This is a genomic window from Erythrobacter sp., assembly GCF_030066995.1.
In the GTDB taxonomy this organism is placed as follows: Bacteria; Pseudomonadota; Alphaproteobacteria; order Sphingomonadales; family Sphingomonadaceae; genus Erythrobacter.
In genome coordinates this window covers 913,787-1,029,129 of the sequence record NZ_JASJAP010000001.1, presented here as the reverse complement: position 1 = coordinate 1,029,129, position 115,343 = coordinate 913,787, and the positions used below count along the sequence as shown (strand labels likewise).

Here is a 115,343-nt window from a genome sequence, read left to right as displayed (position 1 = left end):
CGTTACCCTGTGTGGCCCGCACGCAGCGATTGACCGCTTCAGCTTGCGCCGTAACGGGCTGATCGTCCCCGAAGACCCTGTGACCGGCCTGCTTGAGGAATTCCGCATCATCAAGCGCGAGTTGCTGGCCGATGCGCGCCAGGGGCCAGACGGGATGGCGCGGCGTGTTCTTGTGAGTTCGCCGCACGAGGGCGAGGGCAAGACCTTTTGCGCGGCCAATCTTGCAATCGCGCTGAGCGCTGAGCGCGACATCGAAGTGCTCCTTGTCGACGTCGATGTGATGAACCCCTCGATCACGCGCGTTTTCGGGATCGAAGAAGCGCCAGGCTTTATGGACGCTCTCGCGGACCATGGACAAAGGCCGGAAGAACTGGCCCTGGCGACCGATATCGATCGGCTCTTCATCATGCCCGCGGGCAATTGCAGCGCGCGCGATTCCGAATACCTCGCAAGCGCTCGCACGGCGCAGGTGCTCGACCGGCTGACGCGCGGGGCGCCAAACCGCATCGTCATCTTCGACACGCCGCCTGCGCTCGCAGCCTCTCCGGCCGCGGAGCTGGCCGCGCATGTTGGCCAGGCGCTGCTGGTGGTGCGCGCTGATGAAACCGGGCGTGCGGCCATCGACGATGCGCGCCAGTTGCTCTCCGGGTGCCGCGATCTCAAATTGTTACTGAACGCTGCGCAATTCAGTCCCTCTGGCCGGCGCTTCGGAGATTATCGGCGAGGGGACCTGACGTGAGCCCAGCCCTTCGGGCCTGCATGGCGACGCTGGCGATGATGCTCAGCGCGATAGTTGGCGCGCCTGCCGCGGCGCAACCGGCCCAGGGCGAGCGCGAAAACCGCACCTTTGTGCAACCCTACATCGAAGTCAGTCAGGTTCTCACCGCCGAGCTTACGCCGGGCGACAACGTTCTGACTTTCACCCAAGTTGCAACGGGCGTTGATACCATCGTTCAAGGCAGTAACTCGGCCGCCTCTCTATCCGTGCGCTATGAGCGCAATTTTGGCTACGGCGAAGCGGTCGATAGCGACGCTATCAGTGGGGTCGCGCGCGGCTCGGTGGGGGTGGTTCCACGGGCGCTGACGCTTGAAGCGGGCGCTCTTGCCAGCCGGGCCCGCATCGATGGCGGCGGCGGCGTTACGACAAATCCGCTCGTCGCCGAGGATCAGACCAGCGAGATTTTCAGCCTATACGCCGGTCCCACGCTCGCAACGCGCGCGGGTATCCTCGACATTACAGGAAGCGCGTTCGTCGGTTATAACCGCATCGAGGTCAGCGACTCCCTTCTAAGCGAGGAGGGCGAGCCGCTCGACGCGTTCGATGAAAGCGTGACCTATGCCGGGCAAATCCGCCTGGCAACGCGTCCTGGCGATGGGCTCCCGGTCGGGATCGGCGTTGGCGCGGGTGGTTTCCAGGAGGACGTCGACACGCTCGACCAGCGCGTGCGCGATGTCTACCTTCGCGGTGACGTTACGGTGCCGATCACCGAGAACGCAGCCATTGTTGGCGGTATCGGGTATGAGGATGTAGAGGTCTCAAGCCGCGACGCGCTTCGCGATGGAGACGGAAATCCTCTCATTGGGGATGACGGCCGTTTCATAACCGACGCCGAATCCCCGCGCTTGATCGCCTACGACGTGGACGGCCTTATCTGGGATGTCGGCGTTATCTGGAACCCGAGCCGCCGGACGGCGCTTAGTGCAACGGTTGGACGGCGCTACGCTTCAACGACCTATTTTGGCAACTTCACCTACACACCCGACAGCCGCAGCGCGTTTGCGATCAATGTCTATGACGGGCTCACCGGCTTTGGCGGTGCGCTGACCAACTCTCTTAGTGGCCTCGGCGCGGATTTTTCCGCGACGCGCAATGCGCTGACCGGCGACCTGAGCGGCCTCGTCGTTGGCGAAGATGGCGCGTCGGAGCTGGGAACGCTAGGCTCGACCCGCTCGACCGCGTTCCGCGGCCGCGGGGGCAGCGTCAGCTATCAGCGAACGCCGGGGCGCACCAACGCCGCTCTCGTCGCGGGGTATGATCGCCGGACCTTCATCGGCGCCGAAGGGACCGTGTTTGAGCCAATCGATGGTCAGCGCGACGAGAGCTATTACGTCCTGGGTTCGCTCGGACGGGATTTGGGGCGGGGCGGGTTTCTCAGCGCCAACGCCTACGTCAACTGGTTCACCAGTGAGACTGACGCAGCCGATCTGACCGCTTACGGCGCGTCGGTCGCCTATGATCGCGCGCTTTCAAGCCGTCTGTCGGCCCGCGCCGCGGTCGCCGTTGACTATTTCGATAGTGAATTCAGCGATAGTGATTTTGCCGCCGCAAGCGTGCTGGTCGGCCTTCGGCTCAATCTCTGAGTTCTTGTGGAGCGAAACGATCATGTACGAGCAACATTACGGCCTCAGCGACAGACCTTTCCAACTGACGCCCGATCCGCAGTTCTATTTTGAAAGCGCCAGCCACAAGAAGGCGATGAGCTATCTGAGTTATGGTCTTAACCAGGGCGAGGGTTTCATCGTGATCACCGGTGAGGTTGGGGCGGGCAAATCCACGCTCGTCGCGCATCTCATGGAGCGTATCGACACAAAGGCGCTGACAGCTGCGCAGGTGGTCACCAGCGCGCTTGATGGCGAAGAACTGGTGCATGTGGTCGCCCAGGCGTTCGGTTTGGACATTGAGGGCAAGGACAAGGCAAGCGCGCTCGGGGCGATCGAGCGTTTCCTTCAGGACGAGGCGCGCGAAGGGCGTCGGTGTCTGCTGATTGTCGATGAGTGCCAGAATCTCGATTTCACCGCGCTGGAAGAATTGCGGATGCTTTCAAACTTCCAGCTCGGCTCGCACCCACTGCTTCAGAGCCTTTTGCTTGGGCAACCCCAGTTTCGCCGCACTCTCGCCCATCACCCCGATCTTGAGCAATTGCGCCAGCGCATCATCGCCTCGCACCACCTTGATGCGCTCAAGCCTGATGAGCTCGAAGACTATATCACACATCGCCTGAAGCAGGTCGGGTGGGACGGTCGACCGACGTTAGGCGAAGGCCTGGCGCCCGATCTGTTCAATGCAACGCGCGGCATACCCCGCCGGATAAACCAGGTGATGAACCGGCTTTTGCTGCTGGGCGCGATTGAAGACGAAGATACGCTCAGTCAGTCCATGCTCGAAGCGGTCTGCGAAGAAATGATGGCGGATCAAACGCGCGGCGCGCCATCGCAAGCGAGTGAGCCGAAACGCCTCACCGGCCCAGATGTGGGCACCGCGCAGAGCGCTGCGGCAATGTCCGATGCAGAGGATCGCTCCGCCGAGCTGGAAGCCGCGATTGGCGAACTGCAAGCGGCCAGCGCCCTGGCGCACGACACAAGTCAGGCAACTGATCCCGAAATGAGCGAAGCCATCGAACGGCTCGAGCAGCGGCTTGAGGAGCAGGAACGCTCTTTCCGCCATGTTCTCACGGTGCTGATCGAGTGGCTTGAAGACGGAAATTCTCGCGAGGCGGCGTAGGTGATGGCGCGTGGCGAGGCCATTGACATGCGCGTGACAAACGCTCTCTCGGTCGACGTCGAAGACTGGTTTCAGGTGGGCGCGTTCGAAGGTGTGATCGAGCGCGCGAAATGGAATGGAATTTCGGCGCGCGTAGAGAGCAACGTCGATGCGATCCTCGCGCTTTTTGCAGACGCCGGAGTGAAGGCCACCTTTTTTAGCTTGGGCTGGATTGCCGAGCGTCATCCCGCGCTGATGCGACGTATTGCAGAGGCTGGCCATGAGATTGCCAGCCACGGTTACGATCACGCGCGGGTCTTCACCTTCGATCGGGCGGCCTTTGGCGAAGACATTCGCAAAGCGCGCGCAATTCTCGAAGACGCCACTGGGCAACGCGTTGCGGGATACCGCGCGCCCAGCTTTTCGATCGATGCGCGCACGCCTTGGGCGTTCGAGGAGCTGGCGCAGCAGGGGTACACCTATTCATCGAGCGTCGCCCCTGTTGCGCACGACCATTATGGTTGGCCCGAAGCTCCGCGCTTTGCCTTTCGCCCGGTCGCTGGGGCTGACCTGATCGAGCTTCCGGTAACGACCGCGCGCCTCGGTGGGCGGCGCGTTGCAGCAGGAGGCGGAGGGTTCTTTCGAGTGTTGCCCTATAGCTTCTCGCGCTGGGCGATCCGGCAAGTGAATCGCGATGAGAAACGCCCGGCGGTGTTCTATTTCCACCCCTGGGAAATCGACCCCGATCAGCCCCGCGTGCCCGCCGCTCCGTTGCGTTCGCGACTGCGCCACTACACCGGGCTCAAGACAATGGGCGGGAAGCTGAAAGCGCTGCTCGGAGACTTTGCATGGGACCGGATCGATACGGTGGCAGCCCACGAGGCCGCGCGCGCTCGCGACTATCCTGTCGCTGAGATCGACAAGCGGGGTCTGGCTGCGTGAACGCGCCGGTCGCCTCAACCTATCAGGTTTCGCTGGCCGACCTATCCGACCCGCGCGTCGCGGCTCGGATCGATGGGTTTGTGAAGGAGCAGCGCGCCAGCCTCTTTCATCGTCCTGCGTGGCTTCTTGCCGTGCAAGAGGGGACAGGGCAGCGCGCTGGCGGCTTGGTGTGCGAACAGCTCGGTGTGATCGCCGGGTGGCTGCCCCTTACCGAAGTGCGTTCTTCGCTGTTTGGTCGGGCCCTGGTTTCAAGCGGCTTTGGTGTAGGAGGGGGGCTTTGCGGCGTCAGTGAAGGCGCGACAGGGGCTTTGATCGGCGCAGCGCAGCGATACGCCCGCGCGCATGGGTTTGCCTCTTTGGAACTGCGCGGAGGCTCACTGCCGATGGGCGAGGGCTGGCGGCGGTGGAACGACAAGCATTGCGGCTTTGAGCGTGCGCTGGCGCAGACCGACGAAGCCGAACTGCTCGCCATTCCTCGCAAGGCGCGCGCAGAGGTGCGTAAAGGAATGGAAGCCACGCTGCCGATCCGGATCGGAAAGCGACCTGAGGATTTGCGCGCTCACTACGCCGTGTTCTCGCAGAGCGTGCACAATCTTGGAACTCCCGTGTTTCCGGCCAAGCTGTTTCGCGCGATGCTCGCCGCCTTTCCCGAAGAGAGCGATATCCTGACCGTGTTCAAGGACGGCACCCCGGTCGCAAGTGTGCTCAGCTTCTACCACCAAGGCGCGGTCATGCCGTTCTGGGGCGGGGGCACAAGGGCGGCGCGGTCCGCGCATGCGAGTGAGCTGATGTATTACGAACTCATGCTCGACGCCCGCAAACGCGGCATGACACGCTTTGATTTTGGTCGCTCGAAAACGGGAAGCGGGCCGTATCGCTTCAAGAAGAACTGGGGTTTTACCCCGCAGCCTCTGGCTTACGCTGAGTGGACGGCACCGGGTGGGGTGCCGCGCAACGTCGATCCGACGAGCGAGGCGTATTCGCGGAAGATCGAGCTCTGGAAGAAGCTGCCGCTTCCGATTGCCAACGCAATCGGCCCCATGATCGCACGCGGGCTGGCTTGAGCGGGGAGGCGGCGCGCGTGAGCGAGATACTCTTTCTGACCCATAGGATCCCGTTTCTTCCCAATCGCGGAGACAAGATCCGCAGCCATCATCTGCTGCGCAAACTCGCATCAATGGGGCCAGTTCATGTGGGTTGCTTTTACGAGCGCACAGAAGACCGAAGCAGCGTCGCTGCGCTCGATGCCATCACCGCATCGCATTGCGTCGTTCAGCGCTCCAAGCCGCTCGTTCTGGCCGGAGCCCAGGCGGTGCTGTCCGGGAAGCCTGTCAGCTTGACCGCGTTTCATAGCGCGAAGCTTTCAGCGTGGGTCGAGCGCACGCTGGACGCCCGACCGATTTCGACCATCGTCGTGTTCTCGGGACAGATGGGCCAATACATCCCCAAGGAATTCGCGGGCCGCGTGATTATCGACCTGTGCGACGTCGACAGTGCGAAGTTCGAAAGCTACGCCGAGGCTGGCGAACGCGTCTGGCTCAACGCTCGAGAAGGCCGTCTGCTGGCCGCCGAAGAGGATCGTTTGGCGCGCCTTTGCGACGCGACTGTGCTGATCAGCAAGGCCGAGGCGACGCTTTTTCGCTCGCGCCTGAGCGATCCCGAGGCGGCGCAAGTGAAGGTCATCGGTAACGGCGTTGACGCTTCCACGTTCGATCCGGCCACGGTTCCCGCTCACAAGGCCATGGTGTCCGATCACGGCCCGCACCTCGTGTTCACCGGCCAGATGGACTACAGGCCCAACGAAGCGGCGGCGCTCTGGACCATAGAACAGCTTCTGCCCGTCATTCATCAGCGTTACCCATCGGCGCGGTTCCACGTCGTTGGCCGCAGTCCGACCCCGGCCTTGTTGAAGCATGATGGCGGCAACGGCGTGCATGTTTGGGGCGCGGTGCCCGACGTTCGCCCTTTTCTTGCGGGCGCGACGTGTGTTCTGGCGCCGCTCCTCATCGCTCGCGGTGTTCAGAACAAGGTGCTCGAGGCGATGGCGATGGCCCGGCCGGTCCTTTTGACCGAGCAAGCCGCCACCGGCATCGGCGCAAGCGATGGCGAACACTGGATGGTCTGCCGTCCAGACCTGCAGGCGATGCTCAAGCGTCTTTCCCAAGTCCTCGACTTTCCAGAGGCCGCCGCGCAAATGGGGCAGGCGGCGAGGGACTTCGTACTCTTCGAACACGATTGGGATGCCGTCCTTGCGCCGATGGACGCCCTGGTGAGCGGCAGGGGCCTCCCGGTTGCGACGATGCGGGCTCGCCATGCCGCCTGAACCGGTCCAAGCACCTTCCAAGCCGCTCAGGGGGCGGGCGCAAGGCGCTCCGCGTGCTGTTGCGTCCCCTCAGTGGCTCGCATCGATCGCTTCGCTTGTGGCGGCGACCGCTGCGCTTGTCCTGCTTTGCGCGCGCGAATGGGGGGAGATGCTGCATCAATGGTGGGACATCGACACCTACAACCACATCCTCCTTGTCCCGGCTGTGATCGGTTGGCTCGTATGGATGAAGCGTGAGCAACTGACGAAGATGACGCCGCGCGCGTCGGCCTTTGGACTGGCTGTCGTCGTAGCGGCGCTGCTGGTGTGGCTTGTGGGGCGAACGACGAGCATCAATCTGCTTGCGCACGCTGGAGCCGTGGGAGCCATACAAGGGGCGATTGTCACGATCCTGGGCTTTCGCGTGAGCGCCGTGCTGGCTCTGCCCCTGGGTTACATGGCTTTCCTCGTTCCGTTTGGCGATGAGATCGTCCCCTTTCTTCAGGCGATCACCGCCGATATCGCCATCGCCATCACGCACTGGAGCGGCGTTTCGGCGCGTATCGACGGCGTTTCGATCGACACGCCCGCCGGTTTGTTCATCGTTGCCGAGGAATGCTCGGGGGTCCGCTTCCTCATTGCGACAGTTGCTCTGGCGGTGCTCATCGCATTCACACGTTTCGAGAGTCGGAACCGGCGGGCAGCATTGATGGCGGCCGCCGTAATCGTACCGATCCTTGCAAATGGTGTGCGCGCCTGGGGCACGATCTACATCGCCCAATTTGTTGGTGTCGAGTTCGCCGCCGGGTTCGATCACATTGTCTATGGTTGGTTCTTCTTCGCGTTTGTGGTCGCTGCCATGCTCGTCGGCGCGTGGCCGTTTGTCGAACGCGAGCCGCAGGACTACGGCTACACATCCGCCGAAGCCTTGCAGCTGCGCTGGTTGAATCGATTCGACCCCGCAAAAGCCCACCCGGTGCGAGAGCTGGCTGCACTCGCAGCGCTCGCCTTGGCGGCAAGCGGGTTTGGCGCGTTCGCTGCCCTCGCGGCGCTGGCCTGAGCGTCCATTATGTGCGGCTTGGCCGGTCTTTTTGATCCAGACGGCAAGGCAACGATCGCGATCGGGCGCGTTGAGCGCATGGCCCAGGCTTTGACCCATCGAGGCCCCGACGGGGCAGGGGTGTGGAGCGCGCCTGGCATTACCCTTGGTCACCGGCGCCTTTCGGTCATCGACCTTGAAGGCTCGCCGCAACCCATGCTCTCGGTCGATGGGCGGGCGGTCGTCGCGTTTAACGGCGAGATCTACAATTACGAAGAGATCCGCGCCGAGTTGGCGAACGAGGGGGTGCGGTTCGCGACTAAGGGCGACACCGAGGTGATCCTCGCCGCGTGGCAGCGCTGGGGTGTGGATTGCCTCGCGCGGTTCGACGGCATGTTCGTCTTCGCGCTTTATGATCTCGACAAACGCCAGCTGTTCCTTGCGCGCGATCGCTTTGGGGTGAAGCCGCTGTTTCTGGCCGAATTGCCCGACGGGACGCTGGCGTTTGGATCGGAGCTCAAAGCGCTCCTCACCGAACCGTCGCTGGCGCGAACGCTCGATCCATACGCGCTCGATGCCTATCTCGCCTGGGGCTATGTGCCCGACAGCCACTCGATCCTGAAAGGCGTCCGAAAGCTTCGAGCGGGTCACTTCATGCTCTGCGAAGTCGGAAAGCCCTTGCCTGAGCCGAGGCGCTGGTGGGACGTGTCCTTTGTTGATCGTTCCGACCGCAGCGAAGACGAGCTGGTCGACGAGCTGCGCCAAAGGCTGAGGGATGCGGTTCGATCGCGCATGACGGCCGACGTTCCTTTGGGGGCGTTTCTGTCCGGCGGGGTCGACAGTTCCAGCGTCGTGGCCGTGATGAGCGAGACAAGCGCGCAGCCGATCAAGACCTGCTCGATCCGCTTCGACGTCGAGGCGGTGGACGAAAGTGGATACGCTGAACGGATCGCCGATCAGTACGCAACCGACCATCGTGTTCGCACAGTCAGCCGCGACGATTTCGCCGCCGTGGATGCGCTTGCTGGCATGTTTGACGAGCCCTTCGCCGACGCCTCGGCCTTGCCAACCTGGCGTGTCTGCCAGCTTGCGCGCGAGCATGTGACGGTCGCGCTGTCGGGGGACGGGGCGGACGAAGCGTTTGCCGGGTATCGAAGACAGGTCTTCCACCACCATGAGGAGCAAGCTCGTCGGTGGCTGCCCGCCGCGCTGCGCGCGCCGGTGTTCGGAACATTGGGGCGCCTGTGGCCCAAAGCGGACTGGGCGCCGCGTCCGCTGCGCGCGAAGGCGACGCTGCTCGCGCTGGCGGAGACGGGCGAAGCGGGATACGCCCGCGGGCTTTCGGCGACCACGCCGGCTCAACGCGCCGGATTGTACAGCGAGGGGTTCGCGCGCAGACTGAGCGGCTCTCGCGCCGAAGACGAGCTGATCGCGCTGATGCGCGCTGCCCCTGCAAGAAGCGGATTGGACCGCGCCCAATACGCCGACCTTGCGTTTTGGCTGCCGGGGGACATCCTGACCAAGCTTGACCGCACAAGCATGGCGGTCGGCCTTGAAGCGCGCGAGCCGCTGCTCGATCATCGGCTGGTTGAGTTTGCCGCTAGACTGCCCGAGGCATTGCGGGTTCAGGGCGCGGACGGCAAACATCTGCTGAAGCGCGCGATGGAACCCAACCTGCCGCGCGATATCCTCTATCGGCCCAAGCAGGGCTTCGTAACGCCGCTCGCTCAGTGGCTGCGCGGACCGCTGGCGAGCGAGGCGAGAGAGCTCGCGCGCTCGAGCGCGCTCAGCGAGACTGACTGGTTCGAGCCGCGCGCGATGGAGCGCCTGGTCGAGGCCCATATCAGCGGTCGCCGCGACAATTCGCGGCTGCTCTGGCAGCTGATCATGTTGGAGAAATCGATCACACACCTTGAGCTCACCGGCTGAGCTCACGCCTCGGTCCCGTGCCCCAGCGCAAGGTAGGCGTCGCTTTGCATCTCGTTGAGACGGCTCACCGTGCGTTCGAACTCAAAGGCGCAATCCCCGGCCTGGTAAAGAGCTTCGGGCAGCGCGTCGGCGGTGGCGAACAGCTTGACCTTGTGCTCGTAAAGCGCGTCGATCAGCGTCACGAAGCGCGCCGCCTCGTTACGGTTTTCGGGGCCCATGATCGGGATGCCGACCAGGATCACGGTGTGATAGGCGCGCGCGATTGCGAGGTAGTCCGGCGCGCCGCGCGCTTCGCCGCACAACCGTTTGAAACTGAAGACCGCCACACCCTTCAGGCTCTTGGGCACGTGGAGGCTGCGCTTTGCGCCAATTGCCAGCTCTTCGCTCGGGACGTTGTCAGCGTCCTCGGGCTTGAAGTCAGTGAGACGGAAGAAGGCCTCGCGCACCTTCTGCGTCGCCGCATCGCCAAGCGGTACGTGCCACGTTGCCAGGCCGCCGATCCGGTCGAGCCGATAGTCTGTCGGACCGTTCAGACTGAGCACATCGAGTTCGGAGTGGATAAGATCGATGAAGGGCAGGAAATGCTCGCGATTGAGCCCATCCTTGTAGAGGTCGTCGGGAGGACGATTGCTGGTCGTCACTATCGTCACCTCCTGGTCGCGGATAAGCTGGGTGAAGAGGCGGCTCATGATCATGGCATCAGCCGAATTGTTCACGACCATCTCGTCAAAGCTGAGGCACCGTACCCCGTCGGCAATTCGCTGCGCGACGGTCGGGATCGGATCGCCCGGATGGGTTTTGCGCGCCTCTCGGATTGCCTCGTGCACCTCCTGCATGAAGGCGTGAAAATGGACGCGGCGCTTCTCGGGGATGCCGAGCGTGTTGTGGAACAGGTCCATCAGCATCGACTTGCCGCGTCCCACGCCGCCCCACATGTAGAGGCCTTGAGCCCGGCGCGGGCCGGTGTTGAAGAACTGCGTGAGCAGCCCGCCCGGGCGCTTGGCCTCAAGGTCCTTCTCGAGACGATCGAGGCGCTCGGCGGCCACCCGCTGATCGGGGTCCGCGCGCAGCTCCCCGCTGGCGATCAGCTTTTCGTACCGGGCAAGCAGGCCACTCATCAGGAAACGGGAAGCGGTTTCATCTTGCGCACGATCCCCGAATAGCTGGTGACGATGCGCCCCCCTTGCACGCACTGCCCGCGCGCGAACATCATCCGCCCGGTCTCCTGCGTGATCTCGCTCACCGCGTCGAGCGGCTGCGTCGGATCGCCCGGACCCACGAACTGGGTCGAAAGCTCAACCGTTACCGAAGGCCCGGCGTCGCCTTGCCCGATCATATGCAGGGTCGCAAACAGCGCGATATCGATCAGTCCCAGAGAAACGGCGCCGTGTATGTTGTCCGCAAGGTTGGTGTGCCTGCGCTCGGGGAACATGCGCAGCCGGCACAGATCGCCTTCCGTGCGCACCCACATTTCTCCGAGAACCTGTGTGTTATAGCGCGTCCGATCGATCAGGTTCCAGGTGTACCAGCCCTCCTCGCCATTGGTTTCATCGCGCGAAAGCGGGCGATGTTCGAAGGGCAGATTATCGGCAACGTTTGTCATACGTTTGGGCGATAAGAGCTGGGCGCGGCAATGCAAGCCGCGCAAGCCGCTCATGTACCATCTGACCGAAGTAGGAAAGCGCCCTAGATGGCCCGCTCGGCCATCATCTTCTTGGTCTCGGCGATCGCCTTGGCGGGAGAGAGCCCCTTGGGGCACACATTCGCGCAATTCATGATCGTGTGGCAGCGATAGAGGCGGAAAGGATCTTCCAGCGCATCGAGCCGCTCACCGGTCATCTCGTCGCGGCTGTCCGCAAGCCAGCGATAGGCCTGAAGCAGGATCGCAGGACCCAGGAACTTGTCCGAATTCCACCAATAGCTCGGGCACGAGGTCGAGCAACAGGCGCACAGGATGCACTCGTAAAGCCCGTCGAGCTGTTCGCGCTGCTCGGGCGTTTGCAGTCGCTCCTTGCCCGAAGGCGTGGGCGAGACCGTTTGCAGCCACGGGCGGATCGAGGCGTATTGCGCGTAGAAATGCGTGAAATCCGGCACCAGGTCCTTGATCACATCCATATGCGGAAGCGGTGTGATGCGAATCTCGCCCTTCAGATCCTCGATCGCGGTGGTGCAGGCGAGCGCGTTCTTGCCGTTGAGGTTCATCGCGCAGCTGCCGCAAATCCCTTCGCGGCATGAACGGCGAAAGGTCAGCGTGGGATCGACCTCGTTCTTGATCTTGAACAGCGCATCGAGAACCATCGGACCGCATTCATCCAGATCGATCTCGAACGTGTCGTAGTTCGGGTTCTTGCCGCTATCCGGGTCATAGCGATAGATCTTGAAGCTTTTGACACGCTTGGCGCCTTGCGCCTTGTGCGTCTTGCCGTCCTTGCGGATCCTGGAGTTCTTCGGAAGCGTGAAGGTTGCCATGATGCGAATATCCCAAATTCGTTTGACTTCTCTCTAACGCCTCGTTCCCGCGTGGCAAGATGCGCGGCGTTGCGCGCTTTGAGACCCGACTTGCCTTGCGCACAACGCCCGAGACGCCGCTCGGTTCGTCGCACGTGGAGAACGCTTGGAACACATGGAACACTGTCCTGACGGGAAAAAGCTAGCGGGTCGCGCAGCTGGCCTTGGCGCTCGCCTTGCGCGGCGTGTGAATGAGCAGAAGCAGGGAACAAACCGGCCATCGGCCCGCTCTTACCGGCAATGAGCACAGTAGGAAATTGGCCGAGACGCGCCGCGATCTTCGGCAGCACCGGGGGTATTGGACGCGCGCTGTGCGAGGCGCTCATCGAGAGAGGGTGCGAGAGGGCCTACGCCGGATCGCGCGCCGGAACTGAACCGACAGGCCCGGCCATAACGCCGTTCGCGTTCGATCTGTGCGATGAGGCGAGCATCGCTGCGGCCGCGCACATGATGAAGAATGAACCTCCCGACTGGGTGATCGCGGCGAGCGGGGTGCTCACACTCGCCGATGGCACCGGGCCAGAGCGCACGTACAAGAGGCTTTCGGGCGAAGCGATGGCCGAGGTTTTCGCGCTGAACACAATCGGCCCCGCGCTGATCGCGAAGCATATCCTGCCCCTGATGCCGCGTTCCGAGCGCTTCGTCTTTGCCGCGCTGAGCGCGCGGGTCGGCTCGATCTCGGATAACCGCCTTGGCGGATGGCATTCCTACCGCGCCTCGAAAGCCGCGCTCAACATGCTCTTGAAGAACTTCGCGCTCGAATTGGGCCGCACGCACAAGAAAGGCGTGATCGTGGGCCTGCATCCTGGAACGGTGGACAGCGCGTTGTCAAAGCCGTTCCAGTCGAACCTGCCCGAGGATCAACTGACCGAGCCGCGCGAGGCGGCGGCGAACTTGCTCGGCGTGCTTGCGGGCTCAAGTCCTGAGGACAGCGGCAAGGTGTTCGATTTCGCGGGGAAGGTGGTGCCGGCGTGAGGCGGCGTGGTCATGCGCGCAAATGAAGGCCTGCGACCCCACTTGCGGCCATACTTCGTCATTCCCGCGCACGCGGGAATCCATTGAGCTAGGTCCAATGCACAAAGAGTTTCAACCAACGGTTTACCTGTTGGCATCCGCCTATAACGGCACGCTGTATCTCGGCGTCAGTTCGCATTTGCTCCAGCGCATTGCTCAGCATCGCGACGGTACATTCGAAGGTTTCTCCAAGAAGTACGATGTGCATCGTCTAGTTTGGTTCGTACAGCATGCGGCAGTGGAGCAAGCCATCTTGCGCGAGAAGCAGATCAAGAAATGGCGGCGCGCTTGGAAGGTGGATTTGATCGAAGAAGACAACCCAAGATGGCGAGATTTGGCCGAGGACTTTGGATTTGAGCCGTTGTGACACAGTGGATTCCCGCGTGCGCGGGAATGACGACAATGTTAGTGTCCGCTTCCTACCCCATAGCCAGACACTCGCTCAAATCAGTCCGTGCCGCGCTAGGCCCTCCGCCAGCAGCGTCTCGATCAGCTGTTCCTGCTTCCATCCCGCCAACGCCGCTGCGCGGCCAAAGACCTTTTGCGACCACAGATTGCAGTTGAGATTGAGTTCGAGGAACTGGATGTCTCCGGTCTCCTCGTTCACGCGAAACTCAAAGCGACCGTAATCGAACGGGCGGTATTCCTCCCAGCAGGCCTGCGTCATCTCGGCGATGCGGGCTGACATGTCCGGGTCCTCGAACGGGTCGAGCGAGTATTTCTGGCTGCGGTCCACCAGATCGCGCTTTTCGTAATAAGTCCGCAAATGCGAAGGATCGGCCTGGCGGAAGATCATCATCGGCAGGATCTGTGGCTCGCCGTGAATGGTGACGACCGGGACCTCGACGTCGCTCCCTTCAAGGAAAGGTTCGACAATCGCATCCTGCCCGCCATTGGCGGGATCGGTGTGAATGCGCTCGACCGCCGCCTTCACGCCCGCCCAGTCATACGCGTCCTGAACGCCCCAGCTGGCGGAGGAATTGTTGGGCTTGATGACATAACGCGTGGCCGGCGGCAGCTTGTCCTCGCGCACCGGCGCGCCCTTGCGATAGATCGCCCAGGGCGCGGTTTGCAGCCCTGCATCGACGGCGGCGCGCTTGGCCAGGTGTTTGTCATCCGAAAGCCCGCGCACAATCGGGTTGGCGCCAAGATACGGTATCCCCGCACGCTCGCACAGCAGCGGCACGAGCATTTCGGAGTTGAAGAACCCCGCGCGGTTCAAGAGCGGGAAGACAAAATCGATGCCCTCAGGGGGATCGAACAGGATGTCATGGGTCTGCGCAATCCTGAGATTGAGCCCCAGGCCTTCGAGAATCTCGCGCATTTCGCGGTGGTAGAGCGCGTGATTGCCATCCTCGGGATGGATTTCGCCTTCCCACAGCGCATTCTTGGCCAGAAAAAGGATTGTTAAGTGTGCCTTGGCGTCTTCGGGCAGGGTGAGGGGCGTGAGACGGGGCGTCATAGGGGCTTTCGAGATCACACGAATATCTGGCGCTGCCCTTACGGCGTGCGCCATCCCAGCGCCAGCCATTCCTGTGTATTTTTCCGTAATTCGTGGATTGATTACCCAGCCTCATGGTGCATAAGCTGCAACAAGGCGCTTAGTCGCGCTCGGTGAGACCGGGGCCCTCACCCAAATCGGACGCGAAGGGAACCTCTCTCGAATGACGGTCAGCTCAGCTGCGGTCGATGTCGGCCTGCATCGTGCCTTGAACAGCTTTGCCATGAACGCGCGGGCCCGCGAACTCGTGCGCCGCCTGGCCAGCGGAGGAGATGCGCGCATCGAGCTCGACCCCGAAACGGGTCTCAATCGATATCTTTCCGCGCCCTATCCGCGCGATATTCTGGCCTATTCCTCATCGACCATCAGCGATATCTCGGCGCAGGCTTTCGCCCATCTGCTCGAACAATCCGCGAGCCTTGAAGCGCGCTCTTACGACGCGGGGCTGGCATCGCTTCGCGGGCGGATCCGTGCGGCGTTTTCGCTGGGCGAGGGCGACGCTCAGATCGTGTTCGCGCCCTCTGGCACCGATCTCGAATACGTCGCGCTGGCCTGCGCTCGCGGACGAGCGGATGGGGGCGTGCACAACATTCTTCTCGGCGCGGATGAGATCGGCAGCGGCTGCATTCACTCGGCCCACGGGCGGTTTTTCGCAGGCAAGACCGCGCTCGATGCGGCGACTACACCCGGAGAGACCGTGCCCGGCTGCGGTCCGGTCAGCTTGGTGGACGTTCCGGTGCGATGCGCAGCGGGCCGGGCGCGTTCCAGCGCCTCGATCACGGACGAGATCGCGCGCGAGATCGAGCGGGCAAGGGCGCTTGGCAAGCATTGCCTCGTGCACGCGGTCCACGGCTCGAAGACGGGCCTGGTCCTGCCTTCGCTGAGCGATATCGACGCGTTGCTGGAGCGATACGGCCCGGCGGTCACTGTCGTTGTGGACGCGTGCCAGTCGCGCATCATGACGCCCGCCATCCACGCCTATCTTGAGCGCGGCTGCCTTGTGTTGATGACCGGGTCCAAGTTCATCGGGGCGCCGCCGTTCAGCGGGTGGGCGCTTGTCCCTCCCGCCGCCGCGTCGGGCGCGACCGCTTTGCCCGGAGGCTTTGCGCGCATCTTCCGCCGCGCCGAGTGGCCCGAAGGCTGGCCCGGGCGCGGCGCTCTGGAGGACAGCGCCAACCTATCGCTGGCCCTGCGGCTGACCGCGGCGATCTTCGAACTCGAACGTTTCCAGGCCATACCGGTGGAGCGTGTCGCTCAGCTCATCGACGCGTTTCAGGAATCGGTGGAGGCGCATCTCGTGTCCCCGCTGGGGCTGCGGCGCGTGTGCCCTTACGCCGAGGCGGGCAGCGCTTTTGCGGGACCGGTCGAAATGCGAACGCTAATCACGCTGGATGTGACGGCCTTGCCTGGCGTCGAGAGCTTTGAAGACGCGCAGGCGCTGCACCGCGACCTTGCTCTCGACGGCATCCGCCTGGGCCAGCCGGTCAAGTGTGTCCGCCGCGCTGGAGACGGGCGGGGCGCCTGGGGCGCGACCTTGCGGGTCGGCCCGAGCATGCCGCAAATGGCGCGCTGGGCGAGGATGAGCGAGGCGGCGCTGGCGACCGCCCTGGCGGATGACATGCAGCGCATCGCCACTGCGATCCGGGGGCGGTTGTGAAGGTGCGGGTGTGGGACTGACAAGCTGGTACGAACGCGCGATCATGCCGCGTCTGATCACCTGTGCCTGCAGTCAGGGACAGGTCATGAAGCGCCGCGCCGAAGTGGTGCCGCTTGCACGAGGGGACGTCTTCGAACTGGGCTGCGGAGGCGGCATCAACCAGTCCTTTTTCAATCGCTCCCAAGTGCGCAGTTACGCCGGGATCGACCCGCATGAGGGCCTTCTCGACACCGCGCGAGAGGCGGCGCGGCGAAAAGGTTGGTCGGCGGATCTGAGAGCCGGTGTCGGCGAATCGATCCCGTTCGCGGACGCCATTTTCGACACGGTCGTTTGCACCTTTACCCTGTGTTCGGTCGAGGATCCGGCGCACGCGCTTTCGGAAATGCGCCGCATCCTTCGCCCGGGGGGAAAGGCGCTGTTTCTGGAGCATGGCCGCGCGCCCGATGCGGGCGTGGCGCGCTGGCAGGACCGGATCGAGCCGCTCTGGAAACGCCTGGCGGGCGGATGCCACCTGACCCGGCCCATCGCCAGCGCGGTTGACGATGCGGGCTTCGCAGTGGAGCCGGTCGGCAAGGGCTACACGCCGGGCGCTCCGAAATTCGCCGGATGGATGGAGTGGGGCGTAGCCTACAAGTCGGGCTGACGCCGCGCCGGAGACGGTTCTCCAGCGCGGCATCAGGTTTCGATTAGAGCCGCCGGGTCTCGCTCAGAGCGAAAGCGTCATTCGCCAAAGGTGCGCTGCCACCAACCGCGCTTCTTGGGGCCGGACGAGGCCGCCTCGGCGTCCGCGTCTTCGCCCGTTTCAGCGGGTTCGGGTGCTGAGACCGCCTCGGATTGCTCTGCCGGCGTTTCCTCCGAAGCCTTGGCCGCGGTTTCCACCTTTTTCTTGCGCGGCGCGCGCTTGCGCTTGGGTTTTTCTTCCTTGGCCGGAGCCTCTTCGGCCGTGGTGGTCTGCGCGGCCGTGTCCGCCTTGGCGGCTTCCTCGCCCTCGCTCTTCTTTTTGCGCGGCGCGCGCTTGCGCTTGGGCTTTTCGGGTTCGACTTCCTTACCCTCTTGCGCCATGGCTTCAGCGGTTTCGGGCGTGTCGTCAGGCCCGGCAACGACGCTCATGTCGTCCTTTACCTGTTCGGACACGTCTTCGAGCTTGTCGGTCGGCAAATCGCCCCCCGCTTGGTCCCCTGGTTCGTCCGCCGTTTCGTGACCCGCTTCTTCGCCGCCATCTTTGGCCGTGTCCTCGCCGCTTTCGGCGTCGCTTTCGGCGCCGCTTTCGGCGTCGCCTTCGGCCTTGCGCCGACGACCCCGGCCACCGCGACGACGGCGGCGCTTGGGTTTATCCTCGCCCGCTTCAGCGTCGTCGCCCGGCTCATCCTGTGTTGAGGCGTCTTCGTCCGATTCCTCGGCGGAATCCCGGTCCGAGCTATCCGAGCCTTCATCCTGACGCTTCTTGTTGCGACCCCGTCCACCGCGGCGCCGACGGCGCTTCTTCTTTCGCGGTGCATCGTCTTCGTCTTCACCGGTCTCGTCGAACGCGTCCTCTTCGGGAAGGTCGTCCTCGTCGTCTTCGTCGACAATTGGCTCGAATTTCGGCGATTCGGTCGGACGCGGGCCGGAGCTGCCCACGCTCATCTTCGCGCCTTCCTCCTCACCTTCCGGCACGACCTCGACACTGACGCCATAGCGCTGCTCGATCTCGACCAGATCGTGGCGCTTCTCGTTGAGCAGGTAGACCGCCGCCTCCGTGCTGGCGGCTAGACGGATGGTCGTCCCTTTGCCTTTGGCGGCTTCGTCTTCGATCAGACGCAGCGCCGAAAGGCCCGCGGACGACGCCGTGCGCACAAGGCCCGTACCATCGCAGTGGGGACAGGGCCGGGTGGTCGCCTCAAGCACGCCGGTGCGCAGGCGCTGGCGGCTCATCTCCATCAGACCAAAGCCTGAAATGCGACCGACCTGAATGCGCGCGCGATCGTGCTTGAGCGCTTCCTTCATCGCCTTCTCGACTTTGCGCGTGTTGGAATTGTATTCCATGTCGATGAAGTCGATGACGACAAGACCGGCCATGTCGCGCAGGCGCAGCTGGCGAGCGATTTCACGCGCGGCTTCAAGGTTGGTGTGAAGCGCGGTTTGCTCGATGCCGTGCTCTTTGGTGGAGCGGCCGGAGTTGATGTCAATCGAAACGAGCGCTTCGGTGGGATTGATGATCAGATATCCGCCCGATTTCAATTGCACCATCGGATCGTACATCGCGCGCAGCTGATCTTCCGCGCCGTAGCGCTGGAACAGCGGAACCGGGTCGGAATAGGCTTTCACACGGCGCGCGTGGCTGGGCATCAGCATCTTCATGAACGCCTTGGCCGACTTGTAGCCTTCCTCGCCTTCGACCACGACCTCTTCGATCTCGCGGTTGTAGATGTCGCGGATCGCGCGCTTGATGAGGTCGCTGTCCGAATGGATGAGCGAGGGCGCGGTGGAACTGAGCGTGGTCTTGCGGATCTCGTCCCACAACCGCGCAAGGTAATCGAAGTCGCGCTTGATTTCGGTCTTTGTGCGGGAAAGGCCCGCCGTGCGCACGATCAGGCCCATGGTCTTGGGAAGCGAGAGATCGGCTACGACCTGCTTCAGGCGCTTGCGATCGCTGGTGGAGCTGATCTTGCGGCTGATGCCGCCGCCATGGGAGGAATTGGGCATCAGCACGGTATAGCGACCCGCGAGGCTGAGATAGGTGGTGAGCGCCGCGCCCTTGTTGCCGCGCTCTTCTTTCACGACCTGAACGAGCAGCACCTGGCGGCGCTGGATGACGTCCTGAATCTTGTAGCGGCGACGCAGCGCCATGCGCTTGGCTCGCACCTCGTCGACTTCCTTGGCGCGGCTGCGGCCCCTGCCGCCTTTGCCGGCCTTGCCACCTTTGCCCTGACGACGGCGACCGCGGCCCCGGCCCCGGCGCGAACGGCCCTTCTTCCCTTCGCCTTCGTCCTCGCCGTCTTCGGACGCTTCGGCGTCGCCGTCGCTGTCGCTGTCGTCCCCGGCGTCCTCCTCGCCGTCGTCTTCCTCACCGTCGTCTTCGTCGTCGTCGTCCGACGCGCCGTCTTCGATGGTTGAAACCTTATCCTTTTCGGACGTGTCGATTTCTTCGAGACCGTCTTCGGCGATCTCTTCGACGAGCTGTTCCGCGCTCTCGTCTTCGGCGTCATACTCCTCGCCGGGCGAGACGCCCTCATCCTCTTCCTCTTCGCGAAGACGCGCTTCTTCGGCGGCGGCTTCGGCTTCTTCGGCCAGGAGCTGTTCGCGATCCTCTTGCGGGATCTGATAATAGTCTGGATGGATTTCGCTGAAGGCGAGGAAGCCGTGGCGATTGCCGCCAAAATCGACAAAGGCAGCCTGGAGCGAGGGTTCGACCCGCGTAACCTTGGCTAGATAGATGTTGCCTTTGATCTGCTTGTGTTCAGCCGATTCAAAGTCGAATTCCTCAATCCGGTTTCCCTTGAGAACCGCCACCCGGGTTTCTTCCGCGTGGCGCGCATCGATTAGCATGCGCGTTGCCATGTATGTGTCTCCAAACGCCCCGCTCTGCCGCTCTCTTGAGGGATGGGGGGCGTGTCATTGTGTGATGGACGGCGCGGGTCATGCCCACGCCAGATGGGATGCTCGCGCAGAGGCCCCGGTCGACCCGGCGCGGTGCCGGCCCCGACAAAAGGTGTTCTTGCGCGAAATTCGTGTCTGCTGCGCGGGACGCTGCGGCGCTGTGCGCGGTGTGGCTCGCTTGCCGCGATGCGCAAAGGCTGCGCTCCGGACAAATCTGCGAGGCCATACGTCTCGTCACTGCATCAACCTGTTTGGGGCTCTTGAGAGAGAGTGGCGTGCGCCAGAAAGAGCCTGCGAATGAAGGCGGCTGCTGGCCGGACGCTGTATCCGGGGCCCGAAGCTTTCTCCGATTTCAACGACCTAGCACCGTGGGTTTCAACAGGCAACTCTATTGCGCTTTGCCCCGGCAACATTCTAAGCAAACAGCGTCATGAGTGTGCGTGACCTTTTGGTGTTGCTGTTGGCTGTTCCCGCGCTTGTCGTCGGGGGCGCGCTTGCTCTTGGCCTGACGATCCCGGTTCCAATCTGGGGTCGCGATTACGTTCAGACCTATGCTCTTAACGGTGAGCGGCGCGATATCGATCTGCCCGAGATATACGGTCCGGATGATCCCACGCGTCCGCTGGTGGTGATCGACGCAGGCCATGGAGGGCGCGATCCGGGGGCCGTGCGCGACGGGGTTCAGGAAAAGGTTGTCGTGCTGGCCATCGCGCTGCGGCTGCGTGATCTTCTGCTTGAGCAGGGCGGGGTCCGCGTTGCTCTTACGCGCGAGGACGATCGGATCGTCAGGCTTGGGGACCGGTCGGAAATCGCGCGCCAGCTGGACGCTAATCTGTTCCTGTCGATCCACGCCGATTCCGCCGGAAACCGCAGCGATGTGTCTGGCGCGAGCGTCTACACCTTGTCGAACAAGGCCTCCAGCGAAGCCGCCGCGCTTTTCGCGGCGCGAGAGAACAACGCCGATCGGCTCAACGGGGTCGAAATCGAGGATCAGGACGACACCGTCAGCCAGCTGCTCGTTGAGCTGTCGCAGGAGCGCACTCAGGAAGATTCGACCGAGTTTGCGCGATTGATTCGACGCGAAGGGGAGGGCCGGATCGCGTTCCATTCCGCTGCGCTGCGCAAGGCCGCTCTGGTGGTCCTGCGGGCGCCGGACGTGCCTGCGGTGCTGTTCGAAAGCGGCTTTGTGACCAACCGCGAAGACCGCGCGAAGCTGACGACCGAGAAGGGGCGCAACGCCTACGCGGAAGTGCTGGCGCGCTCGATCCTGGTTTACTTCGCCCGCCGCGCTGACTTCGACGATCCCGCCACCGACGCACCCGATGCGCGCGAGACCGCGTAACTCGCCGCATTCACGGGAAAAGCACTGGCACCCTTCTAGACCCTGTTGTACCTCGCCCTGCAAGCGCCATGACCGACACCTCCAACCTGCCGACCCTTGCCTATATGCGGTACCGTGTGACCCGCGATATCAGCGCGGCGGGCACCTGGATCCTCGAGCGCTGGCGCGCAAGCCTGTGGTACAAGCTGCTGGTCGTCATGCTCGTCCTGGGCGTGGCGCTGTGGGTGGCCGTGTTTGTGTGGCTCGCCAGCGACCTGCCGGACGCTGAGAGCCTGCTTGAATACGAAACGCCGCTGCCAACTGTGGTGCGCGGGATCGATGGCGGGATCGTTCACTCCTACGCGCGTGAGCGGCGCGTTCAGCTTCAATACGCCGATTTTCCCGAGCGGCTGAAGCAGGCCTATATCTCGGCCGAAGACAAGACCTTCTATAGCCATGGAGGGGTGGATTTCACTGGAACGGCCAACGCGGTCTTCGATTACGCGACCAAGTATGGCTCGGGAGAGCGGGCTGTGGGGGGATCGACGATCACGCAGCAGCTCGCGAAAATCCTGCTTTTGGGCGATGAGTACTCTGTCACCCGCAAGCTGAAGGAAATGATCCTCGCTAGTCGCATCGAAGGCGTGCTGAGCAAGCAGGAAATCCTTGAGCTTTATCTGAACGAGATTCCGCTGGGACGCCGCTCCTTCGGGGTGCAGGCCGCAGCGCGCGCCTATTTTGACAAGGATGTCGCCGATCTTGACCTGCATGAGATCGCCTTTCTGGCAATCCTGCCCAAGGCCCCGGAGCGGTATGGCCGAAGCGGGCAGGAGCAGGCCGCGCTCGCTCGGCGCGCTTTCGTGCTTCAGCAGATGGAGGAAAACGGCTTTATCAGCGGGTCTGAGCGCCGCGCTGCCACCGCTCGGTCGCTGGGTCTTGTGCGCCAACGCACGCAGCGCAGCGCGGACGCGGGCTATTTTCTCGAAGAGGTGCGCCGCGAACTGATCGACAGGTTCGGGGAAACCGCCGAGGACGGCTCGAACAGCGTGTATGCGGGCGGCCTGTGGGTGCGCACATCGCTTGACATGACGTTACAAGACGCAGCCCGCGACGCGCTGCGCGAGGGGCTTTTGCGCTATCATCAAGGTCGTGGGCGACCTTGGGTCGGTCCGATTGCGACGGTGGACGCGGATGCGGGCAACCTTACCGGCCAGCTCGCAAGCTCCTTCCGCAGCATCCGCTACGAGGACTGGCGCGTTGCCGTCGTCACCCGGCGGTCCGGTTCGAGCGCGCGCATCGGGTTTACCGATGGCGAGGAAGCGACGCTGGCAAACCCACCGCGCAATCTGGATGTGGGCGACATCATCGTGGTAGAGTCGGAGGAAGGCGCCTACAGCATCGCGCCGTTGCCCGATGCGCAAGGCGGAATTGTGGTTCAGAACGCGCAACATGGCCGCGTCCTCGCAATGCAGGGCGGTTTCGACAATCGCCTCAGCGATTTCAACCGCGCGACGCAAGCGCTTCGCCAGCCCGGCTCGACCATCAAGCCCTTCGTTTACGCGACCGGCCTTGATGCGGGCATGACGCCCTCGACGCAGGTCGATAACACCCAGTTCTGCTATTATCAGGGGTCGAACCTCGGCGAGAAGTGCATTCGCGGTGGGCGCGCGGGGCAGTTTCCGATGCGCTATGGCCTAGAGCAATCGCAGAACATCATGACAGTCCAGATCGGTATGCAGGCGGGCATGGACAACGTGGTCGATACGATCGAGACGCTCGAAATCAGCGATGATCCCGATCCTTACGCCGCGACCGCGCTGGGGTCGGAGGAGAGCACGGTCATGAAGATGGTCGCCGCCTACGCCGCGATTGCCAATCATGGACGCTTCAATTCGCCGACGCTGATCGATTACGTCCAGGACCGGCGCGGCAAGGTCATCTGGCGCGCTGACACGCGCAATTGCCGTACCTGCAACATGCCGCAATGGGACGGATCGCCCATGCCGCGGATGGGGTTGAAAGGGCGCCAGGCGATGGACGCGCGCACCGCGTTCCAGACGATGCATATGCTCGAAGGAGTGGTGACGCGGGGGACCGCGACCAATCTGCGCAGTCTCGAACTGCCCTTGTTCGGCAAGACCGGGACGACCACGGGGCCCAAGGATGTCTGGTTTATCGGCGGAACGCAGCGGCTGGTGGCTGGCGCCTATCTTGGCTTTGACAATCCGCGCAATCTGGGCGGCTATGCTTATGGTGGCACGATCGCGGCCCCGATCATCAAAGCCATGATCGAGAAATCGCGCGCGAAATGGTCGGACTTGCCCGCCGTGGCGCCCGAAGGCATCCGCATGGTCCGGATCGATCGCCGCACGGGCAAGCGTGTGTTCGATGGGTGGCCTTCCGATGATCCGCTTTCGGACATCATCTGGGAAGCGTTCAAGCCCGACACCGAGCCTCGGCGCTCGACCCGTCAGGACGAAATCGCCGCCAAACGCGCAGAGATCCTTGCGCTGATCGAAGCGGGCCGCAACGGCAGCGCGGCCACACGCGAAACCGGCATGCCGGAAAACTTTGCCGAGGATCAGGGCGGCATTTATTAGCGTATTGATGTAAAGCGCATTTGCGCAGGGAACTCTCCAGCGCCTGAACAGGTTTGAAACGTATGATCACCCGGACTCGTCTTTTCGCCGCGGCCGCGTTGGCCCTTGCCATCGCCACGCCCGCCCACGCCGATCTTGACGAGGGCACAAAGGCCCCGATCTTCACCACAAAGGCCGCGATGGCGGGCAAGGAGTTCGGCTTTAGCCTTGCGACCGCTCTGAAACAGGGGCCGGTGGTGCTCTATTTCTACCCCAAGGCGTTCACCTCGGGCTGCACGCTGGAGGCGAACGCTTTTGCCGAGGCCATGCCCCAGTTCAAGGCGGCCGGCGCCAGCGTGATCGGCATGTCCTCCGATGATATCGAGACCCTCAAGCGCTTTAGCCGGGAGGAATGCCGCGATGCCTTCCCCGTGGGCGTGGCAAGCCTGGACCTTCTTGAGGATTACGACGTGGGCGGTCCGTCCAGCCCCTATGCAAGCCGGACCTCGTACGTGATCGCCTCGGATGGGCGGATCGCGACGGTCTACACCAACGGCGATTATCGCGAGCACGTCAGTCGCACGCTTGCGGCTGTGAAAAACCTCTCGAAATAGGCGCCGAACCTGCGCCCTGCGCCGCGCGGTGCGCTTTACAATCGGCGTTCCCTCGCTAGGGGAAGCGCTTTGCTGTTTTCGCGAAGGACACGCCATGCGGGCCGAGGCCCAAGCCCATATCGACCGGATTGAAGCCGCACTGGAACTGGTTCGGCAATCGCTTGACTGGGAGCGCGCGCTTCGCCGCCTCGATGAGCTGAACGCGCGCGTGCAGGATCCGAACCTCTGGGACGATCCCAAGGAGGCGCAGAAGATCAGCCGCGAGCAAAAGCAGCTCGAAGACGCGGTCGGCACGGTGAATACGATCTCTTCCGAGATGGCTGACGCCATTGAGTTCATCGAGATGGGCGAGATGGAGGGCGAGGAAAGCGTCGTAAACGATGGCCTGGCGACGCTTGAGCGCCTCGCCAACCGAGCCGATTCGGACAAGGTCGACGCGCTTTTGTCGGGTGAGGCCGACGCCAACGACACCTATCTCGAGATCCACGCGGGCGCAGGCGGAACCGAGAGTCAGGACTGGGCCGAGATGCTCTTTCGCATGTACGCGCGCTGGGCGGAAAAGCGGGGCTTCAAGACCGAGACGGTCGAATATCAGGCGGGTGACCAGGCGGGGATCAAATCGGCAACCCTGCTGATCAAGGGCGAGAACGCCTATGGCTATGGCAAGACCGAAAGCGGTGTACACAGGCTGGTGCGGATTAGCCCCTATGACAGCGCGGCCAAGCGCCACACCAGCTTTTCCTCGGTCTGGGTCTATCCCGTGATAGACGATGACATCGATATCGAGATCAATCCGGCCGACCTCAAGATCGACACCTATCGCGCCAGCGGGGCGGGCGGTCAGCATGTCAACACCACCGATTCCGCGGTGCGCATCACCCACCAGCCCACGGGCATCGTGGTCGCTAGTCAGAACGACCGCTCGCAGCACAAGAACCGCGCAACCGCGATGAATATGCTCAAAGCGCGCCTGTTCGAGCGCGAAATGGCCGAGCGTGAAGCGGCGGCGTCGGGCGAGTATCAGGAGAAAAGCGAGATCGGCTGGGGCCACCAGATCCGGTCTTACGTCCTGCAACCCTATCAGATGGTCAAGGATTTGCGCACGGGCGTCACCTCCAGTTCACCGGACAAGGTGCTGGATGGGGAGATCGACCCGTTCATCTCTGCCGCGCTTGCGCAGCGTGTTACCGGTGAAACGGTCGATGTCGAGGACGTAGAGTGAGGCAATCAGTGTCGCGGCGAGGTATCAGGGCTTAAAGGTTCCACCGCGATTGTTCGGACTTGAGTTAAAGGCATGACCCGTATCCCCACCTTCTTCCTGGTCGCAGCCGCTGCGATAAGCGGTTCGGCGTGCGACATGCTCGAAAACGATGGTGCGCGGCCCGAGACGGCGCTCGACTTTCCCTTGCCCGATCGCCCCTTGAGCAAGGATTCCTTCAGCGAGTTCTCGACCGAGGACTTGCGCGATGAGCGCGGCGAAGCCGTCAAGGTGATGGATCGCGCCGGCATTACGCCAGGCATGACGGTTGCCGATATCGGCGCGGGCGAGGGCTATTACACCGTGCGCCTGGCCGAACGTGTGGGCGAGGCGGGCCGTGTTCTGGCTCAGGACATCGATCCTGAGGCGCTGGACCGGCTAGGCACGCGGATCGAGCGCGAGCGGCTTGAAAACATATCGATCAAGTTGGGCAAGGCGGACGATCCGCAACTGCCGATCGACAGCTTCGATCGCATTTTCCTTGTTCACATGTACCACGAGGTGAGCGAGCCCTACGCGTTCCTGTGGCGCATGTGGCCCGCGCTCGCGCAGGGCGGTGAGATTATCGTTGTCGAGGCCGAGCGCCCCATTGGGCAACGGGGCATTCCGCACGCTCTGCTGTTCTGCGAATTCGAAGCAGTCGGCTACCACTTGCTGGAATTCACGGAGAAGCCGGATATCGAGGCCTATTTTGCTCGTTTCGAGCGCGGCCCCAAACGTTCGAAGCCCGGTGACATCGAAGTCTGCGCCAGCAGCGGCGAATGAGGCTTTCGCAACCTGTCTTCGGCGGCGCATCGGGCGGCCATGCGCTCTTTTCCTCGTCCATGCGGGGTGCTAGGCGCTGCCGCGACCAAGACAACAGGGTGGGGAGTAGAGACGGGGATGACTGATTTCCCAACCAGCTTCGATCGTGACGATCTTCTGAAATGCGCGCGCGGGGAGCTGTTCGGCCCCGGCAACGCGCAACTTCCCGAACCGCCCATGCTGATGATGGATCGGATCACCGATATCTCCAGCGACGCAGGCGCGCACGGCAAAGGCCATGTCGTGGCCGAATTCGACATCACGCCCGACCTCTGGTTCTTCGAGTGCCATTTTCCAGGCAATCCGATCATGCCCGGCTGCCTTGGTCTTGACGGCCTGTGGCAATTGACCGGTTTCAATCTGGGATGGCGTGGCTGGAAAGGCCGCGGTTACGCTCTGGGCGTTGGAGAGGTCAAGCTGACCGGAATGGTTCGGCCCGACCGTAGGCGGCTGACCTACTTCGTAGACTTTACCAAGGCTGTCCAGACCCGGCGCCTGACGATGGGCGTGGCCAATGGCCGTGTCGAAGCTGACGGCGAAGTCATCTATCAAGTCAAAGACATGAAAGTCGCTCTGTCCGAGGCCTGATCGGGTCAGGACGTCATTTGGGCCGGGGACGGAAAAGGGGATTATGCGCCGCGTCGTTATAACAGGGCTGGGGATTGTATCCTCGATTGGCACCAATGCGGATGAGGTCCTGGCCTCGCTGCGGGCTGGCAAATCCGGCATCACCTTCAACGAGGACATGGCCGAACACGGATTTCGCTCGCAGATTGCGGGCGCTGTGGATCTCGATGTGTCCGAGCATGTGGACAAGCGGACCTTGCGCTTTATGGGGCCGGGCGCTGCCTACGCCCATATCGCCATGGGGCAGGCGATCGCCGATGCAGGGCTGGAGGAAAAGGACGTCGTCAATCCAATGACCGGCGTGATCGCGGGCTCTGGCGGACCCTCGACCTCGGCCATGCTTGCGGCCCACCAGACCGTGCTCAAGACCGGAGCGACCAAGCGCATCGGACCCTTTGCCGTACCCAAGACCATGTCCTCCACCGTCAGCGCGAACCTTGCAACGGCGTATCAGATCAAGGGGATGAATTTCTCGATCACCTCGGCCTGTTCAACCTCGCTCCATTGCATCGGCATGGCCGTGCAGCAGATAGCGCTGGGCCAGCAGGACGTGATGTTCGGCGGCGGCGGTGAAGAGCTGGACTGGACGCTTTCGTGCCTGTTTGACGCGATGGGCGCGATGTCGAGCAAGTATAACGACACGCCCGAGCGCGCTTCGCGGGCCTTCGACGCGGACCGCGATGGGTTCGTCATCGGTGGCGGCGGCGCGATCGTGGTGCTGGAAAGCCTCGAACACGCTCAGGCGCGCGGCGCGAAGATCTATGCCGAAGTCACGGGCTTTGCCGCAACGTCCGACGGCGCAGACATGGTCGCGCCATCGGGCGAGGGCGGTGAACGCGCGATGCGCGGCGCTCTCAGAACGCTCAGCGAGGACCGCACAGTCAGCTACATCAACGCGCATGGCACATCGACCCCGGTCGGCGATGTCGGCGAGATCGAAGCCGTGCGCCGCGTCTTCGGTGAGGGGAGCACCCCGCCGGTGAGTTCGACCAAATCCATGACCGGCCACAGCCAGGGCGCCACCGGCTCGCAGGAGGCGATCTACTGCCTGCTTGCGCTGGAGCATGACTTCATCATCCCGTCGATTAATGTCGAAACCCTCGATCCGGCGCTGAAGCCCGAAGAGATCGCCACCAAACTCGTGGAGAATGCGGGTCTCGATACGGTGATGACCAACAGCTTTGGCTTTGGCGGCACCAACGGTTCTATGCTGCTGTCGAAATTTCGCGGATAGGTCTGATCGCAGGGTTGAAGATAGCCAGATGAGGTGAATTGAACATGGGCGTGCTTGCTGGAAAACGCGGTCTTGTCATGGGCGTGGCCAACGAACGCTCGATCGCCTGGGGCATCGCCAAGGCGTGCGCCGAGGCCGGGGCCGAGCTTGCCTTCACCTATCAGGGAGAGGCGTTCGGGAAGCGGTTGGAACCGCTGGCCAAAAGCGTGGGCTCGAACTTCATGGTCGATGTCGATGTAACCGACGATGCCTCGCTCGATGCCGCCTTCGACGCGCTTCACAAGCGGTGGGGTCGGCTCGATTTCGTGATCCACGCCATTGCCTATTCCGACAAGTCGGAGTTGACCGGGCGGATCCTTGATACCTCGCGCGCGAACTTCAAGAACTCGATGGATATATCCGCCTACAGCTTTATCGAAGTCGCGCGCCGCGCGCATCCGATGATGGTCGAGCACGGCGGCACGCTTCTGACGCTCAGCTATATGGGCTCCAATCGCGTGACCCCCAATTACAACGTGATGGGCGTTGCCAAGGCGGCGCTTGAGGCGGCGGTGCGGTATCTGGCCAACGATCTTGGTCCGGACGGCATTCGCGTGAACGCCATCAGTCCGGGACCGATGAAAACGCTGGCGGGCAGCGCCATTGGCGGGGCGCGCAAGGTCTTCAAGCACACCGAGGCCAACACGCCGCTGCGCAGCAACGCGACGCTTGAGGCGGTGGGCGGCACAGCCGTTTATCTGTGTTCCGAAGCCGGGGCCTGCACCACAGGCGAGATCATCCGCGTGGACGGCGGCTTCCACGTTCTGGGCATGCCGCAGCATGAGAACCTCTAGGGTTGCGCTTTGTTCATGTCGCGCTGACTGGGCTTTGAGGCTATTTGTGCCCCAGCCGTAGAGGATTTGCGGATTGACCGACACCAAGCCACCGCCGATTTCCAACCTGCTGCGCGAGCTGCCCAATCTGACGCTCATCTGGTCCAGCCCGGTGCGCCCGGTCCTTGTCACGGAGCCGGCGAGCAAAGCGGCGCAGGACGCAGCGCCCATTCTGGTTTTTCCGGGGATCCTCTCGTCGGATCCCGCAACGTCCCTGATGCGGCGCACTTTGCGAAGGAAAGGGTATTACGCCTACGCCTCTAAGCTTGGGGTCGTGACCGGCGTGACCCCGCGCCTGTTCGCCAGGGCGCAGGCGCGGCTCGATCACGTCTTTGACAAGCACCAGCGGCCCATGACGCTTGTCGGGATCAGTCTGGGCGGGCTCTACGCGCGCGTTCTGGCGCAGCGCAATCCGGAGAAAGTCGGTCTGGTGATAACGCTTGGCACGCCGTTCTCGGGCGACCGCCGCGCGAATAACGCCTGGCGTGTGTACGAGGCGATCAACGATCACGGCGTCGACGACCCGCCATTCCCCGATGATCCGAGCCAGAAACCGCCCGCGCACACCATCGCAATCTGGTCTCCCAACGATGGCATCATTGCGCCGGAATGCTCGCGCGGGCTCGAACACGAGCGCGACCTCGCCATCGAGGTGCCCGAGCGCCATTTCGAGCTCTCCGCGAGCCGTCGCTCGATTAACCGCATTCTTGCATTGCTCGAAGAGCACGGCTGCGTCTGACAACGCGGATCGAAACCGATCAATGTATCAGGGCGGTCAGCACTTGGTCGGGCGGGCGGTGCCCATCGGTCCAGAAGCGAATGTTGGCGATCACCTTCTCGCCTGAGGCCTCACGCCCTTCGGCGGTCGCGCTGCCGATATGGGGCAGGGTCATGACGTTGGGGTGATCGAGCAAGCCTTGCGCAACCTCGGGTTCATTCGGGTAGACGTCGAGCCCAGCGCCCGCGAGCGCGCCGCGATGAAGCGCATCGATCAGCGCATCCTGGTCGATCAGTTCGCCGCGCGCTGTGTTGATGATGCTGGCGCCCTCTTTCATCATCCCGATCCGGCGCGCGTCCATCAGGCCGCGTGTTTCGGGGGTAAGAGGGCAGTGAAGCGTGAGGATATCGGCTTCGGCCACCAGATCGTTGATCTCCGGGACAAAGCGCGCGCCGAGCATGCTCTCCACCGCTTCGGGCAATTGTTTGCGATTGGTGTAGGCCACGTTGAGACCGAAGGCGCGGGCGCGGTGCGCGACCGCTTGCCCGATCCGGCCCATTCCGACGATACCCAGCACCTTTCCGCCCAGCTTGCGTCCAAGAAGCCCGGATGGCGCCCAGCCGGTCCATTCCCCGCGACGCACAAGCTGCGTGCCTTCGCGGATGCGGCGCGGGACGCCGATGATCGCCGCCATGGCGATATCGGCGGTGTCGTCGGTGAAGACGCCGGGCGTGTTGGTGACTAGAATCTTGCGCGCGGCAGCGGCGGCAAGGTCGATGTGCTCGGTGCCCGCGCCAAAGCTTGCAATCAGACCCAACCTATCGCCCGCCTGCTCGATCATCGCGCCGGTAATCTGATCGGTCACGGTCGGAACCAGCACGTCGCAGTCCTGCATGGCGGCGACGAGCGCGTCTTCGCTCATTGGCGCGTCGGTGGGGTTGAGGACAGTGTCATACAGTTCGCTCATCCTCGCTTCGACTGAAGGCATGAGATGGCGGGTCACCACCACCTTGGGCTTGCCGGAGGGAAAGTGCGGGGCGTTGTGCGACATGGCCATGGCTAACGCGCTAAAGGCTTGATGCCTGCGCGGTCAAGCGGCCAGACCATGCGCGCCCTTGATGGCTCGGCCTGTGGCTCGTTAAGATCGGGTCATGGGACGAAAGACACACGCAATTCTCGCGATTCTCGGCGCATTCTGGCTGACCTCCTGCGGCGTGGAGACCGCAAGCGCGCAGGGGCGCGAGCCGCCTTACTGGGCCTCGCTTCGGTACGATGAAACGAATATGCGGGTGGGCCCAAGCCGGGAATACCATATTGAATGGGTCTATCGTCGCAAGGGTCTGCCCGTGAGGGTGCTCCGTTCGCGCGACGAGTGGGATCTGGTGCAGGATCCCGAAGGCACCCAAGGCTGGATTTCCGGCAGTCAGCTTTCGCGCACCCGCACCGTCTTGATCACGGGTAACGCGATTGTCGCCTTGCGCGAGGAGCCGCAGGCCGCCTCCAGGCTCCTTTGGCGCGCCGAGCCGGGCGTGGTCGCGCAATTGCTCCGTTGCCAGAAGGACTGGTGCGAAATAGACGCCTCGGGGCGCACAGGATGGGTCAAAGCCAGCCAGTTGTGGGGGGATGAAAATGTCGTGGCGGAGGAACGAGAGGCAGGGTAACCCAGCCGCTATTCCTCAGTCACTTCTTCATCGATCCGCGTGATCGTGTAGCTTGTCTGGCCATCCACGCTCGTGCTTACGATCTTGCCATCCGCATCGGGTTCGCTGTTCGTCCAGCACTTTTCTTGCTGGTTTTCCTCTTCGCCCTCAGGGTCAAAACACATCAGCCCGTCGCGCTCTTCCCACGTACCACTGCCGACCGGCTCCATCGCATCGTTGAGGTCGTTGTAGGTGCCGTCCGCGTTCAAGCGCGTGCGCGAATAGATCTGTGTGCCGTCTCCAGTCGCGTAGAGACCCGGCTGCATTCCCTCGGCGCGCGGCTCAGTCGCCTCTTCCTGCTCGGCCGCAAGGCTTTCCGCTTCGGTCGGCGCCGGTTCGCCCGAACACGCCGCCAAGCCCGCGCTCGCTCCGACCAAGGCTATAGCGTTGAACACCCGCATGCGAAATTCTCCCCCTGACGAATTCTTACGGGGGATACCTAACGCAAAGAGGCGCCTCAGACCACTTCGATCGCCACCGCCGTTGCTTCGCCGCCACCGATGCACAGGCTCGCAACGCCCCTGGTCTTGCCCTGCTGCTTGAGCGCGTTGATCAGAGTGACCAGAATGCGCGTGCCCGAGGCCCCGATCGGGTGTCCGAGCGCGGTCGCGCCGCCGTTGATGTTGATCTTGTCGTGCGCGATCCCGATGTCGCGCATCGCGAACATGGCAACGCACGCGAAAGCCTCATTCACTTCCCAGAGATCCACGTCCTCAACGCTCCAGCCCGCCTTATCGAGGACCTTCTGGATCGCGCCGACCGGAGCGATCGTGAAGTCCTTGGGCTCGCGGGCATGGGCGGCCAATCCGACGACCCTGGCGACCGGCGACTGGCCGTTTTCCTTGGCGACGCTTTCGCGGGTCAGAACGACAGCAGCGGCGCCATCGGAAATGGAGCTTGAGGTCGCCGCGGTGATGGTGCCGTCCTTCGCAAAGGCCGCGCGCAGCTGCGGGATCTTGTCGGGGCGCCCTTTGCCAGGCTGTTCATCAGTGTCGACCGTGACTTCGCCCTTGCGCGTGGCGAACGTGACCGGAACGACTTCGTCCGCAAAGGCCCCGCTTTCGATTGCGGCGTTGGCGCGGTTCAGGCTTTCGATCGCGTAGCCATCCATGTCCTCGCGCGTCAGCTGGTATTCGTCCGCGGTTTGCTGGGCGAAAGAGCCCATGGCGCGGCCTTCCTCGTAAGCGTCTTCCAGCCCGTCGAGGAACATGTGATCATAGGTTGTGTCGTGGCCGATGCGCGCGCCCGAGCGGTGCTTCTTGAGCAAGTAAGGCGCGTTGGTCATGCTCTCCATGCCGCCGCTGATCACATAGTCAATCGTTCCGCTGGCGAGCGCTTCGGCGCCCATGATCACGGTTTGCATGCCGCTGCCGCAGACCTTGTTCACGGTCGTCGCCTGAACTGACATGGGCAGGCCGGCCTTCACGACGGCCTGGCGCGCGGGCGCCTGGCCAAGGCCAGCTGGAAGCACGCATCCCATATAGGCGCGGTCAAACTTCTCCCCTTCAACGCCTGAGCGCTCCACGGCGGCCTTGACAGCGGTCGCGCCAAGATCGGTCGCGGAGACATCCGCCAGGGCGCCCTGCATCCCGCCCATGGGCGTGCGCGCGTAGGAAAGGATGACAATCGGGTCGTCTTTTGAGAATCCGGCGACGGATGGCTGTGTCATGGTTTCGATCCCTTGGAACGGAGAGTGGAGTGTCCGTGTGCGGATTTAGGAAGGCCGGGCGAACTTGGCAATCGGGCAGACCTCGACAATTCGTCTTAGCTTCAAAGGCCAGGGCGCTTGCAACCCGCCACGGATTGCGCGACACAAGTGGCAAATTGAAACCAAGCCTTTCGGGAGAGAGACGATGGCCGACGATCGGCGCGAGGAACAAGAACAGCTGCTCAAATTGCAACGCGACGCGTTCACCGCTTCGCGTCCCGAGCCGATGGCGATGCGCAAGGACCGCATCAAGCGCGCGATGGCGCTGCTCAAGGATCACGCCGAGGACTTCGGCAAGACGATGAGCGCCGACTTCGGCAGCCGGTCGATGGAGCAGTCGATGATCACCGATATCGGCAGCACGATAGGTGCGGGCAAACACGCGCTCAAGCACATGGACAAATGGTCCAAGACCGAAAAGCGCCCCGTTCAGTTTCCGCTTGGGCTGTTGGGAGCGAAGGCCGAGGTGCGTTATGAGCCCAAGGGTGTGATTGGCATCCTTTCGCCGTGGAACTTCCCGGTGAACCTTGCTTTCTCACCGCTTATGCAGGTGCTGGCCGCGGGAAACCGGGCGATGATCAAGCCCAGCGAGTTTACCGAGCGCACCAGTCTTCTCATGGCCGAATTGGTCGAGAAGTATTTTACCCGCGATGAAGTGGCGGTTGTGACGGGCGGCCCGGATGTTGCGGCCGCGTTTTCCGAACTCCCCTTCGATCATCTGGTTTTCACCGGCTCTACGCCGACGGGCCGTCTCGTCATGCAGTCGGCGGCGAAGAACCTTGTCCCGGTGACGCTGGAGCTGGGCGGGAAGTCGCCTGTCATTATGGGCCGCAGCGCCGACTTCGAGAAGGCGGGTGAGCGTATTGCCCTGGGCAAGATGATGAATGCAGGGCAAATCTGCCTTGCGCCCGATTACATGTACGTGCCCGAAGACAAGCAGGACGAAGCGGTGGCCGGCGTTTCGAACGGCGTTGCCAACATGTATCCGACATTGCTGGAGAATGACGACTACGCGTCAATCGTCTCCGACCGCCACTTCGAACGCCTGCAAGGTCTTGTCGAAGACGCTCGCGGCAAGGGCGCCGAGGTTATCGAGGTCAATCCGGGGCATGAGGATTTCTCGAACGCCAACCAGCGCAAGATGCCGCTCAACATTCTGAAGAACGTCACCGATGAGATGCAGGTGATGCAGGAGGAGATCTTTGGCCCGGTCCTGCCGGTGAAGACGTACAAGGCGGTGGATCAGGCGGTCGATTACGTGAACGAGCACGATCGCCCGCTGGGCCTCTATTACTTCGGTGAAGACAAGAGCGAGCAAGAGCGTGTGCTGACCCGCACGATCAGCGGCGGTGTGACGACGAACGATGTGATCTTCCACGTTTCGATGGAAGACCTGCCGTTTGGCGGCGTTGGTCCCTCGGGTATCGGAAGTTATCACGCGATCGAGGGCTTCCGCGAGTTCAGCCACGCGCGCGCCGTCTATCATCAGCCCAGGATCGACATTGCAAAGCTCGGCGGATTCAAGCCGCCCTATGGCAAAGCGACCCAGAAAGCGGTTGCCAATATGATGAAATAGCGGGCTCTTTCAGCGCCGCTTCGACAGAGCTGCAAGGCGGCGCAGGAAGTGTTCGATTTCCTGCAACAAACATACGCGCATTTGCCCGAGTCTCGCCCTTGCTTCGGTAAGGCGACAAGCCTAGGTGACACTTGGGATAAATCAACTTGGACACGCCGCTGTGATCGACCTCAGCCAGTATTTGCCGATACTGATCTTCATCTTTATCGCGCTGGGCCTTTCTGTGCTCTTCGTGTTTCTTCCGATGGGCGTCTCGCGCCTCACAGGCGCACACAACCCCGACGCGGAAAAGCTGTCGGAGTATGAATGCGGCTTTCCTGCTTTCGAAGACGCGCGCAGCCAGTTTGATGTGCGTTTCTACCTCGTCGCGATCAGCTTCATCATCTTCGATCTTGAAGCCGCGTTCCTGTTTCCCTGGGCGGTCAGCCTTGGAGAGACGGGTTGGGTCGGCTGGCTCGGGATGATGACGTTCCTGGGCATTCTTGCCATTGGCCTGACCTATGAGTGGAAGAAAGGAGCTCTGGACTGGGAATGAGCAATTCTTCGACGACCATCACCCCGCCGGTCGCCCCCCTGACTGCGTCTCAAGCCAGCGAAATGATGCCGACCGCGAAAGGCGGCGAAGTCAAACAGCCCGATTCGGACTATTTCAACGCGCTCTCGACCGAGGTGAACGACAAGGGTTTTCTGGTCACCTCGACCGAAGACGTCTTTAACTGGGCGCGCACGGGCTCATTGTGGTGGATGACGTTTGGCCTTGCGTGCTGCGCGGTCGAGATGATCCACGTCAACATGCCGCGCTATGACATGGAGCGTTTTGGCGCTGCCCCGCGCGCGAGCCCACGCCAGTCAGACCTGATGATTGTCGCGGGCACTTTGTGCAACAAGATGGCGCCGGCCTTGCGCAAGGTCTACGATCAGATGTCCGATCCCAAATATGTGATCAGCATGGGTTCGTGCGCCAATGGCGGCGGCTATTACCACTACAGCTATTCGGTCGTGCGCGGCTGTGACCGCATAGTGCCGGTCGATATCTACGTACCCGGCTGCCCTCCCACCGCCGAGGCGCTGCTCTACGGTGTCATGCAGCTTCAGCGGAAGATCCGCCGCGTCGGGACAATCGAGAGATAACGCGCGCCGATGGTCGCTCACTCCGCCCCCAAATACGCCTCTAACGAAGGTGTCCTCGACGCGCTTATTGCGAGTGTCAGCGTCTGGTGCGAAAGCGCGCGCGAAGAGCACGGGGAGATCATCCTCACCACCAAGCGCGACCAGATCGAGACGGTTCTGCGTACGCTGCGCGATGATCACCAGTACCAGCAGCTGATGGAAATCGCGGGCGCGGATTATCCCGAACGGCACGAGCGCTTCGAAGTCGTCTACATGCTGCTCTCGCTGACCAAGAACCATCGGATCATGGTCAAGGTGTCGACCGATGAGAACACGCCGGTGCCCACGGTCACCACGCTGTGGCCCAATGCCGGTTGGCTCGAGCGCGAAGTGTTCGACATGTTCGGAGTGACGTTTGCGGGCAACAAGGATCTGCGCCGCATCCTGACCGATTATGGCTTTGAAGGGCACCCGTTCCGCAAGGACTTCCCGATGACGGGCTACACCGAACTGCGTTATTCCGAGGACGAGAAGCGCGTCGTTTATGAGCCGGTGGAACTGGCGCAGGATATGCGGACCTTCGACTTCCTCTCACCTTGGGAAGGGTCGGACTATGTTTTGCCGGGCGATGAGAAGGCCGCGCCGCCTGAGCCTGAGCCCGAAACGGATGAAGAGGTCGAAGAAGAACCCGTCGATGGCGTCGCATTCGAAATCGAACACGCCGACAGGAGTGAGGAGGGCGAAAACTGATGAAACTCGAAGAATCGCCCACCACGGATGGCAACGTCATAACCAATTATACGATCAATTTCGGCCCCCAGCACCCGGCCGCGCACGGCGTTTTGCGCATGGTGATGGAGCTGGACGGCGAAGTGATCGAGCGCGTCGATCCGCATGTTGGCCTGCTGCACCGCGGCACCGAAAAGCTGATCGAGCAGAAGACTTACCTGCAGGCGCTCCCGTATTTTGACCGGCTCGATTACTGTTCGCCGCTGTGCCAGGAGCACTCTTACGTACTCGCGATCGAGAAGCTGCTCGATCTCGAAGTGCCACTTCGCGCGCAATATCTGCGCGTTCTGTTCGCTGAGCTCACGCGCATCTGCAACCACATGCTCAATATGGGCGCGCACGTGCTTGATGTCGGCGCGTTCACGCCGAACCTGTGGATCATGGACCTGCGCGAAGACTGCATGAACTTTTTCGAGCGGGCCTCGGGTGCGCGGATGCATTCAGCGTGGTTCCGCCCCGGCGGTGTGCATCAGGATGTGCCCGAGAAGCTGCTCGTTGATATTGGCGACTGGCTCGACAACCGCTTCTTCCAGCTGTTCGACGACGCGATGAGCCTTGTGATGGACAACCGCATCTTCAAACAGCGCAATGTCGATATCGCCGTTGTCAGCCGCGATGATGCGATAGCTTGGGGCTTTAGCGGCCCGATGATCCGCGCTGCCGGTATCCCGTGGGACATCCGCAAGTCGCAGCCTTACGATGTCTATGACCGGATGGAATTCGACATTCCGGTCGGCACCAATTCGGACTGCTACGATCGCTTCATGGTGCGCGTGAAGGAAGTGCGCGAGAGCGCCAAGATCATCAAACAGTGCCTGCGTGACATGCCCGAGGGCCCGATTGCGAGCACCGATGGTAAGGTCTCACCGCCCAAACGCGGCGAGATGAAGCAGACGATGGAAGCGCTGATCCACCACTTCAAGCTCTACACCGAAGGCTTCCACGTACCGAAGGGCGAGGTTTACGTTGCGACCGAAAGCCCCAAAGGCGAGTTTGGCGTCTATCTCGTGAGCGATGGCACCAACAAGCCCTACCGCTGCAAGATCCGCCCGACCGCGTTCAGCCACCTTCAGGCGATGGACATGATGAGCAAGGGCCACATGCTGCCCGACGCGACCGCCATTCTGGGCGCGATCGACGTGGTGTTCGGGGAGTGTGACCGGTGATGACTGGTTGGATTCGCAAATACACTCTTCTGGTGGCGGTCTTTGTTGCGGTCGCGATCTATATCGCATCGCGTGAGCTGTTGGCCGCATCGGCCTTGGTGGCTGCAACGATCGCAGTCGTTGTCGGAGCAGCGTCTTCGCATCTTTGGGACCGTTTCGTTATGAATACGGAGGCGACTGATGGCTGACCGCACCCCCGCACCTCATACGCCCGAACTCCGCGGCACTGTGATTTCCTGCGAAAGCAGGAATCCAGCCTCCAACGCCGCATCTGGGCTCCTGCTTTCGCAGGAGATCAAAGGCAGGGAGTGTGACCGGTGATCGCGCTTCTGCTGAGCCTCTACGCTGCGCAAGCCGACGTTCCCGACGCGGCGCCACAAGCTGACATTGCCACCTGCCGCGAAGCCGGAACTGAACAGAGACTGGTGGACGCGTACTCGATACAACGGCACTTGGCAGACCATAGTGTCGAACTTGTCCGCGCAATCCTTCGCGGCGATAATGAGGTGATCAGGTCCAACGTGGCGAGCAATGTGGCTCTGCTCACCTTGGATGAAGCCAACCGTCCGATGCCCCGTGTCGTTGGAGTCGATAAGCTCAAAGATGCGATCCAAGACGCTCGGCCAGTGAGTTATCAGTTCGCCGCGACGCCGCTCGACCGCGATGCCCGCGACCTTTGCGCGCGCAATGACGTGCTCATTACCGTGCTCAGGGCGGACGGACAGGACGGCTACGATGTGTACATGAGCTATCTGCGCGGTTTCCTGTTCGAGGTTGAGATGGTGCCGATTGAGTCGCGCTCTGGAAAACTCGGAGTACGCAGCAATGGCTGACCGCACACCCGCACCGGACACACCCGAATTGCGCGCACGTTGGGGTGACTTTGCCTGGACCAAGGAGAACAAGGCCAGGGCCGATTACCACATCTCCAAATATCCGGACGGGCGCCAGAAATCGGCGGTGATGGCGCTGCTTGACCTTGCCCAGCGTCAGGTTGGCGAAGAGACCGATACGCAGGGCTGGCTGCCCATGCCGGTGATCGAATATGTCGCCGACTATCTCGATATGCCTGCGATCCGCGTGCTCGAAGTCGCGACCTTCTATTTCATGTACAATATGAAGCCGGTCGGGAAGTATCACGTGCAGGTCTGCGGGACGACGCCGTGCATGCTGCGTGGCTCGGACGATATCATCAGCGCTTGCAAGAAACGCGGGATGGCGTTTGGCAAGGTCTCCGAAGACGGCCTTTGGACGCTGACCGAAGTCGAATGCATGGGCAATTGTGCCACCGCGCCGATGGTCCAGATCAACGATGACAATTACGAAGACCTGACGCCCGAACGCCTCGACACCGTGCTCGACGCGCTGGCCAAGGGTGAGCAGCCCAAAGCTGGCACGCAAGAGCCCGGCCGACACACCTCCGAACCCAAGGATGGGGTCACCACGCTCAAGGACATGGTCGACGCCAACCACGATTACCGGGGGGAATGGTGATCAACGGCGCCACCATCGCCTTGATGATGGCCGGACTGATCGGCTTTGGTGTGGGGGCCTACCTCGCCGCAACCGGCGAGCGCACGACCGGCATTGCCTTCATGGGTATGGGGTTAATTTTTCAGGCGCTCACGCTGCGTCAGCTGAAGATGGCCCGACTGGCCAGAAGTGAACAAGAGGGATCGAGCGATGCTGGCTGATAAGGACCGCATCTTTACCAACGTCTATGGCTTCCAGGATTGGGGCCTCAAAGCAGCGCAGGCGCGCGGGGATTGGGACAACACCAAGGCGCTGCTTGAGCGCGGGCAGGACACGATCATCGAAGAAATCAAGGCCAGCGGTCTGCGCGGCCGGGGCGGGGCGGGTTTCCCCACCGGTCTTAAATGGTCGTTCATGCCCAAGGAAAGCAAGGACGGTCGTCCCAGCTTTCTCGTGATCAATGCCGACGAATCCGAGCCAGGCAGTTGCAAGGACCGCGAGATCCTGCGCCACGATCCGCACAAGCTCGTCGAAGGCGCTCTGGTTGCCGGCTTCGCCATGCGCGCGCGGGCGGCCTATATCTACATTCGCGGGGAATATATCCGCGAGGCCGAAACGCTTCAGGCGGCGATTGACGAGGCGTATGACGCGGGCCTCATCGGTAAGAATGCGAGCGGTTCGGGCTACGACTTCGATGTCTTCATGCATCGCGGCGCGGGCGCCTACATTTGCGGCGAAGAGACCGCGATGATCGAAAGCCTCGAAGGCAAGAAAGGCCAACCGCGCCTCAAGCCGCCGTTCCCGGCGGGCGCAGGGCTGTATGGCTGCCCGACCACCGTCAATAATGTCGAGAGCATCGCGGTCACGCCCACCATCCTGCGGCGCGGCGCGAGCTGGTTCAACAGCTTCGGGCGCGAGAACAACGCGGGCACAAAGCTGTTCCAGATCAGCGGGCATGTCGAAAACCCCTGCGTCGTCGAAGAGGCGATGAGCATTCCGTTTGAGGAACTGATCGAGAAGCACTGCGGCGGCATTCGCGGTGGATGGGACAATCTGCTCGCCGTCATTCCGGGTGGCTCCTCGGTGCCGCTGGTGCCCGCCGAGCAAATCCGCGAAGCGCCGATGGATTTTGACGGTTTGAAGGAGCTGGGTTCCGGTCTTGGCACCGCGGCGGTGATCGTGATGGACAAGTCCACCGATATCGTGCGCGCGATTTCGCGTTTGAGCTACTTCTACAAGCACGAAAGCTGCGGCCAGTGCACGCCCTGCCGCGAAGGCACGGGGTGGATGTGGCGCGTCATGGAGCGCCTGCGCACTGGCGATGCAGCGATCGAGGAAATCGACATGCTGCACGAAGTCACCAAGCAGGTCGAAGGGCATACGATTTGCGCTCTTGGTGACGCCGCCGCGTGGCCGATCCAGGGCCTGATTCGCCACTTCCGCCCCGAGTTGGAACGCCGGATAGTAGAACACAACGCGCAATTCGCGGAGGCGGCGGAGTGATTAGTCCCACCTTCTCCAGTCACCCTGAACTTGCTTCAGGGTCTATCTCACTGAATGCACTGTCAGTCGCTGAGGCTCGATGGATGCTGAAACAAGTTCAGCATGACGGAGTATGCTGTGCCTAAAGTCACCGTAGACGGCGAAGAAATCGAAGTTCCGGCGGGCGCGACTGTCCTTCAGGCGTGCGAGCTTGCTGGTAAGGAGATTCCGCGTTTTTGTTACCATGAACGCTTAAGTATCGCTGGTAACTGCCGGATGTGCCTTGTTGAAGTGAAGCCGGGGCCGCCCAAGCCGCAGGCATCCTGCGCGCTGCCCGCTGCCGACAATCAGGAGATCCGGACCGACACCCCGATGGTCAAGAAGGCCAGAGAGGGCGTGATGGAGTTTCTGCTCGTCAATCACCCGCTCGATTGCCCGATCTGCGATCAGGGCGGGGAATGCGATCTCCAGGATCAGGCGATGATGTACGGGCGCGGGGCATCGCGCACCAAGGAGCACCGCCGCGCGGTAACCGAGAAATATATGGGCCCGCTGATCAAGACGGTCATGACCCGCTGTATCCACTGCACACGCTGCGTTCGTTTCTCCGAGGAAATAGCAGGCGTTGACGAAATCGGCGCGCTCTATCGCGGCGAGGACATGCAGATCACGACCTATCTTGAGCAGGCGGCCAAGCACGAGCTTTCCGCCAATGTGATCGATCTGTGCCCGGTCGGCGCTCTGACGTCGCGCCCTTACGCCTTTGAGGCGCGCCCTTGGGAGTTGAAGCGCACGCTGAGTATCGATGTCTCGGATGCGGTTGGCGCCAACATCTCGTTGCACTCAAAGGGACGCGAAGTGATGCGTGCCCTTCCGCGCGTGAACGACGATGTGAACGAAGAATGGCTCTCCGATAAAGGCCGCTACCAGGTCGATGGCCTGACCAAGCGTCGCCTCGACAAGGTTTACGTGCGCAAAGGCGGCAAGCTTCAGGCGTCCGACTGGAACGAAGCGTTTGGGAGCATCGCCAGCGCTCTCGGATCGGACAAGAGCTCCATCGCGGCGGTCGCGGGCGACCTGGTTGATTGCGAGACGATGTTTGCGGCCAAGGCGCTGCTGAAGGCGTGCGGCTCTTCTCTCACCGAAGCGCGCCAGACGGGTATGACCTACGATGTCTCGAACATCGCTGCGGTCAATTTCAATTCGACGCTCGCCGGGATCGAGACCGCCGACGCTATCCTGATCATCGGCAGCCACGTGCGCTGGGAGGCGCCCCTGGTGAACCCGCGCCTTCGTAAGGCGGTAAAGGCGGGAGCGAAGGTCTTTGTCATCGGGCCCGAATGGGAGACGACCTTTCCGACGACGTTCCTGGGGACCGATCTCAAGGTGCTCAACCGCGTACCCAAGGCATTGGGTGATGCAATGATGGCGGCGGAGCGCCCGGCGGTGATCCTGGGCGGTGCGGCTCTCGCCAAGGGTGCGCTGGCTCCGGCGCTCAAGCTGATCGACAGGTTTGGCCTCGTCAAAGACGATTGGAATGGTTTCAACGTGCTCCACATGAGCGCGGCGCGCATGGGCTCGCTGATGCTCGACTTCACGGTCGAGGGTGGCATGGCCGACATCGCAGACGCCAGGCCAAAGGTTACCCTCAGCCTCGGCGCGGACGAGATGGACTTCGCTCCCTTTGCGGGCAGCCTCAAGGTCTATATCGGCCATCACGGCGACAAGGGCGCGCACGCAGCCGACGTGATCCTGCCCGCGGCGAGCTACGCCGAAAAGGACGGGACTTACGTCAACACAGAGGGTCGTGTGCAGTTCGCTGAGAAAGCGGTCTTTGCTCCCGGTGACGCGCGCGAGGACTGGACGATCCTGCGCGCGCTGGCGGATGCTTTGGGCGTGAGCGTCGGCTTTGACAGCTTCGGAGAGCTGCAATCGGCGATGATCGCCGAAGTGCCTGCGCTGGGCGAAGAGGGCCTCGCGGATTACGGCGCTCTGCCCAAGGCGGACGCCAGCGCCAAGGCGGAAGGCGAGATCACCGCTTACCCGATCACCGACTTCTACCTCACCAACCCGATCGCCCGGGCGAGCCAGGTCATGCAGCAATGCTCCGCCGAACTGCTCCACGCGGACGGGATCAAGGAGGCAGCGGAATGAGTTTTCTGCGCTCAATGATTTCCTGCGAAAGCAGGAATCTAGTTTCCACTGTCGGAACTGGGCTCCTGCTTTCGCAGGAGCGCAAGAAAGGCCCGTCCTCGTGACCCCCTTCTTCCAATCGCTCGGCCTTCCATACGAATGGGCCTGGACCATTGCGACGGTGCTCGGGATTGTGATCATCTCGTTGCTCGTGATGCTGGCCGTCGCCATGGTCATCTATGTCGACCGAAAGGTGCTTGGCGCGATCATGCTGCGCCGGGGACCGAATGTGGTGGGCCCGTTTGGCTTACTCCAGTCCTTTGCCGATGGCCTCAAGGTTTTCCTCCAAGAGACCATCATCCCCAGCGCGGCGAATAAGGGCATCTTCCTTCTCGCGCCGATCATTACCTTCACCGTGGCGCTCGCCGCCTGGGCGGTGATCCCGTTTGACGCTGGCATGGTGATGGCGGACATCAATGTCGGCCTGCTCTACATCCTCGCGATCAGCTCTCTGGGCGTTTACGGCGTGGTGATGAGCGGGTGGGCGTCGAACTCGAAATACCCGTTCTTCTCGGCCATGCGGGCGGCGGCGCAGATGATCTCTTACGAGGTCTCCATCGGCTTTGTGCTGGTGTGCGTGGTGCTGTTCGTGGGCTCATTCAATATGAGCGAGATCGTGATGAGCCAGAAGGGCTTTGGCCTTGGCCTCATAAACGCGCATTTGGTGCACCCGCTGCTGTTCCCGATGTTCGTCGTGTTCTTCATTTCGGCGCTGGCGGAAACCGCGCGCGCGCCGTTTGACCTGACCGAGGCGGAAAGCGAGCTCGTTGCGGGATACCAAACCGAATATTCGAGCATGGCTTTCGCGCTGTTCTGGCTCGGCGAATACGCCAATATCCTGCTGATGTGCTCGCTGTGCACCCTGCTGTTCTTCGGCGGATGGCTGCCGCCGCTGGAACTGCCGTTCCTATACTGGGTGCCGGGGATCGTGTGGTTCCTGCTCAAGACGTTCCTGTTCTTCTTCATGTTCAGCTGGATCTGGGCGACTGTGCCGCGCTATCGCTATGACCAGCTGATGCGGCTTGGCTGGAAGGTGTTCCTGCCCATGAGCCTTGTGTTTGTCGCGCTGGTCAGTGGTTACCTGATGGCGATTGGACACTTTGCAAAATGACTACCGCAATCCAGCTCCTTAAGTCGTCCGCCGCACTCGTCACCCCGACGAAGGCCGGGGGCCAGACTGCAACCTCCGACCGGGATTCCGGCCTTCGCCGGAATGACGGAGAGAAGAGATGACCTCCATCGCTCAACTCGCAAAGTCGTTCACCCTGTGGGAATTCCTCAAGGCACATGCGCTGACCTTGAAGTATTTCTTCAAGCCCAAGGTGACGATCAATTATCCCTTCGAGAAGTCGCCTCTGTCCCCGCGTTTTCGCGGGGAGCATGCGCTGCGCCGTTATCCCAATGGCGAAGAGCGCTGCATCGCGTGCAAATTGTGCGAAGCGGTGTGCCCGGCACAGGCGATCACGATCGAGAGCGAACCGCGTGAGGACGGCAGCCGTCGCACCACGCGCTATGATATCGACATGACGAAATGCATCTATTGCGGCTTTTGCCAGGAGGCTTGCCCGGTGGATGCCATCGTCGAGGGGCCGAACTTCGAATACGCCACCGAAACGCGCGAGGAACTGCTCTACGACAAGGCGAAATTGCTTGCGAACGGTGACAAATGGGAACGGGCCATTGCGGCCAATCTTGAAGCGGATGCGCCCTATCGCTAGGGGGCTTCGCAAGGTTTAGGGATCGGTGATTCCGTCGCTTTCGTCATCCCGGCGAAGGCCGGGATCCAGCAAGGACAGGGATCAAAAAGCCGTATTCTGGACCCCGGTCTACGCCGGGGTGAAGAATGTAGCGAAAACGTCATGATACAGGCTCTCGCCTTCTACCTTTTTGCAAGCGTTGTGATCGCCAGCGCCGTGATGGTGATCATGGCCCGCAACCCCGTGCATTCCGTCCTGTGGTTGATCCTCGCCTTCTTCAACGCGGCGGGCCTCATGGTGCTGGTCGGGGCGGAGTTCATCGCGATGCTGCTGGTGATCGTCTATGTGGGCGCGGTCGCGGTGCTGTTCCTGTTCGTCGTCATGATGCTCGACATCGACTTTGCCGCGATGCGCGCGGGGTTTATTCGCAACTTCCCGCTCGGCATTCTTATCGCCGCCATTCTCCTTGCCGAACTGATGCTGGCTGTGGGTGCTTACGGAGCCGGCGGTATCGAGCTTGGCCAGACCGACGGCAGCGCCGCAACGCCGGTCGGTGCAAGCAATATCGAGGCGATCGGTGCGCTGCTTTACGGGCGCTACATTCTCCTGTTCGAGATCGCCGGGATCATCCTGCTGGTAGCCATGATCGGCGCCATTGTCCTCACTCATCGCGAACCCAAGCCCGGCGCGCGTGGTCGTCAGGACATCGGCAAGCAGATTGCCCGTCGCCCAGAGGAAGCCACTGTCATGAAGCAGCCGACCGTCGGCGAAGGGGTCGAGCTGTGAACGAGATTATCGGCATCGAACATTACCTAGTGGTGGGTGCGATCCTGTTTGTGCTCGGCGTGCTGGGTATTTTCCTCAACCGCAAGAATGTGATCGTCATCCTTATGGCCGTCGAGCTCATCCTGTTGGCGGTAAACATCAACTTTGTCGCCTTCAGCGCGTTTATGCAGGATCTGGTTGGACAGGTCTTTGCGATGCTGGTGCTGACGGTCGCAGCGGGTGAAGCGGCCATTGGGCTTGCCATTCTCGTCATCTACTTCCGCGGTCGCGGTACTATCGCGGTCGACGACGTGAACCGGATGAGAGGGTAGGGCACCGATGCATTCCATCCTCTTCGTTGTCTTCGCACCGTTAGCGGCCGCGATCATCGCAGGCTTTGGCAACCGCATGCTCGGTAACACCGGCGCGAAGTTGGTCACGACCGGCGCGCTGTTCCTATCAGCCGCGCTTAGCTGGCCGATCTTTATCGGGTTCCTGACTGGAAGCGCGTCCGCTGAAGTCGTGCCGGTGCTCCAATGGGTGCGCTCGGGCGACATGACGTTCGATTGGGCGCTGCGGGTCGACACCCTCACCGCGGTCATGCTGGTGGTGATCAACACCGTCTCCGCCCTCGTTCACCTCTACAGCTGGGGCTATATGGATGAGGATCCCTCGCAGCCCCGCTTCTTCGCGTACCTCTCGCTGTTTACCTTCGCCATGCTGATGCTGGTGACCGCCGATAACCTTGTGCAAATGTTCTTCGGCTGGGAAGGGGTCGGGCTCGCCTCCTATTTGCTCATCGGGTTCTGGTATCACAAGCCGAGCGCGGGCGCGGCGGCCATCAAGGCTTTTGTGGTCAATCGAGTGGGCGATCTGGGCTTCATGCTTGGCATCTTCGGCACGTACCTTGTGTTCAGCACGACTTCGATTCCCGAAATCCTCGAAGCGGCTGCGTCGATGAGCGGAGCGACGATTGGCTTTCTCGGCGCGCGCTGGCCGACCATGGACATTCTCTGCATCCTGCTCTTCATCGGGGCGATGGGAAAATCCGCGCAACTGGGCCTTCACACCTGGCTTCCGGACGCGATGGAGGGCCCAACGCCTGTCTCGGCGCTGATCCACGCCGCGACCATGGTGACCGCGGGCGTGTTCATGGTGTGCCGCCTCTCACCCATGTTCGAAGCCGCCCCGATTGCGCTGGCCATGGTGACAGTCGTGGGCGCAGCGACGTGCTTCTTCGCCGCGACGATCGGCACGACGCAATGGGACATCAAGCGCGTGATCGCGTATTCGACCTGTTCGCAGTTGGGCTATATGTTCTTCGCCGCGGGCGTTGGCGCCTATGGTGCGGCGATGTTCCACCTGTTTACCCACGCCTTCTTCAAGGCGCTGCTGTTCCTGGGTGCGGGCTCGGTCATCCACGCGATGCACCACGAGCAGGACATGCGCTATTATGGCGGGCTTCGTAAGCGTATTCCGATTACCTTCTGGGCGATGATGGCGGGCACGCTCGCGATCACGGGGCTGGGCGTCTATCACCTTGGTGCAGGGTTCGCAGGCTTCTGGTCGAAGGACGCGATTATTGAGGTTGCTTTTGCTCGCGGCACGGGCGCGGCGAGCTTTGCGTTCTGGATGGGCGTTATCGCGGCGCTGCTGACGAGCTTCTACTCCTGGCGCCTGATGTTCCTGACATTCTGGGGAACACCGCGCTGGATCGAGAGCGAGCATATCCAGCACTGCGTTCACAAAACGCCGGAAGAAGCGGGTGCGGATACAACCGGGGGGTATCACCCGCACGAAAGTCCGTGGGTCATGCTGATCCCGCTGATTGTGCTGACCGTCGGCGCTGTTGCGGCCGGTCAGATCTTTGCGCCCGCTTTCCTTGATAGCGCAGATTTCTGGGGCGGTTCGATATTTTACAATGAGAACTTGATCCACGCGATGCACGAGGTTCCCTACTGGGTAAAATACTCGGCGTTTGTCGTGATGCTGTTGGGGCTTAGCGGGGCGGTCTACGCATATCTGTTGAAGCCGGATGTTCCCGCAAAGTTTGTGAGCGCCGTCGCTCCGTTGCACAATTTCGTGTTTCGCAAATGGTACTTCGATGAGTTGTATGACGCGATCTTTGTAAAGCCTGCCTTCTGGTTCGGGCACCAGTTCTGGAAGCTGGGCGATATCGCGACGATTGATCGCTTTGGCCCCAATGGCGTTGCCTGGGCTGTTCAGCGCGGCGCCGTCGCGGCCAAAAGCATCCAGTCGGGCTATCTCTACACCTACGCCTTGATCATGCTCCTCGGGCTGATCGCGGCGACAACCTACGCGTTGCTCTAGGGGGCCTCATTTCAATCATGGACGGCTTCCCTATTCTATCGATCATGCTGCTCGTGCCCCTCGCTGGCGCGATCATCTGCCTGTTCGTTGAAGCCAACGCGGCGCGATGGACCGCGCTCTTGGCAACATTCGCCACCTTTGCGCTCGGCGTGATGCTGTGGGCGAATTACGATATTGGCGGTGACCAGTGGCAGTTCACTGAGCGCGCCGAACTCGTCGCCGGTTTCAGCTACGCGCTGGGCATCGATGGCATTTCGCTTCTGCTCATAATGCTCAGCGTCTTCCTGATGCCGATCTGCGTTCTGGCCAGCTGGGGGGCGATCCAGAAGCGTGTCGGCGAGTATATGTCCGCCTTCCTGTTCATGGAAACTCTGATGATCGGCACGTTTGCCGCGCAGGATATCTTCCTTTTTTACGTCTTCTTTGAAGCTGGTCTGATCCCGATGTATCTGATCATCGGCGTGTGGGGCGGCGACAATCGCATTTACGCGAGCTACAAATTTTTCCTCTACACGCTGATCGGTTCGGTCCTGATGCTGATCGCGATGTTCTGGATGGTCGCCCTGGCCGGCACCTCGGACATCCCGACATTGATGCAATACGACTTTCCCGCGGGCGCTCAGACCTGGCTTTGGCTGGCCTTCTTCGCAAGCTTTGCGGTGAAGGTGCCGATGTGGCCGTTCCACACCTGGCTGCCCGATGCGCACGTGCAAGCGCCCACGGCGGGTTCGGTGATCCTTGCGGGCGTTCTGCTGAAACTGGGTGGGTACGGCTTCCTGCGTTTCAGCCTTCCAATGTTCCCGCAGGCATCGGCTGATTTCGCCTGGCTCGTTTTTGCGCTCTCGATGGTGGCGGTCGTCTACACCTCGCTTGTCGCGCTGGTTCAGCACGACATGAAGAAGCTCATCGCCTATTCCAGCGTTGCGCACATGGCGATTGTGACGGTGGGCCTGTTTGCCTTCAACGTGCAAGGGCTGGAAGGCGCGGTGATCATCATGCTCAGCCACGGCCTCGTCTCTGGCGCGCTCTTCTTGTGCGTGGGCGTCATCTATGACCGCCTGCACACTCGCGAGATCGAGCGTTACGGCGCGCTCAGCAACAACATGCCCTATTACGCACTGTTCTTCCTGCTGTTCACGATGGCGAGTATCGGTCTGCCGGGCACCAGCGGTTTCGTGGGCGAATTCCTCTCGCTTGCGGGCATTTATCAGGTTTCGACGACCGTGGCGCTGATCTGCACCACGGGTATCATTCTGGGCGCAGCCTACATGCTCTACCTCTACCGCCGGGTCGCTTTCGGTCCGGAGAAGAACGAGGACGCGCAGGCGATGGGCGACATATCGCCGCGCGAATGGGCCATGCTTGCACCCATTGCTGCCGTTGTCATGTGGATGGGCGTTTATCCGGAGAGTTTCCTCGCCCCCATGCGCGCGGATATCGCCGCGCTTGACGCGCGCATCGCTGCGGCCGCGCCTGCAAGCGACAGCCAACTGGCAGTCGGAACCCCGAAAGCGGATGCCGCTAACGCTGTTCCCTATGTTGAGAGCCACTCTAACGACGCGAAGGATGGCGAACACTAATGGATTTCGCATCCTCCTTCGCGCTCACGACGGCCGAGCTCATCCTGACCGGCGCGGGCCTGGTCCTGCTGCTTTGGACGGCGTGGGCCGGCGATAAAGCCGCCAAGCCGATCGCCTACGCCGCCGTTCTGGCGTTCTTCGCAGCCGGCTTCACGCTTGTGCCTGGCCTTCACGATGGCGCTATCGGACCAGCGACGCTTGCTTTTGGCGGGCTGTTGAAGATCGACAGTTTTGCACTCTTTTCCAAAGCGCTGATCTATCTTGCCGCTATTGGCTGCCTTCTGGTTGCGCCCGGATTTTTCAATAGCGACGCGGCGGGCACCGAGCGGGGAATGCGCGCTGAATACGCGGTGTTGGTCCTGTTTGCCGCGCTGGGCATGAGCCTGATGGTTTCGGCCAATGATTTCATGTCGCTCTATTTGGGGCTCGAGCTCAACAGCCTTTCAGCCTATGTCCTTGCATCGATCCTGCGCGCGGACACCCGATCCGCCGAAGCCGGACTGAAATACTTCGTGTTGGGCGCGCTGGCCTCCGGCATTCTGCTCTACGGCGTAAGTCTGTTGTATGGTTTCACAGGCGGCACTGACTTTGCGGGCGTGCGCGCGGGGTTGACCGGAGAACTTGGCACTGGTGCCCTGTTCGGCCTCATCTTCGTGATGGCTGGCCTGGCGTTCAAGATTGCGGCTGTGCCCTTCCACATGTGGACGCCGGACGTCTACGAGGGTGCGCCGACCCCCGTAACCGCCTTCTTTGCCACCGCGCCCAAGGTCGCAGCCGTGGCGCTGACCGCGCGCGTGGTCTTCGAAGTGTTTGGAGCGCAGGTCGAAGCGTGGCGTCAGATCGTGATGTTCACCGCGCTGGCTTCGATCGTCTTCGGCGCGCTGGGCGCGATTGGTCAGGAGAATCTGAAGCGTTTGCTGGCGTATTCGTCGATCAACAATGTCGGCTTCATCCTGCTCGGCCTTGCAGTCGCGAACCAGGCCGGGGCAGCCTCAATGCTGGTCTACCTTTTCATCTACGTCGCAATGAGCCTTGGCAGCTTCACGGCCCTGCTTATGCTGCGCAGCAAAGAGGGGGATCTTTACGAAACCTTCGGCGATATTGCGGGCCTTGCTGTCACACGCCCGGCGATCGCCTGGGGCCTGTTGTTCCTCATGTTCAGCCTTGCGGGTATTCCCCCGCTGCTTGGTTTCTACAGCAAGTTCGTTGTGTTTCAGGCGACAGTTGAGGCGGGTCTGGTAGCCTTCGCCGCAATTGCCATCGCCGCGAGCGTGATCGGCGCGTTCTACTACATCAAGTTCGTCAAGGTCATGTTCTTCGACGAGCCAGTGGATCTGGTCACCGGCAAGAGCGGTACCGCGCACTGGGTGCTGCTGGCGGTGACGGCGGCCATCATTTCGCCCATCGGCTATCTGCTGACCCCTTCACTGACTGACTTGGCGGGCAAGGCTGCTGGCGCCCTGTTCCTCACGATTTGATACATCTCGTAGACCAAACGAGCTCGACCAACGCTGACGTGGCCGCCGCCGTGCGATCAGGCGAGGTTCGTGAAGGGGACTGGCTCGTTGCGCGTCGCCAAACGGCGGGCAAGGGTCGTCAGGGGCGCGAATGGTTCGACGGATCGGGCAATTTCATGGGGTCGACCGCGGTTGCGCTTCACCCCAGCGATCCGCCCCCGGCAACCTTGAGCTTCGTGACCGCGCTTGCGGTGTATGAGGCGGTACAAGAAGCCCTCTCAGGAGCAGCGCAGCCCAGACTTAAGTGGCCCAACGACGTGTTGATCGGTGGGGGCAAGCTTGCCGGCATTCTGCTCGAACGGGTTAGAGACCGTGTCGTTGTGGGCGTTGGCGTCAATCTGGCCAAGGCGCCGGATTTACCGGACCGCAAGGCGGCGGCGCTGGCGGATTTCATCCCCACTCCGGATTTGGAGCCGTTTGCGGACACGCTGTCGCGGCGCTTCGCAGAGCGTCTGGCGAACTGGCGTCAATTGGGCCTGGCAACCCTGCTTAAAGAGTTTCAGCTGTGTTCGGTGCACGCCCCCGGCGCGCGCGTGCGCGTGCACGATCAGGACGGCAGCTGTATCGAAGGCGCCTTCGCCGGTCTTGATGACAGCGATGGCGCCTTGCGCCTTCGCTTGGCGGATGGCTCAGAACGTGTCATTCGCGCCGGGGATATAGTTTAAGAGGCAATTCCATGCTGCTTGCCGCCGATGTCGGAAACACCAATGTCGTTTTTGCGCTGTTCGACAACAGCGGGGAAGGCGTTCCTGCGCTCAAGGCGCGCTGGCGCATCGCCACTGATCCGCGGCGCACCGGGGATGAATACGCCGTTTGGCTGCTGCAATTGCTGAAGATCGAGGGCGTCGCGCGTGAGGATATCACGCAGATCATCTTCGCATCGGTGGTGCCCCGCGCGGATCACAACCTCGATGTGCTGGCGCAAAAGTACTTTGGCATTACGCCGCTGTTTGCAGGGCAGGGCGCGGCGCGCTGGCGGTTCGAGATCGATGTCGACCAACCCAGTTCGCTGGGCGCTGATCGCGCGCTCAACATCTTGGCCGCGCATTACAAGTATGGGGGAGACCTGATCGCGGTCGACTTCGGAACTGCGACCAAGTTTGAGGCCATCGACTTCAACGGAGCTTACAAGGGCGGCTCGATCGCGCCCGGCATTAACCTTTCACTCGACGCCTTGGTAGGCAAGACGGCGAAGCTGCCGCGCATCGCGATACGCGCGCCTGACAGTACCAGCGTCATCGGTCGCAATACCGAGGATCAGATGCTGATCGGCGTTTTCTGGGGTTATGTTGCCATGATGGAGGGCATCATTGAGCGAATGAAGGCGGAGATTGGGCGTTCCGCAAAAGTGGTCGCGACCGGCGGATTGGCGGTCCTCTTCGACGAGGCCACCGGTGCTTTCGACCATGTCGATGTGGACCTGACGATCGAAGGCCTTGCTATCCTGGCGCAGCAGGCCACTAGCGGCGAATAGAACAACCAACCGACTGACAGCGCGTGAAAAAAGACTTTACCCCCGAAAACGAGCTTCTCTTTCTGGCGCTTGGAGGCTCCGGCGAGATCGGCATGAACGTCAACCTGTACGGTTGCGAGGGCAAATGGTTGATGGTGGATCTGGGTATGACGTTCTCGGGCGGCGAATATCCGGGCGTTGACCTCGTGTTTGCCGATCTCGACTTCATTGAGGAGCGCGTGGACGATCTTCTCGGGGTTGTGCTCACACACGCGCATGAGGACCATATTGGGGCGGTCCCCTACTTCGCCGGGGAGCTTGGCGTTCCACTGTATGCGACGCCGTTCACCGCCGATCTGGTGGCGCGCAAGTTGGAAGAGGCGGGCCTGCTAGGGCAGGTTGAACTCAATATCATCGAGGACGATCATGGATCTTTCGATCTGGGGCCTTTCAGTGTCGCCTATGTCCCGCTCGCGCATTCGATTGCGGAGGGGAACGCGCTTCTGATCGACACGCCCTATGGCCGCGTCTTCCACACCGGGGACTGGAAGCTGGACGAGGAGCCCATCATCGGTGAGCCGACCACCCAGGAAGAGCTTCAGGCAATGGGCGAGCGGGGCATTCTGGCGCTCGTATGCGATAGCACCAATGTCTTCAATCCCAACCCTTCCGGGTCCGAAGGCGCGGTTCACCGGGCCTTGATGGAAGAGATCGCCGCGCACGCCGGCAAACGTGTCCTTGTCACGACGTTTGCAAGCAACGTTGCGAGGTTGCAGACTCTGGGCGAGGTTGCGCGTGAAACCGGGCGGCAGGTCTGTGTGGCGGGTCGTTCGCTTGATCGCATCATCGCCGTCGCGCAGGACAACGGTTATCTCGTCGATTTCCCCGAACCCGTTGACTTTGACACAGCCATGGGTCTGCCACGCGGCGAGGTTCTGATCTTGGCAACCGGCGGGCAGGGTGAACCGCGCGCTGCGCTGAGCCGGATCGCCGATGACAGCCACCCGATCGAGCTTTCGAGCGGGGATGTCGTGCTCTTCTCTTCGCGTCAGATCCCGGGTAACGAGATCGCTATCGGCAAGGTTCAAAACCAGCTTGCGGACAAGGGCGTCACGATGGTGACCGACCGGCAGAGCCTTATTCACGTTTCGGGCCATCCGGGCCGACCGGAGCTTGAAGCGCTGTACAGCTGGTTGCGTCCCGAAGTGCTTGTGCCCGTCCACGGTGAGATCCGGCATATGCGCGAGCAAGCGCGGCTTGGCGCCTCGTGCCAGATTCCGAACAATGTTGTTCAGAAAAACGGCGAGATCGTGAAGCTGGCACCTGGCAAGCCAAGTGTGGTGGCTCGGGTCGTGAGTGGCCGACTGGTGCTTGACGGCGATATCATCGCGCCTGCGGATGGCGAAGCGGTTACGATGCGGCGCCGGATTGCGCATGAGGGCGTGCTCCTCGTCGTTCTTGAACGCGGCGCGCTTCCCTTGATCGAAGCCATTGGTCTTCCCCTGGACGAGGATATGCCCGATTTTATCGAAGAGACACAGCAAGACATCCTCAAAGCCATCGGGAAGCTGCGCGGCAAAGATGCAAGGGATCCCGCCGCCGTTCATGAAGCGGCCCGTCTCGCCGCGCGCCGCGCGGCGCGCCGATGGTCGGGCAAAAGCCCTCAGGTTCGGGTGATCATGCCCGCCCAAGGCCAGCGAAGTTGAGGTCGACGTCGTGGAATGGACTTCGATCCTGGCGATCTACTTTCTGATCTGGGTGCTGAGCGCCTTCGTGCTGCTGCCCTTTGGCGTGAAGACTGCCGACGAAGCGGGTGTTGCCAAAGTGCCCGGTCAGGCTGATAGCGCTCCGGCCAACTTTCGGCCCGGTCCGCTGATCATTCGAGCAACGATCATCGCGGCCCTGCTGACCACGATCTATGCGCTCAATTACGAATATGGGTGGATCACGGTCGAGAACATCGACGTGCTGCCGACGCCAGAGCAATTCAAGCGTTCCCAGTAGAGCAAAGCCTCACGTGCGCAGCCGCTCAATGCTTTGCGCCAGCGCCACGTAAAGCTTGCCCACGTCCGATCCGAGAATGGTGACGCTGAGCGCGTTCCCGTCGCGCGTGGAGAGCATGGCGCGAAGCATCGCTTCAAAGTCATGAATGTAGCGATTGACATGCGCCTTGAAGGTCTCGTCGCTTTGATACAGCTCCGCGACGCCCTTTGCATCGTTGTTGTCCAGCAGGCGCACCGCGCGCCGGGTGAATATGCCGCGATCGCCTTTGAGGTAGGAATCCCAGGCCGTGTCCGAAACCTCGGTCGCCATCGCGCCGGTGATATCGATCGCTGAGGAATTGAGACTGTCGGTGATAAGCGCCATGCGCCGCGTGAAGTCGCTGTTCACTTGCTCCTCGGCAAGGTCGCGCGCGCGCGCAACTCGCTGCTCAAGATTGCTGATGAGGTCGTTCACCCGTCCTAACTGATCGCGCAACTGGATCGTCGCCTCGCGCCCGACGCCGGAGGCGTGCGCTGCGGCCTGTTCCATGGCTCCGATCGCTTCAGCGCTGTCGCTGCGAAGCGACTTTTCGAGCGCAGCGACTGCCTCGTGACTGAGTTCGGAAGCAAGCGCGCTGACCTTGGTCCGCGCCCCTTCATCGAGGGTTGCCATGGTTGCTTTGGTGGCTTCTTCCAGTTTGTCGAGCGCTTCGATCAGGGCATTCTGCGTCTCGTCTGCAAAGGATTCGCTATCCTGAGACAAGCGTTCAAGTGCACCGCGCAAGCCATTGAGCTTCGCGAGGGCTTCGTCGGAGCTGTCCGCGATTCTCGCCTGCAACGCCTCGATAGAAGCGTCAGTCTGCACCAAGCCCTCGTTGGTCTTGATCAGATAGGAAGAGAGGTCTTCGCTTTTCTCACTCATCGCGATCATCGTCCGGCCCAGCCGCGCCGAGCGCTCTTCAAGCGACGTGAGGTGCTCGGAGGCGGTGTCGATCGCTTGCGGCAGATCTTCGCGGCTGTGCTTTGCGCCGGACTGAATGATCTCAAGCAAGCGGACACTGGCGTCGGTCAAGGCGCTGAGGTTGGCTTCCGCTTCGATCAGCAAGGCGCGCTTTACCTCCAGTCGCTTGCCGAGGTCGTCCATGCCCTCGGTCAAGCCAGTGCGGGTGTTCACACCGAGTTCGCGTACGCGCTCGATCGTCTCGCTGAGCGTGTCGAGCTGTTTCGCCATCTCATCGCCGTGAGCGACAAGCTTTTCGGTTTCGGCAAGCTGCGCATCGCGTTTCTCGGCCAACGTGTCTTCTAGCGCTGCGAGACGCTGCGACAGGGCTTCGGCTGCCTCGGCTTCGCGAGCGTCGAATTCAGATTGGCGACGGGCCATTTCCTCGAAGAAACGAGCATCGCGCGTCTGCATTCGGTGATCGAACCTTTCGGCTTCCTCGTGAAGCTCCTTGACGCGCTTTTGCGAGGCTTCCAGCGCCTGCTTGTCGAGGCCATCAAGCACGCTGATCATGTCCGTAACATCGTGCTCCATCCGGTCCTTCGATTCGCGCAGTCTTTCTTTGGCCTCGTCTTCCGCCTTTCGCATCTGCGCCCCGATCGCGCGCGTTTCGGACTGAAGCAGCGTGATGCGTTCGTTCATGTCGGTAAGCGCCTGGGTCTCGGTTTCGGTAATCGAGCCGCGGTATTCTTCGGCCTGGCTCTGAAGGGACGAGAAGCGACTGGCGAGCGTTTGTTCGATCCGCGTGAGCTGCGCGTCGAAAGTCTCAATCGTCTTGCCGATCTTGGAGGTCAGAGCCGAGACCTGGGTCTCGCTCGCGGTGCCAAAAACGTTCAGGCGTTCAAAGCCTTCGACAAGCTTTTCGAGCTGTTCGCGCGCGGTTCGTCCGGTGTTTCCGACCTGATTGTTCACATCGCGCGCCGAGTTGGCAATCACCGGAAGATCATCGCGCAATCGGGTCATGTTGGCTAGCGCTGTATCGCTGGCGGTTCCGATCGTCTCTACCTGTTTCCCATTGGTCTGGATGAGATCCTGAAGTTCCGCTGCGTTGGTCGACAGCCTTTCAGCCGCAATCCGGCCAAGCGCTTCGAGGTCACGCGACTGGGAAGCGAGGAATTCGCGCGCCAGGCTAAGCTCGCGATTGACCACGCTCAGCCGCTCTTCAAGCTGAGCGCTTTCGTGGCTCAGCATGGCTGCGCTGGTTGCAAACCGGTTCGCCTCTCGGGTCGAATTGCGCATTGCCAACAGCCAGATCATGCAGATGAGCAGAACGGGAACGGACCAGTCGATAAACCAGCGGACCCATTCGGCGGGGGCGGCGCTGGCGGCTGCGCCGAGTTGATCCTGCAAAGCCCAGCCATAAAGGCCACTCCATCCGGCGATCGCAATGAGAGCAAGCGCGCTCGCAATCAGTCCAAGCGTGTCCTTGCGAGGGGCCTCAGCTTCCTCGAAAGCCTCGGCCTCCAGCAAAACCGGCTCTTCTTCGCCGATTTCCTCAAGGGTCTCGTCCAGGACAAGCTCATCGCCTTGCGCCGAAACCTCTGTGGTTTTCGCGCCTACGGCTCGAATGATGTGGTTTTTTCCAGTCATAGCCTATCATACCACACCCTAGGACGTGATAAACCCCGCCTTAACCCTCAGGCCGTATCGCCTGTGGGTATGGCGTTTGAAAACGGAGCCCTCGACGCGACCCTTGCCGCGGCGGCCGGTGATGATCCGGCACTCATGATGGAATTGCGCGGTGCCTTCGTTGAAAGCGCGCGCACGCAGCTTGATTTGCTGCGCCGTTCACGCTGCGACGGCAACTGGACGGTGGCAGCGATGCGGTTGCGGGGCCTGGCGGCGAGTTTTCACGCCGAGGATCTTCTTATCGCTGCCCAAGGCGCTTTGGACGCCGCTCCGGGCGAGCCCGCCTCGATCCGGGAGATCGAGACCGTCCTTTCACGCTTTTCCGGCCAAATCTAACCCTGCCCCAAAAAGGAACACCTTTCGGGTCGCACCGCTTGCGGGCTTTGCCGGGGCGCGCCATCAGCTAACTCAGGTTTAACCATACTGGGCTAGGGCCTAACACGGTCAGTTGCCTTTGGGGGTTACTAAGGCTTTGGGAAGCGATTGGATAAGGATTTCGCGTTGAACGACGCCGATGGGAACCCTGTCGACACCGTGCTGCGTGACGAGCTTGCCCGCGCGGACCGCGCGTTGGGCGGTGTTGCGCCGGTTCTGGCGCACGTCCTTGCAAGCTCGGGGCACGCCTTGGTGAACGACGCCATCGTTGCGCGCGTGCGCGGAATGTTGAGCGACATGTCGGTTCAACTGGTCAATCGTCTTCCAGATCCTGTCCTTGAGCGTATCACCGAGCAAGACGAGCCGGTCGATCGGCTAGTCGAGCGCCTTGCGAACGACACGCCAACGCTTGCGCATGTTCATGCGATTGCGATGGAGGGTGTGCTGACTGATCGTCTGGACCAGCGCGCTTCGATCGATCCGATCCTTAGTCCCTTGTCGCAGGAACTGATCGCCTCACACGAGGAAACGACCGCAGAGACCGCGATGCTTGCTCTGGCGGCGCAATCGCGGTTCATGCAGGCCCAGCGGCGAATGCAGTATCCGGTTCTGGAATTGCCCGCCGAAGCGCTGGAGCGGGTGATGCGGCTATGGGCGCGTTCCACGCCGATGGAACATGAGGCCGCGGTCACCGAAGCGATGCGAGAGCTGAAAGCGGACTACGATGAAGCGCAAAGCCGGGGCGGCCTTATCGCGCGCCTCGTCGCGTCCATGCGCGGCGGCGTGGTGGCCGCGCTGGAGCTTGAGCACGCGGGCCTTGCGCTGTTCGTCAGCGCGCTTGCGCATCGCACGGGTCAAAGCCGGGATCGCGCTGTGCTGGCGTGTCACGAAATGCAGGCCGTTCGCCTTGCCGTCAGTCTTCGGGCAGCGGGGCTGGATGCGACGGCGATCGAGCGTCAGTTTCTGGTGCTGGAATCGCAGAGCAACGTTCCGCACCAGTTCGTCGAACTCACCGCCGATGCGGCGCTTGCCATGCTTCAGGACAGCGAAGGCTTTACCTATGCGGATGGGCACAGGTGATGGAGCGCCAGACCAGCCTTCTGGCCGCGCGCGGCGTTACCGATGACAGGGATCGGCTTCTGACCGCGGATGATCCGCTGGCGGACTTGCACCAGCGTTGCGGAGGCACGCTGCCCGGGACTCTGGCGGTGCCCGAATTGCTCGAGCTTGTTCAGCAAGGGCGCCGGATGGGACTGAAGATCGCGCGCGAGTTTAGCGCCTATGATGGTGAGGAGATGGTTTCCGGCTTTGTGCGCGTGCATCCGCTCGACGAAGAGCGCGGTGGAGGGTGCGAGGTCCTTATCGAGAACTGGCAGCGGCGCGCGGTGCGCGAACCCAATTCGCGCGATCTCGCCGAGCGCCTTGATGCCATCGATCAGGCCTGCGCCGAGATCACTGCCCGGCTTGATCCTGAGCAGCGTATTCAATTGTTTCAATCGACGGCCGTCGATGCGCAAGCCTTGGAGAAAGCTGTCAGCGAGGCCCCCGGCAGCGTGTGGACGGATCACATCGCCCTGGATGGCATAGCGCATCGTCAGCCGCTTCACTGGAGGCTTCTGGACGGGGCGCGCTGCCGGGTGCCGGGATCGTCACGGGGTTGGCGCGTCCGTTTGCTTCCACTGGGGGCTGGCAACGGCGCATCGCGCGGATTCGATCTTTTGCTTATCGCGGATCATCCGTTGAGCCGCCGTGCGAGCGCTGTCGACGACGAGGATCGCGGCCCGACGCACTCTCAACTGATCGGTCGGACCCTGACCCCGGTGCTGCGCGAGCCGATCGCTCGGATTATCGCCAACGCGGAGACCATCCGCGCGCGCCTTGCCGGGCCGCTACGCGCCGAATACAGCGAATACGCAGGCAACATCGCCGCTGCCGGTCAGCATCTCAATGGCCTGCTTGATGATCTGGCCGATCTGGAGGTGGTCGAGGCCGAGGATTTTTCCACTGCCAGCGAAGAGGTCGATCTGGGCGACGCGGCTCGCCGGGCTGCGGGCATTCTGGGAGGGCAGGCCAGCGCGAAGAACATCGAACTGACGCTGCCGATCCGCGAAGACACGCCGCGCGCCAGAGGCGAGTTTCGGCGGGTGCTGCAAATCCTGATCAACCTGATCGGCAACGCCATCGCCTACTCACCCGAAGGCAGCGCGATTACGATCACCAGCGAGGGTCTGGATGAACGTGGGTTTGTGACCCTTACCGTGCGCGATCAGGGTCCGGGCGTGGACAGGGATCAGGCCGAGCGCATGTTCAACAAGTTTGAACGGCTTGGGCGAGAGAACGACGGCGGCACTGGCCTTGGCCTTTACATTTCATCGCGATTGGCGCGCGCCATGGGAGGCGCGCTGACGGTCGCAAATCCCGGTGAGGCGGGGGCCGCTTTCCAGCTCGCGCTGCCGCATTACGATACGGACTGAACTCACTGTCGCGGGCCGAATCGGGCCGATAACAGCCATATCAGACCTCCGAAAGCCGCGACGATCGCGCCGTAGAGCCCCCATTCGCGTTGGGCGAGCATGAAACTGTGCGGCGGCCACATCAGTATACCAAGGCCCTGCAAGGACCACAGTGCGCCAAGGACGATCAGAACAATGGCGATGATCCGCGCGAGCCGTTTCATCATTCATGGCCCTGCAAAACCGGTCGGCCCTACAACGGCTCAGCGCTGATCGATCGGAACGTAGTCCCGCTGCGTGGGACCGGTGTAGAGTTGGCGCGGGCGACCGATCACTTGCGCGGGGTCGGAGATCATCTCGTTGTACTGCGCCACCCAGCCCACAGTGCGAGCCAAGGCAAACAGCGCGGTGAACATCGTCGTCGGGAAACCGATGGCGGACAGGATGATGCCGGAGTAGAAGTCGACGTTCGGGAAGAGCTTCTTTTCTTTGAAATAATCGTCGTTGAGCGCGATCTCCTCGAGTTGGAGCGCGGTTTCGAACACCGGATCCTTGACCTTCAGCGCGTCGAACACCTCGCGCACGGTCGACTGCATCACCGTCGCGCGCGGGTCATAGTTCTTGTAGACGCGGTGGCCAAAGCCCATCAGGCGGAACGGATCGTTCTTGTCCTTGGCCCGCTCGATGTAGTGCGGGATCTTGTCCGGGGTGCCGATCTCGCGCAGCATGTTGAGCGCGGCTTCGTTCGCGCCGCCATGCGCCGGGCCCCACAGGCAGGCAATGCCCGCCGCGATGCAGGCGAACGGGTTCGCGCCCGAGGAACCGGCGAGGCGCACGGTCGATGTCGAGGCGTTCTGTTCGTGATCGGCGTGGAGGATGAAGATGCGATCCATCGCCTTTTCGACCGCCGGGATGACTTCGTATTTCTCCGCCGGGACGCCAAATGTCATGCGCAGGAAGTTCCCAGTGTAGCTGAGCGAATTATCAGGCTGCATGAAAGGTTGGCCGATTGCGTATTTGTACGCCATCGCCGCGATCGTCGGCATTTTGGCAATCAATCGGTGCGAGCTGATTTTGCGATGCTCGGGGTCCGAAATGTCGGTGCTGTCGTGATAGAACGCGGAGAGCGCGCCGACCACGCCGCACATGATCGCCATCGGGTGCGCGTCGCGGCGAAAACCGGTGTAGAACGTGCGCAGCTGTTCGTGCAGCATGGTGTGACGCGTGATCGTGTAGACGAAGTCGTCATGCTCTTCTTTGCTCGGCAGTTCGCCGTTCAAAAGCAGATAGGCGACTTCCATGAAGCTCGAATGCTCGGCGAGCTGACCGATTGGGTAGCCGCGGTGCAGCAACACGCCTTCATTGCCATCGATATAGGTCAGCGCGCTTTCGCAGCTTGCGGTCGATTTGTAGCCCGGATCGAAGGTGAAGGCGCCCGTTGCACCGTAAAGCTTGCGGATATCGACCACATCGGGGCCGGTGCTGCCGGAATGGACCGGGAACTCATGGGTGGTGCCATTCAATTCCAGCGTCGCGTGCTTGTCTGCCAAGGTGTATCTCCTGTCCAATTCCTCGCCGCTCTTGCAATAGGGGCGACTCTAAGCGGATTCCGCGTCGAGCCGTGCAAGAGCCTCATCCCGGCCCAAAAGGACCAGAACGTCAAAAATTCCGGGCGATGTTGTCGTCCCAGTGAGTGCGGCGCGCATAGGTTGCGCCAGCTTGCCGAGGCCCAATCCCTGTGCTTCGGCCAGCGCCTTCGTAGTGGCTTCGAGAGTCTCGATTGTCCAGACCTTTTCCTTCGCGAGTGCAGCAGAAACAAGGGCAAGGCGAGCGCGTCCCTCTTCATCCAGCAGTTTGGCGGCCTTGTCGCTCATTTCAAGCGGACGGGTCTTGAACAGAAACTGCGCGGTTTCAGCGAGTTCATTGAGGTTCTTCGCGCGCGGCTTCAAGACTGGCATCGCTTCCAGCAGAAGGGATGCGTCCGCGCCATCGGCAAGCCGCGGAAGGACCTGTTCGACCAATGTCTGATCATCGGATTCACGGATGTAGTAACCGTTGAGGCTTTCCAGCTTCTTCAGATCGAAGCGCGAAGGGCTTTTCCCGACACCAGACAGGTCGAACAGTTCAACCGCCTCGGCGCGCGTGATTTCCTCACGATCGCCATGCCCCCAACCAAGGCGCAAGAGATAGTTGAACAGGGCATCGGACACGATCCCCATCTCGTCGCGATACGCCTCAACCCCAAGCGATCCGTGCCGCTTGGAAAGCTTTGCTCCGTCGGCCCCGTGGATCAGCGGGATATGTGCGTAAACGGGATCAGGCCAACCGCCTTCCACAGCGTCCATGGCGCGATAGATCGGCAGCTGGCGAAAGGCGTTGTTCAGGTGGTCATCGCCGCGGATCACATGCGTGACGCCCATGTCGTGATCGTCGACCACGACCGCGAGCATATAGGTGGGAGAGCCATCGGCGCGCAGGATGATGTAATCATCGATCTCCGCGTTTGCGACGGACACTTTGCCCTGAACCTCATCGACGATGGTGGTTTCGCCCTCAAGCGGCGTCTTCAGCCGGATCGTGTAGGATGCGCCTTCCGGCGCTTCGCTCGGATCGCGGTCGCGCCAACGGCCATCATAGCGCATGGGTTGCTTGTTGGCGCGTTGTTCGGCTCGCATCGCCTCGAGCTCCTCAGGCGTTGCGAAACACTTATAGGCGTGTCCGGCTTCAAGAAGCGTGTGGGCGACTTCGGCGTGACGATCGGCGCGCTGCGACTGAAAGACCGGCTCTTCGTCGTAGTCGAGGCCGAGCCAATCCAGCCCCTCGAGAATAGCGTCGATCGCTTCCTGCGTGGACCGCTTCTTGTCCGTGTCCTCGATCCGCAGCAGCGCCTTGCCTTCGTTATGACGCGCGTAAAGCCAGTTGAAAAGCGCGGTGCGCGCGCCGCCAATGTGGAGGAACCCGGTGGGAGATGGAGCAAACCGGGTGACGACTTCGCTTGCCATAGACTTGTATTTCCTATTCAATTGATGTCGCGCATCGCCGCGCCCGGAACCGGGCTTTAGACTGGGGGGTCAATGGCCGACACGCCGATCATTCCCATGGGGGACGATCCGGAAAGCAGCGCCGCTGCCACGGGATTCGACCCGAACAGCTCCGCGAGGAGCCAAGCCCAGCGCCTGTGGCAAAGGGATGGCGGATTGTCCAGCGCTGCCCGAAGCCTCGGCGACCGGGCTGAGGCGTTCTTGGCAGGCGCGGGATTTGACCGGGCGCCATGGCTTGCGGTGATGTTTGCGGGCGGCATTCTCAGCTGGTTTGCGCTCAAGAGCCCGTGGCAATGGACAAGCGCGATCGGATTGAGCGCGCTGACGGCTCTGGCTGCGCTCGCTCTTTGGCCGCCGGGGAGCGCGGCGGACACTGAACGTGGCCATTTCCGCCGAGCCTTGGTGGCTGGCGCGCTGGTGTTTGCGGCGGGTGTTTGCGTGATCTGGGTGCGCTCGGAAATGGTCGGCGCCGAGCCCATCGAACGCCCGATGATTGAACGTGTTCATGGCTATGTTCTGGAGCGCCAGGATCAGCCCAGCGAAGACCGCATTCGCCTGACACTGGCTGTGCGCGACGCGAGCGAAGGGGAGAGCCGCAAGATTCGTGTCAACGTGCCGCTCAGCGAGGTGGAGCGGGTCAACGCCCGATTTGGAACGGGGGACAGCGCCGAAACGCTTAGCGAGGGCGCGCGAGTACGGATGCGCGTACGCCTCATGCCCCCGGCGAGCCCTATGCTGCCGGGTGCCTATGACTTTGCCCGCGCGGCGTGGTTCAAGGGGCTCGCGGCCACCGGCAGCCTGCTCGGCGAGATCGAGGATGTCCAGCCCTCCACACACGCCCAACCGATCGCTCACCTGCAGCGCGCGCTCTCGGCGCATGTGCGCGAGCGGCTTGACGGATCTCCCGGCACGATCGCTGCCGCGTTTGCCAGCGGAGACCGCGGCGCGATCACCGAGGCTGACGCCGATGCCATGCGCGATGCGGGGCTCACGCATCTTCTGGCGATCAGCGGCCTGCATGTGAGCGCTGTGATTGCGGCCGCTTACTTCGTCGTCCTGAAACTTCTCGCTCTGATTCCAGCTGTCGCGCTGCGCGTGCGGCTTCCCATCTTGGCCGCGGCCGTGGGGGCTTTGGCGGGTATTGGCTACACGCTGTTGACCGGCGCGCAGGTGCCCACGGTGCGAGCGTGCGTCGCGGCGCTTCTGGTTCTGGGAGCGCTGGTGCTCGGGCGAGAGGCTCTGTCGCTGCGCATGGTCGCGATGGCAGCGATCGTGGTGCTGTTGGTGTGGCCCGAAAGCCTTGTCGGCCCGAGCTTTCAGATGAGCTTCAGCGCGGTGCTCGCGATTGTGGCGCTGCACACATCGCCGCTGGTCCGCGAATTCCTTAAGGCGCGCGAGGAGCCCTGGGCCAGGCGCATGGGGCGCTGGGTTTTCATGCTCTTTGTCACGGGGCTGGTCATCGAAATTGCGCTTATGCCGATTGTGCTGTTCCACTTCCACCGCGCCGGCGTTTACGGAGCGTTGGCGAATGTGGTCGCGATCCCCCTTGTAACCTTTGTCTCGATGCCCCTGATAGCCCTCGCTCTGGCGCTTGACACTATCGGTCTCGGCGCGCCCGTTTGGTGGTGCGTGGGAGTTTCGCTCGACGCGCTGCTGGGCATCGCGCGCTTCACATCCGCGCAGCCGGGCGCGGTCAAGCTGATGCCGCAGATGGGCGGGGCGACCATCGCGTTGTTCGCGCTCGGCGGCTTGTGGATCGCCTTGTGGACCTCCCGCGCGCGCTGGCTTGGTCTGGTACCTGTGGCCTTGGCGAGCGTCATGCTGGTGTTTACTCCCATTCCCGACGTTCTGATCGGGCGCGAGGGACGCCATGTTGGCATCACCCTTGGCGATGGGCGTCTGCTTTCCTTGCGCGACACACGGTCGAGCTACGCGCGCGACAACCTCCTGGAGCTCGCAAGCGTGACGGCTGAGCCGATACCGCTGGCGCAGTGGGAAGGCGCGCAGTGCTCGCGCGAGTTCTGCCTGATCTCCCTGATGCGCGGCGGGCGCAAGTGGACGCTGCTGATGGCTCGCAACAGCGACCTGATCGAAGAGCGCGCGCTGGCGGCGGCGTGCGAGCTCTCCGACATTGTCGTGGCCGCACGCTACCTTCCAAGGTCGTGCCGCCCGCGCTGGCTTCGCGCCGACAAGCGCTACCTCAAGCGTCACGGCGGCCTGGCTCTCGACCTTGAACGAGGGACCATCACCGACGTGGCGAGCGGGCAGGGCGACCATGGCTGGTGGCGCGGTTCCACGCGCTAGAACGCGCGCGAGCAGCGCCCCTGGCCCGCCATGGAAGGCCAGACAGCGCCACTCCGGCCCGCTTAGTGGTAGCGGCGCAAAAGCCCGGCAAGCTTGCCTTGCACCTGGACTTCGCCGGGCCGGTACACCTGCGCGTCATAGGCCGCGTTGGCCGGATCGAGCCGGATCGAGCCGCCATCCTTGTGCAGGTATTTGAGCGTGGCTTCCTCACCATGCACCAGCGCCACGACGATCTCGCCATCGCGCGCGCTGTCCGTGCGGCGCACCAGCGCAAAATCACCGTCGAAGATGCCAGCCTCGATCATCGAGTCGCCGGAGACCTCCAGCGCGTAGTGCTCACCAGGGCCGAGCAGGGCGGCCGGAACGGGCAGCGAAGTCTGCCCTTCAAGCGCCTCGATCGGTGCCCCTGCTGCAATGCGCCCATGCAGGGGTATCTCAATGACATCATTGGCCGGTTCGGGAACCGGCGGCGCGGAATTGGGCGCCGCGCCCAGGCTCGTAACCGTGTCGCTGACGCCGGGCATGACGGCTTGAGCGCGCGGAGCGGGCGTCGCATCCTCGGGTTGCTTGATCACTTCCAGAGCGCGCGCGCGGTTGGGCAAGCGGCGGATGAAGCCACGCTCTTCAAGCGCCGAAATCAGGCGATGCACGCCCGATTTGCTCTTGAGGTCGAGCGCTTCCTTCATTTCTTCAAAACTCGGGGAAATGCCGGTTTCTTCCAGGCGCTGCTGGATGAAGCGGATCAGTTCGTGCTGCTTGGCGGTCAGCATTGCGATAATCTCCCTTATTCGCAGATCGCTGCCACGCGAAAGGGACGCGTGCGCAGCTGCCAGTCGAGCGCGCCGGGAAGAGGCACACCTCGCCCTTGCGCGAATGAGTGCTTTGTCAGCGCTGCCGCTCACCAATAAGGTGAACGAATGCGGAACAAGTAGGCAACCGAGGAGAACAAGTCAAGCGGCCCGATGCCGCAAAGGCCCGCAATTCAGCCATTCTGGAGGTTGTACACAGGCACGCGCTCCCCGGCGCGAACCGGATCGGCACCTGCGGGGCGGTCAATCAGGCAATTGGCCCGCGCCAAAGCCATCAGCGCGCTTGAGTCCTGGGAGCCGGCCAGATGGACCGTCTCGCCATCGCTGACACCGCGCAGGAACTCGCGGCGGGAGCCGGTCGCGGGAAGGTCTTCAGCCGCTATGCGAGTGGACGGTTTGGGCAAGGGGTCAGCCGCGCCCATCGCCGCGCGCACCAGCGGCAGCGCAAACAGGAACGCCGTGACGAAGCTCGACACCGGATTGCCGGGAAGCCCGAGGATGACCTGATCCCCCCAATCGTGCCTTTTCGTCGCCACCATCAAGGGCTTGCCCGGCTTGATCGCGACCTTCCAGAAGTCGATCTTTGCGCCCCATTCGCGCAAGGCGTCCTGCACAAGGTCGTGATCGCCCACCGACGCGCCGCCTGAGGTGATGAGGATGTGGCAGTTTTCGGCCTGCCTGAGCGCCGTCGCAAGAGCTTGTGGGCCGTCTGGAACCGGGCCGATACGCTCGTCGACCAATCCCACGAGTGGGGCAAGCATCCAGCTTATCATGGCCCCGTTGCTGGCCGGGATCTGGTGCGGCGCGAGCGGCTTGCCAACTGGGACCAACTCATCCCCGCTGTCGAGCACTGCGACCGACGGGCGCATCACGACCGGGACGCTGGTGCGCCCCGCAGCAAGAGCCAGCGCCATGCGAGCTGGCGTTAGCCGCGTTCCCGCTTCGAGCACCCGTTCGCCAACCTCGAAGTCGAAGCCCCTGACACGCACATGGCGGCCGGGCTCCGGTCGCGCCTCTCCCGCAGCGAGCGTCACCAAAGACCCGTCAACCGCTGCGTTCTCCTGGATCAGCACACTTTCCGCGCCCTCAGGCATGAGCGCGCCGGTTGAGATGCGCACGCATTGTCCCGACTGAAGAGAGCCTTCGAAGGGGGCACCAGCGCGCGCTTCACCGATGCGCTTCCACGGGCCTTCACCACTGATCGCATAGCCATCCATCGCCGAAAGGTCGGCGGCGGGTTGGGTGCGATGGGCGTTTACGTCCTTCGCAAGATAGCCGCGCGCTCCCGCCGCTGCATGCGAGAGCCCAAGCCCGCAGCTGTACGTCTCGGGCGCGAGCGCCAGCAACTTGGCCTGCGCCTCCTCAAGGCTGAGCATAGCGCTCAAACCCCGTCCGCCTTCCACATGCCCGATTTGCCGCCGCGTTTCTCGATGAGGCGGACCTCTTTGATCACCATGCCTTTGTCGATCGCCTTGGCCATGTCGTAGATGGTGAGCAGGGCGGTGGAGACGGCGACCATGGCTTCCATCTCGACGCCCGTCTTGCCGGTCAGCGAGGCGGTGGCGGTGGCGCGGATCGCCCCAACGCCATCGGTGTGCTCGAAGGCGAAGTCCACCGTGACCGCTTCGAGGCCCAGAGGATGGCACAGCGGGATCAGCTCCCCGGTGCGCTTAGCCGCCATGATGCCCGCAATGCGCGCAGTGCCCAGAACGTCGCCCTTGGGCGCGTCGCCTTCACGGATGGCGGCGAGGGCCTTGGCGCTCATCGTAACGCGTCCGGAGGCAATCGCGACGCGGTGCGTTTGTGCCTTGCCGCTCACATCCACCATGCGCGCCGCGCCGTCGTCGCCGAGATGGGTCAGATCGCTCACGGGCTCAACTCGTCGCAGCTGAAGCACGCCTGGAACACATGGAACACTGTCCAAGCGCAAAAATTGGATCGATCAATCGCTCGGCAATTGATCGAGCGGGTCGATGAATGCGAGAGGCGAACAGCTTTCATACCCGCCTATTGCCACGGCTCGGCCCAGTAGGACAGGCCAGCCATCACCCTTCGAGCAATTCGCGTGTGGCGGCGGTCACATCAGCGGCGCGCATCAGGCTCTCGCCCACCAGGAAGGCGCGAACGCCCGCGTCCGACAGGCGCGCAAGGTCTGCATGCGAGTTGATGCCGCTTTCGCCCACAACAAGAGCCTCGTCAGGCACAAGTTTTGCGAGCCGCTCGGTGGTTTCCAGCGAGGTGGTGAAGGTTTTCAGGTCGCGGTTGTTCACCCCGATCAACCGGGAGCGAAGCGTCGCAAGCGCGCGTTCCAGTTCGGCTTCGTCGTGCACTTCGACAAGGACATCCATCGCCTGCTCGCGCGCGGCGGCTTCGATTTCCACCATCTGCGCATCGCTCAACGCGGCCACGATGATGAGGATTGCGTCCGCGCCGAGCGCGCGCGCTTCGAGGCATTGCCAGGGATCGACCATGAAGTCCTTGCGCAGGACGGGAAGCGAGCAGGCCGCGCGCGCTGCGATCAGGTAGTCCTCATGGCCCTGAAAATAGGGCGTATCGGTGAGGACAGAGAGGCACGCGGCGCCCCCGGCTTCGTAAGCGGCGGCGTGCTCGGCGGGGTGGAAGTCCTCGCGGATGAGGCCCTTGGAGGGGCTGGCGCGCTTGATTTCGGCGATGAGAGCAAAGCGCGTCGCGGCGGTCTTGCGCAACGCGGCCTCGAACCCGCGCGGCGCCGATTGCTCGCGTGCTGTCGCTTCAAGCTGCGACACCGTGCGCTGGGCCTTGCGGTCGGCGACTTCGTTGCGCTTGTTGGCGCAAATTTCCTCGAGCTTGTTCATGGCCTCAGGCCGCCAACTCGATCCAGCGCGCCAGCAGATCGCGCGCGCGTCCGCTGTCGAGCGCTTCGGCGGCGAGGGCTACGCCTGCGGGCCAGTCTTCGCCCTTGCCCGCCACGCTCAGCGCGCCGGCGGCGTTGAACAGGACCGCGTCGCGATAGGCTCCCCTTTCGCCTTCGAGCAGCCTTTTGAGCGCGGCGGCGTTATACGCCGCGTCATCGCCGCGGATCGCATCGATGGGCGCGTTTGGAAGCCCCGCGTCCGCCGGGTCGAGGCGTTGCATGGCAAAGCTGTTGCCGGTGACGACCGCAACCTCGCTGCCGCCCGCAAGGCTGAGTTCGTCCAGCCCCTCATCGCCCGAGACAATAAGCGAGCGGCCCGTGCCCAGCTTCGCCAGCGCGCCTGCGTAAATCGGCACATAGGCGGGCCGGGCGATGCCGATAAGCTGGCTTGTCACACCAGCCGGGTTCGACAGCGGGCCCATCAGATTGAAGATCGTGCGCTTGCCGATTTTCTTGCGAATGGGCTGGATGCGCCCCATTGCGGGGTGGTGGTTCCTGGCGAAGAGGAAGCAAATGCCGATTTCGGCGAGCGTCTTTTCCGCCGTGCGCCCGGCGGCGTCCATGTCGAGGCCGAGCGCCTCCAGCGTGTCCGCCGCGCCCGCCTTGGACGACGCGGCGCGGTTTCCGTGCTTCGCGACCGGCACGCCGCAGGCCGCGACCACCAGACTGACCGCGGTCGAGACGTTGAGCGTGTGATGCCCGTCGCCGCCAGTGCCGCAGACATCGATGGCGCCCTTGGGGGCCTTTATGGGGATCAGCCGGGCTCTGAGCGCGCGCGCCGCGCCTGCGATTTCGTTCGCGGTTTCGCCGCGGGTCGAGAGCGCGACCAGGAATTGCTCGATTTCCGCCTCGCTCGGCGCGCCGTCGAGCAGGGTGCCAAAGGCGGTCTCCGCTTCGGTTTCGGTCAGCGGCTTGGCAATGTCGGGAAGCGAGCTCACGCCGAGGCCTCCACGATACGGTGGTCCGGCAAAGACGCCTCGATCCCGCACTCGGAAAGGAAGTTGGCGAGCAGAGCATGGCCGTGCTCGGTCGCGATGCTCTCCGGGTGGAACTGCACGCCGTGGATCGGCAGCGTTTCGTGGCGGAAACCCATGACGCTGACCTCGGCCAGCCCGGGCGTCGCCGCGTGCGCGTTCGCGACCAGGCTGGCGGGCGCATCGACCACTTCGAGGCTGTGATAGCGCGTTGCGGTAAAGGGCGAGGGCAGGCCCTTGAACACGCCCGATCCGTCATGGGTTACGGGCGAGGTTTTGCCGTGCATCAGCCCCCCGCGCGTCACTGTGCCACCAAAATGCTGCCCGATCGACTGGTGGCCAAGGCACACGCCCAGAAGCGGACGCTCCGCGTCGGCGCAGGCAGCGACCAGATCGAGGCTGATGCCCGCTTCGTTCGGCGTGCACGGTCCCGGCGAGATGAGGAAACCGGCCACATTGGTACGGATCGCCTCCGCCGCGCTAAGCGCGTCATTGCGCTCGACGCGAACCTCGACGCCCAGCTCCATCAGGTAGTGGACCAGATTGAAGGTGAAGCTGTCGTAATTGTCGATGACGAGAATGGTGGGCGCGCTCACGCGGTTGCTCCTGCAAAATGATCGGTGGCCCGAACGAGCCCATCGACGATGCCCGGCTCGCCGGCCGAGTGCCCGGCGTCATCGACCATCCACAACTCGCCCTTGGGCCAGGCCTTTTTCAGCGCCCACGCGGACGATGGCGGCGTGCAGATGTCGTGGCGGCCCTGCACGATGATGCCGGGAATATCCGCAATACGATCGGCGTTGGTCAGCAGCTGGCCTTCCTCGAGGAAGAAGTCTTCGAGGAAGAAGCGGGCGCAGATGCGGGCGAAGGGCACCGCTTTGGACGGGTCGGCGAACTCTTCCATCAGACCGGGATTGGGCAGCAGTGTCGCCACCGTGCCCTCCCACAAGGACCATTGCCGGGCCGCTTCGAGCCGCGTCGTCTCGTCCTCGCTGGTCAGGCGCGTGTAATAGGCCTTGACCAGATCGCCGCGCTCTTCGGCGGGGATGAGTCCTGAAAATTCGTCCCATTGCTCGGACATGATTTCGCTCGCCCCGTAGGAGTAGAGCCACGTCTTTTCGCGCGCGCGGGCGAGGAAGACGCCGCGCAGGATCAATTCGCTCACCCGCTCGGGATGTTCCTGCGCGTAAGCGAGCGCGAGGGTGGAGCCCCAGCTGCCGCCGAAGACCTGCCAGCGATCAAACCCGCAATGAACCCGCAGGCGCTCCATGTCCGCGACGATCCGCCATGTGTCGTTGTTTTCGATCTCGGCGAAGGGAAGCGACTTTCCGCACCCGCGCTGATCGAACAGCACGACATCGTAGCGTTGCGGGTTCCATTGGCGCCGGTGCGAAGGGCTCATCCCGCCGCCCGGACCGCCATGCAGGAAGACGGCGGGTTTGGCGCCGGGCGTGCCCACGCGCTCATAATACAGCGAATGGCCTTCGCCCACGTCGAGCATACCGCTCTCATAGGGTTCGATCTCGGGGTAGAGCGTGCGGCGGTTCGTCATGGGGTGGCCTTCCGGGTCACGACAAGGATCGGGCCGGTCCGCCCTTCATCCATCCGGCCAGTCGCCGGGTTCCACAAGGAGGATGAGTTGGCGTCCAGAAACAGAGCGTTCGGCACGCTCAACTCGTCGCGGAAATAGCGCGCCAACTGGCCATAGCTGATCGGCGCGTTCGAGATCACGAAATGCGCCTTGCCTTCCTCATCCACGCCCACCGCGTTGCGGATCGCGCGCGAATTGCCGTTCTCGCCGATCGCGGCGCCAAGCTCGCCGTCAACAAGCAACATCGGGCCGGACTGCGTGCCGAACTGCGGACGATCGCGCACCGTGCTGAAGAACGCGGTGGTCGTCAGAATGCGCCAACGCGCGCCGCTGCCGAAGAAAACGCCGTTAGGCTTGAGATAGAAGTTCGCCTCGCCCGATCCGCGATCAAGGGTCGAAAGGCGCTCGCCCGCTGTCACCAGATAGCCGCGCGGCGACAGGTCGTCGGTGAACGCGCCGCCGTTTGTCGCAAAGGCGATTGTAGTGGGATCGACACTCGCCGCGTAAGCGCTCAGCGAACCGTATGGGGCGGCCTGCGCGCTGGGGCGATAGACCGCGCTGATCGTGTGGCTTTCCGGATCGGCGATACAGTGTGTGAGCGAGATCGTTTCGAAGGTGGCCGGTGCGCACACCGATGCAAACGGAGAAGATGCGGCCGCAAGCTCGGCCTCATTGGCAGGCACCGGAAGGATCTCTCCCTCTTCGTCGCTGAGATCGACGGTGACGACAGGCTGGCCCGCGGGCGCCTCTTTGCAGGAAATCAACAGCGCGAGCGGCGCGAGGAACAGCAGCGTCATTACTCTCATTGTCCGAACCCCGGTTCGCTGGCGCGGCGCACCGCTTCGCTCGCCGCCGCGATCAGCGCGCCCGCTTTCGCGCGGCATTCGGCAAGCTCGTAATCCGGATCGCTGTCGGCGACTATTCCCGCGCCCGCCTGAACGTGCATCACCTCATCCTTTACCACAGCCGTGCGCAGGACAATGCAGCTATCGACCGAGCCGTCCGGCGCAAAATAGCCGACCCCGCCCGCATAGGCGCCCCGCGTCTCCGGTTCGAGTTCGGCGATGATCTCGCAGGCCCGGATCTTTGGCGCGCCCGAAACGGTTCCGGCCGGAAACCCGGCGAACAGCGCGTCCAGAGCGTCGCGGCCCTGTGCCAGCGATCCGACCACATTGCTGACGATGTGCATGACGTGGCTGTAGCGTTCGATACCGAAGCTGTCTGTGACGCTCACGCTCCCGCGCTCGGCGACGCGTCCGACATCGTTGCGACCCAGGTCAAGCAGCATCAGGTGTTCGGCGCGTTCCTTCGGGTCGGCGAGCAGGCTGGCCTCGTTCGCGTCGTCCTCGGCCCGCGTCGCGCCTCGCGGACGGGTCCCGGCAATCGGGCGGATGGTGACTTCACCGTTTCGCACGCGCACCAGGATTTCCGGGCTTGAGCCGACGATCGCGAAGCCGGGCAAGTCGAGGAAATAGAGGAAGGGCGAAGGGTTCACGCGCCGCAAGGCGCGGTAGAGTTCCAGCGGCGGGAGGGTAAAGGGACAGGTGAAACGCTGGGCCAGCACGACCTGAAAGATGTCGCCTGCGACGATATAGTCCTTCGCGCGCGCGACCATCGCCTTGTATTCTTCTCCGGCCATCACCGGCGTAAGCTCTGGCTCATCCTCTCCGTTCGCCGCGCGCGGTTCGGGCGGGGCGGGGGTGGTGAGCGTGCGCAGGGCCTCGTCGATCCTCTCCCCGGCCCGGTCGATGGCGGGACCGGGATCGCGCCTGACCTCCTCGCCCGGCCACAAGGGCGCTACGCAGTAGAGTTCATCGGTCAGACCATCGAAAACAAGGATGAGGGTCGGTCGAACAAACAGCATATCCGGGAGCGCGAGAACGCTGGGTTCGGCGCGCGGCAGAGTTTCGACCAGTCCGATCGTTTCGTAGCCGAAATAGCCAACCAGACACGCAAGCGCCGATGGCAGGGCATTGGGCACGTCGATCCGGCACGCATCCGCCAGTGCACGAAGCTCGCTGAGCGCGCCGTCTTTGCAGGGCTCGAACGCGTCTCGATCCCGGCGCCAGCGGGCGTTGATTTCGGCGCGGCCTTCGTGCGCGCGAAACACGAGATCGGGGTCGAGCCCCAGCAGGCTGTACCTCCCGCGCACTTCCCCGCCTTCAACCGATTCCAGCAGAAAGTCTCCGCGTCCCGGTGCAATCAGCCGCCGCGCCGCCCCCACCGGCGTGTCGCTGTCCGCGATGACCCGGCGCCACACCAGCGCGGGCTTTCCCTGCGCCAAAGCGCGCGCCGCGGCCTCGGCGTTGCTGGGCGCATCAGCGCGAAAGGGAAACGGCGGGGCGGGGGACGTCACAGGCGGTCGGGTCGAAATGGAAAGATATCGGCGAACGCGGCGCGCTAGCTTTCGCCGCCGGCCAGTTGCGCGCGCACCTCTTCAAGCGCGCTTTCGTTGGTCTCGACGCCAACGCTTTCGCGCATCGCCTTGCTCAGCTGATCGGAGTATTCCGCGCTTAGGGTCTGTACGAACTCCTGGGAGAGGCCTGCCAGAATCGGGCTGCCAGGCTCGACATCGTCGCTCGTGATCTCGTCGAGAGTGACAATGATCCACCCTTGATTGCCCGGCGCTTCGAGCAGCTTGGTGGTGCCCTCGGCCATGCTGAACATCAGCGCGAGCGCCGGGGGTACGGGACCGCGCGCGCTCAGCTGTTGAAGTTCGGGCCGACCCAGCGTGACATCGTCGGGCGCGGGCAGCGGCTTGTCTTCCTCGCCAAGAGCAGCGGTGAGAGATGTATCATTGCGGACCCGGTCCACCACGCGCTGCGCTGTCTGTCGTGCGATCTTGCTGGCCTCGGCGAGGCCATAGTCTCGCGCGATGCGGTCTCTGATCTCGGCGAGCGGCGGCGCAGCGGATTCGGTGATGGAAGTGACGTCGTAGACGAGAAACTGCGAACCGGGCACTAGCACGTCGAGTTGGGGCTGGCTTTCATCGAGGCTGAAAGCGGTATCAAGGATCGGGCGCAGCGCCGGGTTGGGCGCGGTGGTCGGATCGCCAAAGACCCGGCCATCGGCAAGCAGGGGCGGGCTTTCATCGAGAGTAAGGTCAAACGCATCGGCGATCTCGGTGAGCGAGGTTCCCTGGTCCACCTCGGCTTCGATCCGCGCGGACAGATCGCCCAGCGCGGCGGCGCGTTTCTCCTGGGTGAGGGCTTGCGTGATCTCGTCCCTGACCTCGTCGAGCGAGCGCGCAGGCGTGTTGGTGATTTTATCGACCCGGGCGATCACATAGCCAAGCGTGCTTTGCGCCGGTTCCGCGACCTCGCCCTGTCCGGCGGCGAACACGGCCTGAGCGGCGGCGAAACTGACGCTCGATGCGTATTGCTCCCGATCCCGGTCGAGCGCCTGCGTTGTGTTGAACCCGGCGTCGCGCGCGGCGGCTTCTAGGCTCTTGCCCGCCCGGATCTGTTCGACGATTGCCTTCGCGCCCTCTTCGGTCGGGACGGTGAAAGAGGTCACGTCGCGGGCCTCGCGCGCGGCGTACTGGTCCTCGTTTTCCTTGTACCGCGCCGCGATTTCCGCCTCGCTGGGCGTCACGTCGTCCGTCAGATTGTCGGTGTTGAACACCGCAAAGCGCAGCGTTCGCCGCTCGGGCAGGATGTAATCGGTGCGGTTGGCGATGTAATAGGCTTCCAGCGCGGCGGCGTCCGGTTCGTCTTCGGTCGTGTAAAGCGCGCTAGGGATCAGGGCGATAGCGCCGCTGCGGCGCTCGAGAAACAGCGAAGCGTAGCGGCGCGTGACCTTGTCCGGCATACGCGGCGCGACGATTGCGGGCAGCAGCATTTGCTGGGCCAGAAGCCCATCGGACAGGTCGCGGCGCAGCGTCGCGTCCGATATGCGTTGGTCCGCGAGCGCCTGCTGATAAACCTGTTGATCAAATTCGCCGCTAACGCCGCGAAACGCTCCGATCTGGAGGATCTCGCTGTTCACAAGGTTTTCGCCCGCGCGAAGGCCCGCATCCTCGGCGAAGGCGGCGATCGCCAGCCGGTCGATCATTTGCGAGAGAACTTCGTCGAGGCCACCCTCGGCGATGAAGGTCGGCATGGTGAGGGTCGGGTTCTCGCGCCGAACGCTGCGCAGCGTCGATTGCGCCGTCTCGACAAGCTCTGCGTTGGTGACGGCGTCGTCGCCCACCAGCGCGACGCGCTCGCCCCGCGCAAGGCCGCCAAACGTGTTGCCGGTTATATCCGCTCCAGCAAATGCGAGCGCGACAAGCGCCAGAAACCCAAGGAAAAAGGCCATTCCGATCTTGGATTGGAAGAACTTGCGAAAGGAAGTGATCATGCGCGTGACGTATCCGGAAGGTTGGGCCTCACCTGTCCGCGACCAGACGGCCCGGATCAAGGCGTTTGCGACGCGCTCTATCCGCCCTGAGACCTCGCGGCAACAGGTGTGCGCAGGTTTTGACTGACGGCCCTTGGTCGTCTAGCGGACGCGGCCCCTCCAGCGTAACGACGCTCCAGATTCGCACACGACACAACACGCACACAACAAAACACAGCGCAGGACACCTTATGGCTGATCGGCCCTTCATCGTTGGAAACTGGAAGATGCACGGCACGCGCGCCATGCTCTCCGAAGCGCGCGCGATTGACCGCGCGGCCCAACGGCACATGAAAGTGGAGGTGGCGATCGCGCCGCCCTATACTCTGATCCATCCGATCCACCGCGAGGCGGGCCAGATCGGCGTTGGCGCGCAAAACTGCCACTTTGCCGATGAAGGCGCGCATACGGGGGATATCTCAGCCTCGATGATCGCGGATGCGGGCGCGAAATTCGTCATTCTGGGCCACAGCGAGCGCCGCGAAGGCCACGGCGAAACCAGCGAGATTGTCAAGGCCAAGGTGGAGGCTGCGCTCAAGGCGGGCCTGCGGGTCATCCTGTGCTGCGGAGAGACAGAGGCGACCCGCGACGCGGGCAACGCGGTACCGTATGTGAAGGACCAGATAACCGCCTCCTTGCCCAAGGTTGACAAGGCGGGCGACCAGTTGACCATTGCCTACGAACCGATCTGGGCGATCGGCACCGGCAAGACCGCGACGAGCGCCGACATTCAGGAGATGCACGCGGAAATTCGCAGTCTGCTGGTCGAGCTCTTCGGCGCAGAGGAGGGCGCGGGTGTGCGCATTTTGTACGGCGGATCGGTCAAACCGGAAAACGCCGCGCAAATCCTGGGCCTGCCCGAAGTCGGCGGCGCGCTTGTGGGCGGTGCGAGCCTCACGGCGGACAGCTTCATGAGCATCGCGCTTGCCGCCGAATCGAGCGAGGCGTAAGGCGCGCCTCGCGCTTGCGAAATCGGCGCGCACTTCCTAAATGCGCGCGCATTGAAACCCAATTTCAGAGACTAGAAACGCCATGGGCCTGTTCATTTTTCTCACCGTCCTTCAGGGGCTCGTTGCCGCCGCGCTGGTCGGCGTCGTGCTTATGCAGCGATCAGAAGGCGGCGGCCTTGGCATTGGCGGCAGCCCGACGGGCGCACTGGGCGCGCGCGGAGCGGCGGACTTCCTGACGCGCGCGACCAAGTGGCTCGCGGTCGCCTTCGTCGTCCTTTCGATTGCGCTGGCAGCGGCGGCGGTCCAGACGGGGACAACCGACACCGTCACCTCGACGCTCGATCGCGATGTGGAAGCGCAGGCTCCAACGCAGGAGCTGCTTGGCGACCCGCTCGCGCCCACGGATGGGGGCGAAGCGCCCGCCGAAGGCGACGCCAGCGACGATCCTCTGGCTGAATAAGCGTCAGCGCAGCGCCCGCGGAAAGGCGCGCGCGCCAAGCGAGCGCTCCGCTCACCCGTCCCACGCTACTTTGTGGATGGCGCGCGGCAATTCGCTTGCTTCAAGCACCCTCCAACGCTTAAGGCCCAACGCCCATGGCGCGGTACATTTTTATCACCGGCGGCGTGGTTTCCTCGCTCGGCAAAGGTCTCATGGCGGCTAGTCTGGCCGCGCTTCTGCAGGCGCGCGGGTACAAGGTGCGCATCCGCAAGTTCGACCCCTACCTCAACGTCGATCCGGGCACGATGAGCCCGTATCAGCACGGCGAGGTGTATGTGACGGATGACGGGGCGGAGACCGATCTCGACCTTGGCCATTATGAGCGCTTTACAGGCGTTTCGGCGCGCCAGAGCGACAACATCACATCCGGACGGGTCTACCGCGACATCATCGCGCGCGAGAGGCGCGGAGACTATCTGGGCGCCACCGTGCAGGTCATTCCGCACGTGACCGATGCGATCAAGGCCTTTGCCCTGGCCGATCAGGACGATCACGATTTCATCCTGTGCGAGATCGGCGGGACAGTGGGCGACATCGAATCGCTGCCCTTCATGGAAGCGATTCGCCAGATCCGGAACGAACTGGAGCCGTTCCAGACCCTAAGCGTTCACGTGACGCTGGTGCCCTATATTGCCGCCGCTGGCGAGCTCAAGACCAAGCCCACGCAGCACTCGGTACGCGAGCTGGCAAGTCTGGGGATCAAGCCCGACGTGCTTTTGTGCCGCGCCGAGCACCCGATACCCGATGCGGAACGCCAGAAGATCGCCAATTTCTGCAATGTGCGGCGTGAAGCGGTCATCCCCGCGCTCGATGCGCCTTCGATCTACTCGGTGCCGCTGCAATACCATCGCGAAGGCCTCGACGCCGAGGTGTTGCGCGGCTTCGGGATCACCGACGCGCCGGAGCCCGATCTGGACGCGTGGAACGACGTGACCGATCGCTATTTCAACCCCGAAGGCGAGGTTACCATAGGCGTGGTGGGCAAATATGTTGGCCTTCCGGACGCTTACAAGAGCCTCAACGAAGCGCTGGTCCATGGCGGGCTTGCCAACCGGGTGAAGGTCAACATCAAATGGATCGACGCCGAGATATTCGAAGGTGGTGATGAGGAAATCACCGCGCGCCTTGAGCCCATGCACGGCATTCTGGTGCCCGGCGGGTTCGGCGAGCGCGGGAGCGAGGGCAAGATCGCCAGCGTGCGGTTTGCCCGCGAGCGCAAGGTGCCGTTCTTCGGTATCTGCCTTGGCATGCAGATGGCCTGTATCGAAGGCGCGCGCGCGGCCGGATTTGCCCACGCATCCTCGACCGAATTCGGCGAAACCGATGAACCCGTCGTCGGCATCATCACCGAATGGATGAGCGAGGAAGGTCTTCAAAGCCGCAAGCAGGGCGGCGATCTGGGCGGCACGATGCGCCTTGGGGCCTACGAAGCAAAGCTCGCCCGTAACAGCCACAGCTCGGCCATATATGGCGGCGCCGACGTGATCTCGGAGCGGCACCGTCACCGCTATGAGGTGAACAGCGCCTACATCGATCCGCTGGAGAAGCAGGGTCTGGTCTTTGCCGGGATGTCGCCCGATGGCCTTCTGCCCGAGATTGTGGAACGGCCCGATCATCCCTGGTTCGTCGGCGTCCAGTTCCACCCCGAGCTCAAATCGAAGCCGTTCGATCCGCATCCCTTGTTCGCGGGATTCATCGCTGCGGCGCTGGAGCAATCGCGCCTGGTGTGATTTTTTCCTGCGACCGCGATCCGGTCGGTTTTCAGGCGCCATTGCCAGCCAAGCCACTGATATGACACGGGCTTTGGGCCTCCTGGCCACCCGATCGAGGAAATTGCGACAAATCAACGTCCTGTCGCGTTTTTACAAGCTCTGAAATTTGCACTTGCCAGCAGCCGGATATCGGTCCTACCCCGTCACAGACCTTTAGGTTTTCTAAAGGGGACGGGGGTGCAGACCGTCACAATGAGTTTGCAGCGCGTAACTCGGGAGGGTCTTGCGATCCTTGCGCTTTGACAAGCTCGCGTAAGAGCGGAGCGTCTTCTGCGACCCGGACGCTCGGTTCTGATCGAGGCGGCTCTATGTCGCGGGGGCGGATCCATCGGGTCCGCCTCCACCGCCTCAGGGCGCTTTCTGATTTTTCGCGCATGAAGCGCACGAAAAAGGCGGCCCCGCCAGACGAGGCCGCCTTCGTTACGTATGGTCGGTTTGGCGGATCAGGCCGCGTTAGCCGCGCCCGTATCGGATGCGCTATCGGTGTCGCCGTTTGTTTCGACCGCCTTAAGCGTCGAGGATCCGACCGCGATCTTCTTGGGCTTCATCGCGTCGGGCACTTCGCGCACCAGATCGATGATCAACAGCCCGTCAGCCAAGTCGGCGCGCTCGACCCGCACGAAATCGGCGAGCTCAAAACGGCGCTCAAAACCGCGATTGGCGATGCCGACATGCAGCATCTGCGAACCGTCATCGACCTCGTCGCGCTTCTTGCCCTGCACGGTCAGCAGGTTCTGCTGCGCGGTGATGTCGATATCCTGCGGACGAAAACCAGCGACCGCGAGAGTGATGCGGTAATTGTCCTCGCCCTGGCGCGCGATGTTGAAGGGGGGATAATTGTCGCCGGATTGCGAGCGAGCCTGGCTTTCGAGCAAGTCGAACAGGCGATCAAAGCCCACGGTCGAACGGCGATAGGGGGTAAAATCAAGACGTGACATAGTTTCAAATCCTCGTGTTTGAGCAATTTGGTTTGCGTGACCCGGCCTGCCTGACGCAGCGTCGGGGTGTTTGCCGCCTTTTGCGCTTCCCGATGACTGGCGAAACGCGGCGACACACTTTATCTGGTATGCCAAAGACGCCTTTCAAGAGTTTGATGAAGGCACGAGATAAGGACACTTGGCATGAGCCAGCCCACCATCGATATCTATACGAAATTTGCCTGCCCCTTTTGCGTGCGGGCCAAGTATTTGCTCAGCTCGAAGGGCGCTGAGTTCAACGAGTACGACATCACCATGGGCGGAGAAAAGCGCGAAGAGATGCTCGCGCGCGCGCCCAATGCGATGACAGTTCCGCAGATCTTCATCGGCGAGACGCATGTCGGCGGCTCGGATGATCTGGCTGCGCTTGACGCGGCGGGCAAGCTTGACGCCCTGCTGGCTGGCTAAGCACTCGGCGTGACCAGGATCGCTCTACTCCAGATGACTTCGGGGATCGATCCCGAGGCGAACTTTGCTGTAATCGAGCAGGCCGCACGCGATGCCAAAGGGGGCGGAGCGGACATTCTCTTTACGCCCGAAATGGCGCTGTTGCTCGACCGCGATCGTTCGCGGGGTCGTGCTGCGATGGAAGAACCAACCTACTGTGAATATCATGACCGTTTTTGCGCGCTGGCCGAAACGTACGATATCGATGTAGCATTGGGCTCCATGCCACATCCGCTGGAAGGAGGCATGCTTGCCAACCGTTCCTACTATTTTCGCGCCGACGGAGAAGGGCCGGGGTATTACGACAAAATCCATATGTTCGATGTGGAGCTATCAACTGGCGAAAGCTGGCGAGAAAGCGCAGCCTACAGGCCTGGCGAGCGCATCTTCGTCGACATCAACACGCCGCTCAACACTATCGGTTTCACGATCTGCTACGATTTGCGCTTTCCGGCGCTGTTTGATGAACTTGGGCGACACGATTGCTGGGCCATCGCGGTCCCAGCCGCGTTTACCAAACCCACGGGCGCAGCGCATTGGCACGTCCTTCTGCGCGCCCGCGCCATCGAAGCGAGCGCGTTTATCATTGCCGCTGCGCAAGTGGGCAAGCACGAGGACGGGCGCGAAACCTATGGCCACAGCCTCGTCGTCGATCCATGGGGTGAAGTGCTCCTGGACATGGGCGGTGAGGAACCTGGGCTGGCTTTCTGCGATATAGACTTGAAGCGCATTGGCGAAGTGCGCTCTCAAGTGCCCAGCCTTGCCAACAAACGACCGATACCCAAATACTAAGCACCATGATTGTATTCGACCTTCACTGCGAACACGGCCATCGTTTCGAGGGCTGGTTTGGTTCCTCGGGCGATTTCGAAGATCAGCTCAGCCGTGGCCTTCTGGCGTGCCCGGAGTGCGGGACCGCGAAGGTGAGCAAGGCGCCCATGGCGCCCGCCGTACCAGTCAAAGGCAACGCGGCGCCAACCGCCGTCCCAAGGGTCTCTGCGCCGGTTGCCTCGGATGAGGCCGCGCCCGATGCCCCGCTCGCTAATCGCGAGATGCCCGCGGAAGTCCAGCGCGCCATGGCCAAACTTGCCGAGGCGCAGGCGAAGGCGCTCAAGGACAGCACCTGGGTCGGCGGTGACTTCGCCAAGCAATCGCGCGAGATGCATTACGGCGAGCGTGACGAGGGTCCCATTCACGGACAGGCGAGCCTCAAAGAGGCCAAGGAGCTGCTTGACGAGGGCGTTCCGGTGGCCCCCCTGCCATTTCCCGCCGCTCCGCCCGAAAAGCTCAATTGATCGGCAAGGCCCTGGTGCTAAGAGGGTCCGGCCACAAGGCGCGTCCCCGTAGCTCAGGTGGATAGAGCGTCGGATTCCTAATCCGAAGGCCACAGGTTCGAATCCTGTCGGGGACACCAGACACGACCGGTCTCTTCAGAAGGCCGGGCGCGTCTGGAAGACGGCGGCGGGTTCAGCCCCGATCGGAACCGGAGCGAAGCGGAGGCGGGCGAAGCCCAATCGTGTCGGGGACACCAATCTCGTTCGAGAAAAAAAGAACGCTCGGCCTATCCGGAAAGCGGTTGCCCGCTTGGAAAAATCCGCCGGAGCGTCCTTGAACAGCCTGCTATCAAGGCTGGTGATACGAAGAAGACCTGTCGGTACGAACCGTAAGTCTCAGCCGAAGGGGGCGGGGCTGAGCCTCGGTTAAACCGCAAAGCGCCTTCAAGACCTGGTATAGGCCGCTTTCGCCAATATCCGCCTAACGAGCGCTAGGTAGTGGTCCTCATTCGCTGTCACGCGGGCCTGACAGTCTCGTAATGCGGCCCCCAGGTGCGCCAAGCAATCCCGGCGAGCGCGGTCACGCAAGTGCAGGCCGCGACCAGCGCAAGGGCGGTGCCGTTCCAGCCATAGGCGGCGTAAATCTCCGTGCCCAGGCGGCTTCCAATAGCGCCGCCGATAAACATCAAGGCGATGTACACGGTCGTGAGGCGCGTGCGGATTTCGGGTGCGACGGAAAGAAAGGTCATACGGCTCGACACATCGATAGCCGGGCCTACCGTGGTGGTGACGAGGAGCGGAGCAAGCAACAGCCACAGATTGTCGCCAAAAGGCAGAAACAGCGCCGTGCCCGCCGCTTGAATACACCCGAAGATGAAACGCGCGCGCCGCGCCCCGATACGGTCCGCGATCTGGCCGAAGCGCGGGGTCGTCAAGACGCTGAGCGCAGCCATCCCGGCAAGATAGCCGACAACGTCAGTGCCGTATCCCATGGTGTCAGAGGTGAGGTGGAGGGCGAGCGCCAACCAGAGCGCAATGAATTGGCCAAAGCCGAGACCCTGAATAGCGCCCGAGACAAGAACTTCGGGATGCGAGCGGATCAGGGGAAAGATCGACACAACCAAAGCCATGTATCCGCCTTTGGGCTGTGTCACCGGGGATGCCGAGGCCTCTTGCGCGGGCACAATCCACGGCATCGCCACGGTCACGGCCAGCATCGCCGCGCTCGCGCACCAATAAACGACGTGCCAATCGTAAAGATCGGCCACCACACCGGCGCCGACTCTGGCAACCAGCAGCCCGAACAACACGCCGGCGGTGAGCGTCGCGGTCACGTAGCCGAGCCGCTCGGGCGCGACGCGCTTGGAAGCGTAGGCCGGTAGGAGATAGGGCGCGATCGTGAAGAAGCCGAGCCAGGTGGATCCAGCCGTGAAGGTCGCGAAATCGGGCGCAAAGGTCATCGTCAGCAGGCCAGCGCACTGGCACACGCTGAAGATGATGGTTAGCCTTCGATTGGAGTACCGGTCCCCCAGCGGCAGCAGCAGGAGAATGCCAACCGCCAAGGCCAACTGATTGAGCGCAGGGACGATCCCGATGCGCGCGTCGCTGACGCCAAAGTGCTCCGCCACCTCTCCGATGATCGGGTGGATGTAGTACGCGTTGGCGGTCACCACGGCGATAGCCAACGCCAGCCAGAGTTCTTGCCGCCGGGTAAGGTAAGCGGTGACGGATTGGGTCAAGGGCGCGCGCTCAGCTTGTGATGCCCGCCGCCTTGGCCATATCGATCACGCCTTGCGCCAGTTCGACCGGGCGGTCTTCCTGACTGAAATGGCCGCAGGTGGAAAGCGTTGCATGCGGTTGCCCCTTCGCCCCGGCGACCCGATCGATGAGCGCGGGGGCGAGGCCTCCGGTTACCGGATCGTCTTCGCCGAACAGCGTCAGGAAGGGCTTGTCGAACGCGGCCAGACCGACCCAGGCGCGCTTGTTCTCCTCGATCCCGTCCATGCCGTCCTCGACTGGTACCAGCTGTGGAAACGCGCGCGCGCCCGCTTTGCTTGGTTCGTCGGGGAAGGGCGCATCATACGCCGCCACCTCGGCGGGCGTGCGCTCGGTCGCGGTGGCGCGCTGGAGCAATTCGCCAATCTGGAATTCGGGTGAGGACTTCGCGAATTCGCGCCAGGCCAGGAAGGCGGGCGAAGGGGTGCCGCCGGTCGGAAGAAAAGTGTTGCTCGTAACCAAGAATGTGAAACGCTCAGGCTCATCGCCGACCATCCGCAGGCCCAACAGGCCGCCCCAGTCCTGGCAGAACAGCCCGGCTTTCTCGGGCACGACCGCGTCGCGCCATTGCTTGAGCCAGCTGGTGTGACGCGCATAGGTATAGAAGCCGACTTCGTCCGGCTTGTCGCTCTTGCCAAAGCCGATGAGATCCGGCGCAAGGCAACGAAATCCGGCTTCGACAAGGATGGGGATCATCTTGCGATAGAGGAAGCTCCAGCTTGGCTCGCCATGAAAGAGCAGGACGGGCGGAGCGTCGCTTGGACCCTCGTCCAGATAGTGCATTCGGCCTGTGTGTCCCTCGCCAAGATCAATCTCAAGCCAGTTTTCGGCAAAGGAGTAGTCGGGCAGGTTTGCAAAACGCGCTAGGTCCGATGTCAGGATTTGCATGATTCTTCTCTCCTCTTGGCCGATAAACTCAGTATCACGTTGCAACTGATCGGCCAGCCCCACGCGTCAGCATTTTTGCTTTGCAAGAGCAAACACAGGCTGTGGACTAGAGGCGCTCGGGCGGGCAAGCCGCGCGGCAAGAGAGGATTTCAGACCATCATGAAGAACGAGACCGAAGAGTTGGCGGAGATCCGCCGCGCTGTGCGCGCGCTGTGCGAAGACTTCCCCGGGGAATACTGGCGCGCAAAGGATGCGGTGCGTGAATATCCTGGCGAATTCGTTGACGCGCTGACCAGGGCGGGGTTTCTCGCCGCGCTGATCCCGGCCCAATATGGCGGTAGCGGTCTCAGCCTCGATGCGGCCTGTGTGATCATGGAGGAAATCCAGGCAACCGGCTGCAATGGCGGCGCGGCGCATGCGCAGATGTACATCATGAACACGCTGCTGCGCTATGGCAGCGAGGATCAGAAGGCGACCTACCTGCCCCGGATCGGCGACGGCTCACTGCGCTTGCAGGCCTTTGGTGTTTCCGAGCCGACCAGCGGGACCGACACGCTCAGCCTCAAGACCCGCGCCGTCAGGGACGGCAACGAGTATGTGATCAACGGCCAGAAGATCTGGACGAGCCGGGCCGAGCATTCCGACCTCATGCTGCTGCTCGCGCGCACCACCCCGCGCGAGGCGGTCGAGAAGAAGACCGAAGGCCTCTCGATGTTTCTGGTCGACATGCAGCGGGCGCTGGGGAACGGGATGGAGATCAAGCCGATCCGCACGATGATGAACCATTCCTCGTGCGAGGTTTTCTTCGACGATCTGCGCATCCCGGCCACCGCTCTCGTAGGCGAGGAGGGCAAGGGCTTTCGCTACATTCTGTCGGGCATGAACGCGGAACGCATCCTGATCGCTGCGGAGTGCATCGGCGATGCCAAGTGGTTTATCGAGCGCGCCAGCGCCTACGCCAGCGACCGCAATGTGTTCGCGCGGCCCATTGGCCAGAACCAGGGCGTGCAGTTTCCCATCGCGCGCTGCTACGCGCAGATGCGCGCCGCCGAACTGATGGTGCACCACGCCGCCCATGTGTACGACGAAGGCGGCAATCCGGGCGAGGAAGCCAACATGGCCAAGCTGCTTGCCTCCGAAGCCAGCTGGGCCGCGGCCGACATGTGCGTGCAGACCCATGGCGGGTTTGGCTTTGCCGAGGAATACGATGTGGAACGCAAATTCCGCGAGGCGCGGCTTTACACGGTCGCGCCGATCTCAACCAATCTGATCCTCTCCTACCTTGCCGAACACGTGCTTGGCCTTCCGCGTTCATACTGATCGCGGCAGGCGCGCAGGACGGCTCAAATCCCTCAGCTTAAGCGATAAATCGCCGCGCCGGTCCTTTAGTCCTTGAACCACGACGCCAACTGTGATTCTGTGAAGGACATGACGGGGCAGGAATTCATCACGGGATACAGCGAGCGGCCTCAGGTCGCCTTGCCGAACAACCCCTTGCGGCTGTGGGCTGCCCTGTTCGTGCTGCTGGCGCTGGCGGGACTTGCCATTATCGGCCCGTGGGGTGTGCTCGCGTGGTATGAGAACTCGGCGGTCCTTGATCAGCGGCAGGACAAGATCACGATCCTCAAGGAGGAGATTTCGGCGCTTCAAAACCGGGTGGACCTGCTTGATCCCGAGAGCGTCGATTCCGACCTTGCCGGAGAGCTGGCTCGCCGTGACCTCGGTGTCCTGCATCCCGATGAAGTGGTGATCACCCTTCCCGAAGACTGAGCCGCGCAAGAGCGCTCAATCGCAACACATTTTTGGCCTTGCGCAGCAACGCTTTGCGTTGCGTCTTGCGCGCGCATGGTTCAAAGCGGGCCGCGAAATGGGAACGCTGAGCGACCCGGCGCCAGTTACTCTGGTGCGCCCGGCGCTCGGTCTTGAAGGGATCACCGCCATGGCCAAGCCGTCCAATTCCTCTGATACCGATCCAATCGCGCCATCCGACGACCCGGACTTCATCCTTCATTCGCTTCAGGATGCGTTCGAGAAGGCGAAACGCTTCGAGGCAAGCGAAGAGCAGATGTTGCAATTCTATGAACAGATGCTGCTCATCCGCCGGTTTGAGGAGAAGGCGGGCCAGCTTTACGGCCTGGGGCTGATCGGTGGGTTCTGCCACCTGTATATCGGCCAGGAAGCGGTCGCGATTGGCCTGCAATCCGCGCTGGATAACGACAAGGACAGCGTCATCACCGGCTATCGCGACCACGGCCATATGCTCGCCTACGGCATCGATCCCAAGGTGATCATGGCCGAACTGACGGGTCGTGAGGTCGGAATCTCCAAAGGCAAGGGCGGGTCGATGCACATGTTCTCGACCGAGCACAAGTTTTACGGCGGGCACGGCATTGTCGGCGCGCAGGTGGCGCTTGGCGGCGGTCTCGCCCTGGCGCACCAGTATAACGAGGATGGCGGCCTGTGCCTTGCCTATTTCGGCGATGGCGCGGCGAACCAGGGTCAAGTCTACGAGACCTTCAACATGGCCGCGCTCTGGAACCTTCCCATAGTTTTCGTGGTCGAGGATAACCAATACGCCATGGGCACATCGACCGCCCGCTCGTCGGCTGAGACACGTTTCTATCGCCGCGGCACCTCCTTCCGGATCCCCGGCATGGAAGTGAACGGGATGGACGTTCTCGAAGTGCGCGCGGCCGCCGAAGTCGCTTTCAAGCATGTGCGCGAGGGCAAGGGCCCGGTTCTGATGGAGCTCAACACCTATCGCTATCGCGGGCACTCCATGTCCGACCCCGCCAAGTATCGCACGCGCGACGAGGTTCAGGAGCAGCGTGACCATCACGATCCGATCGAGGGCCTCAAGAAGACCCTGATCGAAGGCGGCAAGACCGAGGAAGAGCTAAAGGCCATCGACAAGGCGATCCGCGCGCGCGTCGCAGAGGCGGCGGACTTCGCCGAGAATTCGCCCGAGCCCGAGCCTTCCGAGCTCTACACCGACGTGCTGGTGGGAGAATACTGAGCCATGGCGATCGAACTCAAGATGCCCGCTCTCTCGCCGACCATGGAAGAAGGAACGCTTGCCAAGTGGCTCAAGGCTGAAGGCGATCCCATCGAGCCGGGCGATATCATTGCCGAGATCGAGACCGACAAGGCGACGATGGAATTCGAGGCCATCGATGAAGGCGTCCTCTCCAAGATCGTGATCGCCGAGGGCACCGAAAATGTCGCGGTCGGCACCGTCATCGCGATGCTTGATGGGGAGGGCGAGGAAGCCTCACCCGCCTCGGCTCCCACACCAGCGCCCACTCCCGCACCAACGCCGGCACCGGCACCTGCGCCGACGGATGAGACGCCCGTGAGTGCGACGCCCGCCGCTGCCCCCGAGGTGCCTGCGGACACAAGCGTCACGTCGATCTCGGTGCGCGAGGCTCTGCGCGACGCGATGGCCGAGGAAATGCGCGCGGACCCGAGGGTCTTCGTGATGGGCGAGGAAGTCGCCGAATACCAGGGCGCCTATAAGGTCACGCAGGGCTTGCTCGACGAGTTCGGCCCCAAGCGGGTGATCGATACGCCCATCACCGAATACGGGTTTGCTGGCATCGGCACGGGCGCGGCAATGGGGGGGCTTAGGCCGATTGTCGAATTCATGACCTTCAATTTCGCGATGCAGGCCATCGACCATATCGTGAACTCGGCGGCCAAGACGAACTACATGTCGGGCGGCCAGATGCGCTGCCCAGTGGTGTTCCGCGGCCCCAACGGCGCGGCAAGCCGGGTCGGTGCGCAGCACTCGCAGAATTACGGACCCTGGTACGCCAGCGTTCCCGGCCTCATCGTGATCGCGCCTTACGACAGCTCTGACGCAAAGGGTTTGCTGAAAGCCGCGATCCGCTGCGAAGACCCGGTCGTCTTCCTCGAAAACGAGCTTGTCTACGGACGCAGTTTCGACGTGCCCGATCTTGACGATCACGTCCTTCCGATCGGCAAGGCGCGGATCATGCGCGAAGGCTCGGACGTCACCATCGTGAGCTATTCGATCGGAGTCGGCCTCGCGCTGGAGGCGGCGGAAACGCTTGCGGGCGAGGGTATCGACGCCGAAGTGATCGACCTTCGCACCCTGCGTCCGCTAGACCGGGATGCCATTCTCACGAGCCTTGCCAAGACCAACCGCCTCGTCATCGCCGAAGAGGGTTGGCCGACCTGCTCCATCGCCAGCGAAGTGGTCGCGATCTGCATGGAGGACGGCTTCGACGACCTTGACGCGCCGGTTCTGCGGGTCTGCAATGAGGACGTCCCGCTGCCTTACGCAGCCAATCTTGAGAACATGGCGATCATTGACACCGCCCGGATCATCGAGGCGGTCAAGAAGGTGTGCTACGTCTAGTCGGGCCGACCGGCGAAATGAGGCAGGACCGAAGTCAGGTAACAGGCAAGCTCAGGGCCGACCCGCCTGATAGACGTTGCACCGGGCGACACCTGTTGGTGGATTGGTTTGATAAAGCCCCGCGAGGTCGCGCTCGTCGCGCACGTTGAACGCGGCGGTGTAGCGGATTTCGTTGCCATCAAGAAAATCGAACGGGGTCAGAGACTGATAATCGTAGGAGACCTCTACAAACATGACAGCCGTTCCCGCCGCAGCCTGGATTTCCTCTCCCGGCTCACCCATTCCTTGAAAGGAGGTGCCGCTGGCGCCAGTGCCTTCCACTCCATAGCTGGAATCGAACGGTTTTGCGCCGCGACAACGCTGCCACGCGATCCACTGTCCATTATCGGCGTTGCGTTGAAGGCTGGAAACAATCACGCGTCCGTGATCGAACAGGCCAATCCTGTCGCCCGCCTTTTCGGCGCCGACGAGGGAGGAATTGATATCGTCCTCGAACACGCGCTTCGCCTGAAGCTCGCTGGCTTCGCCCACACGCGATGTGTTGTCCGCGACCTGCATCGCGATCTGACTGATCTGCATGTGGGTTATCGTGTAGTAGGCGGTCTCCGAACCCATCAGGCCGAGCGAAAGCACGATCGGCGCGGTAAAGGCAAACTCGGTCAGGGCTATGCCCGATTGCGCCTGTGCCAAGCGGCGCCCGAACCATTTCCAGACGGGCTTATTCGCGGCCGCGCCCCCTGGCGCTGCGATCACGGGATCGGCAGGGCGATCACGGTGTGCAATGAAGCGCGCGATCATGGGCAATTCCCCTGAACCGAGATCATTTTTTGTTCGTCGTAGGGCTGGTTGCGCAAGACCGTCGAGGCGCGCAGGGTCACATCCTGCGGCATCCCGGCAACGCTGTACATCGGGAAAAGCCGTTTGTAACTGACGACCGCGGTGTAGAGCACCGCGTCGCGCGCGCCGCCAATACCCTGCGCGCCGCGATTGGAGTCCCACTGGCCGTTGGCGTTCGCGTCGATGAAAACTTCGTTATTGTTGCAAACGCCGTCGCCGTTGTCGTCGTCATACTCCTCCGCTTCGCCGATATCGCTGAATTCGTAGTGCGAGAGCTTCTCAAGCTGGATTGTCGCGCTGCCCGGCACAACCGTGCGGACCCGATCAATAACGAGCTGGTCGATATCGGACACCCGGCTTCCGGCGCTTTCCAGGGTCAGGTCACGCCCGGCGGCCTGCATCGTCCCGTTCATCATCGCGCTGGTGTATTGAGTGTGGGCCATGTCGAAGATGCCCATCAACATGAGGATCAGCACTGGGGCCACGAACGCGAATTCCACCAGCGTGACGCCATCATCGTCCTTACAAAGCCGTTTCCGCATGATCTGTCCTTTACTGGGTCAGCCTGAGGGCAGCGATCTTCTGCGCGATCTTCGTGAACTGCTCTTCGAGTTCAGCGGAATCGCTTGCCGAGAAGGCGCGACCGGGCGTGGCGCAGTCGATGAGGTTCTGCGTCAGGGTCGTCCCGAAAGCGACCACCCAGACCGAGATATTCTCCTGCCGCGCCAGACGACAGGCGGCCTGGAAACGCTCGGCGTGACGGCTGTATTGACGGCTGTTGCTGCCATTGCCCGTGACATACCGGTCGTACCACTCGATACCGTAGGTGGAGTAGATGTTGTTGCGCGGCACAAGCGCACCATCGGTCATGAAGACGATGTGACGCGCGATGGATTCTCCATTGGGAGCAGCCACGTTGTCCGCGGCGAAAATCCCGCGCGGCGTGATGAAGCGCGCTCCCCAGAGCATGCCGATGTCGTGATAGGTGTTCCCGCCCGCAGACAGGCTGTTGACATAGTTCTGCATGTCCGTGCGCGAGAGCTCCTCAAGGCGGAACGCGGGTGTGGGGCAGCGATAGGAAGGCCTGCTCTGGCTTGAGCGAACACTGGACGGGACCGGGCTGCGTGTGCTGCCGCTGTTGTTGCGACGCCGCCATACGGCGCGGCTCAGCATGGGTTTCCAGCGCGAAGCCTGCGAATCCGGCACCAGGTTGATGTTCATATCCAACGCTCCCACCGGGATGGGATCGAAGGAGGATGCGGCCACCGTTTGCGCCTCTTCAATGCAGCCGTCCCAGGTGTAGCTCTGCATCGCTCCGTTGCTGCCGATCGGAAGATCGACCGTCGGCGTGGCGTCGTACAGCGTGGTCAAATCGATCGATTCCCATCCGGGAGGCGACCCGGGGGGGTTGCTGGCTCCGGGCGGATTGGCGGTGTCGACCCGATCGTAAATCCACTCGTCGAACTGGATGCCCATGTTCTGCAGCTCTTCGACGACCTCGAAGGTCACATCGGCCCGGTATTCGTAGATGTCCCAGCCAACGCGGCACCGACCGCCATCGTTGTAGATGGAACGCGGCTCGCCGCGCCACAGTGTCTCGTTATCGTCGTCGTATTCGGTGTAGCGGAAATTGCCTTCGGTGCGGGTTCCGTTCTGCCCCTGGTGAAGCCCGAGATTGGTCTGCACCTCGTCCGTGAACGCTGCGGGCTCGAGTGCGGCGCACGCTGAGCGTGAAGAGGCTGTCGTCTCCGACTGGAGTTCAAAGCCGATATCGTCTTCTGACCTGCGGTTGTCGATGTCGGTGATCTGCTGACCGATCTCGACCCATTCCTGCTTTTCTTCGAACTTCGCCCAGCGTGACTGGAAAACCGCGTCCTCGGCCATCCAACTCGGATCGGCGGCGACCAGCTCGGCCCCGACATTCACGTTGTACGAGTAGGGCACCGCACCATAGCGCACCTGAGCCCTGGGTGACGTCGCGTCCGCCACGGTTTCGTAGAAGGTCATCACCGCTTCGCGCAGACCCTGGATCTTCGAGGTGCTGCCCGAATTGCAGCTTCCGCCCGACGGGTTGCACGCCATCGAGCCGGTGACGTCGAGCACGAACATGATGTCGGTGTTCGAGATATTGATGTCGGCGGTGCAGTCGACCGACAGATTGAACTCTTCGTAGCCGAACATTCCCATGAGGCTGGTGGGCATGACCGCGGATGCGGTCCCCTGAACTTCGCCGTCCGCAGTGCCGGCATAGACCGTGTTCTGGTCTGTCACGCCAAACATGCCGTCTTCGAAGTTCTGCTTGAAGAACCGCTCGCCGATCCGTCTGTGCTCGGCCGAGAAGGCGAGATCGTCCATGGCCCGGCGCGCCGCCAGCGCGCCGGCGTCGCAGGCCGCTTGCAAGCGGGTCTCGGCCATGTAGAAGCGGCTCGCATCGACGGCGCCCCCGACCATGGCGAGCAATGGCACCATGGACGCTGCGCCAATGGCTAGGGTGTTGGCTGACGCATCCGTAAGAAGCGCCTTCAGAAATCCGCCCCGATAGTCTGCCGGGATTTGCTCTGGCTGGCTCATGCGGTGACTGTCCTTTGCCCCGTTTCGGCGCGACATAGCGCCCGTACACACATCTGCATTGCGGGCCTTAGACGATGGCTGGTTATCGAAATCCGAAGCGACGTCGTTAAGAAACGCTTAAAGCCCTGTTGGAAGCCCCTAACCGGGGCCATCGTCCCGCGATTGGACAACCGGCTTGACAAACCCTTCCAATCGACGCGTATCCGCGCGCTCTATGGCTCCCGAGTTATCCGAACCTCTCCCGGACGAAGCGCGTTTGGCGCTTGCTCATACGCCGCAAAGTGTGCGCGGGGCGTTAACCACACTTCTTGAGTTCGATGCCCGGCTTGGGCGCCTAGTGTCCGCCTCGACGGAGCCGATGCTGGGGCAGATGCGGCTGGCCTGGTGGCGCGATGCGTTAGGGATGGCCGTGAGCGATAGGCCGCGCGGGGATCCGGTGCTCGATTCGCTCGGGGAGCTTTGGTCCGGGCGCGAAAGCGGGCTTGTCGCCCTGATCGATGGCTGGGAGCGGATGCTGGAAGAGCCGCCGCTGCCGCGTGAGGCCGCGATGGAATTTGCCGAGGGCCGCGCACAGGCGCTGGCGGACCTGGCCACTCTTGCGCAGCTCGACGAGCGCGTCGCCGAAAACGTAAGAGCCGCGGGGCGGCTGTGGGCGGTGGCGGACGCAGCCAGCCGTATAGAGGACGAGAACGAGCGCAAAACACTGCTTTCGCTCGGAGCCGACCTGCCTCGCCCAGCCCGGCTACCATCACCGCTACGCGGGGTCGCCATCCTTGGCGCGCTGGCGGACCGCGCGCTCAAGGCGGGCGGTGCTCCGCTGTTGGCCGGGCGGGGCGCGGCGCTGGTGGCGCTGCGCGCTGGCTTGTTAGGGCGTTGAAAGCCGCTATGTTTCGATCCTGGGATGGGACGCAGAGGGGTCGAATACAATGCGGCAGACAGTGCTTGGGGTGTTCGTCGGGCTGATCCTGGCGGGCGTGGGTGTGTTTTGGTGGCAGGGCCGCGCGCAGGTGGAAGAACTGGCTCCGCCACCGCCCGAGCCCGAAGAGGCTGCACCTTTGCCCGAAGAGCTGCCAATCGCCGATCCTGCCGATCTGGAAGGTCCGGAACCGCCCGAGGCGAGCGCTCTGACGCGTGAGGAAAAGCGCTTCTTTCGCTACGACCGCGATCGCGATCGTATCATCACGCGCAACGAAATGCTCTCGACCCGGTCGGACGCGTTTCGCAAGCTCGATGTCGATGGCAACAATCTGCTGACGTTCGAGGAATGGGCGGTCGCGACGGTCAACCGCTTCGAAGGCGCGGACGCGGATGGCGATGACCGGCTGACACCGGCCGAGTTTGCCACCACAGCGCCCAAACGCGCCGCGCCAAAGCCTGCGTGCAAGTGCTGACCTTGACCTAGGCCGCGACCGGTTCGTGCGCTGCGTTGATCCACGCGGCGAGATCGGCCTTGGCGCGCGCGGTGTAGGCTTCCTTGCGCTGTTTCTTCTTCACCTCGTGAAGCGGGGGGAAGAGCCCGAAATTGACATTCATCGGTTGAAAAGTCTGCGCGTCCGCATCCCCGGTAATATGGCTCAGAAGCGCGCCGAGCGCGGTCGAGGCGGGCAGGGGGTGCCAGTCGCGTCCCGCCAGCTCGCTGGCTGTCATAAGCCCCGCAACCAACCCGATCGCCGCGCTTTCAACGTAACCTTCGCAGCCGGTCACTTGCCCCGCAAACCGGATATGCGGCGCGGCCTTGAGGCGCAGCTGGCGGTCAAGAACTTCCGGGGAATTGAGGAATGTGTTGCGGTGCAACCCGCCCAGCCGAGCAAACTCTGCTTTCTCAAGGCCCGGGATGGTGCGAAACAGCTCCACCTGCGCGCCGTATTTCAGCTTGGTCTGAAAGCCGACCATGTTCCACAGCGTGCCCAGCTTGTTGTCCTGGCGCAGTTGCACCACGGCGTAGGGCCAGCGTCCCTGCGGATGCTCTTCGCTGGTGTCGTATGGATTGTCGAGCCCGACGCCCTTCATGGGGCCATAGCGCAGCGTTTCCACACCGCGCTCGGCCATCACTTCGATCGGCATGCAACCGTCGAAATAGGGCGTGTCCTTCTCCCATTCCTTGAATTCGGTCTTTTCGCCCTCGATCAGCCCCTTGTGGAAGGCGAGGTACTGCTCCTTGGTCATCGGGCAGTTGATATAGTCGCCGTCCTCATTGGAAGCCTCGGTGGTCTTGTTCCAGCGCGACTGGATCCAGCATTTCGACATGTCGATGCTGTCGCGGTGGACGATAGGCGCGATCGCGTCGAAGAAGGCGAGACGGTCTTCACCGGTCGCCTTGACAATATTTTGGGCCAGGCTCGCTGCGGTAAGAGGCCCGGTGGCGACAATGGTAAGACCGCTTTGTGGAAGAGCGTCGATCCGCTCGCGCAAGATCTCGACATTGGGATGCTGGTCCAGCGTCCTTTGCACTTCGTGAGAGAACACATCGCGATCCACCGCCATGGCGCTGCCCGCCGGGACCCGCGCGACTTCGCCCGCGCGCATGATGAGACTGTCGAGCGCGCGCATCTCGTGATGAAGCAGGCCGACCGCGTTCTTCGTGTCGTCGTCGGAGCGGAAGGAGTTGGAGCAAACGAGTTCGGCGAGCCCATCGGTCTGATGCGCGGGCGTCATCTCACCGGACCCCCGCATCTCCGAGAGCCGAACCTTGACGCCGACCTGCGCGAGCTGCCAGGCGGCTTCGGACCCGGCGAGCCCGCCGCCGATAACGTGAACATCGTGTGTCATGATGGCGCGAGAGGTAATTGCGTGATAGCCCTCGCGCAAGGGTCGGCTGATGGCTCATGAGAAGGGGATCGGGTTTGGCCAGACGCGCTTTGATCGAGCATCGCCCCTGGCTTGCGGCCAGTCTTCTTGCGGGCGTCGCCTATTACTTTTTGTGGAACAACGCGATTGGCGGGATCTGGTTGATCCTGCTCAAGGGCGCAGGGGTAGGCTTCCTTGCGATTTACGCTCTGCGCCGAACCAAAGGACTGGACGGCGCGATCCTGACGCTGGCGCTGGCGCTCAGCGCGGCGGCGGATGCGGTGCTGGAGATCGATTTCGAGCTGGGCGGGGTCTTGTTCTTTGCCTCGCACTGGGTCGCCGTCGCGCTTTACTTGCGCAATCGAAAACCTGACGCGGCGCGCAACCGGAAGCTGTTGGGGGCCTTGCTCCTGATTGCAACGCCCGTGGGAGCCTATGCCTTGAGCGGTGACCCGCTGATCGGCGTTTACGCAATATCGCTCGGCGCGATGGCCGCGACCGCCTGGACAAGTCGCTTCCCGGTGTCGCGCGTGGGGCTGGGCGCGCTGCTGTTCATAGTCAGCGATTGGCTGATCTTCAGCCGGATGGGGCCGCTCGACCTTGCGCCGCTGCCCGATATTCTCGTGTGGCCGACCTATTACGCGGCGCAATTCATGATCGCGACCGGCGTTGTGCAGACCCTACGCTGCGAGCGGATGAGAAACAGCGTGCAGGCCGATGCCTAGCCGCCGGGCTCGCCGTCAATATTCTTGTCCGAATGGGCGGTCGTGTCGGGCGTTGTCTCGTCCCCGCCACCGCGCCTTTCGACCATCTCTTCGACAATTGCTTCTTCCGCTTCGTTTTCAGGCTCTTCAGTTTCATCGATGCGCGCCACGCTGACAATCTGTTCGCCATCGGCGACATTGAACAGGCGATTGCCCGACGAGGCGCGGCCGTAGATCGCCCAGCCTTTGAGCTCCTCGAAGCCGTTCTCGACAAGGTGGCGGAACTCGACGCCCAGGCGGATCAGCTTGCCCTGATCGGTCACCAGCATGATCTGATCACCATGGCGCACAGGAAAGCTCGCCACCACCGGACCGTTGCGATCCTTTTCCGTCGGCTCGCCAATGTTGACGACCCCTTTGCCCCCGCGCCCGGTGACGCGATATTCGAAGCTGGAGCTGATCTTGCCGTATCCGCGTGAGGAGATGGTGAGGATGAACTGCTCCTTCTCCGCCATCTCGGCCATGCGCTCTTGCGAGAGCTCGGGCACCGCATCGTTGTTCTTCCACGGCGCGGCGCGCAGATACTTCTCGCGCTCCTCCAGCGTCGTGCCGGTCTGGTTCAGGACCGCCAGACTGACGACCTTGACGTCGCCCTTGGGGCCCATGCCCTGAACGCCGATACCGGTGCGGCTCTTGGTCTCGCGCGCGTCGGTCGCGGCGAAACGGATCGCCTTGCCGGTGGTGCTGGCGAGGAACACTTCCTGGCTTTCGTCCACCAACTGCACGCCGATCAAACGATCGCCCGAGCCCTCGACAAACCCCATCGCGTATTTCCCGTTGGAGGGAACGTTTGCAAATGCGTCCATCGAATTGCGGCGCACCATGCCCTGACGGGTCGCAAAGACGATGCCCAGTCGCTCCCACTCCGCCTCGTCTTCGGGCAGAGGCAGGACGTTGGTGACCGCCTCTTCCTCGCCCAGAGGCAGCAGGTTCACCATCGGGCGCCCGCGTGTCTGCGGCCCACCTTCGGGCAGTTTCCAAACCTTGAGGCGATAGACACGGCCGGTATTGGTGAAGAACAGCACGGGGTTGTGCGTCGAGGTGACGAACAGCTCGGTCACCGCGTCCTCGTCCTTGGTCGCCATCCCCGAGCGGCCCTTGCCGCCGCGCCCTTGAGCGCGGAAGGTGTCGAGCGCGGTGCGCTTGATGTAGCCCCCGTGCGTGACCGTCACGACCATGCCCTCACGCTCGATGAGGTCTTCATCCTCAAGGCCGTCCCAGGCGGGCGCGATTTCGGACACGCGCGGCGTTGCATAGGTGGCGCGCACCTCTTCGAGCTCTTCGCGCATGACGCCGTACAACTTCACGCGGTCGGCCAGGATCGAGAGCAGATATTCAATCCGCCCGGCGAGCTCTTTGAGTTCATCCCCGATCTCGTCGCGCCCCAGCGCGGTCAGGCGGTGGAGGCGCAGGTCGAGGATGGCTTTCACCTGCCGCTCGGACAGCTTGTAGGTGCCGCCCGCTTCGTCGGCGCTGGGTTCGATCGCCTCGACGAGCTTGATGTATTGGGCAATCTCGCCAATCGGCCATTCCTTCGCAAGCAGCTTGCCGCGCGCCTCCGCCGGGTTGGCGGCGCCCCGGATGATGGCGACAACCTCGTCCAGGTTCGACACCGCAACGACAAGCCCGAGCAAGAGGTGCGCGCGTTCGCGGGCCTTATTGAGCTCGAACTTGGTGCGCCGCGTGATGACTTCTTCGCGAAAGCTGACGAAGCTCTTGATAATCTCGCGCAGGGTCAGCGTTTCCGGCCGTCCTCCACGGATTGCGAGCATGTTGGCCGGGAACGAGGATTGCGCCGGGGTGTAGCGCCAGATCTGGTTGAGCACGACGTCCGGCGAGGCGTCGCGTTTCAGGTCGATAACCACGCGCACGCCTTCGCGGTTGGTCTCGTCGCGAATGTCGGCAATGCCTTCGATCCGCTTGTCCTTGGCCGCTTCGGCGATCTTCTCGACAAGACCGGACTTGCCCACCTGGAAGGGGATCGAGGTGAGCACGATTGACTGGCGGTCGCCGCGCTTGGTCTCGATCTCGTGGCGCGCGCGCATCAGGATCGATCCGCGCCCGGTGGTGTAGGCCGCCTTCGAACCGCTCGACCCCAGGATCAGCGGCGCGGTGGGGAAGTCGGGACCGGGAATGAACTCGATGAGTTCCTCGGACGTGATCGCCGGGTTCTCGATGAACGCGATGCACCCATCGATCACCTCGCCAAGGTTATGGGGCGGCACGTTGGTTGCCATGCCGACCGCAATCCCGCCGGCGCCGTTGACGAGCAGATTGGGGAAGCGCGCCGGCAGAACCTGAGGCTCCTGCCGAGAGCCGTCGTAGTTCTCAGCGAAATCGACCGTGTCCTTGTCAAGGTCATCGAGCAGCGTGTTGGCCACGCGCGCCAGACGCGCTTCGGTGTAACGCATCGAGGCCGGGGGATCGGGGTCCATCGAGCCGAAATTGCCCTGGCCATCGACCAGCGGCACGCGCATCGACCAGTCCTGCGTCATGCGCGCCAGAGCGTCGTAGATCGCGGCGTCGCCATGCGGGTGGTAGTTGCCCATCACATCGCCGACGATCTTGGCGCTCTTGCGATAGGGCCGCCCGGCGACAAAGCCGCCTTCCTGGCTGGCGAACAGGATGCGGCGATGGACGGGCTTCAAGCCGTCGCGCACATCGGGCAGGGCGCGGGCCACGATCACGCTCATCGCGTAATCGAGGTAACTCGTCTTCATCTCATCGACGATATCCACCCGATCGAAATCGCCTGATGCACCGCCCGGTTCTCCGGGTACGTTGGGGTCTTCTGGGGTGTTGTCGTCGCTCAAGAGATAAGGCCCGTTGTGTCTGGTTTGGGTGAGGTTCTCCCCACACCCTGTTATCTAGGGATGCGGCGCGGCAAGCGCCACCGAAGCCTGGGATCAAAACCGGAACATCAGGTCGTTTTTCCACATATGCGGAGGAGCGTCGCTGACGCTTGTGAGGCGCACGGCGTGGCGCTTCCATTCAAAGGGTGTTCAGCCCGGTTTGCCTAGAGAGAATTGCAAAACGCGCGCAATGCCGTCAAAGCACGTCGCGTTAGTTAATCGCCTGGGCGCATCCCCAAAACAACAGGCGCTGTTGGCAAATCACCCTAGGGAGACCTATCGTCATGACATCATTCACGCTGCGCAAGCAGGCCTCGAAACTCGTGCTCGCCATCGCGCTGGCCACCGGCACCGCCATGGTGGCTGGCCACATTGCGCCGGACGAGGCGCACGCCCAGAGGAAAAAGAAGAAGGACAAGAAGGACAAGGACGCGGGCAAGCCGCAATACTCGAAGGAGTTTGTGGCTGCGTTCACCGCCCTTGATGAAGCCTCGAAGGCGGAAGGCGCCGATATCCCCGCGCTCAGATCGCGGCTCGATGAGATTTTCGCGATGGCCACGAGCGGTGACGAGAAGTTCCAGAGCGGTCTTCTCGCTTACAACATGGGCGTGAAAGACAACAATCTCGAACTGCGTCTGCTCGGCATGGAGACCATGCTGGCCAGCGGCAAAACGCCCCCTGAATCGGTTGGTCAGTACAACTTCATCGCATTCCAGACCGCATCCGTGCTCGAGCAGCACGAAAAATCGCGCGACTATCTCCAGAAGGCGATCGATCTGGGTTACTCCGGCGATGGCACCCAATCCGATCTGCTGGTCGCCATGGCGCAGACCTATTTCAACACCGATGAGTACCCCCGTGGTCTGCAATATCTCGATCAGGCGATCGCGGCCAAGAAAGCGGCGGGCGAACCGGTCGAAGAACGCCTGTTCGACATCGCCTTCTCGGTTTCGTATCGCGAGGACCTTCAGCCGCAGGTCTACGATTACGCGGTTGCGCGCGCGCAGATGTTCCCGACCGATGCCAACTGGACGAACGCGATCAACGTGGTGCGCGTGCTCAATGAATACGGGCCGCAGCCCACGCTCGACATTTTGCGCCTCAGCCGGATGGTTGGCGTCCTGGATGATAAGCAGGAATACATCATCTACGTCGAGACCGCTGACGCGCGTCGCCTGCCCCAAGAGGTGAAGGACGTGATCGAGCAAGGCTACGCCATCGGCGCGATCGAGCGCGATGATACCTATATCTCCGACCAATTGCGCATCGCCAACGAACGCATTCCGGTCGACCGCGAGGAACTGCCCGCGCTCGAAGCCGACGCACGCGCGGCGGATGCGAGCTTTGCCACGGTGCGCGCGGCGGGCAGCGCGTTTCTGAGCTATGGCGAGTTCGCCAAGGCGGTGGAGTTCTACCAGAAAGCGCTTGGCCTTGCTGGCGGCGACACGGGCGAAACCCTGACACGCCTGGGCATCGCGCAGGTTGGTCTGGAGGACTACGACGCGGCGCAGGCCACCCTCGCCAAGGTCACCGGTGACCGCGCGCCAATCGCCAAGGTCTGGGCGGGGTACGCCGGATATCTTGGGGCCGACAGCGCGAGCGCAGCAAGCGCAGACGCAGCCGCGCCCGCAACCGAAGCGGTGGCGGACGCCGCAAGCTAGGGGCTTGGTTCCAGACGACGACTGGCTTGAATACGAAAAGGGCGCTGGGACTGCTTCCGGCGCCCTTTTTCTTGCTTGCTGGCGCGCGGGAGCAGGCTAGCGCAAGCGCTTGACGTAAACCTGGTTGTCGTCGCGCTGTTCAACCGTAAAGTTGTCAAAGCTCTCGAACATGTCCTTAAGGCTCTTGAAGCCGTAATTGCGCACATCGAAGCTGGAGCGGTTCCCGGCAATCTGGCCAACCTGCGAGAGCCGCGCAAAGCCGCCATCGCTTTTCGCCTCGGAATAGGCCGCGGTGATGAGTTCGAGCAGATCGTCATCCACCGCATCGGACTGGATTGTGCGACCCTTCTTGCGCTCGTTCTCGCGGTCCTGAGCGTTGGTCGCGATCAGTTTCTTGATGTCGATGAAGCGCGTACACACGGCCTGAAAGGCAAGCGGCGTCTTGCTCTCGCCGAACGCGTACACGATGATCCCGTCCTGGCGCAGGCGGGTGACGAGCGGTGTGAAGTCGCTGTCGGAAGTCATGATCCCGAACCCGTCGACCTTGCCTTGGTAGAGCAGGTCGATCGCGTCGATCGTCATCGCCATGTCGGTCGCGTTCTTGCCTCGGGTGACATCGAATTGCTGCTGCGGCCGGATACCGAACTTGTTCGTGATCTTGTCCCAGCGCGCCAGATTGTCCTTGGCAAAATTGCCATAGGCGCGGCGGATGTTCACCTGACCCAGCTCGGCCATCACGGTCAGCACCGGGTCGATGCCCTCTGGTGTCGTGTTGTCGGCGTCGATGAGCAGGGCGATGTTCTTGAGTGCGGCTTCTGGCATGGCGCGCTACATGGGCCTCAGCACAGGGTAGGACAAGCGCTTATTGCGCGGCTTCGACTTGCGCGCTGTCTTCGGGCAGGAATTCGCCCGTCTCCTCGTCGAGCGAGTAGAGCACTCCTTCCATGATCGAGAAATGCGCCCCGCGCAGTTTGAGCGTTCCGGCCTCTTCCTTCGCCTTGAGCCAGGGAAAGGTCCTCAGGTTCGCAAGACTCTGACGGATCGCAGCAAATTCCATCGCCAGTTCCGCCTTGCGTCCCACGGTCCCGTGCTTCGCGGCGACCGGTTCGCGCGCCCCGGCGAGCAGATTGATCCAGTTGGACACGAACCCGCCTTCGCCCGGCTGCGCGGCGGCGAAATCCTGAGTCAGCGCCGCTTTGCATCCCCCACAGCGCCCATGCCCCATGACGACGATCTGGCGGACCTCGAGCATCTGCACCGCGTATTCGACCGCCGCTGAAACGCCGTGATGACCGGGCGTCGTCTCGAACGGGGGCACCAGCGCGGCGACGTTGCGCACGACGAAGATATCGCCCGGATCGACATCGAAGATCTGCGCCGGGTCCACCCGGCTGTCCGAGCAGCCGATGACCATCAGTTTGGGGTGCTGGCCTTCTCGCGCGGTTTCCTCGAACCGCGCGCGCTGGCGCGGATAGGTTTGCTCGCGAAAGCGCTGATAGCCCTTTAGAAGCTCGGCAAATTCCGGCACGTTCAATCCCCTCCCATCGCCGGGAAATGGCTTGATCAGAACCTTTCCCCGAATGAGCATAACGTCCCATATTGAATGGCGAAAGCCAAGGGCTGGCGGATCTTCGCTTGCGATCTTCGCCTATCTGCAACGCGTGTGCGGTCCCGCGCGCTTGCGGGCCGGGCGACGCGCGCCTAGATGGGACGCCATGAACGATCTCGCGAATATCCCGAACGCGGCCCCGGACGGCGAGCGCCCGCCGCGTCAGCGCAAGCCCGACTGGATCCGCGTGCGCGCTCCGGTCAGCAAGGAATACAACGAGACTCGCAAACTGATGCGCGAGCTCAATCTGAACACCGTGTGCGAAGAGGCGGCGTGCCCCAATATCGGCGAGTGCTGGAGCAAGAAGCACGCAACCGTGATGATCCTTGGCGATGTCTGCACCCGCGCCTGCGCGTTCTGCAACGTCAAGACCGGGATGCCGCGCGCCGTGGATCCGATGGAGCCGGAAAACACCGCCGTTGCCGCTGCCAAGATGGGTCTTGAGCACATTGTCGTCACCAGCGTTGACCGCGACGATCTGCCCGATGGCGGGGCGGGGCAGTTCGTCAAGGTGATCGAAGCGCTGCGGCGCAACACGCCGAACACCACGATCGAGATTCTGACCCCCGATTTTCGCGGCAAGATGCGCGCGGCGGTCGAGGCTATTTGTGAGGCGGGACCAGACGTTTACAATCACAACCTCGAAACGGTGCCACGTTTGTACCCCACGATCCGGCCCGGCGCGCGCTATTACGCTTCGCTGCGCCTCCTCGAAGAAGTGAAGGCGCACAACCCCCTGATCTTCACCAAATCGGGCATCATGCTGGGGTTGGGTGAGGAACGCCTGGAAGTCCATCAGGTGATGGACGACATGCGCAGCGCCGAAGTCGATTTCATCACGATGGGTCAATATCTCCAGCCCACGCCAAAGCACGCCAAGGTGGAAGAATTCGTCACGCCCAAGGCGTTTGATGCTTACGGCTCGATCGCGCGCGCGAAAGGCTTCCTCCAGGTCGCCTCAAGCCCGCTCACGCGCTCCAGCTATCACGCGGGTGACGATTTCGCGGTGATGCGCGCGGCGCGCGAGGAAAAGCTCGCTAAAGAGGCCATGAGGCCGCGCAAGCAGGACCGGCTCAAAGTCTAAGCGCGCTCTCTATGCCGTCTATTCGCGAAGTCCGTCGCCTGCCTTACACCCCTGAACAGATGTTCGATCTGGTCGCCGATGTGGGCAGCTATCGCAAATTCCTGCCCTGGGTGGTGGCCACGCGAGTGCGCTCGAACAGCGAGACCGAAATGCTCGCGGACATGGTGGTCGGTTTCAAATCCATCCGCGAAAGCTTCACCAGCCGGGTCACCAAGGATCGCCCGCACGAAATCCGGGTGCATTACGTCGATGGCCCATTGTCCGATCTCGACAATATCTGGGTGTTCAAACCTTATGGGCGCGAAAGCTGCGAGATTGAGTTTTTTGTCGACTTCACGTTCAAGAACAAGGTGTTTGAGCGCATAGCGGGGCAGTATTTCGACCGCGCCTTTCGCAAGATGGTGAACGCGTTCGAAAAGCGCGCCGCACAGCTCTACGACACCGAAAACGCGCTGCGTTAGTCGCGCACCGGCAACAGCAATTCCAGCGCGCAGAGCGTGGCCTGGCGGCGGATTTCGGCGCGGGCGCGGGCAGGGTCATCGCCGCCGTCAAAATGTTTAAGCTCGCCTTCCTCTTCACCGGACTGTTTGCGGAAGGCGCGTGCAAAGACAACCGTGCCCACCGGCTTCAGATCGGTGCCGCCACCGGGCCCGGCCACTCCGCTGATCGCGACCGCGACATCGGCGTTGGAGCGCTGCAAGGCGCCCTGCGCCATGGCCCAGACACACGCAATGGAAACCGCACCAAAGGTCTCGATAATGTCGCTCGAGACCCCGAGCATATCCATCTTTGCCTCGTTCGAGTAGGTGACGAACCCGCGGTCCAGCACCGCCGATGAGCCTGCGATTTCCGTGATCGCTCCGGCAACAAGGCCGCCGGTGCAGCTTTCCGCGGTGGCCACCATGCGGCCCGCGGCCTGGTTTTCAGCGACCACGCGCGCGGCGAGCTCATCGATCTCGTGCGAGAGGAGCCCTGCGCTCATTCGACCTCGTCTTCTTCGCTCAATGGTCCCTCAGGAATGACCGTAACGGTGCCATCGGGACCGCACACTGGCGGGTTGTCGAGGTCCACCATTTCCAGAATGAAGGCGACCAGACCGCCCACGTTTTCCGCGGGCAAGGGGCTCAGAAGCTCGGCGCCGCGGCTGATCTTCTCGCAGGTGTCGGGCTTGATCTCTTCGGCCAGCATCTGCGCGGCGAGGCCATCGACAAACGGGCGCAGCGATTCCTCGGGCAGGGCTGCAATCATTTGCCCCATGCCGTCATCGCCATCGGCCTCTTGCTCGATAAACACTTTCAGAAACCGGAACGTGCCTTGCCACCGCTCGTCCTGCTGGACACGAAACTGCTCAAAGAAATTGCGGCCGTCTGCGCTGCGCAGGAAGCTGTCCGGGCCCATCTGCGCATCGCATGTCTGCATCGTCGCATCGTAGGCGAGCGGCATTGCGTACACCACGGCATCGGCGGCGTCCTCGGCGACGACGCAGGCTTGCTGCGCGTGCGCGGCCTGCGCGCTGGCAAGAGCGGCAAGAGCAAGGGCAGAGGCAGGGGCGATAAGGCTTCGAGGCATCAGGTGGTCTCCAGCAACAGGGTCAGGAAAGAGCGGTTAACAGCACAATGGCTTGTGCGGCAATGCCTTCGCCGCGTCCGGTGAAGCCGAGCCGTTCGGTCGTCGTGGCCTTGACGCTGACCGCGCCCGAATCAAGCCCGGTCAGGCGGGCGATTTCAGCGCGCATGGCGGGGCGGTGGGGGCCAATCTTGGGCGCTTCGCAGATGATCGTGAGGTCGATATTGCCAAGCGTGTAGCCCGCCTGCTGTGCGAGCAAGACCGCGTGCTGGAGGAATTGGCCCGATCGCGCGCCCTTCCATTCGGGATCGCTCGGCGGGAAATGGGTGCCGATATCGCCTTGGCCGATCGCGCCCAGCACTGCGTCTGTGATGGCGTGCAGCGCCACATCGGCGTCGGAATGGCCGGCAAGGCCGTGCGTGTGGTCAAGCTTGATCCCGCACAGCCACAGCTCTTCGCCTTCTTCGAGGCGGTGGACATCGTAGCCTTGGCCAATTCGGACCGGCTCTGTTGTGGCTTGATCCATAAGGTCTTCCGCAAATGTGATCTTCTTGAGGCGCTCATCGCCTTGAACAAGGGCGACGCGGCCGCCAGCCGCCGCCAGGACTTGCGCGTCATCGCCCGCATCGGGTTCGCCCTCCCACGCGCGGTGCGCCTCGACGATATTCTTATAGCGAAAGGCCTGCGGCGTCTGCACGCGTCGCAAGGTCTCGCGTTTGGCTGCGCCGGTCATGGTGTCTTCCTCACTCGCGACAGCCAGACTGTCGACCACGGGCAGGGTCGGGATCGCGCCCGGATGCGTCTCCAGCGCCGTCAGCAGGCGCTCGATCACCGCCGGCGGGAGGTCGGGGCGGGCGGCGTCGTGGATAAGCACACGCTCGGGCGCGAACTCGGCCAGCGCGTCGAGACCGGCGCGCACCGAACCCTGGCGCGTGGCGCCGCCGTTGACCGTGATCAGACCGTCAGGGCCACCCGCAGCGTCGCGCGCTTCGTCGTGAAGGCCTTCGGGCACGACGATCAGCAGCGGGTCGCAACCCGCCTCGATCAAGGTCTGGACCGAATGCCGTAGGACCGGCTTTGCGCGAAAGTTGCGAAACTGCTTGGGCGTGTCGCCCCCCACTCTCAGCCCCTTGCCCGCCGCAACAACAACCGCAGCGAAGGTGGGGAGGGGAGGGGAACCGGTCATGGCGAATGAGCGCTTAGGGACTGGACGGATTTTCCGCAATCCACTATGCGCCTGCACAAATTTTAGGCAATTTCTCGCATGACTTCGCTAACCGACACCAGCCCCTCGCGGCCCACTTTGAAGCCGATCCAGATCGGTCCTGTGCGCGTGGACGAACCGGTTCTGCTCGCGCCGATGACCGGTGTGACGGACAAACCCTTCCGCGTGCTCGTGCGGCGCTATGGCTCGGGCCTCAACGTTACCGAGATGATCGCCAGCGAGGCGGCGATCCGAGAGACGCGCCAGTCGATCCAGAAGGCCGAATGGGATCCCACGGAAAACCCGGTGTCGATGCAGCTTGTCGGTTGCGATCCGGGATCGATGGGGGAAGCTGCCAAGCTTCAGGAAGGCAATGGCGCGGCGATCATCGACATCAATTTCGGCTGTCCGGTGCGCAAGGTGGTGGGCCAGTACGCGGGCAGCGCGCTCATGCGCGAAGTGCCGCTCGCCACAAAGCTGATGGAGGCCACCGTCAAGGCGGTCGATGTGCCCGTGACGGTCAAGATGCGCATGGGCTGGGACCACCAGAGCCTCAACGCACCCGAGCTTGCCCGCATTGCAGAGGATCTGGGCGTCAAGATGATCACCGTGCACGGTCGCACCCGCAACCAGATGTATAAAGGCAGCGCGGATTGGTCCTTTATCCGCAAGGTCAAGGAGGCCGTCTCTATCCCCGTCATCGTCAACGGCGACATCTGCACGATCGAGGACGCTGCGCGCGCGCTCGAGCAATCGGGGGCGGACGGTCTGATGATCGGGCGCGGGGCCTATGGCAAACCGTGGCTGCTGGGGCAGGTGATGCACTGGCTGCGCACCGGCGAGAGGATCCCCACGCCCAGTTTCGATGAGCAGTACGCCACGCTGATCGAGCATTATGAGCGCATGCTCGATCACTATGGCGCCAATGTCGGCGTCAAGATCGCGCGCAAGCATCTGGGCTGGTACACCAAGGGTATGCACGGTTCGGCCGAATTCCGGCATCACGCCAACACGATCGACGATCCGCGCGAGGTGCTGGGCGAGATCGAGCGCTTTTACGCTCCATTCCTCAATCGCCGCGCCGCGGCCGCTTGAGGGCGGTGGGGTAGGATGGCCGCTGACCCGACCGCGCGCGACACCGTTGAGCACGGGGAGGGGGACGGCTCCAAGGCGCTCGAACCGGCGCAAATCGGCCCGATCCCCGGCGCAGAAAGCCAGATTGCGGGCCTCGTCTTTGCGCTGCTGCTGATCGATCCGCATGGCCGCATTGCACAGGTCAACAACGCCACCGAAACGCTGCTTGGGACGAGCGCCAAGCGACTGCTCGGCAAGCCGTTCGAGCGCGTGATTACCCCGCTCGACACACGCGTTGCCAACTGGCTGGCATCGGGCGAGGGCGCGCTGGTGGCGCGCGATGTCAGGGTCGGCTTTTCGGGCAGCGAGACCTCTGTCAATCTCACCATGTCGGCGGTGGCCGCGCATCCGGGGTGGCGCGTGGTGACGGTCTCGCAGCTAGGGCACGAAAAAGCGTCCAGCGAGGACAAGGGCCCTGCCGCCGTGGGGGCGCCGTCTATCCTGGCCCATGAAATCAAGAACCCTCTTGCCGCGATCAAAGGCGCCGCGCAGCTGATTGCGCGCAAACTGCCGCATGGCGACAAGCCGCTCGCGCGCATGATCACGGATGAGGTCGACCGCATTGCCCGGCTTATCGACCGGATGCAGCAATTGGGCAGCCAGTCCGCACAGCCCAGAGAAGCGTGCAATCCGCATGTCGCGATCCGGTCCGCAGTCGCGACCGTGCGCGCGGGCGGAATGGAGGGCGTCGAACTCGTCGAGGAGTTTGATCCTTCGATCCCACCCGTGCTGGCGCACCGCGACGCCTTGGAGCAGGTTCTGATCAATCTCATTTCCAACGCGCGCGATGCGGCGTCCAAAGCGGCTCTGCCGGGCGGCGAGACACCGCGCATCACAATCCGCACCCGCTATGTCAGCGGCCTTGTCTTCAGCGCGATCCGCCTTGGACGTACCGTTCGACTGCCGATCGAAATCTGCGTCTCGGACAACGGTGCGGGGGTCGATCCCGGCCTGCACGACCGCTTGTTCGAGCCGTTTGTGTCGACGAAGCAGTCGGGCCAGGGGCTGGGCCTTGCCTTGGTGCGCAAATTGATGCGCGACATGGATGGCAGCATCAGCCACGAGCGCGACGCCCGCAAAGGGCTCACCCATTTCCGCCTGCATCTGCCCGTCGCCGAGCGCTCATCGGAGAAGCCAGCGTGAGCAAGCGGAATGCGGCCTGTGTCCTTCTTGTCGAAGACGACAGCGCGATCGCGACGGTAATTGAAGCGGCTCTGGCCGACGAAGGCCTTTCGACAACCCGCGTCGCCAGTCTGGCGGCGCGCGATGCGGCGCTGGCCAAGCAACCCTTTGACGTGATGCTGACCGATGTGATTCTGGAAGATGGCGACGGGTTGGCCACGCTCGCGAGTGTCCGGCGCGAGGCGCCGATCATGCCGATCATCGTGCTTTCGGCGCAGAACACCCTCGATACCGCGGTGCGCGCGAGCGACAGCGAGGCTTTCGAATACTTCCCCAAGCCCTTTGACCTCGATGAGCTTGTGCAGGCGGTCTGCCGGGCCGTGGGCGGGCGCGGGGAGCCCGAAGAGGCGGCTCCCGAACCGGAAGTGGAGAGCCTGCCTCTCGTCGGTCGCAGCCCGGCCATGCAGAGCGTCTATCGGATGATCACGCGCGTGCTGCGAAACGACCTGACGGTTCTTGTCACCGGGGAAAGCGGGACGGGGAAAGAACTCGTGGCCGAGGCGATCCACCAATTGGGTAGCCGGCGCACCGGTCCCTTTGTCGCGGTCAACACGGCGGCCATTCCCGCCAACCTGATCGAGAGCGAGCTTTTCGGCCACGAGAAGGGCGCGTTCACGGGCGCGATCGCTCAGGCCATCGGAAAGTTCGAGCAAGCCAATGGCGGCACACTGTTCCTCGACGAAATCGGAGACATGCCCGCCGAGGCGCAAACGCGGCTGCTTCGCGCGCTGCAATCGGGCCGCATTCGCCGGGTTGGCGGGCGTCAGGAAATCGAAGTCGATGTGCGCATCATTGCCGCCACCAATCGCGATCTTGAACCTCTGATCGCAAGCGGCGCGTTTCGCCAGGATCTGTTCTATCGCCTCAACGTCGTTCCCATCGCGCTCCCGCCCCTGCGCGAGCGCCGCGAGGATATCGAAGTGCTCGCCAATCATTTTCTGGCGCTGGCCGCTGAGGAGGGGCTACCGCGCCGCACCCTGGCACCCGATGCTATTGCCACTCTGGAAGAGCTGCCCTGGCGCGGAAATGTAAGGGAGCTGCGCAATGCCATCTATCGTCTGGCGGTGATGGCGCGCGACGATGTTATCGAGACGAGCCAGATCGAAGACGTAATCGTTGCCGAAGCCAAGGGCGCTTCGCTTGATCCCTTCGAGTTCGAGCCCGGTTTCGAAGCCGCGCTAGCCCACTGGCTCGATCAGGAGGAGCCCGCGCACGGCACGGTCTATCACAGCGCTCTGGCGGCTTTCGAGAAGCCGCTCATCGAGCACGCGCTGTCCGAAACGCGCGGCAATCAACTGCGCGCGGCCAAGCTCTTGGGGATCAATCGCAACACTCTGCGCAAGCGGATCGTCGAGTTAAGGGTCGAGCCAGATCGCTTCTCGAGAACGTCCTGACGCATTAATCGGGCAAAAAGCGAGGGTTTTGCTTGCAAAATGGCAACACCATGGTTGTAACTGAGCCACGATGAATGGATCAGATGGTTCAACATTGGAATCGCGGACTGGTCTGACTTCGGTCGACGGCGCGCAAGAGCGCATGCCTCACATCGCCAAAGAGGGCACCGCCGCGTCCGGAGGGCGGCAAAGCCCCGTCTGGTGGCGACGCCTGATGGTCGTCTCGCGGCGGGCCAATGTTTTTGTCTGGCTTGAAGTCATGGCCGGTGTGGCGTTGCTCCTTGCGATAGCGGCAACCTATCTGGCGTATTCGCGCGAACCCGAGACCAGCGCCGCCCTTCCCACAATGCAGGTTTCCCTCCTGCTCATGGCCATCCTTGTGCCCGCTATGGCGTTGCTTGTGCTTATGGGCCGTCGCCTGGCGCTGCGGCGCGCGGCCGGAAGCACGGCGCGCTTGCATGTGAGGCTGGTGTTCTTCTTTTCGATGGTCGCTGCGGTCCCCACGCTGCTGGTGGCGGGCTTTGCCGCCTTTCTGTTCCAGACCGGGGTCGATTTCTGGTTTTCGGACGCTTCGCGCGGTCTGATGGAGAACGCCAACGAGTTGGCCCAGAGCTATTACGACGCAAACCAGCGGGACGTTCAGCAAGAGACCATCACGATGGCGGGCGATATGCGCACCATCCTTGAACTCTATCCGATCAGCGATGAGGAATTTCCCGAGTTTTATGCCTATCAGGCGGAAGCCCGCAAGATCAATGAAAGCCTGATCCTTCAAAGGCTTGAAGACGGCACGTTGCGTACCGCCGCGGTCTTTGACCTGATGGAAGAGAACCGCCCTATCGAATTCAGCCAGGCGGCGCTGGCGCAACTGGACGCGGGCGAATTCGTGGTCGTGGAAGGAAGTCCCGAACGCATTGCCGCGCTGGCTCCGATCGACAAGCAGGCGGGCATATACCTCTACAACGCGCGCACGACCGAAGAGACCATGTTCAATTCCTGGTCGCGCGCGCAGGCTATCTCGACCGCCTATGACACGCTGACCACCGAAGCGCGAACGCTGCAATTGCGCTTCAACATCGCGCTGGTGGTGGTCAGCCTGTTTCTTGTGGGGATAGCGATCTGGTTTGCGCTGCGCTTTGCCGACCGGCAGGTCGAGCCGCTGACCGATCTGGTCGGGGCCGCGCGCAAGGTGGGGCAGGGGAACTTCTCGCTGCGCGTCGATGGCCGCAGAGGCGGGGACGAGATCGGCCTGCTCAACCGCGCGTTCAACCGAATGACCGCGCAGCTCGAAAAGCAGACTCAGGCCCTGGTGAGCGCCAACCGCCAGATCGATGATCGGCGAGCGTTCATGGAGGCGGTGCTGGAATCGGTTACCGCCGGTGTGATTTCGGTCGATGAGCGGGGGCGGGTTCTGCTGGCGAACTCTTCGGCGCATGGCCTGCTTGAAAACGCCGATGCGTGCGAGCCCGGTGCGGAGCTTGAAGGGGCATCGCTCAACACGCTGTCGCCGGAGATCGCGCAAATGGTGCGCGAGGGGACAAGCCGGGCCATTGTGACGCACGCCAAGGGGACCGATTTGCTGACCCTTGCGGTGAAGGTCGCGCCGGGCACAAGCGGCTATGTCATCACGTTTGAGGACATCACGCGTCAGTTGCTGGACCAACGCCAGGCCGCCTGGTCCGACGTTGCGCGCCGGATCGCGCACGAGATCAAGAACCCGCTGACCCCGATCCAACTCGCGACCGAGCGTTTGAAGCGCCGATACCGCAAGCAGGTGGACGAGGGCGAAGACGCCGAATTGTTCGACGAGCTCACCAGCACGATCGTGCGTCAGGTGGGCGACCTGCGCAAGATGGTCGATGAGTTTTCCTCCTTCGCGCGCCTGCCCAAGCCGGTTTTTCGCAGCGAGGACGCGGTCGATCTGGTGCGTCAGGCGGTCTTTCTTCAGGAGGTCGCGCATAACGGGATCGAGTTCAGTGTCGATGCAAGCGGGGTCGACACGCGCGAGGTGCGCTGCGATCGCCACCAGCTCGGCCAGGCGATGACCAACGTGCTCAAGAACGCGGTCGAGGCTATCGAGGCGCGCGCAGCCGAAGCGCGCGGCGCCTATGCGGGGACAATTGCCGTGGGCGTGACGAGCGATGCGGATTTTCTCACCGTCACGATCGAGGATAACGGCGTGGGTCTTCCTGCCGACCGCGAAAGGCTGACCGAACCCTACGTGACCACGCGCGAGAAGGGCACGGGGCTGGGCCTTGCCATCGTCAACAAGATTGTCGACGAGCATGGCGGCGACATGGCGTTTGCCGCAAGCGAAAGCGGCGGCACCCGCGTCACCCTGCGCTTCGCACGCGACCCCCAGATTGCGCAAAGCGAGCCGGTGTGATGGCCCGCTCACCGTCATTCACCAACACGAGAACAAACTCTGCGAAGGAGGCCGCGCAATGGCGCTTGAAATCCTGATTGTCGATGATGAACGCGATATCCGCGATCTCGTCTCCGGCGTGCTGGGCGATGAAGGCTATGCCTGTCGCACCGCCGCCGATTCCACCACCGCGCTCGCCGCCATCGACGAACGCCGCCCGAGCCTCGTTCTGCTCGACGTGTGGCTCCACGGCAGCGAGATGGACGGGCTGGAACTGCTCGATGAAATCAAGGTGCGCGAGCCGGACCTGCCGGTGATCATATTCTCAGGCCACGGGAATATCGACACCGCGGTGAGCGCCGTGGGGCGTGGGGCGATGGATTTCATCGAAAAGCCCTTCGAGGCCGAACGCCTTCTGCTGCTGGTCGAACGCGCGACCGAGACCGAGCGTTTGCGGCGCGAGAACACGCGCCTTCGCGAGGGGGCCGAGGATGCGGGCGAGTTCACGGGCAATTCCAGCGCGATCAACACCGTGCGCGCGACCCTCAAACGCGTGGCCAATACGGGCAGCCGCGTGCTCATCTCCGGGCCGGCGGGCGCGGGCAAGGAAGTCGCCGCGCGGCTGCTACACGCCTGGAGCACGCGCGCGGACAGCGCCTTTGTTATCGTGAATTCGGCGCGCATTACCCCCGACCGCTTCGAACAGGAGTTGTTCGGGGAGGAATCGGACGGAAAGCAGGTCCGACCCGGCCTGCTCGAAATGGCCGATGGCGGAACGTTGTATCTCGACGAAGTCGCCGACATGCCGCTGTCCACCCAGGCGCGCATTCTTCGTGTCCTGACCGAGCAAAGCTTTGTGCGTGTGGGCGGCACGCGCCAGATCGGCGTCGATGTGCGTGTGGTTTCCTCAACCTCGCGCGACCTTTCGGTCGAGATGGAGGAGAAGCGTTTTCGCGAAGACCTGTTCTACCGCCTTAATGTCGTGCCCGTCGCCATCCCCAGCCTGGCGGATCGTCGCGACGACATCCCTGCGCTCGCCGAGCATTTCTTCACCCGCTATTCGAGCGATCAGGGCATTCCCCCACCGACCATATCCGAAGAGGCGATGGCGGCGCTCCAGGCGTATGACTGGCCCGGCAACGTTCGGCAATTGCGCAACGTCGTGGAGCGCACGATCATCATGACCCCCAGAGAGCGGCTTACGACCGTCGAAACCGATATGCTTCCGGCCGAGATCACGGGCGGGCGAATGGCCGCTTCGGGTCAGGGGCTGTCCGCCATGATGGGCGTACCGCTGCGTGAGGCGCGCGAGACATTCGAGCGCGAATATCTCACCATTCAGATCCGGCGATTCTCCGGCAATATTTCGAAAACTGCAACATTCATCGGGATGGAACGCTCCGCGCTTCACCGCAAGCTCAAGCTGCTGGGCATGGCCGAACGCCGCGAAGTCGCGCGCAAGGAATAGGGCTGGGCTGCCGCGAGCGCGGCGGGCGCGCGGCGCGAGTAGATTGACAATAATTCAATCGTTGCCCGAACTCGTAGCAAGAGGCATTATGCCTCATGCGTTGGTGCACCGGTGCCCGCCGCAGGGCGCGCGATCCGGGTCAGCGAGCATAATGCGGACCGTAAGGACGGCCGCCAAGAACAGGAGCTAAGACCATGCCAAGTGGAGGCACTCTCACTCCGCGTCCCGTTGCGAAACCAGCTGCCAATCCCTCAGGGGGTGGCAAGGGGGCACCGCCCGGCAATCTGCAAGACGCGTTCCTGAATCTGCTCCGTCGCAACAAGACGCCGGTCACGATGTTTCTGGTCAAGGGTGTAAAGCTGCAGGGCATCGTCACGTGGTTCGACAATTTTTCGATCCTGTTGCGCCGCGATGGTCAGTCGCAGCTGGTCTACAAGCACGCGATCTCGACCATAATGCCGGGGGCCAGCGTGGATGCGAGCCAGTTCGAAGGGCGCAGCGCCACCAAAAGCAAGAACCAGTTGCAGGACGTCTTCCTTAGCCGTGTGAGCGAGGCGGGCGTTCAGGTCACGATGTTCCTCGTCAACGGCGTGATGCTGCAAGGCCGGATTGCGGCCTTCGATCTGTTCTGTATGCTGCTGGAGCGCGATGGGGCGGTGCAGCTGGCCTATAAACACGCGGTCTCCACCATCCAGCCCGCGAGCCCCGTCGATCTGCACGACGGCGGCGATGACGCGGGCCTTGACGAAGAAGACGACGACTGAGTTTTGACGATGATCTGATGGACGAGGTAACCCGCGGCGCGCGGGCCCTTGTGCTGTGCCCGGACATCCGTTCGCTGACCTACGATCTCGACGCGACCGAGCGGCTCGAAGAGGCGAAGGGCCTGGCGCTGGCCATTGGCGTTGTCATCGCCCACAGTGAAATTCTGCCGATCCGCCAGATGCAGCCCAACACGCTGTTCGGCTCGGGTCAGGTCGAGAACATCAAGATCGCCTGCGAACAGCACGAGGCCGAGCTTGTCATTGTCGATGGCGCGCTGACGCCGATCCAGCAGCGCAATCTCGAAGAGAATTTCAAGCGCAAGGTCATCGACCGCACGGGACTTATCCTCGAGATTTTCGGCGAGCGCGCGGCGACCGCCGAAGGGCGCTTGCAGGTGGAGCTGGCGCATCTCGACTATCAGCAGAGCCGGCTTGTGCGCAGCTGGACCCACCTTGAACGCCAGCGCGGTGGTTTCGGATTCCTCGGCGGGCCGGGTGAAACCCAGATCGAGGCGGACCGCCGGATGATCCGCCAGCGCATGAGCCGCCTTCGGCGCGAGCTTGAGCAGGTGCGCAAGACCCGCGCGCTGCATCGCGAAAGGCGGGGAAGGGCACCGTGGCCGGTTATCGCGCTTGTCGGGTACACGAACGCGGGAAAATCGACGCTTTTCAACCGCTTGACAGGCGCCAATGTGATGGCCGAGGATCTGCTCTTCGCAACGCTCGATCCCACGATGCGCGCGATCAGCCTGCCGGGCGTTGAAAAGGCGATCCTGTCGGACACGGTGGGGTTCATCTCTGATCTGCCGACGCAACTGGTTGCCGCGTTTCGCGCGACCCTGGAGGAAGTCACCGGCGCTGACATAATCTGCCACGTGCGCGACATGGCCAATCCCAGCCACGCGGCGCAGAAGCGCCAGGTGATGGAAGTCCTTGCCGATCTTGGCGTCGTCGATCGCGAGACCGGCGCCTCGGACATTCCAATCCTTGAGATTTGGAACAAGGCTGATTTGCTCGATCACGACACGCGCGCAGATTTGGCCGAGGCCGCGCCGGGGCAAGACGCGGTGCTTATGTCGGCGGCAAGCGGCGAGGGCGTTGAAGCCTTTGCTGAACAGATCGCGGCGATGCTGACCGCCAAGGCTCGCGAAGTGACGGTGACACTGCCTCTGAGCGACGGGCGCCGT

Annotated in this window: 106 protein-coding genes and 1 tRNA gene (2 of these 107 running past the window's edge); 72 read left to right on the top strand and 35 right to left on the bottom strand. The window is 62.7% G+C overall.

What is annotated here, in order from left to right; all coding sequences use genetic code 11:
- The 8 genes from QNI87_RS04900 to QNI87_RS04865 all read left to right on the top strand — a co-directional run.
- Positions 1-739, top strand: the 3' portion of a protein-coding gene (locus QNI87_RS04900) for a P-loop NTPase (protein ID WP_300594765.1). It extends 275 nt beyond the left edge of the window; the window shows 739 of its 1,014 coding nt (coding positions 276-1,014); the start codon falls outside the window, past its left edge; its stop codon occupies positions 737-739.
- The gene (locus QNI87_RS04895) at positions 736-2,361 is read left to right on the top strand and encodes a preprotein translocase subunit YajC (protein WP_300594761.1); all 1,626 of its coding nucleotides are present in this window, start codon (positions 736-738) and stop codon (positions 2,359-2,361) included. The genes QNI87_RS04900 and QNI87_RS04895 overlap by 4 nt, the downstream gene beginning before the upstream one ends.
- Before the next feature lie 22 nt (positions 2,362-2,383).
- On the top strand, positions 2,384-3,502 hold the full coding sequence (locus tag QNI87_RS04890; RefSeq protein ID WP_300594759.1) for an XrtA/PEP-CTERM system-associated ATPase: 1,119 nt from the start codon (positions 2,384-2,386) through the stop codon (positions 3,500-3,502).
- A gap of 27 nt (positions 3,503-3,529) precedes the next feature.
- Positions 3,530-4,423: an XrtA system polysaccharide deacetylase gene (locus tag QNI87_RS04885; protein WP_300594756.1), complete on the top strand. Its 894-nt coding sequence runs from the start codon at positions 3,530-3,532 to the stop codon at positions 4,421-4,423.
- Entirely contained in the window at positions 4,420-5,487 is a 1,068-nt protein-coding gene (locus tag QNI87_RS04880) for a FemAB family XrtA/PEP-CTERM system-associated protein (RefSeq protein WP_300594753.1), read from the top strand. Before QNI87_RS04885 ends, QNI87_RS04880 begins: the two co-directional genes overlap by 4 nt.
- 17 nt (positions 5,488-5,504) lie before the next feature.
- Positions 5,505-6,746 (top strand): TIGR03087 family PEP-CTERM/XrtA system glycosyltransferase, encoded by a 1,242-nt coding sequence (locus tag QNI87_RS04875; protein ID WP_300594750.1) that lies wholly within the window; start codon positions 5,505-5,507, stop codon positions 6,744-6,746.
- Between the two features lie 97 nt (positions 6,747-6,843).
- Entirely contained in the window at positions 6,844-7,785 is a 942-nt protein-coding gene (gene xrtA, locus QNI87_RS04870; protein ID WP_366146163.1) for an exosortase A, read from the top strand.
- A 9-nt stretch (positions 7,786-7,794) separates the two neighbouring features.
- Positions 7,795-9,693: an XrtA/PEP-CTERM system amidotransferase gene (locus QNI87_RS04865; protein ID WP_300594747.1), complete on the top strand. Its 1,899-nt coding sequence runs from the start codon at positions 7,795-7,797 to the stop codon at positions 9,691-9,693.
- Between the two features lie 2 nt (positions 9,694-9,695).
- Here QNI87_RS04865 and zapE read toward each other — a convergent pair whose 3' ends face one another.
- From zapE to QNI87_RS04850, 3 genes are all read right to left on the bottom strand, one after another.
- On the bottom strand, positions 9,696-10,811 hold the full coding sequence (gene zapE, locus QNI87_RS04860; RefSeq protein WP_300594744.1) for a cell division protein ZapE: 1,116 nt from the start codon (positions 10,809-10,811) through the stop codon (positions 9,696-9,698).
- On the bottom strand, positions 10,811-11,296 hold the full coding sequence (locus QNI87_RS04855) for a PaaI family thioesterase (RefSeq protein ID WP_300594741.1): 486 nt from the start codon (positions 11,294-11,296) through the stop codon (positions 10,811-10,813). Before QNI87_RS04855 ends, zapE begins: the two co-directional genes overlap by 1 nt.
- Positions 11,297-11,379: 83 nt before the next feature.
- Positions 11,380-12,162: a succinate dehydrogenase iron-sulfur subunit gene (locus QNI87_RS04850; RefSeq protein ID WP_300594738.1), complete on the bottom strand. Its 783-nt coding sequence runs from the start codon at positions 12,160-12,162 to the stop codon at positions 11,380-11,382.
- Between the two features lie 279 nt (positions 12,163-12,441).
- Between QNI87_RS04850 and QNI87_RS04845 the strand changes: the two genes are divergently transcribed.
- Entirely contained in the window at positions 12,442-13,176 is a 735-nt protein-coding gene (locus tag QNI87_RS04845; RefSeq protein ID WP_300594735.1) for an SDR family NAD(P)-dependent oxidoreductase, read from the top strand.
- A 97-nt stretch (positions 13,177-13,273) separates the two neighbouring features.
- A complete protein-coding gene (locus tag QNI87_RS04840) occupies positions 13,274-13,582 on the top strand; it encodes a GIY-YIG nuclease family protein (protein WP_300594732.1) in 309 nt (102 codons plus the stop codon).
- 75 nt (positions 13,583-13,657) lie between these two features.
- Here the strand turns inward: QNI87_RS04840 and QNI87_RS04835 are convergent, their stop codons facing one another.
- Positions 13,658-14,677: a phosphoribosylglycinamide synthetase gene (locus QNI87_RS04835; RefSeq protein ID WP_300594729.1), complete on the bottom strand. Its 1,020-nt coding sequence runs from the start codon at positions 14,675-14,677 to the stop codon at positions 13,658-13,660.
- 202 nt (positions 14,678-14,879) lie between these two features.
- On the opposite strand from QNI87_RS04835, the gene QNI87_RS04830 reads away from it, so the two are divergent.
- Positions 14,880-16,373: a hypothetical protein gene (locus QNI87_RS04830; RefSeq protein WP_300594726.1), complete on the top strand. Its 1,494-nt coding sequence runs from the start codon at positions 14,880-14,882 to the stop codon at positions 16,371-16,373.
- Between the two features lie 10 nt (positions 16,374-16,383).
- Positions 16,384-17,016, top strand: a complete 633-nt coding sequence (locus QNI87_RS04825) for a class I SAM-dependent methyltransferase (protein WP_300594723.1) — start codon at positions 16,384-16,386, stop codon at positions 17,014-17,016.
- A 77-nt stretch (positions 17,017-17,093) separates the two neighbouring features.
- Here the strand turns inward: QNI87_RS04825 and QNI87_RS04820 are convergent, their stop codons facing one another.
- Positions 17,094-19,913 (bottom strand): ribonuclease E/G, encoded by a 2,820-nt coding sequence (locus tag QNI87_RS04820; RefSeq protein ID WP_300594721.1) that lies wholly within the window; start codon positions 19,911-19,913, stop codon positions 17,094-17,096.
- Between the two features lie 469 nt (positions 19,914-20,382).
- Here QNI87_RS04820 and QNI87_RS04815 point away from each other — a divergent pair, with 469 nt between their 5' ends.
- The 9 genes from QNI87_RS04815 (at position 20,383) to QNI87_RS04775 (ending at position 30,000) form a co-directional block, all read left to right on the top strand.
- On the top strand, positions 20,383-21,294 hold the full coding sequence (locus QNI87_RS04815; protein WP_300594718.1) for an N-acetylmuramoyl-L-alanine amidase: 912 nt from the start codon (positions 20,383-20,385) through the stop codon (positions 21,292-21,294).
- A 68-nt stretch (positions 21,295-21,362) separates the two neighbouring features.
- Positions 21,363-23,873: a transglycosylase domain-containing protein gene (locus QNI87_RS04810; RefSeq protein ID WP_300594716.1), complete on the top strand. Its 2,511-nt coding sequence runs from the start codon at positions 21,363-21,365 to the stop codon at positions 23,871-23,873.
- A 62-nt stretch (positions 23,874-23,935) separates the two neighbouring features.
- Entirely contained in the window at positions 23,936-24,466 is a 531-nt protein-coding gene (locus QNI87_RS04805) for a peroxiredoxin (protein ID WP_300594713.1), read from the top strand.
- Positions 24,467-24,560: 94 nt separating this feature from the next.
- On the top strand, positions 24,561-25,688 hold the full coding sequence (prfB, locus tag QNI87_RS04800; RefSeq protein WP_300594710.1) for a peptide chain release factor 2: 1,128 nt from the start codon (positions 24,561-24,563) through the stop codon (positions 25,686-25,688).
- Between the two features lie 135 nt (positions 25,689-25,823).
- Positions 25,824-26,489: a class I SAM-dependent methyltransferase gene (locus QNI87_RS04795; RefSeq protein ID WP_300595316.1), complete on the top strand. Its 666-nt coding sequence runs from the start codon at positions 25,824-25,826 to the stop codon at positions 26,487-26,489.
- A gap of 117 nt (positions 26,490-26,606) precedes the next feature.
- Complete coding sequence (gene fabA / locus QNI87_RS04790; protein ID WP_300594707.1) at positions 26,607-27,116, top strand: bifunctional 3-hydroxydecanoyl-ACP dehydratase/trans-2-decenoyl-ACP isomerase; 510 nt, start codon at positions 26,607-26,609, stop codon at positions 27,114-27,116.
- A gap of 43 nt (positions 27,117-27,159) precedes the next feature.
- Positions 27,160-28,389 carry a beta-ketoacyl synthase N-terminal-like domain-containing protein gene (locus tag QNI87_RS04785; protein ID WP_300594704.1) on the top strand — a complete coding sequence of 410 codons (1,230 nt, stop codon included), beginning with the start codon at positions 27,160-27,162 and terminating at the stop codon, positions 28,387-28,389.
- A gap of 44 nt (positions 28,390-28,433) precedes the next feature.
- The gene (locus QNI87_RS04780) at positions 28,434-29,222 is read left to right on the top strand and encodes an enoyl-ACP reductase (RefSeq protein ID WP_300594701.1); all 789 of its coding nucleotides are present in this window, start codon (positions 28,434-28,436) and stop codon (positions 29,220-29,222) included.
- Between the two features lie 73 nt (positions 29,223-29,295).
- Positions 29,296-30,000, top strand: a complete 705-nt coding sequence (locus QNI87_RS04775) for an alpha/beta hydrolase (RefSeq protein ID WP_300594698.1) — start codon at positions 29,296-29,298, stop codon at positions 29,998-30,000.
- 19 nt (positions 30,001-30,019) lie between these two features.
- Here QNI87_RS04775 and QNI87_RS04770 read toward each other — a convergent pair whose 3' ends face one another.
- Positions 30,020-31,036: a D-glycerate dehydrogenase gene (locus QNI87_RS04770; RefSeq protein ID WP_300594696.1), complete on the bottom strand. Its 1,017-nt coding sequence runs from the start codon at positions 31,034-31,036 to the stop codon at positions 30,020-30,022.
- 94 nt (positions 31,037-31,130) lie between these two features.
- Here QNI87_RS04770 and QNI87_RS04765 point away from each other — a divergent pair, with 94 nt between their 5' ends.
- On the top strand, positions 31,131-31,640 hold the full coding sequence (locus QNI87_RS04765) for an SH3 domain-containing protein (RefSeq protein ID WP_300594694.1): 510 nt from the start codon (positions 31,131-31,133) through the stop codon (positions 31,638-31,640).
- An 8-nt stretch (positions 31,641-31,648) separates the two neighbouring features.
- Here QNI87_RS04765 and QNI87_RS04760 read toward each other — a convergent pair whose 3' ends face one another.
- Together QNI87_RS04760 and QNI87_RS04755 are read right to left on the bottom strand one after the other, a co-directional pair.
- Positions 31,649-32,080, bottom strand: a complete 432-nt coding sequence (locus QNI87_RS04760) for a hypothetical protein (protein WP_300594691.1) — start codon at positions 32,078-32,080, stop codon at positions 31,649-31,651.
- 56 nt (positions 32,081-32,136) lie between these two features.
- A complete protein-coding gene (locus QNI87_RS04755; RefSeq protein WP_300594688.1) occupies positions 32,137-33,348 on the bottom strand; it encodes an acetyl-CoA C-acyltransferase in 1,212 nt (403 codons plus the stop codon).
- 184 nt (positions 33,349-33,532) lie between these two features.
- Here QNI87_RS04755 and QNI87_RS04750 point away from each other — a divergent pair, with 184 nt between their 5' ends.
- The 22 genes from QNI87_RS04750 to QNI87_RS04645 all read left to right on the top strand — a co-directional run bounded on the left by QNI87_RS04750 (position 33,533) and on the right by QNI87_RS04645 (position 54,523).
- A complete protein-coding gene (locus QNI87_RS04750) occupies positions 33,533-34,963 on the top strand; it encodes a coniferyl aldehyde dehydrogenase (protein WP_300594684.1) in 1,431 nt (476 codons plus the stop codon).
- 160 nt (positions 34,964-35,123) lie between these two features.
- The gene (locus tag QNI87_RS04745) at positions 35,124-35,498 is read left to right on the top strand and encodes an NADH-quinone oxidoreductase subunit A (protein ID WP_300595315.1); all 375 of its coding nucleotides are present in this window, start codon (positions 35,124-35,126) and stop codon (positions 35,496-35,498) included.
- A 62-nt stretch (positions 35,499-35,560) separates the two neighbouring features.
- Positions 35,561-36,094, top strand: a complete 534-nt coding sequence (locus QNI87_RS04740) for an NADH-quinone oxidoreductase subunit B (protein ID WP_300595314.1) — start codon at positions 35,561-35,563, stop codon at positions 36,092-36,094.
- A 9-nt stretch (positions 36,095-36,103) separates the two neighbouring features.
- A complete protein-coding gene (locus tag QNI87_RS04735) occupies positions 36,104-36,823 on the top strand; it encodes an NADH-quinone oxidoreductase subunit C (protein ID WP_300594682.1) in 720 nt (239 codons plus the stop codon).
- Entirely contained in the window at positions 36,823-38,028 is a 1,206-nt protein-coding gene (locus QNI87_RS04730) for an NADH-quinone oxidoreductase subunit D (protein WP_300594679.1), read from the top strand. Before QNI87_RS04735 ends, QNI87_RS04730 begins: the two co-directional genes overlap by 1 nt.
- Positions 38,028-38,216, top strand: a complete 189-nt coding sequence (locus QNI87_RS04725; protein WP_300594676.1) for a hypothetical protein — start codon at positions 38,028-38,030, stop codon at positions 38,214-38,216. Before QNI87_RS04730 ends, QNI87_RS04725 begins: the two co-directional genes overlap by 1 nt.
- A 129-nt stretch (positions 38,217-38,345) precedes the next feature.
- A complete protein-coding gene (locus QNI87_RS04720; RefSeq protein WP_300594673.1) occupies positions 38,346-38,861 on the top strand; it encodes a hypothetical protein in 516 nt (171 codons plus the stop codon).
- On the top strand, positions 38,854-39,522 hold the full coding sequence (gene nuoE / locus QNI87_RS04715; RefSeq protein WP_300594671.1) for an NADH-quinone oxidoreductase subunit NuoE: 669 nt from the start codon (positions 38,854-38,856) through the stop codon (positions 39,520-39,522). Before QNI87_RS04720 ends, nuoE begins: the two co-directional genes overlap by 8 nt.
- A complete protein-coding gene (locus QNI87_RS04710; protein WP_300594668.1) occupies positions 39,516-39,722 on the top strand; it encodes a hypothetical protein in 207 nt (68 codons plus the stop codon). Before nuoE ends, QNI87_RS04710 begins: the two co-directional genes overlap by 7 nt.
- Complete coding sequence (nuoF, locus tag QNI87_RS04705) at positions 39,712-41,004, top strand: NADH-quinone oxidoreductase subunit NuoF (protein WP_300594666.1); 1,293 nt, start codon at positions 39,712-39,714, stop codon at positions 41,002-41,004. The genes QNI87_RS04710 and nuoF overlap by 11 nt, the downstream gene beginning before the upstream one ends.
- 117 nt (positions 41,005-41,121) lie before the next feature.
- Entirely contained in the window at positions 41,122-43,137 is a 2,016-nt protein-coding gene (gene nuoG / locus QNI87_RS04700) for an NADH-quinone oxidoreductase subunit NuoG (protein ID WP_300595313.1), read from the top strand.
- Positions 43,138-43,237: 100 nt separating this feature from the next.
- Complete coding sequence (gene nuoH, locus QNI87_RS04695) at positions 43,238-44,287, top strand: NADH-quinone oxidoreductase subunit NuoH (RefSeq protein ID WP_300594663.1); 1,050 nt, start codon at positions 43,238-43,240, stop codon at positions 44,285-44,287.
- A gap of 118 nt (positions 44,288-44,405) precedes the next feature.
- Positions 44,406-44,894 (top strand): NADH-quinone oxidoreductase subunit NuoI, encoded by a 489-nt coding sequence (gene nuoI / locus QNI87_RS04690; protein ID WP_300594662.1) that lies wholly within the window; start codon positions 44,406-44,408, stop codon positions 44,892-44,894.
- A gap of 141 nt (positions 44,895-45,035) precedes the next feature.
- Positions 45,036-45,659: an NADH-quinone oxidoreductase subunit J gene (locus QNI87_RS04685; protein WP_300594659.1), complete on the top strand. Its 624-nt coding sequence runs from the start codon at positions 45,036-45,038 to the stop codon at positions 45,657-45,659.
- 5 nt (positions 45,660-45,664) lie between these two features.
- Positions 45,665-45,970 (top strand): NADH-quinone oxidoreductase subunit NuoK, encoded by a 306-nt coding sequence (gene nuoK, locus QNI87_RS04680; RefSeq protein ID WP_300595312.1) that lies wholly within the window; start codon positions 45,665-45,667, stop codon positions 45,968-45,970.
- Between the two features lie 7 nt (positions 45,971-45,977).
- Positions 45,978-47,969, top strand: coding sequence for an NADH-quinone oxidoreductase subunit L (nuoL, locus tag QNI87_RS04675; RefSeq protein WP_300594656.1), 1,992 nt, complete (start codon positions 45,978-45,980; stop codon positions 47,967-47,969).
- Positions 47,970-47,986: 17 nt separating this feature from the next.
- A complete protein-coding gene (locus QNI87_RS04670; protein ID WP_300594652.1) occupies positions 47,987-49,549 on the top strand; it encodes an NADH-quinone oxidoreductase subunit M in 1,563 nt (520 codons plus the stop codon).
- A complete protein-coding gene (gene nuoN, locus QNI87_RS04665) occupies positions 49,549-51,027 on the top strand; it encodes an NADH-quinone oxidoreductase subunit NuoN (RefSeq protein WP_300594649.1) in 1,479 nt (492 codons plus the stop codon). Before QNI87_RS04670 ends, nuoN begins: the two co-directional genes overlap by 1 nt.
- Positions 51,024-51,731 carry a biotin--[acetyl-CoA-carboxylase] ligase gene (locus QNI87_RS04660; RefSeq protein WP_300594646.1) on the top strand — a complete coding sequence of 236 codons (708 nt, stop codon included), beginning with the start codon at positions 51,024-51,026 and terminating at the stop codon, positions 51,729-51,731. The genes nuoN and QNI87_RS04660 overlap by 4 nt, the downstream gene beginning before the upstream one ends.
- A gap of 11 nt (positions 51,732-51,742) precedes the next feature.
- A complete protein-coding gene (locus QNI87_RS04655; RefSeq protein WP_300594643.1) occupies positions 51,743-52,540 on the top strand; it encodes a type III pantothenate kinase in 798 nt (265 codons plus the stop codon).
- Positions 52,541-52,563: 23 nt separating this feature from the next.
- Positions 52,564-54,225, top strand: a complete 1,662-nt coding sequence (locus QNI87_RS04650) for a ribonuclease J (protein WP_300594640.1) — start codon at positions 52,564-52,566, stop codon at positions 54,223-54,225.
- Positions 54,226-54,235: 10 nt separating this feature from the next.
- Complete coding sequence (locus QNI87_RS04645; RefSeq protein WP_300594637.1) at positions 54,236-54,523, top strand: DUF1467 family protein; 288 nt, start codon at positions 54,236-54,238, stop codon at positions 54,521-54,523.
- Positions 54,524-54,532: 9 nt separating this feature from the next.
- Here QNI87_RS04645 and QNI87_RS04640 read toward each other — a convergent pair whose 3' ends face one another.
- Positions 54,533-57,091, bottom strand: coding sequence for an ATPase (locus QNI87_RS04640; protein WP_300594634.1), 2,559 nt, complete (start codon positions 57,089-57,091; stop codon positions 54,533-54,535).
- A gap of 69 nt (positions 57,092-57,160) precedes the next feature.
- Here QNI87_RS04640 and QNI87_RS04635 point away from each other — a divergent pair, with 69 nt between their 5' ends.
- The 3 genes from QNI87_RS04635 (at position 57,161) to QNI87_RS04625 (ending at position 59,979) form a co-directional block, all read left to right on the top strand.
- On the top strand, positions 57,161-57,466 hold the full coding sequence (locus QNI87_RS04635; RefSeq protein ID WP_300594631.1) for an Hpt domain-containing protein: 306 nt from the start codon (positions 57,161-57,163) through the stop codon (positions 57,464-57,466).
- Positions 57,467-57,631: 165 nt separating this feature from the next.
- A complete protein-coding gene (locus tag QNI87_RS04630) occupies positions 57,632-58,585 on the top strand; it encodes a hypothetical protein (RefSeq protein ID WP_300594628.1) in 954 nt (317 codons plus the stop codon).
- Positions 58,585-59,979, top strand: coding sequence for a HAMP domain-containing sensor histidine kinase (locus QNI87_RS04625; RefSeq protein WP_300594624.1), 1,395 nt, complete (start codon positions 58,585-58,587; stop codon positions 59,977-59,979). Before QNI87_RS04630 ends, QNI87_RS04625 begins: the two co-directional genes overlap by 1 nt.
- 2 nt (positions 59,980-59,981) lie before the next feature.
- Here QNI87_RS04625 and QNI87_RS04620 read toward each other — a convergent pair whose 3' ends face one another.
- Genes QNI87_RS04620 through gltX form a run of 3 tightly spaced genes read right to left on the bottom strand, consistent with a single transcriptional unit; the run spans position 59,982 to position 62,960 of the window.
- Positions 59,982-60,185 carry a hypothetical protein gene (locus tag QNI87_RS04620; protein WP_300594621.1) on the bottom strand — a complete coding sequence of 68 codons (204 nt, stop codon included), beginning with the start codon at positions 60,183-60,185 and terminating at the stop codon, positions 59,982-59,984.
- Between the two features lie 36 nt (positions 60,186-60,221).
- Positions 60,222-61,508: a citrate synthase gene (locus QNI87_RS04615; protein ID WP_300594618.1), complete on the bottom strand. Its 1,287-nt coding sequence runs from the start codon at positions 61,506-61,508 to the stop codon at positions 60,222-60,224.
- 48 nt (positions 61,509-61,556) lie between these two features.
- Positions 61,557-62,960 carry a glutamate--tRNA ligase gene (gene gltX / locus QNI87_RS04610; protein ID WP_300594615.1) on the bottom strand — a complete coding sequence of 468 codons (1,404 nt, stop codon included), beginning with the start codon at positions 62,958-62,960 and terminating at the stop codon, positions 61,557-61,559.
- A gap of 72 nt (positions 62,961-63,032) precedes the next feature.
- Between gltX and QNI87_RS04605 the strand changes: the two genes are divergently transcribed.
- Complete coding sequence (locus tag QNI87_RS04605) at positions 63,033-65,303, top strand: ComEC/Rec2 family competence protein (RefSeq protein WP_300594612.1); 2,271 nt, start codon at positions 63,033-63,035, stop codon at positions 65,301-65,303.
- 62 nt (positions 65,304-65,365) lie between these two features.
- Here the strand turns inward: QNI87_RS04605 and lexA are convergent, their stop codons facing one another.
- The 10 genes from lexA to QNI87_RS04555 form a co-directional block, all read right to left on the bottom strand.
- On the bottom strand, positions 65,366-66,073 hold the full coding sequence (gene lexA / locus QNI87_RS04600; RefSeq protein WP_300594609.1) for a transcriptional repressor LexA: 708 nt from the start codon (positions 66,071-66,073) through the stop codon (positions 65,366-65,368).
- Between the two features lie 212 nt (positions 66,074-66,285).
- Positions 66,286-67,488, bottom strand: a complete 1,203-nt coding sequence (locus QNI87_RS04595) for a molybdopterin molybdotransferase MoeA (RefSeq protein ID WP_300595311.1) — start codon at positions 67,486-67,488, stop codon at positions 66,286-66,288.
- Between the two features lie 5 nt (positions 67,489-67,493).
- Entirely contained in the window at positions 67,494-67,982 is a 489-nt protein-coding gene (gene moaC / locus QNI87_RS04590) for a cyclic pyranopterin monophosphate synthase MoaC (protein WP_300594606.1), read from the bottom strand.
- A 175-nt stretch (positions 67,983-68,157) separates the two neighbouring features.
- A complete protein-coding gene (gene trpC / locus QNI87_RS04585) occupies positions 68,158-68,946 on the bottom strand; it encodes an indole-3-glycerol phosphate synthase TrpC (protein WP_300594602.1) in 789 nt (262 codons plus the stop codon).
- A gap of 4 nt (positions 68,947-68,950) precedes the next feature.
- Positions 68,951-69,943: an anthranilate phosphoribosyltransferase gene (gene trpD / locus QNI87_RS04580; RefSeq protein ID WP_300594599.1), complete on the bottom strand. Its 993-nt coding sequence runs from the start codon at positions 69,941-69,943 to the stop codon at positions 68,951-68,953.
- Positions 69,940-70,575 (bottom strand): aminodeoxychorismate/anthranilate synthase component II, encoded by a 636-nt coding sequence (locus tag QNI87_RS04575; protein ID WP_300594596.1) that lies wholly within the window; start codon positions 70,573-70,575, stop codon positions 69,940-69,942. Before QNI87_RS04575 ends, trpD begins: the two co-directional genes overlap by 4 nt.
- Positions 70,572-71,531, bottom strand: a complete 960-nt coding sequence (gene pip, locus QNI87_RS04570; RefSeq protein ID WP_300594594.1) for a prolyl aminopeptidase — start codon at positions 71,529-71,531, stop codon at positions 70,572-70,574. The genes QNI87_RS04575 and pip overlap by 4 nt, the downstream gene beginning before the upstream one ends.
- Positions 71,528-72,376 carry a phosphodiester glycosidase family protein gene (locus QNI87_RS04565; protein WP_300594591.1) on the bottom strand — a complete coding sequence of 283 codons (849 nt, stop codon included), beginning with the start codon at positions 72,374-72,376 and terminating at the stop codon, positions 71,528-71,530. The genes pip and QNI87_RS04565 overlap by 4 nt, the downstream gene beginning before the upstream one ends.
- The gene (gene trpE, locus QNI87_RS04560) at positions 72,373-73,854 is read right to left on the bottom strand and encodes an anthranilate synthase component I (RefSeq protein WP_366146168.1); all 1,482 of its coding nucleotides are present in this window, start codon (positions 73,852-73,854) and stop codon (positions 72,373-72,375) included. Before trpE ends, QNI87_RS04565 begins: the two co-directional genes overlap by 4 nt.
- Positions 73,855-73,970: 116 nt before the next feature.
- Entirely contained in the window at positions 73,971-75,911 is a 1,941-nt protein-coding gene (locus QNI87_RS04555; protein WP_300594588.1) for a peptidylprolyl isomerase, read from the bottom strand.
- Positions 75,912-76,141: 230 nt separating this feature from the next.
- Here QNI87_RS04555 and tpiA point away from each other — a divergent pair, with 230 nt between their 5' ends.
- From tpiA to QNI87_RS04540, 3 genes are all read left to right on the top strand, one after another.
- Positions 76,142-76,900, top strand: coding sequence for a triose-phosphate isomerase (gene tpiA, locus QNI87_RS04550; protein WP_300594585.1), 759 nt, complete (start codon positions 76,142-76,144; stop codon positions 76,898-76,900).
- A gap of 88 nt (positions 76,901-76,988) precedes the next feature.
- Positions 76,989-77,360 carry a preprotein translocase subunit SecG gene (gene secG / locus QNI87_RS04545; protein WP_300595309.1) on the top strand — a complete coding sequence of 124 codons (372 nt, stop codon included), beginning with the start codon at positions 76,989-76,991 and terminating at the stop codon, positions 77,358-77,360.
- Between the two features lie 134 nt (positions 77,361-77,494).
- Positions 77,495-79,129 (top strand): CTP synthase, encoded by a 1,635-nt coding sequence (locus QNI87_RS04540; RefSeq protein ID WP_300594582.1) that lies wholly within the window; start codon positions 77,495-77,497, stop codon positions 79,127-79,129.
- 485 nt (positions 79,130-79,614) lie between these two features.
- Here QNI87_RS04540 and QNI87_RS04535 read toward each other — a convergent pair whose 3' ends face one another.
- Complete coding sequence (locus tag QNI87_RS04535) at positions 79,615-80,109, bottom strand: Hsp20 family protein (RefSeq protein ID WP_300594579.1); 495 nt, start codon at positions 80,107-80,109, stop codon at positions 79,615-79,617.
- A gap of 183 nt (positions 80,110-80,292) precedes the next feature.
- Here QNI87_RS04535 and grxC point away from each other — a divergent pair, with 183 nt between their 5' ends.
- From grxC to QNI87_RS04515, 4 genes are all read left to right on the top strand, one after another.
- Complete coding sequence (gene grxC, locus QNI87_RS04530; protein ID WP_300594576.1) at positions 80,293-80,556, top strand: glutaredoxin 3; 264 nt, start codon at positions 80,293-80,295, stop codon at positions 80,554-80,556.
- A 9-nt stretch (positions 80,557-80,565) separates the two neighbouring features.
- Positions 80,566-81,387: a carbon-nitrogen hydrolase family protein gene (locus QNI87_RS04525; RefSeq protein ID WP_300594573.1), complete on the top strand. Its 822-nt coding sequence runs from the start codon at positions 80,566-80,568 to the stop codon at positions 81,385-81,387.
- 5 nt (positions 81,388-81,392) lie between these two features.
- Positions 81,393-81,890, top strand: a complete 498-nt coding sequence (locus tag QNI87_RS04520; RefSeq protein ID WP_300594570.1) for a DUF1178 family protein — start codon at positions 81,393-81,395, stop codon at positions 81,888-81,890.
- A gap of 42 nt (positions 81,891-81,932) precedes the next feature.
- Positions 81,933-82,009, top strand: a tRNA-Arg gene (locus QNI87_RS04515).
- Between the two features lie 375 nt (positions 82,010-82,384).
- On the opposite strand, the gene QNI87_RS04510 is transcribed toward QNI87_RS04515, so the two are convergent.
- Positions 82,385-83,608 carry an MFS transporter gene (locus QNI87_RS04510; RefSeq protein ID WP_300594567.1) on the bottom strand — a complete coding sequence of 408 codons (1,224 nt, stop codon included), beginning with the start codon at positions 83,606-83,608 and terminating at the stop codon, positions 82,385-82,387.
- A gap of 10 nt (positions 83,609-83,618) precedes the next feature.
- Complete coding sequence (locus QNI87_RS04505; protein ID WP_300594564.1) at positions 83,619-84,533, bottom strand: haloalkane dehalogenase; 915 nt, start codon at positions 84,531-84,533, stop codon at positions 83,619-83,621.
- 159 nt (positions 84,534-84,692) lie between these two features.
- Between QNI87_RS04505 and QNI87_RS04500 the strand changes: the two genes are divergently transcribed.
- From QNI87_RS04500 to QNI87_RS04485, 4 genes are all read left to right on the top strand, one after another.
- Positions 84,693-85,853 carry an acyl-CoA dehydrogenase family protein gene (locus QNI87_RS04500; protein WP_300594561.1) on the top strand — a complete coding sequence of 387 codons (1,161 nt, stop codon included), beginning with the start codon at positions 84,693-84,695 and terminating at the stop codon, positions 85,851-85,853.
- 108 nt (positions 85,854-85,961) lie between these two features.
- On the top strand, positions 85,962-86,303 hold the full coding sequence (locus QNI87_RS04495; RefSeq protein WP_366146167.1) for a septum formation initiator family protein: 342 nt from the start codon (positions 85,962-85,964) through the stop codon (positions 86,301-86,303).
- Positions 86,304-86,472: 169 nt separating this feature from the next.
- Positions 86,473-87,549, top strand: coding sequence for a pyruvate dehydrogenase (acetyl-transferring) E1 component subunit alpha (pdhA, locus tag QNI87_RS04490; RefSeq protein WP_300595308.1), 1,077 nt, complete (start codon positions 86,473-86,475; stop codon positions 87,547-87,549).
- 3 nt (positions 87,550-87,552) lie between these two features.
- Positions 87,553-88,914, top strand: a complete 1,362-nt coding sequence (locus QNI87_RS04485; RefSeq protein ID WP_300594557.1) for a pyruvate dehydrogenase complex E1 component subunit beta — start codon at positions 87,553-87,555, stop codon at positions 88,912-88,914.
- A 51-nt stretch (positions 88,915-88,965) separates the two neighbouring features.
- Here the strand turns inward: QNI87_RS04485 and QNI87_RS04480 are convergent, their stop codons facing one another.
- Genes QNI87_RS04480 through QNI87_RS04470 form a run of 3 tightly spaced genes read right to left on the bottom strand, consistent with a single transcriptional unit; the run spans position 88,966 to position 92,322 of the window.
- Entirely contained in the window at positions 88,966-89,712 is a 747-nt protein-coding gene (locus QNI87_RS04480; RefSeq protein WP_300594554.1) for a hypothetical protein, read from the bottom strand.
- Entirely contained in the window at positions 89,709-90,293 is a 585-nt protein-coding gene (locus tag QNI87_RS04475; protein ID WP_300594552.1) for a TadE family protein, read from the bottom strand. The genes QNI87_RS04480 and QNI87_RS04475 overlap by 4 nt, the downstream gene beginning before the upstream one ends.
- A gap of 10 nt (positions 90,294-90,303) precedes the next feature.
- The gene (locus QNI87_RS04470; RefSeq protein WP_300594549.1) at positions 90,304-92,322 is read right to left on the bottom strand and encodes a pilus assembly protein TadG-related protein; all 2,019 of its coding nucleotides are present in this window, start codon (positions 92,320-92,322) and stop codon (positions 90,304-90,306) included.
- A gap of 256 nt (positions 92,323-92,578) precedes the next feature.
- Here QNI87_RS04470 and QNI87_RS04465 point away from each other — a divergent pair, with 256 nt between their 5' ends.
- Both QNI87_RS04465 and QNI87_RS04460 read left to right on the top strand, forming a co-directional pair.
- Positions 92,579-93,199 carry a squalene/phytoene synthase family protein gene (locus tag QNI87_RS04465; protein WP_300594546.1) on the top strand — a complete coding sequence of 207 codons (621 nt, stop codon included), beginning with the start codon at positions 92,579-92,581 and terminating at the stop codon, positions 93,197-93,199.
- A gap of 49 nt (positions 93,200-93,248) precedes the next feature.
- Positions 93,249-93,713 (top strand): hypothetical protein, encoded by a 465-nt coding sequence (locus tag QNI87_RS04460; RefSeq protein ID WP_300594544.1) that lies wholly within the window; start codon positions 93,249-93,251, stop codon positions 93,711-93,713.
- A gap of 7 nt (positions 93,714-93,720) precedes the next feature.
- Here QNI87_RS04460 and trmFO read toward each other — a convergent pair whose 3' ends face one another.
- Positions 93,721-95,091, bottom strand: a complete 1,371-nt coding sequence (gene trmFO / locus QNI87_RS04455; RefSeq protein WP_300594541.1) for a methylenetetrahydrofolate--tRNA-(uracil(54)-C(5))-methyltransferase (FADH(2)-oxidizing) TrmFO — start codon at positions 95,089-95,091, stop codon at positions 93,721-93,723.
- A gap of 74 nt (positions 95,092-95,165) precedes the next feature.
- On the opposite strand from trmFO, the gene QNI87_RS04450 reads away from it, so the two are divergent.
- Entirely contained in the window at positions 95,166-95,834 is a 669-nt protein-coding gene (locus QNI87_RS04450; RefSeq protein WP_300594538.1) for a lysoplasmalogenase family protein, read from the top strand.
- Here the strand turns inward: QNI87_RS04450 and gyrA are convergent.
- Positions 95,831-98,611 (bottom strand): DNA gyrase subunit A, encoded by a 2,781-nt coding sequence (gene gyrA, locus QNI87_RS04445; protein ID WP_300595307.1) that lies wholly within the window; start codon positions 98,609-98,611, stop codon positions 95,831-95,833. The genes QNI87_RS04450 and gyrA overlap by 4 nt on opposite strands.
- Before the next feature lie 398 nt (positions 98,612-99,009).
- On the opposite strand from gyrA, the gene QNI87_RS04440 reads away from it, so the two are divergent.
- Positions 99,010-100,386 (top strand): hypothetical protein, encoded by a 1,377-nt coding sequence (locus QNI87_RS04440; protein ID WP_300594535.1) that lies wholly within the window; start codon positions 99,010-99,012, stop codon positions 100,384-100,386.
- Between the two features lie 96 nt (positions 100,387-100,482).
- Here QNI87_RS04440 and QNI87_RS04435 read toward each other — a convergent pair whose 3' ends face one another.
- Positions 100,483-101,208: an NYN domain-containing protein gene (locus QNI87_RS04435; RefSeq protein ID WP_300594533.1), complete on the bottom strand. Its 726-nt coding sequence runs from the start codon at positions 101,206-101,208 to the stop codon at positions 100,483-100,485.
- Between the two features lie 40 nt (positions 101,209-101,248).
- Positions 101,249-101,914, bottom strand: coding sequence for a carbonic anhydrase (locus tag QNI87_RS04430; RefSeq protein ID WP_300594530.1), 666 nt, complete (start codon positions 101,912-101,914; stop codon positions 101,249-101,251).
- Positions 101,915-102,101: 187 nt separating this feature from the next.
- On the opposite strand from QNI87_RS04430, the gene lipA reads away from it, so the two are divergent.
- Entirely contained in the window at positions 102,102-103,079 is a 978-nt protein-coding gene (lipA, locus tag QNI87_RS04425; RefSeq protein WP_300594527.1) for a lipoyl synthase, read from the top strand.
- Between the two features lie 11 nt (positions 103,080-103,090).
- On the top strand, positions 103,091-103,540 hold the full coding sequence (locus tag QNI87_RS04420) for a type II toxin-antitoxin system RatA family toxin (protein ID WP_300594525.1): 450 nt from the start codon (positions 103,091-103,093) through the stop codon (positions 103,538-103,540).
- Here QNI87_RS04420 and QNI87_RS04415 read toward each other — a convergent pair.
- The 3 genes from QNI87_RS04415 to QNI87_RS04405 are packed head-to-tail and all read right to left on the bottom strand — an operon-like array spanning position 103,537 to position 105,831.
- Entirely contained in the window at positions 103,537-104,061 is a 525-nt protein-coding gene (locus QNI87_RS04415; protein WP_300594522.1) for a CinA family protein, read from the bottom strand. The two genes, QNI87_RS04420 and QNI87_RS04415, sit on opposite strands and share 4 nt — an antisense overlap.
- Positions 104,058-104,648 carry a hypothetical protein gene (locus QNI87_RS04410; RefSeq protein WP_300594519.1) on the bottom strand — a complete coding sequence of 197 codons (591 nt, stop codon included), beginning with the start codon at positions 104,646-104,648 and terminating at the stop codon, positions 104,058-104,060. Before QNI87_RS04410 ends, QNI87_RS04415 begins: the two co-directional genes overlap by 4 nt.
- Before the next feature lie 22 nt (positions 104,649-104,670).
- A complete protein-coding gene (locus QNI87_RS04405) occupies positions 104,671-105,831 on the bottom strand; it encodes a bifunctional 2-C-methyl-D-erythritol 4-phosphate cytidylyltransferase/2-C-methyl-D-erythritol 2,4-cyclodiphosphate synthase (protein WP_300594516.1) in 1,161 nt (386 codons plus the stop codon).
- A 78-nt stretch (positions 105,832-105,909) separates the two neighbouring features.
- Between QNI87_RS04405 and dusB the strand changes: the two genes are divergently transcribed.
- From dusB to hflX, 7 genes are all read left to right on the top strand, one after another.
- Complete coding sequence (gene dusB / locus QNI87_RS04400; RefSeq protein ID WP_300594513.1) at positions 105,910-106,944, top strand: tRNA dihydrouridine synthase DusB; 1,035 nt, start codon at positions 105,910-105,912, stop codon at positions 106,942-106,944.
- 15 nt (positions 106,945-106,959) lie between these two features.
- Positions 106,960-108,126 (top strand): ATP-binding protein, encoded by a 1,167-nt coding sequence (locus QNI87_RS04395; RefSeq protein WP_300594510.1) that lies wholly within the window; start codon positions 106,960-106,962, stop codon positions 108,124-108,126.
- Complete coding sequence (ntrC, locus tag QNI87_RS04390; RefSeq protein ID WP_300594507.1) at positions 108,123-109,559, top strand: nitrogen regulation protein NR(I); 1,437 nt, start codon at positions 108,123-108,125, stop codon at positions 109,557-109,559. The genes QNI87_RS04395 and ntrC overlap by 4 nt, the downstream gene beginning before the upstream one ends.
- Before the next feature lie 142 nt (positions 109,560-109,701).
- Positions 109,702-111,945, top strand: a complete 2,244-nt coding sequence (locus tag QNI87_RS04385; RefSeq protein WP_300594504.1) for an ATP-binding protein — start codon at positions 109,702-109,704, stop codon at positions 111,943-111,945.
- Positions 111,946-112,003: 58 nt separating this feature from the next.
- Positions 112,004-113,392 (top strand): sigma-54 dependent transcriptional regulator, encoded by a 1,389-nt coding sequence (locus QNI87_RS04380; RefSeq protein ID WP_300594501.1) that lies wholly within the window; start codon positions 112,004-112,006, stop codon positions 113,390-113,392.
- A gap of 194 nt (positions 113,393-113,586) precedes the next feature.
- Positions 113,587-114,156, top strand: a complete 570-nt coding sequence (gene hfq, locus QNI87_RS04375; RefSeq protein WP_300594498.1) for an RNA chaperone Hfq — start codon at positions 113,587-113,589, stop codon at positions 114,154-114,156.
- Positions 114,157-114,173: 17 nt separating this feature from the next.
- On the top strand, positions 114,174-115,343 hold the 5' portion of the coding sequence (hflX, locus tag QNI87_RS04370; RefSeq protein WP_300594495.1) for a GTPase HflX. The gene runs 129 nt beyond the window's last position; only the first 1,170 of its 1,299 coding nucleotides appear in the window; its start codon is at positions 114,174-114,176; the stop codon falls past the right edge of the window.

Coding starts and splice junctions, on each gene's coding strand:
- QNI87_RS04890 (WP_300594759.1), top strand. CDS start 2,384: ATGTACGAGCAACATTACGGCCTCAGCGACAGACCTTTCCAACTGACG.
- QNI87_RS04885 (WP_300594756.1), top strand. CDS start 3,530: ATGCGCGTGACAAACGCTCTCTCGGTCGACGTCGAAGACTGGTTTCAG.
- QNI87_RS04865 (WP_300594747.1), top strand. CDS start 7,795: ATGTGCGGCTTGGCCGGTCTTTTTGATCCAGACGGCAAGGCAACGATC.
- zapE (WP_300594744.1), bottom strand. CDS start 10,811: ATGAGTGGCCTGCTTGCCCGGTACGAAAAGCTGATCGCCAGCGGGGAG.
- QNI87_RS04855 (WP_300594741.1), bottom strand. CDS start 11,296: ATGACAAACGTTGCCGATAATCTGCCCTTCGAACATCGCCCGCTTTCG.
- QNI87_RS04850 (WP_300594738.1), bottom strand. CDS start 12,162: ATGGCAACCTTCACGCTTCCGAAGAACTCCAGGATCCGCAAGGACGGC.
- QNI87_RS04845 (WP_300594735.1), top strand. CDS start 12,442: ATGAGCACAGTAGGAAATTGGCCGAGACGCGCCGCGATCTTCGGCAGC.
- QNI87_RS04840 (WP_300594732.1), top strand. CDS start 13,274: ATGCACAAAGAGTTTCAACCAACGGTTTACCTGTTGGCATCCGCCTAT.
- QNI87_RS04835 (WP_300594729.1), bottom strand. CDS start 14,677: ATGACGCCCCGTCTCACGCCCCTCACCCTGCCCGAAGACGCCAAGGCA.
- QNI87_RS04830 (WP_300594726.1), top strand. CDS start 14,880: ATGACGGTCAGCTCAGCTGCGGTCGATGTCGGCCTGCATCGTGCCTTG.
- QNI87_RS04820 (WP_300594721.1), bottom strand. CDS start 19,913: ATGGCAACGCGCATGCTAATCGATGCGCGCCACGCGGAAGAAACCCGG.
- QNI87_RS04815 (WP_300594718.1), top strand. CDS start 20,383: ATGAGTGTGCGTGACCTTTTGGTGTTGCTGTTGGCTGTTCCCGCGCTT.
- QNI87_RS04810 (WP_300594716.1), top strand. CDS start 21,363: ATGACCGACACCTCCAACCTGCCGACCCTTGCCTATATGCGGTACCGT.
- QNI87_RS04805 (WP_300594713.1), top strand. CDS start 23,936: ATGATCACCCGGACTCGTCTTTTCGCCGCGGCCGCGTTGGCCCTTGCC.
- prfB (WP_300594710.1), top strand. CDS start 24,561: ATGCGGGCCGAGGCCCAAGCCCATATCGACCGGATTGAAGCCGCACTG.
- QNI87_RS04795 (WP_300595316.1), top strand. CDS start 25,824: ATGCTCGAAAACGATGGTGCGCGGCCCGAGACGGCGCTCGACTTTCCC.
- fabA (WP_300594707.1), top strand. CDS start 26,607: ATGACTGATTTCCCAACCAGCTTCGATCGTGACGATCTTCTGAAATGC.
- QNI87_RS04785 (WP_300594704.1), top strand. CDS start 27,160: ATGCGCCGCGTCGTTATAACAGGGCTGGGGATTGTATCCTCGATTGGC.
- QNI87_RS04780 (WP_300594701.1), top strand. CDS start 28,434: ATGGGCGTGCTTGCTGGAAAACGCGGTCTTGTCATGGGCGTGGCCAAC.
- QNI87_RS04770 (WP_300594696.1), bottom strand. CDS start 31,036: ATGGCCATGTCGCACAACGCCCCGCACTTTCCCTCCGGCAAGCCCAAG.
- QNI87_RS04765 (WP_300594694.1), top strand. CDS start 31,131: ATGGGACGAAAGACACACGCAATTCTCGCGATTCTCGGCGCATTCTGG.
- QNI87_RS04760 (WP_300594691.1), bottom strand. CDS start 32,080: ATGCGGGTGTTCAACGCTATAGCCTTGGTCGGAGCGAGCGCGGGCTTG.
- QNI87_RS04755 (WP_300594688.1), bottom strand. CDS start 33,348: ATGACACAGCCATCCGTCGCCGGATTCTCAAAAGACGACCCGATTGTC.
- QNI87_RS04750 (WP_300594684.1), top strand. CDS start 33,533: ATGGCCGACGATCGGCGCGAGGAACAAGAACAGCTGCTCAAATTGCAA.
- QNI87_RS04740 (WP_300595314.1), top strand. CDS start 35,561: ATGATGCCGACCGCGAAAGGCGGCGAAGTCAAACAGCCCGATTCGGAC.
- QNI87_RS04735 (WP_300594682.1), top strand. CDS start 36,104: ATGGTCGCTCACTCCGCCCCCAAATACGCCTCTAACGAAGGTGTCCTC.
- QNI87_RS04730 (WP_300594679.1), top strand. CDS start 36,823: ATGAAACTCGAAGAATCGCCCACCACGGATGGCAACGTCATAACCAAT.
- QNI87_RS04725 (WP_300594676.1), top strand. CDS start 38,028: ATGACTGGTTGGATTCGCAAATACACTCTTCTGGTGGCGGTCTTTGTT.
- nuoE (WP_300594671.1), top strand. CDS start 38,854: ATGGCTGACCGCACACCCGCACCGGACACACCCGAATTGCGCGCACGT.
- QNI87_RS04710 (WP_300594668.1), top strand. CDS start 39,516: ATGGTGATCAACGGCGCCACCATCGCCTTGATGATGGCCGGACTGATC.
- nuoF (WP_300594666.1), top strand. CDS start 39,712: ATGCTGGCTGATAAGGACCGCATCTTTACCAACGTCTATGGCTTCCAG.
- nuoI (WP_300594662.1), top strand. CDS start 44,406: ATGACCTCCATCGCTCAACTCGCAAAGTCGTTCACCCTGTGGGAATTC.
- QNI87_RS04685 (WP_300594659.1), top strand. CDS start 45,036: ATGATACAGGCTCTCGCCTTCTACCTTTTTGCAAGCGTTGTGATCGCC.
- nuoL (WP_300594656.1), top strand. CDS start 45,978: ATGCATTCCATCCTCTTCGTTGTCTTCGCACCGTTAGCGGCCGCGATC.
- QNI87_RS04670 (WP_300594652.1), top strand. CDS start 47,987: ATGGACGGCTTCCCTATTCTATCGATCATGCTGCTCGTGCCCCTCGCT.
- nuoN (WP_300594649.1), top strand. CDS start 49,549: ATGGATTTCGCATCCTCCTTCGCGCTCACGACGGCCGAGCTCATCCTG.
- QNI87_RS04655 (WP_300594643.1), top strand. CDS start 51,743: ATGCTGCTTGCCGCCGATGTCGGAAACACCAATGTCGTTTTTGCGCTG.
- QNI87_RS04640 (WP_300594634.1), bottom strand. CDS start 57,091: ATGACTGGAAAAAACCACATCATTCGAGCCGTAGGCGCGAAAACCACA.
- QNI87_RS04635 (WP_300594631.1), top strand. CDS start 57,161: ATGGCGTTTGAAAACGGAGCCCTCGACGCGACCCTTGCCGCGGCGGCC.
- QNI87_RS04625 (WP_300594624.1), top strand. CDS start 58,585: ATGGAGCGCCAGACCAGCCTTCTGGCCGCGCGCGGCGTTACCGATGAC.
- QNI87_RS04620 (WP_300594621.1), bottom strand. CDS start 60,185: ATGATGAAACGGCTCGCGCGGATCATCGCCATTGTTCTGATCGTCCTT.
- gltX (WP_300594615.1), bottom strand. CDS start 62,960: ATGGCAAGCGAAGTCGTCACCCGGTTTGCTCCATCTCCCACCGGGTTC.
- QNI87_RS04605 (WP_300594612.1), top strand. CDS start 63,033: ATGGCCGACACGCCGATCATTCCCATGGGGGACGATCCGGAAAGCAGC.
- lexA (WP_300594609.1), bottom strand. CDS start 66,073: ATGCTGACCGCCAAGCAGCACGAACTGATCCGCTTCATCCAGCAGCGC.
- QNI87_RS04595 (WP_300595311.1), bottom strand. CDS start 67,488: ATGCTCAGCCTTGAGGAGGCGCAGGCCAAGTTGCTGGCGCTCGCGCCC.
- trpC (WP_300594602.1), bottom strand. CDS start 68,946: ATGAACAAGCTCGAGGAAATTTGCGCCAACAAGCGCAACGAAGTCGCC.
- pip (WP_300594594.1), bottom strand. CDS start 71,531: ATGACGAACCGCCGCACGCTCTACCCCGAGATCGAACCCTATGAGAGC.
- QNI87_RS04565 (WP_300594591.1), bottom strand. CDS start 72,376: ATGAGAGTAATGACGCTGCTGTTCCTCGCGCCGCTCGCGCTGTTGATT.
- QNI87_RS04555 (WP_300594588.1), bottom strand. CDS start 75,911: ATGATCACTTCCTTTCGCAAGTTCTTCCAATCCAAGATCGGAATGGCC.
- tpiA (WP_300594585.1), top strand. CDS start 76,142: ATGGCTGATCGGCCCTTCATCGTTGGAAACTGGAAGATGCACGGCACG.
- QNI87_RS04540 (WP_300594582.1), top strand. CDS start 77,495: ATGGCGCGGTACATTTTTATCACCGGCGGCGTGGTTTCCTCGCTCGGC.
- QNI87_RS04535 (WP_300594579.1), bottom strand. CDS start 80,109: ATGTCACGTCTTGATTTTACCCCCTATCGCCGTTCGACCGTGGGCTTT.
- grxC (WP_300594576.1), top strand. CDS start 80,293: ATGAGCCAGCCCACCATCGATATCTATACGAAATTTGCCTGCCCCTTT.
- QNI87_RS04520 (WP_300594570.1), top strand. CDS start 81,393: ATGATTGTATTCGACCTTCACTGCGAACACGGCCATCGTTTCGAGGGC.
- QNI87_RS04505 (WP_300594564.1), bottom strand. CDS start 84,533: ATGCAAATCCTGACATCGGACCTAGCGCGTTTTGCAAACCTGCCCGAC.
- QNI87_RS04500 (WP_300594561.1), top strand. CDS start 84,693: ATGAAGAACGAGACCGAAGAGTTGGCGGAGATCCGCCGCGCTGTGCGC.
- QNI87_RS04495 (WP_366146167.1), top strand. CDS start 85,962: ATGACGGGGCAGGAATTCATCACGGGATACAGCGAGCGGCCTCAGGTC.
- pdhA (WP_300595308.1), top strand. CDS start 86,473: ATGGCCAAGCCGTCCAATTCCTCTGATACCGATCCAATCGCGCCATCC.
- QNI87_RS04485 (WP_300594557.1), top strand. CDS start 87,553: ATGGCGATCGAACTCAAGATGCCCGCTCTCTCGCCGACCATGGAAGAA.
- QNI87_RS04480 (WP_300594554.1), bottom strand. CDS start 89,712: ATGATCGCGCGCTTCATTGCACACCGTGATCGCCCTGCCGATCCCGTG.
- QNI87_RS04475 (WP_300594552.1), bottom strand. CDS start 90,293: ATGCGGAAACGGCTTTGTAAGGACGATGATGGCGTCACGCTGGTGGAA.
- QNI87_RS04470 (WP_300594549.1), bottom strand. CDS start 92,322: ATGAGCCAGCCAGAGCAAATCCCGGCAGACTATCGGGGCGGATTTCTG.
- QNI87_RS04460 (WP_300594544.1), top strand. CDS start 93,249: ATGCGGCAGACAGTGCTTGGGGTGTTCGTCGGGCTGATCCTGGCGGGC.
- trmFO (WP_300594541.1), bottom strand. CDS start 95,091: ATGACACACGATGTTCACGTTATCGGCGGCGGGCTCGCCGGGTCCGAA.
- QNI87_RS04440 (WP_300594535.1), top strand. CDS start 99,010: ATGACATCATTCACGCTGCGCAAGCAGGCCTCGAAACTCGTGCTCGCC.
- QNI87_RS04435 (WP_300594533.1), bottom strand. CDS start 101,208: ATGCCAGAAGCCGCACTCAAGAACATCGCCCTGCTCATCGACGCCGAC.
- lipA (WP_300594527.1), top strand. CDS start 102,102: ATGAACGATCTCGCGAATATCCCGAACGCGGCCCCGGACGGCGAGCGC.
- QNI87_RS04420 (WP_300594525.1), top strand. CDS start 103,091: ATGCCGTCTATTCGCGAAGTCCGTCGCCTGCCTTACACCCCTGAACAG.
- QNI87_RS04415 (WP_300594522.1), bottom strand. CDS start 104,061: ATGAGCGCAGGGCTCCTCTCGCACGAGATCGATGAGCTCGCCGCGCGC.
- QNI87_RS04410 (WP_300594519.1), bottom strand. CDS start 104,648: ATGCCTCGAAGCCTTATCGCCCCTGCCTCTGCCCTTGCTCTTGCCGCT.
- QNI87_RS04405 (WP_300594516.1), bottom strand. CDS start 105,831: ATGACCGGTTCCCCTCCCCTCCCCACCTTCGCTGCGGTTGTTGTTGCG.
- dusB (WP_300594513.1), top strand. CDS start 105,910: ATGACTTCGCTAACCGACACCAGCCCCTCGCGGCCCACTTTGAAGCCG.
- QNI87_RS04395 (WP_300594510.1), top strand. CDS start 106,960: ATGGCCGCTGACCCGACCGCGCGCGACACCGTTGAGCACGGGGAGGGG.
- QNI87_RS04385 (WP_300594504.1), top strand. CDS start 109,702: ATGCCTCACATCGCCAAAGAGGGCACCGCCGCGTCCGGAGGGCGGCAA.
- QNI87_RS04380 (WP_300594501.1), top strand. CDS start 112,004: ATGGCGCTTGAAATCCTGATTGTCGATGATGAACGCGATATCCGCGAT.
- hfq (WP_300594498.1), top strand. CDS start 113,587: ATGCCAAGTGGAGGCACTCTCACTCCGCGTCCCGTTGCGAAACCAGCT.